Origin of the sequence: Salipiger abyssi, from assembly GCF_017311415.1 — a bacterium.
GTDB lineage: Bacteria > Pseudomonadota > Alphaproteobacteria > Rhodobacterales > Rhodobacteraceae > Salipiger > Salipiger abyssi_A.
Genome location: NZ_JAEKIS010000001.1, coordinates 1 through 110,062 on the forward strand (window position 1 = coordinate 1; position 110,062 = coordinate 110,062).

115 protein-coding genes and 8 pseudogenes (1 of these 123 cut by a window edge) are annotated in these 110,062 nt (G+C 62.8%); 72 read left to right on the top strand and 51 right to left on the bottom strand.

Going from position 1 to position 110,062, the window contains the following annotated elements:
- Positions 1-117: 117 nt before the first annotated feature.
- The 9 genes and pseudogenes from I6N89_RS00005 to I6N89_RS00045 form a co-directional block, all read left to right on the top strand.
- A pseudogene (locus tag I6N89_RS00005) lies at positions 118-348 on the top strand (zincin-like metallopeptidase domain-containing protein); the annotation flags it as partial.
- Positions 345-740, top strand: coding sequence for a DUF2958 domain-containing protein (locus I6N89_RS00010; protein WP_207016240.1), 396 nt, complete (start codon positions 345-347; stop codon positions 738-740). The pseudogene I6N89_RS00005 and the gene I6N89_RS00010, both read left to right, overlap by 4 nt.
- Positions 741-850: 110 nt before the next feature.
- Positions 851-1,339, top strand: coding sequence for a RadC family protein (radC, locus tag I6N89_RS00015; protein WP_076625046.1), 489 nt, complete (start codon positions 851-853; stop codon positions 1,337-1,339).
- Between the two features lie 116 nt (positions 1,340-1,455).
- Positions 1,456-3,582, top strand: a complete 2,127-nt coding sequence (locus I6N89_RS00020) for a ParB/RepB/Spo0J family partition protein (RefSeq protein WP_207016242.1) — start codon at positions 1,456-1,458, stop codon at positions 3,580-3,582.
- Positions 3,583-3,678: 96 nt separating this feature from the next.
- On the top strand, positions 3,679-4,002 hold the full coding sequence (locus tag I6N89_RS00025) for a hypothetical protein (protein WP_207016244.1): 324 nt from the start codon (positions 3,679-3,681) through the stop codon (positions 4,000-4,002).
- Positions 4,003-4,400: 398 nt separating this feature from the next.
- Entirely contained in the window at positions 4,401-4,565 is a 165-nt protein-coding gene (locus tag I6N89_RS00030) for a hypothetical protein (RefSeq protein WP_009573755.1), read from the top strand.
- 197 nt (positions 4,566-4,762) lie between these two features.
- Positions 4,763-5,310, top strand: a pseudogene (locus tag I6N89_RS00035) (hypothetical protein).
- A 65-nt stretch (positions 5,311-5,375) separates the two neighbouring features.
- Positions 5,376-5,793, top strand: a pseudogene (locus tag I6N89_RS00040) (hypothetical protein).
- Positions 5,786-6,430 carry an antitoxin of toxin-antitoxin stability system gene (locus I6N89_RS00045; protein ID WP_207016247.1) on the top strand — a complete coding sequence of 215 codons (645 nt, stop codon included), beginning with the start codon at positions 5,786-5,788 and terminating at the stop codon, positions 6,428-6,430. Before I6N89_RS00040 ends, I6N89_RS00045 begins: the two are co-directional and overlap by 8 nt.
- Positions 6,431-6,441: 11 nt before the next feature.
- On the opposite strand, the gene I6N89_RS00050 is transcribed toward I6N89_RS00045, so the two are convergent.
- Positions 6,442-7,986: a Fic family protein gene (locus I6N89_RS00050; RefSeq protein ID WP_207016249.1), complete on the bottom strand. Its 1,545-nt coding sequence runs from the start codon at positions 7,984-7,986 to the stop codon at positions 6,442-6,444.
- 233 nt (positions 7,987-8,219) lie between these two features.
- Here I6N89_RS00050 and I6N89_RS00055 point away from each other — a divergent pair, with 233 nt between their 5' ends.
- From I6N89_RS00055 to I6N89_RS00065, 3 genes are all read left to right on the top strand, one after another.
- On the top strand, positions 8,220-12,542 hold the full coding sequence (locus I6N89_RS00055) for a strawberry notch-like NTP hydrolase domain-containing protein (RefSeq protein ID WP_207016251.1): 4,323 nt from the start codon (positions 8,220-8,222) through the stop codon (positions 12,540-12,542).
- A complete protein-coding gene (locus I6N89_RS00060) occupies positions 12,542-13,588 on the top strand; it encodes a DUF7146 domain-containing protein (protein ID WP_207016253.1) in 1,047 nt (348 codons plus the stop codon). The genes I6N89_RS00055 and I6N89_RS00060 overlap by 1 nt, the downstream gene beginning before the upstream one ends.
- A 307-nt stretch (positions 13,589-13,895) precedes the next feature.
- Positions 13,896-14,822 carry a DUF2493 domain-containing protein gene (locus tag I6N89_RS00065; RefSeq protein ID WP_093412532.1) on the top strand — a complete coding sequence of 309 codons (927 nt, stop codon included), beginning with the start codon at positions 13,896-13,898 and terminating at the stop codon, positions 14,820-14,822.
- Between the two features lie 134 nt (positions 14,823-14,956).
- Here I6N89_RS00065 and I6N89_RS00070 read toward each other — a convergent pair whose 3' ends face one another.
- Entirely contained in the window at positions 14,957-16,249 is a 1,293-nt protein-coding gene (locus tag I6N89_RS00070) for a reverse transcriptase domain-containing protein (RefSeq protein ID WP_207016255.1), read from the bottom strand.
- 186 nt (positions 16,250-16,435) lie between these two features.
- Here I6N89_RS00070 and I6N89_RS00075 point away from each other — a divergent pair, with 186 nt between their 5' ends.
- The gene (locus I6N89_RS00075; RefSeq protein ID WP_131815023.1) at positions 16,436-16,714 is read left to right on the top strand and encodes a hypothetical protein; all 279 of its coding nucleotides are present in this window, start codon (positions 16,436-16,438) and stop codon (positions 16,712-16,714) included.
- Positions 16,715-16,789: 75 nt separating this feature from the next.
- On the opposite strand, the gene I6N89_RS00080 is transcribed toward I6N89_RS00075, so the two are convergent.
- The 4 genes from I6N89_RS00080 to I6N89_RS00095 form a co-directional block, all read right to left on the bottom strand.
- Complete coding sequence (locus tag I6N89_RS00080) at positions 16,790-17,557, bottom strand: hypothetical protein (RefSeq protein WP_131815022.1); 768 nt, start codon at positions 17,555-17,557, stop codon at positions 16,790-16,792.
- Positions 17,554-18,534 carry a hypothetical protein gene (locus I6N89_RS00085; RefSeq protein ID WP_093412528.1) on the bottom strand — a complete coding sequence of 327 codons (981 nt, stop codon included), beginning with the start codon at positions 18,532-18,534 and terminating at the stop codon, positions 17,554-17,556. The genes I6N89_RS00080 and I6N89_RS00085 overlap by 4 nt, the downstream gene beginning before the upstream one ends.
- A complete protein-coding gene (locus I6N89_RS00090) occupies positions 18,509-18,868 on the bottom strand; it encodes a hypothetical protein (protein WP_131815021.1) in 360 nt (119 codons plus the stop codon). The genes I6N89_RS00085 and I6N89_RS00090 overlap by 26 nt, the downstream gene beginning before the upstream one ends.
- Before the next feature lie 274 nt (positions 18,869-19,142).
- Complete coding sequence (locus tag I6N89_RS00095) at positions 19,143-19,670, bottom strand: 2'-5' RNA ligase family protein (protein WP_093412526.1); 528 nt, start codon at positions 19,668-19,670, stop codon at positions 19,143-19,145.
- A gap of 168 nt (positions 19,671-19,838) precedes the next feature.
- Between I6N89_RS00095 and I6N89_RS00100 the strand changes: the two genes are divergently transcribed.
- The 17 genes and pseudogenes from I6N89_RS00100 to I6N89_RS00175 all read left to right on the top strand — a co-directional run bounded on the left by I6N89_RS00100 (position 19,839) and on the right by I6N89_RS00175 (position 32,970).
- Positions 19,839-20,276, top strand: a complete 438-nt coding sequence (locus I6N89_RS00100) for a hypothetical protein (protein WP_207016780.1) — start codon at positions 19,839-19,841, stop codon at positions 20,274-20,276.
- 556 nt (positions 20,277-20,832) lie between these two features.
- Positions 20,833-21,156 (top strand): DUF736 domain-containing protein, encoded by a 324-nt coding sequence (locus I6N89_RS00105; RefSeq protein ID WP_093412523.1) that lies wholly within the window; start codon positions 20,833-20,835, stop codon positions 21,154-21,156.
- A 195-nt stretch (positions 21,157-21,351) separates the two neighbouring features.
- Positions 21,352-21,600, top strand: coding sequence for a helix-turn-helix domain-containing protein (locus I6N89_RS00110; RefSeq protein WP_021120486.1), 249 nt, complete (start codon positions 21,352-21,354; stop codon positions 21,598-21,600).
- A gap of 99 nt (positions 21,601-21,699) precedes the next feature.
- Positions 21,700-21,969, top strand: coding sequence for a DNA -binding domain-containing protein (locus I6N89_RS00115; protein WP_093412522.1), 270 nt, complete (start codon positions 21,700-21,702; stop codon positions 21,967-21,969).
- A 106-nt stretch (positions 21,970-22,075) separates the two neighbouring features.
- Positions 22,076-22,399, top strand: coding sequence for a transcriptional regulator domain-containing protein (locus tag I6N89_RS25815; RefSeq protein ID WP_419247611.1), 324 nt, complete (start codon positions 22,076-22,078; stop codon positions 22,397-22,399).
- A 112-nt stretch (positions 22,400-22,511) separates the two neighbouring features.
- Positions 22,512-22,850 carry a DUF2285 domain-containing protein gene (locus I6N89_RS00120; RefSeq protein ID WP_242662685.1) on the top strand — a complete coding sequence of 113 codons (339 nt, stop codon included), beginning with the start codon at positions 22,512-22,514 and terminating at the stop codon, positions 22,848-22,850.
- A 137-nt stretch (positions 22,851-22,987) separates the two neighbouring features.
- A complete protein-coding gene (locus tag I6N89_RS00125; RefSeq protein ID WP_009573772.1) occupies positions 22,988-23,269 on the top strand; it encodes a helix-turn-helix transcriptional regulator in 282 nt (93 codons plus the stop codon).
- An 18-nt stretch (positions 23,270-23,287) separates the two neighbouring features.
- Positions 23,288-24,460: a replication initiator protein A gene (locus I6N89_RS00130; RefSeq protein ID WP_207016259.1), complete on the top strand. Its 1,173-nt coding sequence runs from the start codon at positions 23,288-23,290 to the stop codon at positions 24,458-24,460.
- Positions 24,460-24,981 carry a DUF2840 domain-containing protein gene (locus I6N89_RS00135; protein WP_093412517.1) on the top strand — a complete coding sequence of 174 codons (522 nt, stop codon included), beginning with the start codon at positions 24,460-24,462 and terminating at the stop codon, positions 24,979-24,981. The genes I6N89_RS00130 and I6N89_RS00135 overlap by 1 nt, the downstream gene beginning before the upstream one ends.
- Positions 24,978-25,520, top strand: a complete 543-nt coding sequence (locus tag I6N89_RS00140) for a S26 family signal peptidase (protein WP_207016261.1) — start codon at positions 24,978-24,980, stop codon at positions 25,518-25,520. Before I6N89_RS00135 ends, I6N89_RS00140 begins: the two co-directional genes overlap by 4 nt.
- A gap of 66 nt (positions 25,521-25,586) precedes the next feature.
- On the top strand, positions 25,587-25,928 hold the full coding sequence (locus I6N89_RS00145) for a DUF736 domain-containing protein (protein WP_093412514.1): 342 nt from the start codon (positions 25,587-25,589) through the stop codon (positions 25,926-25,928).
- A complete protein-coding gene (locus tag I6N89_RS00150) occupies positions 25,925-26,689 on the top strand; it encodes a lytic transglycosylase domain-containing protein (RefSeq protein ID WP_207016263.1) in 765 nt (254 codons plus the stop codon). The genes I6N89_RS00145 and I6N89_RS00150 overlap by 4 nt, the downstream gene beginning before the upstream one ends.
- Positions 26,690-26,932: 243 nt before the next feature.
- Positions 26,933-28,687 carry a relaxase/mobilization nuclease domain-containing protein gene (locus tag I6N89_RS00155; RefSeq protein ID WP_207016264.1) on the top strand — a complete coding sequence of 585 codons (1,755 nt, stop codon included), beginning with the start codon at positions 26,933-26,935 and terminating at the stop codon, positions 28,685-28,687.
- Between the two features lie 26 nt (positions 28,688-28,713).
- Entirely contained in the window at positions 28,714-30,699 is a 1,986-nt protein-coding gene (locus I6N89_RS00160) for a conjugal transfer protein TraG (RefSeq protein WP_207016266.1), read from the top strand.
- A 2-nt stretch (positions 30,700-30,701) separates the two neighbouring features.
- A complete protein-coding gene (locus I6N89_RS00165; protein WP_076623817.1) occupies positions 30,702-31,130 on the top strand; it encodes a CopG family transcriptional regulator in 429 nt (142 codons plus the stop codon).
- 238 nt (positions 31,131-31,368) lie between these two features.
- Positions 31,369-31,479: pseudogene (locus I6N89_RS00170) on the top strand (IS5/IS1182 family transposase); the annotation flags it as partial.
- Between the two features lie 219 nt (positions 31,480-31,698).
- Complete coding sequence (locus I6N89_RS00175; RefSeq protein WP_076623818.1) at positions 31,699-32,970, top strand: MFS transporter; 1,272 nt, start codon at positions 31,699-31,701, stop codon at positions 32,968-32,970.
- Between the two features lie 158 nt (positions 32,971-33,128).
- On the opposite strand, the pseudogene I6N89_RS00180 reads toward I6N89_RS00175, so the two are convergent.
- Positions 33,129-33,265: pseudogene (locus I6N89_RS00180) on the bottom strand (transposase domain-containing protein); the annotation flags it as partial.
- Positions 33,266-33,540: 275 nt separating this feature from the next.
- Between I6N89_RS00180 and trbB the strand changes: the two are divergent.
- From trbB to I6N89_RS00235, 11 genes are all read left to right on the top strand, one after another.
- Positions 33,541-34,536, top strand: coding sequence for a P-type conjugative transfer ATPase TrbB (gene trbB, locus I6N89_RS00185; protein WP_093412742.1), 996 nt, complete (start codon positions 33,541-33,543; stop codon positions 34,534-34,536).
- Positions 34,533-34,865: a TrbC/VirB2 family protein gene (locus tag I6N89_RS00190; RefSeq protein WP_064790337.1), complete on the top strand. Its 333-nt coding sequence runs from the start codon at positions 34,533-34,535 to the stop codon at positions 34,863-34,865. The genes trbB and I6N89_RS00190 overlap by 4 nt, the downstream gene beginning before the upstream one ends.
- Before the next feature lie 66 nt (positions 34,866-34,931).
- On the top strand, positions 34,932-35,225 hold the full coding sequence (locus I6N89_RS00195; protein WP_093412743.1) for a VirB3 family type IV secretion system protein: 294 nt from the start codon (positions 34,932-34,934) through the stop codon (positions 35,223-35,225).
- A 6-nt stretch (positions 35,226-35,231) separates the two neighbouring features.
- Positions 35,232-37,742, top strand: coding sequence for a conjugal transfer protein TrbE (gene trbE / locus I6N89_RS00200; RefSeq protein WP_207016268.1), 2,511 nt, complete (start codon positions 35,232-35,234; stop codon positions 37,740-37,742).
- Positions 37,739-38,521, top strand: a complete 783-nt coding sequence (gene trbJ / locus I6N89_RS00205; RefSeq protein WP_207016270.1) for a P-type conjugative transfer protein TrbJ — start codon at positions 37,739-37,741, stop codon at positions 38,519-38,521. Before trbE ends, trbJ begins: the two co-directional genes overlap by 4 nt.
- A gap of 17 nt (positions 38,522-38,538) precedes the next feature.
- Positions 38,539-38,826, top strand: coding sequence for a putative entry exclusion protein TrbK-alt (gene trbK-alt / locus I6N89_RS00210; protein ID WP_093412390.1), 288 nt, complete (start codon positions 38,539-38,541; stop codon positions 38,824-38,826).
- A gap of 3 nt (positions 38,827-38,829) precedes the next feature.
- Positions 38,830-40,179 (top strand): P-type conjugative transfer protein TrbL, encoded by a 1,350-nt coding sequence (gene trbL / locus I6N89_RS00215; protein ID WP_207016272.1) that lies wholly within the window; start codon positions 38,830-38,832, stop codon positions 40,177-40,179.
- Positions 40,176-40,865, top strand: coding sequence for a conjugal transfer protein TrbF (gene trbF / locus I6N89_RS00220; RefSeq protein ID WP_093412387.1), 690 nt, complete (start codon positions 40,176-40,178; stop codon positions 40,863-40,865). The genes trbL and trbF overlap by 4 nt, the downstream gene beginning before the upstream one ends.
- Complete coding sequence (trbG, locus tag I6N89_RS00225) at positions 40,862-41,890, top strand: P-type conjugative transfer protein TrbG (protein ID WP_207016274.1); 1,029 nt, start codon at positions 40,862-40,864, stop codon at positions 41,888-41,890. The genes trbF and trbG overlap by 4 nt, the downstream gene beginning before the upstream one ends.
- Positions 41,887-43,008 carry a TrbI/VirB10 family protein gene (locus I6N89_RS00230; RefSeq protein ID WP_207016276.1) on the top strand — a complete coding sequence of 374 codons (1,122 nt, stop codon included), beginning with the start codon at positions 41,887-41,889 and terminating at the stop codon, positions 43,006-43,008. Before trbG ends, I6N89_RS00230 begins: the two co-directional genes overlap by 4 nt.
- Positions 43,009-43,010: 2 nt before the next feature.
- On the top strand, positions 43,011-43,250 hold the full coding sequence (locus I6N89_RS00235) for a DUF2274 domain-containing protein (RefSeq protein WP_093412383.1): 240 nt from the start codon (positions 43,011-43,013) through the stop codon (positions 43,248-43,250).
- On the opposite strand, the gene I6N89_RS00240 is transcribed toward I6N89_RS00235, so the two are convergent.
- The 6 genes and pseudogenes from I6N89_RS00240 to I6N89_RS00260 form a co-directional block, all read right to left on the bottom strand.
- The gene (locus I6N89_RS00240; RefSeq protein WP_236016384.1) at positions 43,183-43,899 is read right to left on the bottom strand and encodes a LysR family substrate-binding domain-containing protein; all 717 of its coding nucleotides are present in this window, start codon (positions 43,897-43,899) and stop codon (positions 43,183-43,185) included. The two genes, I6N89_RS00235 and I6N89_RS00240, sit on opposite strands and share 68 nt — an antisense overlap.
- 117 nt (positions 43,900-44,016) lie before the next feature.
- A pseudogene (locus I6N89_RS25360) lies at positions 44,017-44,163 on the bottom strand (LysR family transcriptional regulator); the annotation flags it as partial.
- 266 nt (positions 44,164-44,429) lie between these two features.
- A complete protein-coding gene (locus tag I6N89_RS00245; protein WP_028092946.1) occupies positions 44,430-44,921 on the bottom strand; it encodes an Hsp20/alpha crystallin family protein in 492 nt (163 codons plus the stop codon).
- A gap of 40 nt (positions 44,922-44,961) precedes the next feature.
- Complete coding sequence (locus I6N89_RS00250; protein WP_076625021.1) at positions 44,962-45,360, bottom strand: Hsp20/alpha crystallin family protein; 399 nt, start codon at positions 45,358-45,360, stop codon at positions 44,962-44,964.
- Positions 45,361-45,375: 15 nt separating this feature from the next.
- Positions 45,376-45,804, bottom strand: coding sequence for an Hsp20/alpha crystallin family protein (locus I6N89_RS00255; RefSeq protein ID WP_073033766.1), 429 nt, complete (start codon positions 45,802-45,804; stop codon positions 45,376-45,378).
- 264 nt (positions 45,805-46,068) lie between these two features.
- Complete coding sequence (locus tag I6N89_RS00260) at positions 46,069-47,004, bottom strand: zinc metalloprotease HtpX (protein WP_076625020.1); 936 nt, start codon at positions 47,002-47,004, stop codon at positions 46,069-46,071.
- Positions 47,005-47,191: 187 nt separating this feature from the next.
- Here I6N89_RS00260 and ftsH point away from each other — a divergent pair, with 187 nt between their 5' ends.
- From ftsH to I6N89_RS00280, 4 genes are all read left to right on the top strand, one after another.
- Positions 47,192-49,024 carry an ATP-dependent zinc metalloprotease FtsH gene (gene ftsH / locus I6N89_RS00265; RefSeq protein WP_076625019.1) on the top strand — a complete coding sequence of 611 codons (1,833 nt, stop codon included), beginning with the start codon at positions 47,192-47,194 and terminating at the stop codon, positions 49,022-49,024.
- A 52-nt stretch (positions 49,025-49,076) separates the two neighbouring features.
- Positions 49,077-51,857, top strand: a complete 2,781-nt coding sequence (locus I6N89_RS00270) for an ATP-dependent Clp protease ATP-binding subunit (RefSeq protein WP_076625018.1) — start codon at positions 49,077-49,079, stop codon at positions 51,855-51,857.
- A gap of 62 nt (positions 51,858-51,919) precedes the next feature.
- Positions 51,920-52,501: an NADH dehydrogenase ubiquinone Fe-S protein 4 gene (locus tag I6N89_RS00275; RefSeq protein WP_179949495.1), complete on the top strand. Its 582-nt coding sequence runs from the start codon at positions 51,920-51,922 to the stop codon at positions 52,499-52,501.
- Positions 52,501-53,646, top strand: a complete 1,146-nt coding sequence (locus I6N89_RS00280) for a cation:proton antiporter (RefSeq protein WP_093412377.1) — start codon at positions 52,501-52,503, stop codon at positions 53,644-53,646. The genes I6N89_RS00275 and I6N89_RS00280 overlap by 1 nt, the downstream gene beginning before the upstream one ends.
- 52 nt (positions 53,647-53,698) lie before the next feature.
- Here the strand turns inward: I6N89_RS00280 and I6N89_RS00285 are convergent, their stop codons facing one another.
- Positions 53,699-54,691, bottom strand: coding sequence for an IS30 family transposase (locus I6N89_RS00285; protein WP_207016278.1), 993 nt, complete (start codon positions 54,689-54,691; stop codon positions 53,699-53,701).
- Positions 54,692-55,059: 368 nt separating this feature from the next.
- On the opposite strand from I6N89_RS00285, the gene I6N89_RS00290 reads away from it, so the two are divergent.
- Together I6N89_RS00290 and I6N89_RS00295 are read left to right on the top strand one after the other, a co-directional pair.
- A complete protein-coding gene (locus I6N89_RS00290; protein ID WP_076625015.1) occupies positions 55,060-56,160 on the top strand; it encodes a glycosyltransferase family 4 protein in 1,101 nt (366 codons plus the stop codon).
- Positions 56,161-56,177: 17 nt separating this feature from the next.
- On the top strand, positions 56,178-58,382 hold the full coding sequence (locus tag I6N89_RS00295) for an amylo-alpha-1,6-glucosidase (RefSeq protein WP_207016279.1): 2,205 nt from the start codon (positions 56,178-56,180) through the stop codon (positions 58,380-58,382).
- A 42-nt stretch (positions 58,383-58,424) separates the two neighbouring features.
- Here I6N89_RS00295 and I6N89_RS00300 read toward each other — a convergent pair whose 3' ends face one another.
- Positions 58,425-58,649 carry a hypothetical protein gene (locus I6N89_RS00300; protein ID WP_073033773.1) on the bottom strand — a complete coding sequence of 75 codons (225 nt, stop codon included), beginning with the start codon at positions 58,647-58,649 and terminating at the stop codon, positions 58,425-58,427.
- Between the two features lie 211 nt (positions 58,650-58,860).
- On the opposite strand from I6N89_RS00300, the gene I6N89_RS00305 reads away from it, so the two are divergent.
- From I6N89_RS00305 to I6N89_RS00325, 5 genes and pseudogenes are all read left to right on the top strand, one after another.
- Entirely contained in the window at positions 58,861-59,358 is a 498-nt protein-coding gene (locus tag I6N89_RS00305) for an Hsp20 family protein (RefSeq protein ID WP_028092955.1), read from the top strand.
- Between the two features lie 80 nt (positions 59,359-59,438).
- Entirely contained in the window at positions 59,439-60,170 is a 732-nt protein-coding gene (locus tag I6N89_RS00310) for an NADH dehydrogenase ubiquinone Fe-S protein 4 (RefSeq protein WP_128549258.1), read from the top strand.
- The gene (gene rpoZ / locus I6N89_RS00315; RefSeq protein WP_076625013.1) at positions 60,167-60,406 is read left to right on the top strand and encodes a DNA-directed RNA polymerase subunit omega; all 240 of its coding nucleotides are present in this window, start codon (positions 60,167-60,169) and stop codon (positions 60,404-60,406) included. The genes I6N89_RS00310 and rpoZ overlap by 4 nt, the downstream gene beginning before the upstream one ends.
- A 30-nt stretch (positions 60,407-60,436) precedes the next feature.
- A complete protein-coding gene (locus I6N89_RS00320; protein ID WP_076625012.1) occupies positions 60,437-60,799 on the top strand; it encodes an SPW repeat domain-containing protein in 363 nt (120 codons plus the stop codon).
- A gap of 556 nt (positions 60,800-61,355) precedes the next feature.
- Positions 61,356-62,287 (top strand): annotated as a pseudogene (locus I6N89_RS00325) (IS1595 family transposase).
- Here I6N89_RS00325 and I6N89_RS00330 read toward each other — a convergent pair.
- Complete coding sequence (locus tag I6N89_RS00330; RefSeq protein ID WP_076625011.1) at positions 62,274-62,630, bottom strand: hypothetical protein; 357 nt, start codon at positions 62,628-62,630, stop codon at positions 62,274-62,276. The pseudogene I6N89_RS00325 and the gene I6N89_RS00330 sit on opposite strands and share 14 nt — an antisense overlap.
- A gap of 180 nt (positions 62,631-62,810) precedes the next feature.
- On the opposite strand from I6N89_RS00330, the pseudogene I6N89_RS00335 reads away from it, so the two are divergent.
- Positions 62,811-62,951: pseudogene (locus I6N89_RS00335) on the top strand (IS3 family transposase); the annotation flags it as partial.
- Between the two features lie 153 nt (positions 62,952-63,104).
- Here I6N89_RS00335 and I6N89_RS00340 read toward each other — a convergent pair.
- The gene (locus tag I6N89_RS00340; RefSeq protein ID WP_128549259.1) at positions 63,105-63,320 is read right to left on the bottom strand and encodes a hypothetical protein; all 216 of its coding nucleotides are present in this window, start codon (positions 63,318-63,320) and stop codon (positions 63,105-63,107) included.
- A 76-nt stretch (positions 63,321-63,396) separates the two neighbouring features.
- Between I6N89_RS00340 and I6N89_RS00345 the strand changes: the two genes are divergently transcribed.
- From I6N89_RS00345 to I6N89_RS00360, 4 genes are all read left to right on the top strand, one after another.
- Entirely contained in the window at positions 63,397-63,738 is a 342-nt protein-coding gene (locus tag I6N89_RS00345) for an Hsp20/alpha crystallin family protein (protein ID WP_076625010.1), read from the top strand.
- Entirely contained in the window at positions 63,732-65,111 is a 1,380-nt protein-coding gene (locus tag I6N89_RS00350; RefSeq protein ID WP_076625009.1) for a Do family serine endopeptidase, read from the top strand. Before I6N89_RS00345 ends, I6N89_RS00350 begins: the two co-directional genes overlap by 7 nt.
- A 130-nt stretch (positions 65,112-65,241) precedes the next feature.
- A complete protein-coding gene (locus I6N89_RS25730; protein ID WP_076625008.1) occupies positions 65,242-65,637 on the top strand; it encodes a J domain-containing protein in 396 nt (131 codons plus the stop codon).
- 143 nt (positions 65,638-65,780) lie between these two features.
- On the top strand, positions 65,781-66,521 hold the full coding sequence (locus I6N89_RS00360) for a Crp/Fnr family transcriptional regulator (protein WP_165616598.1): 741 nt from the start codon (positions 65,781-65,783) through the stop codon (positions 66,519-66,521).
- On the opposite strand, the gene I6N89_RS25820 is transcribed toward I6N89_RS00360, so the two are convergent.
- The 8 genes from I6N89_RS25820 to I6N89_RS00400 form a co-directional block, all read right to left on the bottom strand.
- Complete coding sequence (locus tag I6N89_RS25820; protein WP_076625006.1) at positions 66,485-67,087, bottom strand: class I SAM-dependent DNA methyltransferase; 603 nt, start codon at positions 67,085-67,087, stop codon at positions 66,485-66,487. The genes I6N89_RS00360 and I6N89_RS25820 overlap by 37 nt on opposite strands.
- Positions 67,084-67,809 carry a PIG-L deacetylase family protein gene (locus tag I6N89_RS00370; protein WP_083697906.1) on the bottom strand — a complete coding sequence of 242 codons (726 nt, stop codon included), beginning with the start codon at positions 67,807-67,809 and terminating at the stop codon, positions 67,084-67,086. Before I6N89_RS00370 ends, I6N89_RS25820 begins: the two co-directional genes overlap by 4 nt.
- Positions 67,806-68,894, bottom strand: coding sequence for an acyl-CoA dehydrogenase family protein (locus tag I6N89_RS00375; protein WP_093412368.1), 1,089 nt, complete (start codon positions 68,892-68,894; stop codon positions 67,806-67,808). Before I6N89_RS00375 ends, I6N89_RS00370 begins: the two co-directional genes overlap by 4 nt.
- On the bottom strand, positions 68,891-69,931 hold the full coding sequence (locus tag I6N89_RS00380; RefSeq protein WP_076625004.1) for a glycosyltransferase: 1,041 nt from the start codon (positions 69,929-69,931) through the stop codon (positions 68,891-68,893). The genes I6N89_RS00375 and I6N89_RS00380 overlap by 4 nt, the downstream gene beginning before the upstream one ends.
- Complete coding sequence (locus I6N89_RS00385; protein WP_076625003.1) at positions 69,928-71,988, bottom strand: catalase; 2,061 nt, start codon at positions 71,986-71,988, stop codon at positions 69,928-69,930. The genes I6N89_RS00380 and I6N89_RS00385 overlap by 4 nt, the downstream gene beginning before the upstream one ends.
- Positions 71,985-72,956 (bottom strand): glycosyltransferase, encoded by a 972-nt coding sequence (locus I6N89_RS00390; protein ID WP_076625002.1) that lies wholly within the window; start codon positions 72,954-72,956, stop codon positions 71,985-71,987. Before I6N89_RS00390 ends, I6N89_RS00385 begins: the two co-directional genes overlap by 4 nt.
- An 86-nt stretch (positions 72,957-73,042) precedes the next feature.
- Positions 73,043-73,957: a glycosyltransferase family 2 protein gene (locus I6N89_RS00395; protein WP_076625001.1), complete on the bottom strand. Its 915-nt coding sequence runs from the start codon at positions 73,955-73,957 to the stop codon at positions 73,043-73,045.
- A gap of 9 nt (positions 73,958-73,966) precedes the next feature.
- A complete protein-coding gene (locus I6N89_RS00400; protein ID WP_207016280.1) occupies positions 73,967-75,415 on the bottom strand; it encodes a glycosyltransferase family 2 protein in 1,449 nt (482 codons plus the stop codon).
- Positions 75,416-75,872: 457 nt separating this feature from the next.
- On the opposite strand from I6N89_RS00400, the gene I6N89_RS00405 reads away from it, so the two are divergent.
- Together I6N89_RS00405 and I6N89_RS00410 are read left to right on the top strand one after the other, a co-directional pair.
- On the top strand, positions 75,873-76,877 hold the full coding sequence (locus I6N89_RS00405) for a sensor histidine kinase (RefSeq protein WP_076624999.1): 1,005 nt from the start codon (positions 75,873-75,875) through the stop codon (positions 76,875-76,877).
- A 281-nt stretch (positions 76,878-77,158) separates the two neighbouring features.
- The gene (locus I6N89_RS00410) at positions 77,159-77,464 is read left to right on the top strand and encodes a hypothetical protein (RefSeq protein WP_229743348.1); all 306 of its coding nucleotides are present in this window, start codon (positions 77,159-77,161) and stop codon (positions 77,462-77,464) included.
- 73 nt (positions 77,465-77,537) lie between these two features.
- Here I6N89_RS00410 and I6N89_RS00415 read toward each other — a convergent pair whose 3' ends face one another.
- The 5 genes from I6N89_RS00415 to I6N89_RS00435 form a co-directional block, all read right to left on the bottom strand.
- Positions 77,538-78,593: a site-specific integrase gene (locus I6N89_RS00415; protein ID WP_076624998.1), complete on the bottom strand. Its 1,056-nt coding sequence runs from the start codon at positions 78,591-78,593 to the stop codon at positions 77,538-77,540.
- Positions 78,594-78,988: 395 nt separating this feature from the next.
- A complete protein-coding gene (locus I6N89_RS00420) occupies positions 78,989-80,149 on the bottom strand; it encodes a tetratricopeptide repeat protein (protein ID WP_419247613.1) in 1,161 nt (386 codons plus the stop codon).
- Positions 80,113-80,487: a LysR family transcriptional regulator gene (locus I6N89_RS00425; RefSeq protein WP_207016282.1), complete on the bottom strand. Its 375-nt coding sequence runs from the start codon at positions 80,485-80,487 to the stop codon at positions 80,113-80,115. The genes I6N89_RS00420 and I6N89_RS00425 overlap by 37 nt, the downstream gene beginning before the upstream one ends.
- A gap of 174 nt (positions 80,488-80,661) precedes the next feature.
- Entirely contained in the window at positions 80,662-81,285 is a 624-nt protein-coding gene (locus I6N89_RS00430) for a LysE family translocator (protein WP_076624995.1), read from the bottom strand.
- Positions 81,286-81,314: 29 nt separating this feature from the next.
- Entirely contained in the window at positions 81,315-81,770 is a 456-nt protein-coding gene (locus tag I6N89_RS00435) for an Lrp/AsnC family transcriptional regulator (protein WP_207016283.1), read from the bottom strand.
- 117 nt (positions 81,771-81,887) lie between these two features.
- Between I6N89_RS00435 and I6N89_RS00440 the strand changes: the two genes are divergently transcribed.
- Together I6N89_RS00440 and I6N89_RS00445 are read left to right on the top strand one after the other, a co-directional pair.
- Positions 81,888-82,433: an RBBP9/YdeN family alpha/beta hydrolase gene (locus tag I6N89_RS00440; protein WP_076624993.1), complete on the top strand. Its 546-nt coding sequence runs from the start codon at positions 81,888-81,890 to the stop codon at positions 82,431-82,433.
- Between the two features lie 2 nt (positions 82,434-82,435).
- Positions 82,436-83,068 (top strand): LysE family translocator, encoded by a 633-nt coding sequence (locus tag I6N89_RS00445; RefSeq protein WP_076624992.1) that lies wholly within the window; start codon positions 82,436-82,438, stop codon positions 83,066-83,068.
- Between the two features lie 2 nt (positions 83,069-83,070).
- On the opposite strand, the gene I6N89_RS00450 is transcribed toward I6N89_RS00445, so the two are convergent.
- Entirely contained in the window at positions 83,071-83,835 is a 765-nt protein-coding gene (locus tag I6N89_RS00450) for an AraC family transcriptional regulator (protein ID WP_076624991.1), read from the bottom strand.
- Between the two features lie 91 nt (positions 83,836-83,926).
- Here I6N89_RS00450 and I6N89_RS00455 point away from each other — a divergent pair, with 91 nt between their 5' ends.
- Positions 83,927-84,667 carry a sulfite exporter TauE/SafE family protein gene (locus I6N89_RS00455; protein WP_076624990.1) on the top strand — a complete coding sequence of 247 codons (741 nt, stop codon included), beginning with the start codon at positions 83,927-83,929 and terminating at the stop codon, positions 84,665-84,667.
- Here I6N89_RS00455 and I6N89_RS00460 read toward each other — a convergent pair.
- Positions 84,658-85,560, bottom strand: coding sequence for an aminotransferase class IV (locus I6N89_RS00460; RefSeq protein WP_076624989.1), 903 nt, complete (start codon positions 85,558-85,560; stop codon positions 84,658-84,660). The two genes, I6N89_RS00455 and I6N89_RS00460, sit on opposite strands and share 10 nt — an antisense overlap.
- Before the next feature lie 141 nt (positions 85,561-85,701).
- On the opposite strand from I6N89_RS00460, the gene I6N89_RS00465 reads away from it, so the two are divergent.
- Positions 85,702-86,643: a LysR substrate-binding domain-containing protein gene (locus tag I6N89_RS00465; protein ID WP_076624988.1), complete on the top strand. Its 942-nt coding sequence runs from the start codon at positions 85,702-85,704 to the stop codon at positions 86,641-86,643.
- Positions 86,644-87,111, top strand: coding sequence for a GNAT family N-acetyltransferase (locus tag I6N89_RS00470; protein ID WP_076624987.1), 468 nt, complete (start codon positions 86,644-86,646; stop codon positions 87,109-87,111). It begins immediately after the preceding gene.
- Here I6N89_RS00470 and I6N89_RS00475 read toward each other — a convergent pair.
- The 3 genes from I6N89_RS00475 to I6N89_RS00485 are packed head-to-tail and all read right to left on the bottom strand — an operon-like array spanning position 87,103 to position 88,684.
- The gene (locus I6N89_RS00475) at positions 87,103-87,576 is read right to left on the bottom strand and encodes a GNAT family N-acetyltransferase (RefSeq protein ID WP_207016284.1); all 474 of its coding nucleotides are present in this window, start codon (positions 87,574-87,576) and stop codon (positions 87,103-87,105) included. The two genes, I6N89_RS00470 and I6N89_RS00475, sit on opposite strands and share 9 nt — an antisense overlap.
- Positions 87,570-88,169 (bottom strand): 2-hydroxychromene-2-carboxylate isomerase, encoded by a 600-nt coding sequence (locus I6N89_RS00480; RefSeq protein WP_076624985.1) that lies wholly within the window; start codon positions 88,167-88,169, stop codon positions 87,570-87,572. Before I6N89_RS00480 ends, I6N89_RS00475 begins: the two co-directional genes overlap by 7 nt.
- Positions 88,166-88,684 (bottom strand): cupin domain-containing protein, encoded by a 519-nt coding sequence (locus I6N89_RS00485; protein ID WP_207016285.1) that lies wholly within the window; start codon positions 88,682-88,684, stop codon positions 88,166-88,168. The genes I6N89_RS00480 and I6N89_RS00485 overlap by 4 nt, the downstream gene beginning before the upstream one ends.
- A gap of 141 nt (positions 88,685-88,825) precedes the next feature.
- Between I6N89_RS00485 and I6N89_RS00490 the strand changes: the two genes are divergently transcribed.
- On the top strand, positions 88,826-89,803 hold the full coding sequence (locus I6N89_RS00490) for an alpha/beta fold hydrolase (RefSeq protein WP_076624983.1): 978 nt from the start codon (positions 88,826-88,828) through the stop codon (positions 89,801-89,803).
- A gap of 28 nt (positions 89,804-89,831) precedes the next feature.
- The gene (locus I6N89_RS00495) at positions 89,832-90,377 is read left to right on the top strand and encodes an AAA family ATPase (protein WP_076624982.1); all 546 of its coding nucleotides are present in this window, start codon (positions 89,832-89,834) and stop codon (positions 90,375-90,377) included.
- On the opposite strand, the gene I6N89_RS00500 is transcribed toward I6N89_RS00495, so the two are convergent.
- From I6N89_RS00500 to I6N89_RS00525, 6 genes are all read right to left on the bottom strand, one after another.
- Positions 90,378-91,253 carry a PhzF family phenazine biosynthesis protein gene (locus tag I6N89_RS00500; protein WP_207016286.1) on the bottom strand — a complete coding sequence of 292 codons (876 nt, stop codon included), beginning with the start codon at positions 91,251-91,253 and terminating at the stop codon, positions 90,378-90,380. It lies immediately after the preceding gene.
- Positions 91,254-91,272: 19 nt separating this feature from the next.
- Positions 91,273-91,815 (bottom strand): YbhB/YbcL family Raf kinase inhibitor-like protein, encoded by a 543-nt coding sequence (locus I6N89_RS00505; protein WP_229743350.1) that lies wholly within the window; start codon positions 91,813-91,815, stop codon positions 91,273-91,275.
- Positions 91,816-91,908: 93 nt separating this feature from the next.
- Positions 91,909-93,159: an MFS transporter gene (locus tag I6N89_RS00510; RefSeq protein WP_207016287.1), complete on the bottom strand. Its 1,251-nt coding sequence runs from the start codon at positions 93,157-93,159 to the stop codon at positions 91,909-91,911.
- On the bottom strand, positions 93,152-93,409 hold the full coding sequence (locus I6N89_RS00515) for a hypothetical protein (RefSeq protein ID WP_152988310.1): 258 nt from the start codon (positions 93,407-93,409) through the stop codon (positions 93,152-93,154). Before I6N89_RS00515 ends, I6N89_RS00510 begins: the two co-directional genes overlap by 8 nt.
- Positions 93,410-93,509: 100 nt before the next feature.
- A complete protein-coding gene (locus I6N89_RS00520) occupies positions 93,510-93,908 on the bottom strand; it encodes a cupin domain-containing protein (protein WP_207016288.1) in 399 nt (132 codons plus the stop codon).
- Complete coding sequence (locus tag I6N89_RS00525; RefSeq protein WP_207016289.1) at positions 93,905-94,282, bottom strand: nuclear transport factor 2 family protein; 378 nt, start codon at positions 94,280-94,282, stop codon at positions 93,905-93,907. The genes I6N89_RS00520 and I6N89_RS00525 overlap by 4 nt, the downstream gene beginning before the upstream one ends.
- Positions 94,283-94,484: 202 nt before the next feature.
- Here I6N89_RS00525 and I6N89_RS00530 point away from each other — a divergent pair, with 202 nt between their 5' ends.
- Entirely contained in the window at positions 94,485-94,688 is a 204-nt protein-coding gene (locus I6N89_RS00530; RefSeq protein WP_207016290.1) for a hypothetical protein, read from the top strand.
- Here the strand turns inward: I6N89_RS00530 and I6N89_RS00535 are convergent.
- Positions 94,685-95,146 carry a PaaI family thioesterase gene (locus I6N89_RS00535; protein WP_076624977.1) on the bottom strand — a complete coding sequence of 154 codons (462 nt, stop codon included), beginning with the start codon at positions 95,144-95,146 and terminating at the stop codon, positions 94,685-94,687. The two genes, I6N89_RS00530 and I6N89_RS00535, sit on opposite strands and share 4 nt — an antisense overlap.
- Before the next feature lie 546 nt (positions 95,147-95,692).
- Between I6N89_RS00535 and I6N89_RS00540 the strand changes: the two genes are divergently transcribed.
- Together I6N89_RS00540 and I6N89_RS00545 are read left to right on the top strand one after the other, a co-directional pair.
- Entirely contained in the window at positions 95,693-97,633 is a 1,941-nt protein-coding gene (locus I6N89_RS00540; RefSeq protein WP_076624976.1) for an ATP-dependent nuclease, read from the top strand.
- The gene (locus tag I6N89_RS00545) at positions 97,630-99,291 is read left to right on the top strand and encodes a UvrD-helicase domain-containing protein (protein ID WP_076624975.1); all 1,662 of its coding nucleotides are present in this window, start codon (positions 97,630-97,632) and stop codon (positions 99,289-99,291) included. Before I6N89_RS00540 ends, I6N89_RS00545 begins: the two co-directional genes overlap by 4 nt.
- A gap of 441 nt (positions 99,292-99,732) precedes the next feature.
- Here I6N89_RS00545 and pdxY read toward each other — a convergent pair whose 3' ends face one another.
- Genes pdxY through I6N89_RS00560 form a run of 3 tightly spaced genes read right to left on the bottom strand, consistent with a single transcriptional unit; the run spans position 99,733 to position 101,950 of the window.
- On the bottom strand, positions 99,733-100,581 hold the full coding sequence (gene pdxY, locus I6N89_RS00550; protein WP_207016291.1) for a pyridoxal kinase: 849 nt from the start codon (positions 100,579-100,581) through the stop codon (positions 99,733-99,735).
- A complete protein-coding gene (locus I6N89_RS00555; RefSeq protein ID WP_207016292.1) occupies positions 100,578-101,258 on the bottom strand; it encodes an MOSC domain-containing protein in 681 nt (226 codons plus the stop codon). The genes pdxY and I6N89_RS00555 overlap by 4 nt, the downstream gene beginning before the upstream one ends.
- A complete protein-coding gene (locus I6N89_RS00560) occupies positions 101,255-101,950 on the bottom strand; it encodes a glutamine amidotransferase (protein ID WP_207016293.1) in 696 nt (231 codons plus the stop codon). Before I6N89_RS00560 ends, I6N89_RS00555 begins: the two co-directional genes overlap by 4 nt.
- Positions 101,951-102,043: 93 nt before the next feature.
- Here I6N89_RS00560 and I6N89_RS00565 point away from each other — a divergent pair, with 93 nt between their 5' ends.
- Positions 102,044-103,456, top strand: a complete 1,413-nt coding sequence (locus I6N89_RS00565) for a PLP-dependent aminotransferase family protein (protein ID WP_207016294.1) — start codon at positions 102,044-102,046, stop codon at positions 103,454-103,456.
- 2 nt (positions 103,457-103,458) lie between these two features.
- On the opposite strand, the gene bioB is transcribed toward I6N89_RS00565, so the two are convergent.
- The 5 genes from bioB to I6N89_RS00590 form a co-directional block, all read right to left on the bottom strand.
- Positions 103,459-104,433: a biotin synthase BioB gene (gene bioB, locus I6N89_RS00570; RefSeq protein ID WP_207016295.1), complete on the bottom strand. Its 975-nt coding sequence runs from the start codon at positions 104,431-104,433 to the stop codon at positions 103,459-103,461.
- A complete protein-coding gene (locus tag I6N89_RS00575) occupies positions 104,430-104,987 on the bottom strand; it encodes a biotin transporter BioY (protein ID WP_011747751.1) in 558 nt (185 codons plus the stop codon). The genes bioB and I6N89_RS00575 overlap by 4 nt, the downstream gene beginning before the upstream one ends.
- Positions 104,988-105,071: 84 nt before the next feature.
- A complete protein-coding gene (locus tag I6N89_RS00580; protein WP_076624970.1) occupies positions 105,072-105,740 on the bottom strand; it encodes a GntR family transcriptional regulator in 669 nt (222 codons plus the stop codon).
- Between the two features lie 38 nt (positions 105,741-105,778).
- A complete protein-coding gene (locus tag I6N89_RS00585; protein WP_207016296.1) occupies positions 105,779-106,291 on the bottom strand; it encodes a hypothetical protein in 513 nt (170 codons plus the stop codon).
- A 29-nt stretch (positions 106,292-106,320) separates the two neighbouring features.
- A complete protein-coding gene (locus tag I6N89_RS00590) occupies positions 106,321-106,914 on the bottom strand; it encodes a LysE family translocator (protein WP_076624969.1) in 594 nt (197 codons plus the stop codon).
- A 227-nt stretch (positions 106,915-107,141) separates the two neighbouring features.
- On the opposite strand from I6N89_RS00590, the gene I6N89_RS00595 reads away from it, so the two are divergent.
- Positions 107,142-108,461, top strand: a complete 1,320-nt coding sequence (locus I6N89_RS00595; RefSeq protein ID WP_207016297.1) for a hypothetical protein — start codon at positions 107,142-107,144, stop codon at positions 108,459-108,461.
- 227 nt (positions 108,462-108,688) lie between these two features.
- Complete coding sequence (locus tag I6N89_RS00600) at positions 108,689-109,870, top strand: MFS transporter (protein ID WP_207016298.1); 1,182 nt, start codon at positions 108,689-108,691, stop codon at positions 109,868-109,870.
- A gap of 70 nt (positions 109,871-109,940) precedes the next feature.
- Here the strand turns inward: I6N89_RS00600 and I6N89_RS00605 are convergent, their stop codons facing one another.
- Positions 109,941-110,062: the final stretch of a tyrosine-type recombinase/integrase gene (locus tag I6N89_RS00605; protein ID WP_207016299.1), read on the bottom strand. It continues 1,216 nt past the right edge of the window; only the last 122 of its 1,338 coding nucleotides appear in the window; its start codon lies off the right edge, out of view; the stop codon is at positions 109,941-109,943.

Here is a 110,062-nt window from a genome sequence, read left to right on the forward strand (position 1 = left end):
GCAGCAGGCGGCCGACTGGATGCATGCGCAGCAGCCCCATGCAGAGGAGGTAGCGGCATGACCAAAACCGTTCTCATTGCCGGAAAATTTCAGAATGGGGCTGGACTGTCAGGATATGTTGCCGAGATTTCGAGCGCGTTCTGTTGCGCCTCGCTCGGGATCGTCCCGACGGTGCGCCACGCCGATTACCTGGGCGCGTGGCTGGAGGTGATGCGCGAGGATTCCCGCGCCATCGTCCGCGCCGCCTCGCAGGCCAGCAAGGCGGCCGACTGGCTGCTGGCCCATCTGCCCGACGACAGCACCGATGTTGATCGGCAAACCTCGACGGAAGGGAGGGCCACGGCATGATCCTCCTGACCGATACACAGCGCAATCGGCTGCTGGCGAATGGCCGCGATCGCGATCAGGATCACATTCCGGTCGTGAAATTCGTCAATCCCTTCGGCGCCGGTGTCTGGCTTGCGACCGAGCTCGACGAGGACGGCGACATCATGTTTGGCCTGGCCGACATTGGCTACCCCGAACTTGGCTCATGGAGCCTCAACGAACTGCGCTCCATTCGGCTGCCCTTCGGCATGGGTATCGAGCGGGATCTGCTGTTCACGGGGGATTTCCCGATCTCGGTCTGGGCCGAGGCCGCCCGCGAGGCCAGCAGCATTCGCGATGCTGAGCGGCTGCTTTATCGCTCGGGCCGTCTGCCAGGCGGGACACGTGTCGACACGGAGTCCCCGCGTTCCTGAGGGGTTCTGCAGGTTCCGCGCCGCGCTCTTCGCTGGAAGAGGGCGGCGCTTCTCCTCGTGACGCGGTGAAAGTTCGGCGCCCGGCCGGCTGCCCGTCGGAGAACAGCGCCATGACACGAAACACGAGAACATCCGCCATCGAAGCACAGCCGCTCCGGTTCTCCGCCCAGGAGCAGGCCGTGGTCTACGAGGCCCGGCAGATCCTGCTGCGCCACCTCAACCAGAACCCTGTCCTGTCGTCATGGCAGGCGGTGCTCGACTACTGCGCCCTCACCATCAGGGGCGATGTGGAGCGCTTCCATGTCCTCTATCTCGACCGGAGGAACCGGCTGATCTCAGACGAATGCCTGGCCATCGGCACGGTCGATCATGTCCCGGTCTATCCCCGGGAGGTGCTGCGGCGATGCCTGGCGCTCAATGCCTCGGCGCTGATCATCGTCCATAATCATCCGGCCGGCGATCCCGAGCCCTCGTCCGCCGACCTCGCAATGACAAAAGAAATCCGGAACGCCTGTGCGTCCCTGGGGGTGATACTGCACGACCACATCATCACCGGGGCTGGCCGGGAGACCAGCCTGCGCGCCCGCGGCGAGCTCTGATGGGTCTGCGCGTTCATCTGCGGCTCGGCCATGAGAGGGAAAGGAGGGTGGGGGGTTCGTGACGGGCTGGTTGCCGGAGAGAGAGGCTCCCCGGCGTCCGTCATGGAGACCCTGACATGGCCACTGCCACGCAGAAGATCACCCTGTCGTCCTCGCGCGACATCCCCTTCAACAAGCTGGTGCTCAGCCAGTCCAACGTCCGGCGCGTGAAAGCCGGTATCTCGGTCGAGGAACTGGCCGAGTCCATCGCCCGCCGGGGGTTGATCCAGTCCCTGCATGTCCGGCCCGAGCTCGACGCGGAGGGCAAGGAGACCGGCCTCTTCGAGGTGCCGGCTGGTGGCCGCCGTTACCGGGCGCTGGAGCTGCTGGTGAAGCAGAAGCGCCTTAACAAGACCGCGCCGGTGCCCTGTGTCGTCTCGGACGCCGGAGACGACATCCTGATCGACGAGGTGTCTCTGGCGGAGAACATCGAGCGCGCGCCGCTGCATCCGCTCGACCAGTTCCGCGCCTTCCAGGTCCTTCGCGAGAAGGGAATGAGCGAGGAGGAAATCGCCGCCGCCTTTTTCGTCGACGCCAGGGTGGTGAAGCAACGTCTGCGCCTGGTTTCGGTCTCGCCGGCACTGCTCGAGACCTATGCGGAGGACGGCATGACGCTGGAACAGCTCATGGCCTTCACAATCTCCGACGACCATGCCCGGCAGGAACAGGTCTGGGCGGCGATCAAGGACAGCTGGCAGAAGGAGCCTTACACGATCCGGCGTATGCTGACCGAGACCACGGTGCGGGCCTCCGACAAGCGGGCTATCTTCGTCGGCATTGAGGCCTATGAGGCGGCGGGCGGCTATGTGCTGCGCGATCTCTTCCAGCAGGACGATGGCGGCTGGCTCCAGGACCCGGTGCTGCTCGACCGGCTGGCCGGCGAGAAGCTGAAGGCCGAGGCAGAAACCATCGCCGCCGAGGGCTGGAAGTGGATCGAGGTCGCCGTGGACTTCCCCTATGGCCATACCAGCGGCATGCGCCGTCTGGTCGGCACCACCATCGACCTGACCGACCAGGAGCGTGCCGAGCGCGAAAAGCTCCGCGACGAGTTCGACGCGTTGGAGGCGCAATATGCCGAGGCCGACGAACTGCCCGACGAGGTGGACTCGCGGCTCCGCGAGATCGAAGAGGCGCTGGAGGCCTTCGAGGCCCGGCCGATGCGCTATGACGCCGACCAGATGGCCCGTGCAGGTGTCTTCGTCAGCATCCGCCACGACGGCCAGCTCTCCGTCGAGCGCGGCTATGTCCGTGCCGACGACGAGGCGATGGAAGGTCAGGAAGGGCAGGGTGCTGATGGGTGTTCTCCCGAGGGAGGCGAGTCCGGTGGTGTGCAGCGCGCGGTCATCATGGTGGGTGGCACGGCGACCGAACCCGAGGAGGACGATGAGGTCGAATCGATCCGGCCGCTGCCCGACCGCCTGGTCAGCGAGCTGACCGCGCATCGCACGCTGGCGCTCCGCGATGCCGTGGCGGCGAACCCGCATGTCGCCATGACGGCGCTGCTGCATCGGCTGGTCACCGATTTCTTCCTGCCGCATTCCACCAAGGGGTGTCTGGAGGCCCATGTCCGGGAGGTTCATTTCCCGGCGCAAGCCGACGACATCGGCGAAAGCGTCTCGGCGCGCGCCATCGCCGAGCGGCACGAACACTGGGGCGATCACATCCCTGCCGACGATGCTGCGCTTTGGGACTGGCTCTCCGGTCAGGACGACGACACCCGGATGGAGTTGCTCGCCCATTGCGTCAGTTTCGGCGTCAACGCCTTGCACGAGAAGCCCAACCCCTATGGCGGCATGGGCGTCAGCCAGCACGGGCTCGATGTGCGCCTGTCCCAGGCCGACCGGCTGGCGCGGGCAACGGGCCTCGACATGGTGGCGGTGGGCTGGCGGCCGACCGTCGGCAACTATCTCGGCCGCGTGACCAAGCCGCGGATCATCGAGGCGGTGCGCGAAGGCGCCGGCGAACGGGCGGCGCAGCTCATCGACCATCTGAAGAAGGGCGATATGGCCAAGGAGGCCGAGCGCCTGCTGGCTGAAACCGGCTGGCTTCCGGAGCCGCTGCGCATGGTCGATCGCGATGCCGATATCGCGATGGATGCCGGGGGCGACACGGAGGCGGATGATCTGCCTGAATTCCTTGCCGGCGATGGCGAGGGTGAATGCGCCACGGAGGACGAGGAGCAGTCGATGGTCGCTGCCGAATGATCCTCAGGTGGGGGGGGCGTTGGCTGCCCCGCCTCATCTTCCGTTACCGCAACTCGCCCGGTCCTCGTGACCGGGCTTTTTCTTTGGAGAACCCTGATGCCTGCAACGATCGATATCGACCGAATATTCCATGAAAACCGCGCCAGTCCGCCATCCGAGCGCATGCTGCCCTGGGAGGAAACATGCGACGGCGTCACCGTAGTGGTGGAGCCGAAGCCCCATTGGGCGGACGACATGCGCGCCTTCCGTCTCGAAAGGCGAGAATACTGCCGCTACGCCGATTGGACCGCGAACGGCGGCCTTGCCCGGTTCTACGATCATATCGACACCAGCGGTGACGACGTGATGATGAGAGCGCGCGCCATGATCGCCCGCGAGATCGCCGATGGGCTCTGGGACTTCAGGCCCGTCCACGTCTGAAGATAGCCACCGCGGTCGTCGTGTCGTCGGCCTGTATGGCACCAATTCCAGCTTCACCACGGTGCCGCTCATCATGTTCGGCATCGGTTTCCGCCCCGTCCTCGAACACACTCCTGATGCCAGCGTGGCGGCAAGGGCTGGCAGGGCGAAACATCTGCAGTGGGGGGCTCCGGCACCTGTCGGATGCAAGACACCACCCCCGCTTCCATTCGCTAACCTTGGTCTGATCCGTCTCTTTGACATTCAACCCCGGAGGGGTCGGCTTACGCAGACGTGCCGCCCTCGGGGATTCGGAAAAAGTCCGAACGCCCGAGGGTGAGTGCAGATCCGGTCAGACACGTCGGGCGCCTGTCGCGCGGGGGATGGTCCCCCGCCTCCAGAGACAGGAGCCAATCCCGATGTCCTATGCAGATGCCACCGCTTTCGCCGCCAGCCTCGCCACCACTCTGATGGTCGTGATCGTCGTGTTCCAGGCCGGGGATGGAACCCACGGCGCCATGCCGGCCGACGAATTCGATGGCGATGAGGACATGGTGAAGCTGGAACTGGATCCATGGGAGTAAGGCGCGAAAGCGCCTCATCCCCGACGGCCCGAGCGCGGTAGCCCGCGCTTCGGGCCTTCAGGCTTGCGATGATCCCCATCGTCGGTAGCGGAACCGGGAACAAGCCCGGTCAGAGAGGAAGAGTGCGGGCTTTTCGGCCGTGACGGGTTGAGGGCTGGAGAGGGAGGCTCACCGGCGCCCGTCATGGAGTGATCCCGATGACCTATGCTCGTTCCGAAACCTTCCGCTCCATCGGCCAGATTCTGACGGCTGATGTTCTGCCCGCGCTGTATCGGTCGCAAAAGCTGCCGCTGCGCATCTCTTGCCTCGGCGTCGCCAGCTATGACGCCAGTGACGCGGCGAATAGCTTTGACCGCGTGATCCCGCTTGGGGAATGCCCGTCGCCGGAGGAGGCCATCCAGGCCGCAGCCATGCGCCTGTCGCGCGGTGATAATTGCAGGGGCCGAATAGCTTCCCGTATTTCCAGCCGCGCATCCTGCTCATTCAGGACCGAGATCAGCGCCTGGTCCTCGCCGGCGAAATCCGCGCCGGCATTATCCTCTGGCAGCGGCCGGCCGCATCCGATGCCGAGGCACGCAGTATTGTGACCGAGGCCAGCCGACTGCGCGGTATGGCATTCCTAGCCTCGGAGCCCGGTGATGCGCGACGGCTGCGTTACCGCGCCGCTGCGCTGGAGGCACGGTTGGTTGATCCCTTCTGGCGCGAGACCGCGGCCGATCTGCTCCGCCTGCCACAGGCCGCCTGAGCTTCACCCTTTCCTTCCCATTCGGCCCGGTGTCACGCCGGGCCATGTCATGCCCGGAGACCATCATGGCCGACTATTTCACCCATTTCTCCTGCCTGCTCGATGTGGGCACCCCCGAGCAGGCCGCCCGTGCGCTCGATCTCTACAATGCGCTCTCGGATGAGAATGCCGCTGGGGATCCGCCTTCGGACGGGTTTCTGCTTTCCATTCAACCCGAGCATGGCGGAACCCAGCTCTGGATGCGCGATGATGGCACCGGCGATCCCGAGCATGTCATCCAATTCGTCAAACGCTGCGCGAAGGAGTTCGGGCTGACCGGCCTTTGGGGGAATGCAATACGCCAACACCTGCTCGAAGCCGCGTGTGGACGGGTTCGGCGGTGGAGCGCACGTCCTCGATCTCGCCGCCGGCGAGACGGTGGACTGGATCTACACGGACGGCTGGCTTTCCACCGTGCTGGGTGGAGGCGATCCCTATGAGTGAGGTCATCGAGATCACTGTCTATCGCCTCGACGAGCTTTCCGATGCAGCCAGGGACAAAGCCCGCGTCTGGTATCGTGAGGGTGGCTTCGACGATGACTGGTACGATGCCGTCTATGAGGATTTCCAGCGCGTCGCCGAAATCCTCGGGCTCGACCTGAAGACCCGGCCCGTCCGGTTGATGGGCGGCGGCACACGGCAAGCCCCCTGCATCTGGTTCCGCGGCTTCTGGAGCCAGGGCGATGGCGCCTGCTTCGAAACCTTCTATGCCTACCGCAAGGGCGCGCCGCGCCGGATCAGGGAATACGCGCCGCAGGACTCCGAGCTGCACCGCATCGCCGATGCCCTGCAGGCGGTCCAGCGGCGCAATTTCTACCAGATTCGCGCCGAGGCCACCCATCGCGGCCATTATTACCATGAGTATTGCATGGGGATCTCGGTCGCGCACGACAGCCCGTCGTATCAGGGCATGACCGCCGATGCTGAAGACACCATAATTGAGGCACTGCGCGATCTCGCCCGCTGGCTCTATCGCCAGCTCGAGCGCGAGTTTGACTATCTGTCGTCGGATGACGTTGTCGATGAGGCCATCATCGCCAACGGCTACACGTTCACCGAGGCGGGGCAGCGGTTCGGGTAAGGTGCAACGCCTCAGAACTCGTCCTGCAACTCCGCATAGATGGCTTCGATCCGGTCAGCCTCCTCATCGGTCAGAGCGGCGAACTCTTTCGCTCGGGCTCGTCCGGAGAGTCTGCCACCGTTCTGGTGCAGGAAGCGAAACAGCAGGTCGAGCACGCGGTCCGGCATGTCGATCAGGCCCGAGACGCGGAACTTGAACCCGTCATAGGCACGCAGGAAACGGGTCTCTGCCGGCAGGTCACGGTCGATTGTCTGGGCCACGCAGGCGAAGAGGAATTCGGCATGGGGCGTGGCATCGAAGAAGCGATAGAAATCGCAGGTGTCGTTCAGCACCTCGACGTTTCCGCGATCGGTTGGGCGCCAGCTGACATGGGGCAGCAGCCGACGCGAATAGCTCTCGAGGACCTGCCGATAGGCCTCGATCCGTTCGAGGATCACCGCCGACACCGGGAAGACCAGCCCGGGCGGATTGAAGCCGCGTGCCGCAAGCACGTGGTGGATCAGGTAGCGATGAAGGCGCCCGTTGCCGTCCTCAAACGGGTGGATATAGACGAAGCCAAAGGCGAGGCCGGCAGCCGCCAGAACAGGGTCGAGCCCCGGGGCGATATCGCGGTCGAACGCTTCGAGCCCGGCGATCAGCGCAGGCAGGTCTTCGTGCCGGGCGCTGACGTGATCGGGCAGGGGGGCGCCGGTCGTGCGGTCGTGCTCGCCAATGAAGCCGCCCTCTTGCCGCAGGCCCAGATGGACGAAGCGGGCATCGCCGATGACGATACGTTGCAGGCGTTCCAGCTCTGCCTGGTCGATCGGATGTCGCCCGGCTTCACCGATGATCTGGCCCCAGCGCCGGATGCGATCCTGGGGCGGGTTCTCGCCTTCGATCTGGAAACTCGACCGTGAATCCTTGAGCAGCAGGAAGGCTGCCGTGCGCGCGAGCAGATCGGCGGGCACCTCGGCCAGCACCGCGCGGGCCTCGGCTGCCAGATCGCGGGCGATGAAGGCTTCGATTGCCGCTGTGCGGAAGATCATCGGGCAGAAATCCGGGGTGCCGGGCAGGTTGTTGCGGACCCGGTGGCGCGGCGAGGGGGCGCCCTCTGCGTCCCATTGGAGCTTGGCATCGACCACGGGCGCGTAATTGCCACGCGTGGCGTCGGGCAGATCCAATTCCGCGCCGAGGAGCCATTCATAGAGGAACCAGATCCTGCGCGCGTAGCTGCCCGTCGGGGCAGCCTCGACAATGGCCTGGATCGGCTCTGGGCCGGTTGTCTTGAACAGCCGCTTGAGAACTGCCAGATCCAGCCCCTCGTAACGCAGCGCGAAGGTCAGATGACCGATGAGGCTCGCCTCGGGTTCATGGCGGGGCGTGTAGAGGCGCCAGCCGTCGGCCGCGTAGACCTTGTGACGTGGGCCGATAGCGGAAAGTGTCCGGGGCAGGGGCGTTGCGAGCGCATAGGCATCGATCAGCGCAGCATAGCCCGCAGGTGTTGCCTCCTCGGGGAGCCAGCGCTCGTGAAAAACGGTTACGGTACCTGAAAACGGATTCCTTTGCGCCTGCTTCATGAAATTCAGTTCTTTGTCCCGATGATTGATCTCAAGTCGGTATATCTCATGAATATCGCTTACAATCAATGAGGTCTTGCGAAAGTTGATGGTGGAGCGCTGTCGCCCTCGGGTCTGCGAGGTGATGGGGCATGAGGGGCCGAGTCAGAGAGGGGCCGGGACGGGGTGAGTCCGGGTGGTCGAGAGAGAGCGCCGTCCGGGCTTGTCCCTCCCGCTCTCCGAGGATCCCCGACATGAACATCTCGTCTCCCGTGACCGATCCGGTCACGCCGCTGGCGCCCGCGCCTGCGATCCTGGCTGCCGCCAATCTCATCCTTCCCCATCTCGAACGCGGTCAGCGCGTCGATGCCGCGATCCTGCGCAGTGCGATGGAGATCGCTTTCGGTGCGTCCGACGCCACCGGCGTCTGGGACTGGAAGCTGGCCTACGAGGCCTGCGAAGTCGCCACGGTTCTGTTCCTGCGCAAATACGGAAAGGCGCTTTTCCGCAAAGCCGGTTCTCCGGTTTCCCGGCTCGATCCTCTGGCGAAGATCGCGGGGTTGTTGGCGACGCAGACCCGGCGCTCCGAGGAAAGCCAGAGCTTCCAGCAGTTTTCGACGCCTCTGCCTCTCGGCTTTGCCGCCCTGACCGCGGCCGCGATCACTCCCGATGACGTGGTGCTGGAGCCTTCGGCAGGCACCGGCCTCATGGCGATTCTCGCCCAGACCGTCGGCGGCTCGCTGATCCTCAACGAACTCGCCGACACCCGCGCCGATCTTCTCGCTTCCCTCTTTCCGGCCTGTCCCGTCACCCGGTTCGACGCCGCCCAGATCGACGATCATCTGGCCCAGGACGCCATTCCTTCCGTGGTGCTGATGAACCCGCCATTTTCGGTCATGGCCAATGTCGAGGGACGGATGGCGGATGCTACATATCGTCATGTCGCCTCGGCGCTGGCCCGGCTCACCCCCGGCGGTCGGCTGGTCACGATCACCGGCGCCAACTTCGGACCGGAAGCTCCAGCCTGGCGCGAGGCCTTCATGCGCCTGCAGGAACGCGGCCGCGTGGTCTTCACCGCGGCCATCGATGGCGCAGTCTATGCCAAGCACGGCACCAGCATCGACACGCGGCTGACCGTCATCGACAAGCTGCCAGCGGACGATCCGTCCGTCTTCCCGGCCTCGGCAGGGATCGCGCCTGATATCGCCACGCTGATCGGCTGGATCGAAAGCCAGCTTCCGCCGCGCTTGCCGGCGTCGCTGCCGAAGGTCTCTTCTCCCGCTCCGGCGACTGCCCCGAAGACCGTACGCGGCTATCTCGCTCGCGCCGCAGCGTCCCGACCTGTCGCCGCACCGGCGTCCGATCCCAAGGGCGTGGACCTCGCCTATGAGACCGTGGATTGGACACCGCCCGAGGGCGCGCGGCTGTCCGATGCGATCTATGAGGAATATGCGCTGCAATCGCTGCGCATCCCCGGCGCCGAGCCGCACCCGACCAGGCTGGTGCAATCCGCTGCCATGGCCTCGGTCGCGCCGCCAAAGCCGTCCTACCGGCCCATGCTGCCGTCCGACATCCGTACCCGTCTGTCGGACGCCCAGCTTGAAACGGTGATCTATGCCGGTGAAGCCCATGCCGATCACCTCGCCGGGGCCTGGGCCATGGATGAGCAATTCGACAACGTGCGCGCCGCCGCCGAGGATGCTGCCGGCGCCGTCCGTTTCCGCCGGGGCTTCATGCTCGGTGACGGCACCGGCGCTGGCAAGGGGCGCCAGTCGGCCGGAATCATCCTCGACAACTGGCTGCGCGGTCGCCGCAAGGCGGTCTGGATCAGCAAGTCCGACAAGCTGATCGAGGATGCGCAACGTGACTGGTCGGCGCTCGGCATGGAGCGTCTGCTGGTTACGCCGCTCGCGCGCTTCCCTCAAGGCGCGAAGATCACGCTGACGGAAGGCATCCTGTTTACCACCTATGCCACGCTGCGCTCCGTCGACCGCGGAGAGAAGGTTTCGCGCGTGAAGCAGATCGTCGAATGGTTGGGCAGGGACTTCGATGGGGTCATCATTTTCGACGAAAGCCATGCGATGCAGAATGCCGGTGGCGGCAAGGGAGACCGCGGCGATATCGCCGCTTCGCAGCAGGGACGCGCAGGCCTGCGGCTCCAGCATGCCCTGCCGGATGCCCGCGTGGTCTATGTCTCGGCAACCGGGGCCACGACCGTCCACAACCTCGCCTATGCACAACGGCTCGGTCTCTGGGGTGGCGAGGATTTCCCGTTTCAGACCCGCGCCGAGTTCGTCGAGGCGATCGAGGCCGGCGGCGTGGCGGCCATGGAAGTGCTGGCTCGCGATTTGCGTTCTCTCGGCCTCTATACCGCGCGCTCGCTCTCCTATGACGGCGTGGAATACGAGCTGGTCGAGCACAAGCTCACGGATGAGCAGCGCCGCATCTATGACGCTTACGCTGCGGCGTTCGCCGTGATCCATGGAAACCTGGACGCGGCGATGGAGGCGGCCAACATCACCGGCAGTGAAGGCACGTTGAACCGCCAGGCCAAGTCGGCGGCACGTTCGGCCTTTGAAAGCACCAAGCAGCGCTTCTTCGGCCACCTGCTGACCTCGATGAAAACCCCGACGCTGATCCGTTCGATCGAAGCCGATCTGGAGGCGGGCCATGCCGCCGTCATCCAGATCGTCTCCACCGGCGAGGCACTGATGGAACGGCGGCTGGCGGAAATCCCCACCGAGGAGTGGAACGACATCTCCGTCGATGTCACGCCGAGAGAATATGTCGGCTCGTACTTGCAGCATTCCTTCCCGGTGCAGCTCTACGAACCCTTCACCGACAGCGAAGGCAACCTCTCTTCGCGACCGGTGTTCCGGGACGGTCAGCCGGTCGAGAGCCGCGAGGCCGTGGCCCGGCGCGACGAGATGCTCGAACGGCTCGGCTCGCTGCCGCCGGTTCCGAGCGCGCTCGACCAGATCGTGCAGCGCTTCGGCACGGATGTGGTGGCGGAGGTCACGGGGCGGTCCCGGCGCATCGTGCGCAAGGGCGATGGCGCATCGGCACGCCTGGCCGTCGAGAACCGTGCGCCCTCCGCGAACCTTGCCGAGACCTCGGCCTTCATGGATGATCAGAAGCGCATTCTGGTCTTCTCGGATGCCGGGGGCACCGGGCGCAGCTATCACGCGGACCTTTTGGCGCGGAACCAACGGCTGCGGGTGCATTACCTGCTGGAACCGGGCTGGAAGGCCGATACCGCCATTCAGGGGCTGGGGCGCACCAACCGCACCAATCAGGCGCAGCCACCGCTCTTCCGGCCGATCGCCACGGATGTGAAGGCCGAGAAGCGCTTTCTCAGCACGATCGCCCGCCGTCTCGACACGCTGGGCGCAATCACCCGCGGCCAGCGCCAGACCGGTGGTCAGGGCCTGTTCCGGCCCGAGGACAATCTGGAATCCGCCTATGCCCGCGATGCGCTGCGCCAGCTCTATCTGCTGCTCGTGCGGGGCAAGGTCGAGGGATGCTCACTCGAACGGTTTGAGTCCGCCACCGGCCTGAATCTGATGGGCGCGAACGGCATCAAGGACGACCTGCCGCCGATCACCACCTTCCTGAACCGTCTTCTGGCGCTGACCATCGAGTTGCAGGGCGTCCTGTTCTCGGCCTTCGAGCAGCTTCTGCAGGCCCGGATCAACGGGGCGATTGCATCCGGCACCTATGACATGGGGCTGGAGACGCTGCGTGCCGAAAGCTTCATCGTCACGGACCGGCAGGTGATCCACACCCATCTCAGCACCGGCGCGGAAACCCGGCTCCTGACGCTCACCGAGCGCAAACGCAATCAGCCGGTCACGCTCGATGCAGCCCTCGCGGAACTGAGTGATCCGCGTGCCAAATTGCTCATCAATGAGCGATCCGGTCGTGCCGCCGTGCAGATCCCGACCACCAGCGTCATGCTGGATGATGGTGAGATCGAATGGCGTGTGCGGCTGATCCGGCCGATGGAGGCGATGAACATTCCGGTGCGCGCGATGGGCGAGACCCATTGGCTTGAGGCCGACCGTGCCGCCTTCAGCGCGGCCTGGAAGGCGGAACTGGCCGAGGTGCCGGAGTTCACCGACACCATCCTGCATATGGTGACGGGGCTGCTGCTGCCGATCTGGAAACGCCTGCCGCAGGACTCCTCCCGCGTCTATCGGCTCCAGACCGACGAGGGCGAACGCATCATCGGTCGCCGGGTATCGCCGGCATGGGCTGCCAATGCCTCGACAAGTGGTGTAACCAGCAGCCTGACACCGGATGCCGCCTTTTCCGCGCTGATCGAAGGTCGCACGATTCTTGATCTGGCTGAGGGGCTGCAACTGCGCCGTGTCCGGGTCATGGGCGCCAACCGGATCGAACTGACCGGCTTTACTGACGCGATGCGTGACCGGATGCGGGCCTATGGCCTCTTCAGTGAGATCATCTCCTGGAAGCTGCGCTTCTTCGTGCCGGTGGACGCATCGGGGCCGGCGATCATCGGCAAACTGCTCGACCGTTTCCCGATCGAGCGCATTTCCGAGCGGGGGGCTGCGTGATGGCACGTCTCAACGCTTCCGAGCTGGCGCAGCGTCTCGGCCGACAAGCGGAGGCGGTGTGTCGGCACTACCTGTCGAACGGTCGCAGGCAGGGCAATTACTGGCAGGTTGGAGATGTCCAGAACAGTCCCGGCCGCTCCATGTTCGTCCGTCTGACCGGGCCGGAGTCTGGCAAGGGCGCAGCCGGCAAATGGACCGATGCGCAGAGCGGGGAACATGGCGATCTGCTCGACGTGATCGGCGAAAGCCTCGGCCTCATCGATTTTGCCGACGTTGCCGAGGAAGCCCGCCGCTTCCTCAGCCTGCCGCATCCCGAACCGGAGCCAAAGTCCCGCCGATCGCGAACACCGCCAGCACCATCTGGATCGTCCGAAGCCGCCCGTCGCCTCTGGCGCATGACGCAGCCGCTCACCGGCAGTCTCGCAGAGGCGTACTTACGGCAACGCGGCATTGCGGATTTACGCGAAACCGAAAATCTGCGTTTCCATCCGACCTGCTACTGGCGGCCGGAGGGCGGCGACCCAACCGAAACCTGGCCCGCCATGATTGCCGCCGTCACCGACCCCGATGGCAGGATCACCGGCGCGCATCGCACCTGGCTCCAACGGGACGGCTCTGGGAAAGCGCTGGTCGATCCGCCGAGAAAGGCGATGGGAGAGCTGCACGGAAACGCTGTCCGGTTTGGCGAGGCGCAGGATGTCATGGCGGCAGGCGAGGGGATTGAAACCATCCTCTCGCTGCGGCAGGCATTGCCGTTTCTGCCGATGGCCTCCGCACTTTCAGCCGGGCATCTCTCCGCCATCCAGTTCTCCCCGCATCTGCGCAGGCTCTATATCGTCCGCGACAACGATCCGGCAGGTAACGCCGCGCGGGACAGCCTGGTGGACCGGGCCATTGGGGCCGGGATCGAGGCGATCACGCTTTCGCCCATGCTGGGAGATTTCAACGACGATCTCGTCAGCTTCGGACTGGAGGCGCTTCGGGCGCAGATCCGGGTGCAAATCGCTCCCGAAGACGTCAGCCGCTTCATGGCGCTTGCGTCATAGCCAGAGAGGGCCGTGAGCGGGGATGACTGATCCCGCCATGGGCAAGGGGGTGTTGCACCTCGGCAAGGTGACCGCGCCTTGGCCTTCTTGAGAGGGCGAGCGGCCCACAAACGCTCCGGCCCGGCAATGGCAGCGCCCAACTGATTTCCGTCGGCGGGCAAGCCCGCCTTTACAGCGCGAAGCAAATCAGCCGGGCTTTGCCATCAAGGCCCTCGCAAAGGGCTCGGGCTGCCAGGCCGGAGCGCCCGTGGGCTTGTCGTCGCCATCAAGGCCGCGACGGTCGCGGTCCAGCCGAAGGACACATCCCATGTATGCCCATGACGAATTCGAACCCGATCACAGCACGTCTCCCACCGCCCATGTCATCGACGCGCTCGAACTCTACGGTTACCGTCCTGCCGAGGGCGAGGCCGACCCTCGGATCACGCCCGAGGATACCGCCATCCAGGGCGCGGTTGCCGACATCTTCGATGCCCTGATCTCCACCATGGCCGACACCAGCCTCGATTTCGACCTCGACGAGATCATGTGGTCCACCGTCAATACCTTCCACCGCGCCGTCGAGCGGATCGAACGCAAACTCGACGATAACGAGCAGGCCCAGAAGCGCCTTCAGCGCGAACAGGACGGAAGCGAGGTGAAATCTGTCCAGTTGGAGACCCTGATCGGCATCGGACAAAACCTGATCGAGCGCCGCGACAGCATGGAGACCTTCCGCGACACTGCCGCCGACCTCTTCCTGCGCACCACAGGCACGCCCTGGTCGCCGCGCTCCGGATCACGGGTCAACCATCGCCAGATGACCTCGGCCATGATCGACAGTCGCGACTTCATCGCCGCCAAACGCAAGGCCGACAACGAGCTGATTTTGCCCGCCGGGCCGAAGATTGCCTTCTCGGGCGGAGATACCACCGATCACCGGCTGATCTGGGACAGGCTCGATCAGGTTCATGCCAAGCACCCCGACATGGTGCTCCTGCACGGCGGCAGCCCGAAAGGCGCCGAACGCATCGCCGCGACCTGGGCCCACAATCGCAAGGTGCCGCAGGTCGCCTTCAAGCCCGACTGGGTGAAACACGCCAAGGCTGCGCCGTTCAAGCGCAACGACCGGATGCTCGACACGATGCCGATCGGGGTCATCGTCTTCCCCGGCACGGGTATCCAGGAAAATCTCGCCGACAAGGCTCGCAAGATTGGCGTTCCAGTCTACCGCCTCGCAAAGGGCAGCGCGTGAGCGCTGCACTTCCACGAAATGACCGCGCAGCTTCCTGCTTCCGTTACGGTGGGCGGAGAGCCGATATTCGCTGCAGATCGAATGAACGACTGGAATAGAGGTGAAACGGCGAATAGGTTGGTCTTACCACCTTCTCATAGCTTCTTGAGCATCTCAATTTCGCGAAGTGCTGCCCGTTCAAAGCGTTTAACTTGCTGAGAGATCTTCTCATCGCCCGCGAATGCGGCGGCGCTTCGGCGGCCATAGGAAGAAAAATTTCTGACGATACGAAGCCCCTCTTCATCGCGCACCTTCAGATGGGTGAAGCGGCGATACAGGCGCTTGGTGTGTGCCTTTGTAGACTTTCCAGAAGCGATGTTCCGCTCTGCGATCTTGCGGGTCCGACGCACCGCTCTTCGCATCTTCCGCCACTGGCGAGCGAGTGAGCTTTCTCTGATGGTTGGCCCGGATTCGTGCAGCGCGAAGCCAAGGTATTGAGCTGCTTTCCCTACGACTGCGCCCGTGCCTGTGAATTCGGTCCTTTCGGTTTTATGTGGTGATATCTCGAGCTTCTCTGCCTTGATTAGATCCATGATCTTTGCTTCGGCAGCTTTGGCGTGAGTAGGGTCACAGATTACCAAAATGTCGTCTGAATACCGGCGATAGAGTGCGCCAATGCTGTCGCAGTAGGCGCGTGCCGCCGTGTCGAAATCGATCATGTATAGGTTCGACACGGCTGCACTGATCGGCGTGCCCTGAGGAACACCTCTCCGATAGCCTTTTGCCAGTTCCGGGTTCGGGTGGAACTTGATGCCATTGGCTTTGAGTTCTTCGACACTGGCGATCCTGACCCGGCTGTTTTCCTTGAGCCGAGTGGAGAATGTTGGGTTCGCCTTAAGCTCTTCCATATCGACGTAGTGGAAGGCGGTAATTGATCGAAATACTCGCATCCAGTGTTCGGGGAGCGACGCTACGCCCAGCAAGGCCTTCAGGCGGCGCTTCAGGAGTGCGTGGTCAAGGTTGTCGAAGAAGCTACTGACGTCGAAAGCCAGTATCGTGACAGGGGCATGGGTCTTGGCATACGCAAACACCTCTGCTGAGAAATCGTAGTTTCCGCGTCCGAGGGCACGATAGGCCAGAACGCTGTCGGACAGACCTGCGGCGTCATAATGGGCGTCCAGCAACTTATTCATCTCTCTGGCATAGAAGGAAAGTATGCAGGCGTCCCGATGCGATGCATACTTGATAGGGCGATCTTTCGAGGTGATCGTCCGGGTACCGGTCTTTGGGCACTTCTTGTAGCGTTTTTCTGACTTGGTGTAGTGCAGGAGAGGGAGGAACGAGTGCTTGAGCACGAAGCCGGGGTCCATCACCTTACCGGCGAACTTCTCGCCTACGGGCAGATCGAAATGGCGGTAGCCTCTGGACTTAAACCAATCGAGCGACATTGAACCTCCTTGTCGCAGAGTTCGGAGGACTGGCCCTGACCCTGGGCTCCGGTTTTCAGGCCGGGCGTCCCCCGAACGCACGCCACCTTCTGTCAGCGTATACGTTCAGCGTGTCTTCTCCGAACGCCTCGCAGACACGGGTCTCGAAACGCGAGGTGGTATAATGTAACCGTGGAGGTCCGAGCGATGCTCAGTGTCTCATTCAGTCTGGCTCTGGTCGCGGCGATGCTGTTCGGCATCGTGCTGCCAGGTCACCATAAAGAGGTTGACAAGTTCAACGGCCAAACCCGCAAGCCAATTCCCGCAGGCAAATGCGATGTAGTGAGCGGATTCCCGCCATGCAAGACTGCAAGGAGCATTTTCTGGAAATTTGGACAGCATTCACTCGAAGACGACGTCGTAGGGCTTTCAGTGGGCAAAGTATTAATGACGGCTTTGCGCTGGAAATTGAAACTCGTTCTTTGACTAGGGTGAGGCTCTGGCCTGCGAAAATGTGGCTTCAGCCGGATCGGCCCTAAGCCTTTATAGCGTGGCAATCGATCATTCAGCTAAGCTCGCACCCATCGATAAGGGCAAGCAGGACGGGGCATCGCCAAGTGTTGGAATGCGATAGCTCAGGACACCATCGACAGGTACATGCGGTAGGTCAATCAGGGAGCAAACACCTTCTTCTAGTACTTCGCTCGCTCCCTGCCTTTCCTCGAAGATCACAGTCGCCACACTGGTCCCCCAATCGACGGCAACGATTAGCATGATGGAAAGGAATGCGCGAAAGATATGTGCCTGCGTCAATCGAACATAGGTAATCTTCTTATTGTTTAGTGGGTAGTTCAGCCTTGTAGCATCAATCAACTTAATGGCTGTCGCTGCTCGGGTATCTTTATCACTAAAGACCTCTGATAAATCGGCCTCCCCTATCGAATGAAGCACGCTCGGCATGGTCGCGCGTGCGGCATACCATCCGGCCATCAGAACGTAGATTAGGACCAAGGCGAAGAGCGCTATCTCGATGGCCAGCACAGGGTTGCGGAAGCGGTCAGAAAAGGTTGGACTCAAAGTGCCAATCACGGGAATAACTGCCGCGAGGAAAGCCAGATAGAGCGCGGCCTTTGTATCCGCGCTCTGCCGCCGCCGAACCTCTGCGTCGTGCAGGTTGATTGCCATCTCCATCGCAAACTCGGCATTCGTAGCGAGCAATTCAGTTGTGACGACTCTTTCCGGTGGCTCTGCGACGGCTCCTGACGCATGAGGGAAGATTACGTTGAGGATGGCTCTGGCTGCCCTTCTAACGTTATGAGGTTCGCTCATTTGACTAAAGCGTCCACGAGCGCCGACGCGATCGACACGCCTTCAACTTGCTCCAGCCATGCCCATTGACCGTTCGGGTTGGCCTCAAGAAACCAGAACTTCCCGTTGCAATCTTCGACTAGGTCCACGGCCGCGAAGCGTAAATCGAGCCTCTGAACCACCGCCACACAAGCCTTCGCAACTTCGGTTGGGAGAGTGACGCGTTCGTGGACAAGATCCGTCCGTCCACCGCGCCGCCAATCGACGCGAGTTTCTTCGTGCACTTGAGAATGGATCGCGACTGCAATTGCGACTTGATCCACAATGGTGACGCGGAGATCGCGACGTTTGGGGATCAGCGATTGGACGATTACTGGGACGGCCTCAAATGCCTCACGCTCCCCCTCGCACAGACTAGCCAACTCTGACGTGAAAATAACCTGCCCAGGTCCATTGGGTGCGTCGACCAAAGCGCGCCGCAGTGGCTTGATCACGCATCGGTGCCTTTCCGAAAGGCCGCGTGCGGCGTCGAAGTCGTTTCCGATGACGGTGGGCGGAACTGGCAGGCCGCACGCACGGGCTACGGATAGCTGGCGAGGCTTGTCCTCGGCACGTAGGATAGCGAAGGGCGAGTTTAGCCAGCGTCCCTCCAGTGCGTTCCAAAGGCTGCGTGTCGTGGCGCTCCATTCCTGTACTGCGTAGGTGTAAGCCTCGCCATCTTGGACGTTTTTGGGCTCAGGCGGCTCCGGGCGCCGGTAGTAAGCCGATACGAACCCACCGAGTGGGTGAACGACACCGCGGATCGAGATCGTTCCAGTTAGCGTCGCGTCCTCCGCGAAGGTAACGATCGCTTGAGGCAAGTCCTCAGTGTTTATCCGAACGAATGGCACACCACGATTGCGCATCTCGCGCACAAGAAAGTCGGTCGTAATGTCCTGCTTGTTCGTCGCGAGCAGAACCCCGCCAGAATTCTTAGACAAGCATTTCAGCCGTATCATCGGCTTCCCGTCCCGCATCCGTTTTTGTTTGAAGTGACGCAGCCAAAGCGCCTAAAGCTTGATCTTCCCGCTCCAGATTGGCCTCTGTCTTGGTCTGCAGCATGTTGGTCATTGAGAGCGACTCATCGTCCTGCTCGGTATGCGTTAACGTCTTAGTCACCAATGAAAGCTGAGAATTGTGCATATCTATCGCGTTGCGTTCACCCGCCTGCGTCGGAACCATCCACATTTCACACTCGTCGCAGTAGCGGCCTGGCATGGATGGTTCATTGCGACGCGGGGTGCCGTATCGAAGCAATATCGGCAGGGTCTTCTCGCTGTTACGGTTCTTCATAGAAATCATCTTCACACTCGTCTCGCGATGGAAATCAGACTATCACCCCTGGTGCATGCCAATTGCCCTAGGTAAGTAACTGTCACCATTAATGCCGTGAAAGTCCAATCCTCTCTGCGAACTGCCTTTCTTCCTACCCAAATGCCGCAGCTTTGAGCCGGAACCGTTCATTCCTCTCGCCAGAATCAGGTGTCCCCGATGGGCCGGAGGTGAAAGAGCGCAGCGCGGATCACGCATGACCGCCTGTCGCGCTTCCGCAAGCCGCCTTCGGACCCTAGCCCGACCTTCTGAACGGGATGGTGCGGAGGTGGTGTAGCCCACCGTTTTCAAGCTTAACCACCTCCAGGGCGCGGATGGTTCCCAAGAGCGGGAAGCCTCCAAGGGAAGACGTCCCTAAACGCTCGATATTCGTTCGATCAGGGTTCGTCGCGACCGTCATGTGTGGACGGTAGGGAATATCGTCTTTTCGCTCCGCCCTCTGAGCGCCTTCGTAGAGCTGCTCATGCAGTGCCGCCAACTGGGAACTTCCGGTCGAGCTGACGAGTAGCAGTTTATAGGTCTTTTCAAAGGGATCGTGTGTAATCGCCTCTGAGACGAAAGACACCTCAAACTGCGATGACCTGTTGGCCACCGCCTCGCAGCGTTCCAGGAACTCATGAGGGCGAATGTTCGTCAGCCCGAACACGAGAGTTACATGTGGTGGAACGAGCTCGGCTCTGGCCGGCTCGTTCTCGGTCCGAAACCGACGAATGCGCTCGGCGACACTCGGCTCAAACTGTGGATATGCCAGGACGTAAATCATCACGACACAGTCGGGAAATCTGCAACATGGGTCAACGATCGGCTGGTTCCCTCAGGGGGGCGGGTCACCTTGTGTCTCGCCCAAAGACAAGAATTCTGCTAACTTTCAGGTTGCGCCATGGTGGTGGTGGCAGGCGCGACCGTTCCACGTCAAACGGGAGACACCACCATGTTCGTTCTTGGAATCCTTGCATCTATTGCCGCCATCGCAGCCATGTGCTGGTTGCTGTTCAACCTTGCCGTCTTCGCCCTGCCGCTCTTCGTCGGACTTCACACCGGCATCTGCGCCTATGACACCGGCGCGGGCTGGCCCGGTGCAATCCTCGTCGGCGGCTTCGCCGCCGGCTTGACGCTCGCCATCGGCCAGGCGCTGATCATACTCGTCCGGCCGCTCTGGGCGCGCTTTGCCATCACCCTGATCTTCGTGGTGCCGGCGATGGTTGCCGGTTTTCACGCCACCCTAGGGATCGCCAGGACCATGATGCCCTCGGAGACATGGCAGATGATCTTCGCCGTCATCGGCGCTGGCGCCGTTGGCGTTTCCGCCTTCCTCCGCATTGCCGGCATGGCCGCCGACTCTTCGGACGGATCGGCCGTCGGCGCCTGACACTGCCAACGATCCGATGAGGCGGGACCGGATCAGCGCTGGAATGCCATCCCGATCGTCAGGAGGCCTGTATGGAGCGGTGTGCGGATCGGCATGAGACCCGCGTCGCGGCCCGTGGCCGTGCGGTGGAGGGGGCGGACCGTTCAAGCGGCAGACTGCACCTGCGATCGCGGGCGGCACATCGGGCGGGGCGCTTGGAGAACGACGCGCAATGCCTGTCGCGGGCGAGCCAATCCGCCGGTGAAAGGCCGGTCAGGCTGATGAGCATCCGCGGTTGCCATCGTCTCCGTTCCTTGCCCGTCCCATGTCCGCTCCATACGGCCCTTTCAATGGCCTGATCTGGCCGAAGACCGGCTGTGCCTCGACCGGCTTGGCGCAACAGCGCCGCCATAACTTTCTTCCCCTGGGCTGCGCCCATTCCGCGCGAAACAAGAAAGTTCTGCCTGTGCTGTCCGGCTCCCGGCAGGCCGGGGGTGCGCCGCCGGTCGTCTCCGGCCTGTCGATCGCCATCGGGCCGCAATGGTGCGGACCTGGAAACGGAAAACGGAGACTTAAAATGGCTACCATCGGCACCTTCAAGAAGACCGGCAACGAATTCACCGGCGAAATCGTCACCCTCAGCGTTCAGGCCAAGGGCGTGCGCATCGTCCCCGACACCCGCGCCACCGGCGAGAACGCCCCCAGCCACCGGGTCCTGGTCGGTCGCGCCGAGATCGGCGCCGCCTGGTCCAAGCGCTCGGCCGAGGGCCGCGGCTATCTGGGCCTCAAGCTCGACGATCCAAGCTTCACCGCCCCGATCTACGCCAATCTCTTCGACGACGAAGACGGCGAGAGCTACGCGCTGATCTGGTCCCGCCCCAACGGTCGCCGCAGCGAGTAGCGGCGCCGTGAGGCCCCGGCCGAAAGGCCGGGGCCCGCCCGCCGAACCGGGCAACCGAATCAGTTCCCCGGTTCGGCGGTGCCAAGACGAAAACACGATATAAACGCAGAAGAATCCCGGTAGAGATTCTCCTGAGGGCGACTATAATAGTCGTAGTTCTGGCATGCGCGCCGGGCCGGATGGGAGGTGATCTGCATGATCACCGCCCGACAATCGCGGGCCGCGCGTGCGCTTCTTGGTTGGACACAGGAGCAGCTTGCGGATGAGGCCCGGGTATCTTTGACCGCGCTCAAGCGCCTTGAGTCCGAAAGCGGGCTCGAGGTCTACGAGACCACGCGCGATCAGGTTCGACGGGCTTTTGAAGCGAATGGCATTCTGCTCCTGAACTCCGACCAAGGGATTGGAGTGATGCATGTGCAGGCGAAGGCTGTCGCTAAGAGCTGACTATTCCGGCAGGTTTTGTGGTGAACGGAATTGCGCTATTGCCGTGCTCACGAAAACGTCAACCTTCTGTGCTAGGATTGTACAGAAGCCGCAGTGGGGATGCGCGTGACGATCAGCAGCTTGCAGGATGTGCCGCCGCAGGGGGACGTGGTGACGGAGTATGACCGTCGTCACATGACGCAGTATATGCGTTTGCTCGATGCTGCAGGCGAAGGCGCGAGCTGGCAGGAGGCCGCGCAGATCATCCTGGGGCTCGATACGCAGAAAGAGCCGGAGCGGGCGCGCCTGGTCCACGACGCCCATCTTAGACGCGCGCGCTGGCTGAGTTCGGTGGGGTATCGGCAATTGGCGGCGGGGCAAAACAACTGAGAAGGTGATGCGTCCCGCGCATCACCTGATGCCTTGGGGCGGACTTCCCAAGTGATTGATCTCCCGGAATCCTTTCCTGAGATCAACCCAGGGGAGAGGCGATGCCATGCAACCTGATCGCTCGAATTGGCGTGACCAGGCCGCCTACGACTATCTCAATGATCTGGCCGCGCCGGAACTCGGCTGGGAATGCCTGCGCCGTAATCCTGAGTATCAACATGACTATGCAGAACTTGCAGGGGGACCACCTGAGAGGGCTGACCTGAGGGATCAGGTCGGCCGTCGATGGGGTCTGTGCTTTCCCGATCCGGCCCGGCCTGCCCGCGACTGTCGCAGAGATATTCTGGCGCCCCGAGATCGATACCAGCGCCGTGGTCTTGACGGTCGCCCCCGAGGCACTCGCTGGAGAGACTGGCGCCCCCGGCGTTGAGATAGCTGCCCCGACGGGCAGAGCGTCCCCCATTGGCAAGCACCTGCGCCATAGGCTGCCGGACGGGACATACCTGCATCTCGTCGCTCCCCTGAAAGACCGTGGTCGGCTTGTGGCCACCGTTCCTCTCGGCCTCGAGGGGCTCGACCGCATCGAAGCAATCCAGCGGTTCCTGGCGGACCAGCATCGACGTCGTTCAATCCCCCGCGACACCCGCCTGACCGCGCAGCAGAAAGCGCGCCTGCGGCGTGTCCTCCAGGCCTCCGACGCCGCCTTCGACGGCGCGACCCAGAAGCAGATCGCCGAGGTCTTGTTCCGTACCGGTCACCTGGATCGCGATGAATGGCAGGTCTCCTCGGCCCGCTTTGCCGTCTCCAGCCTCCTTCGCGAGGGGCGTGACCTGATCGCTGGCGGCTATCGCAAGCTCCTTCGTCACCAGCGCCGCCTCTAGGTCGGCGATCCCGCGCCGCGGTGTGCGGATTTACCCCTGCCAACTCCCCACTGCATCTGACCGGACGCGCTTCGCCATCGTGACCGTCATCAGCCGCTGTTTCGCGGCACTGGTCACACACAGCAGGGAGACGCCCGATGTCCGCTATCTCAACCGAACTTCCCCCGCGCTATCTGCGCACCAAGGAAGCCGCCCAGTTCCTGAGCCTGTCGGCTCGGACGCTGGAGAAGCACCGGACCTATGGCACCGGTCCCGCCTACCATAAGCTGGGCGGACGCGTGGTCTATGCGATCGAGGACCTGCAGGCCTGGGTCGGACGCGGCGCTGTCACCTCGACTTCCGACCCGCGCGGGCAGGTGCTGCCAGCGAAGCGCCACACGCTCCCGAACCTCCCGCAGCCCGGCCGCTTCGTGCGCTGACCTGGGGGCGACACCTTCATGACCGATGGACGCAGACCCCGTTCCGAGCGTGGACAGCTCGATCTGTTCCGCGCGCTGCCCGGGGATTTCGCCCCAAGAGATGCGCAAGACCTCATGGCCTATCCCTTTTTCTCCCTCGCCAAGTCGAAGCGCGTTGCGCCGATCGACTTTGCCGCTGGCAGCGTCAGCATACGGGTCGAAGCGGTTCCCGATCACGGTATGGCCACGATCTGGGATGCCGACATCCTGATCTGGGCGGCGAGCCAGATCGTCGAGGCGCGTGACGCGGGGCTGCGCACCTCCCGGCTGATGGGGGCCACCCCATATGAGATCCTCACCTATGTTGGTCGCGGAACCAGTGCGCGGGACTATCAGCGCCTGAAGGCGGCGCTGGATCGTCTGCAGTCGACGACGATCTCCACCTCGATCCGGCAGCCGGCGGAAGGGCATCGCCATCGCTTCTCCTGGATCAACGAATGGCAGGAGCGCAGCGACAGGGAGGGGCGCCCGGACGGCATCGAGCTGATCGTGCCCGACTGGTTCTACCGGGCCGTGCTCGACAATGCACTCGTCCTCACCATTGATCGGGCGTATTTCGACCTGACTGGCGGGCTCGACCGTTGGCTCTATCGCCTGGTGCGCAAGCATGGTGGCAGGCAACGGGACGGTTGGCGTTTCGATTTTCATCATCTTCACCAGAAATCCGGGGCGCTGTCCCCCTTCAAGCGCTTCGCCTTCGAGCTTCGCGACATCATCCGGCGGCAGCCGCTGCCGGGCTACACGCTCTATCTCGAGACTGAAGTTGGTGGCCGCAAGCTGCTGGCCTTCGAGCCCGCGCCGGGTTGTGGAAAACCTGTGAATGCGCTCGTGCTATCGGGAACCCGGACTATCGTGCCATCAGGAACCGGGGTCTCGTGCTATCAGGAACCCAAACAGCGTGTAACGTACGGAAGAAAAAGCGGAAATCGCTCCCTTAACTTAGAATCTAACGAAGACTCTAACTTTGAAGAGCGCGCAGATGATGTGGAGAACATCGTCCGCAGCGCAGCCGGGGGCCTTCGAAAGGCTGAGAAACCGGACGCACCGAGCATGCCTGGCGCTGCCGGATCGCTCCCGGACAGCCCCGCATCCGACTCTGTCAGTCACCCCGTCTTGGCACGCCTTCCACTCGATCCTCCGGGAGGTCGGTGATGAGTGTCATTCTGAGACCCGGCAAATCATCCGCGATTGAGGCTTCGTCGCTCAGCTTCGACGGTATGACCCGCGTCGAATTGATCTGGCTGGAGAAGCAGACCGAGTTCTGGATCCGGTTCGGCAACGGGGCAGGGGAGCAGGTCCTGGACCGCAGCCGACGTGTGGTCTTTTTCATGCCGGGTTCTGTCTTCGCCTTCGTCCGCTGGGCCGCGAATGACTATGGCACCGTTGTCTCGCGCATCGACATTGTTCGCGCGATCGCGCCTGGGAGCGCCTGTCAGACGCTGCCCTTCGTACGCCCCGGTGGCGAGATTTTGTTGAAGATCGAAGGCTGGCCCAAGGTCGAGAAGGTCCTCCGCCATGTCGATGCCATCGAGGGTCTCGGCATCGATCCTGCCGACGTCGATCCCGATCACTGGCGTCATGTCGGGCACTGGATGAAGGCGGGCGAAGCGCCGCGACCCTATACGGCGGAACGCCATGCCGCATGGCTCCGGCGTCGGGAGATCGGAAAATGACCCGTGCCCGCTACATCATGGTGACGGTTTCGGCGCTCGCCGCCGTCATCGCCGGCAGCATTCCGACTGCGCCACGGCTGGTCTGGAACGCCTCGGCCAGCGTGCCGATTGGTCTCTACACCATTGCGCCGGTGGACCGGCTCGCGGTGCCAGATCTGGTCGTGGTCATGCCGCCCGAACCCTTTGCAGGTTTCATGGTCGCGCGCGGCTATGTCGGTCGCGATGTGCCGATCCTGAAGCACGTCATCGGGCTGCCGGGACAACGGGTCTGTCGTGAGGGCGCCGCGATCACCGTCGATGGCAGACACCTGGGGGAGGCGCGAGAGCGCGACAGCCAGGGCCGCGATCTTCCCGTCTGGCAGGGCTGTCGTTCCATCGCGGAGGGCGAGGTCTTTCTGATGAACCCGGCGGTCGCTGACAGCTTCGATGGCCGCTACTTCGGTCCGTTCCCCACCTCGGCAGTGATCGGCCGGGCCAGTCCACTGTTCACCGACGAGGGTGGCGATGGCCGCCTCGTCTGGCACGCGCCGGAGCGGTGACGCGCGTCCATGGCGGGACGTGCGAGCGGCCTGCCTCCCATTTACCGCATGAGGAAGGAGCCTCCAATGCCACAGATCGGCCAATTCACCCGCACCTCGTCTGGCTATGCCGGACAACTGCGTACGCTCTCTCTCGACCTGGAACTGACCTTCGTTCCCACAGACAATGTCGATTCAGAGAAAGCTCCCGCCTATCGCATCCATCTCGGTGACGAGGAGGGCCCGGAGGTTGGCGCGGGCTGGAAACACACTGGCGAAACCGCAGGGGCTTTCGTTTCGGTCCTGCTCGATGATCCGGTTTTCCGGCATCCGATCCGCGCCCGCCTGTTCCAGTCGGATGAGGAGGGCAGGGCGTGGGGCCTGCACTGGACCCGCCCGAAGACGCGCGACGAGCGGGACGGACAATGACAATGTCCTGCACCCGTGCCGCTGTTGGGAGATGCGGCGCCCGCCGCCGCATTCTCCTACTTCTTCTTTCCGGCCTCTTCCTCCCGGTCACCGCCACCCAGCCGCTTCTGGCGCAAACCGATGTCCCCGAACACGCAAGCGCCGCGCATCCCTACGCCGCCCAGGTCACCGAGGCATCGCAGCGCTTCGGCATTCCGACGACATGGATCATGGCCGTGATGCGGGTAGAGAGCGCGGGCGATCTTCGCGCGGTTTCTTCTGCTGGCGCGATGGGGCTGATGCAGGTCATGCCCGACACCTGGGCCGGGCTGCGCATCCGTCATGGTCTTGGCCAAGACCCTTTCGAGCCGCATGACAACATCCTCGCGGGGACGGCCTATCTGCGCGAGATGTGGGATCGCTATGGCGATGTCGCGGCGATGCTGGCGGCCTATAACGCCGGTCCCGCCCGCTACGACGAATACCGACTGGCGGATCGTCCGCTGCCTCCCGAGACACGTGCCTATGTCGCTGCGCTTGCGCCCATTTTGCTTGGCGAGCGGCCGCCGGGCGGCACTGTTGCTGCAGCCCGGCCGCTCGATTGGCGAGAAGCGGCGATCTTCATCAGCCGCGACGACGGCGCGTCTGCGATCGGTTTTGTGTCGCCTCACCGGACGGTCGGCGGCGCTCCTTTACCCGTCCCGGCGGTGCCGCAGGCGGGCATCACCCCGCAGCCTGAGAGCCTCTTTGTCCAGCGGGAGACTGGTGAGGTCCAGCCATGACCCGCGCGACGACACTTCGCATTCTATCGTGCTCTGGCGTGTCTTGGAGGGCGCGAGGGGTGGCGAGAGGCACCACGACCGAAGGATGGCAGGATAAAAGGGCGCACGGTGCGCGGCGGTTGGGCGGTTGTTTTTGTTCTTGTTTTTGCCGCGTTTCGCACCGTGTGATGCGTGTTCGCACCGTGCGCTATCCGCCTAACGCTCTGATATTTATAGATGTTTCGCACTGCGCGGGGATTTCTCATGCCCGATGATCGTGAGTTCCGCATCCGTCCGGGACGTATCCGTTCGACACGGGCGCAGCAGGCCCGTCCCTTTGTCGCACAGGCCCTGGCCGCGGCGAAAAGGGCCGGTGGTGGCGTCTCGCGGGCAGGGCGCGTCACCCCGGGCAATCGGTCCCGCTTCGGGCGCGGTCAGCGTGCCAGCATTCAGGCCAATCGCCTCATCACCGCCCGCACGCGCGGCGCGGTGATTAAGGCGCGTGTGGTGCGGCACAGCGGGACGCACGCGCCTCTCGGAGCCCACCTCGATTACCTGCGCCGGGATGGCGTGACCCGGGACGGGGAGAAGGCCAGGCTCTTCGGGCCGGGAACGGAGGATGGCGATGGCCGGGCCTTTGCCGAACGGTGTCGCGATGACCGTCATCATTTCCGATTCATCGTCTCGCCCGACGACGCGCCGGACATGTCCGACCTGCAATCCTTCACCCGCGATCTCGTCGGACGGATGGAGCAGGATCTCGGCACACCTCTTGACTGGGTCGGCGTCGATCACTGGAACACCGCGCATCCGCACGTTCACCTGATCGTTCGGGGTGTGCGCGACGACGGCCAGGATCTCGTGATCTCGCGGGACTACATCAAGGAGGGGATGCGGGACAGGGCACGGGATCTCGTCACCCAGGAACTGGGCCCGCGCAGTGATCTCGACATCCGCCGGACGCTTGAACGTCAGATCGGGGCCGAGCGCTGGACGCAGCTCGATCGTCAGTTGCTGCGGGATGCGGGGCGTTCGCGCATCCTCGACATGGCGCCGGATGCGGATCGCCAGCCGGACGCGCTTCACACACTGAAGGTCGGGCGTCTGCGCCGGCTGGAAATGCTCGGTGTCGCCGACCAGATCGGACAGTCGCAATGGCACATCAGGGATGATGCAGAGGCAGTCCTGCGGGAGATGGGGGAGCGTGGCGACACAATCAAGCGGATGCATCGCGCTCTGATGGATCGGGGGATCGAGCGCGGGTCCTCGAGTTACGTCCTTGCCGCGGAGAGCCTCGATGTTCCCGTCATCGGTCGTCTGGTCCAGCGCGGTCTGGACGACGAACTGAAGGGGACAGCCTATGCCGTCGTCGATGGCGTCGATGGCCGGAGCCACCACATCCGTCTGCCCCATCTCGACGCCGCCGGCGACAGCGCCGCCGGCTCGATCGTGGAGCTCCGCTCCTACGACGATGCACGCGGCCAGCGACGCGTCGCACTGGCGGTGCGGTCCGACCTGGACCTTGCCGCGCAGGTCTCCGCGTCGGGGGCCACCTGGCTCGACCGGCAGGCCATCGCGCGCGACCCGCTCGCTTTGTCGGACCGGGGCTTCGGTGCCGAGGTCCGGGAGGCCCTGGAAGCCCGGGCCGATCATCTGATCTCGGAGGGGCTCGCCGAGCGGCAGGGCGGCAGGGTGGTCTTGGCCCGGCGCCTGCTCGGAACCTTGCGCGACCGGGAGTTGCGGGCGGTTGGCACGCAGCTCTCGGCGGAAACCGGGTTGCCATTCAACAAGGCGGATCTGGGTGACTACGTCAGCGGCCTCTATCGCCAGCGTCTCGCGCTGGCCTCGGGGCGATTTGCGATGATTGAAGGCTACGGTGCCGACGGCGCTCTCGGCTTCCAACTCGTGCCCTGGTCCCCCTCCCTCGAGAAGCATCTCGGCCGGGATGTCACCGGCGTCGCGCGCGGGGACGGCGGGGTCGATTGGGACTTCGGTCGCAAGCGCGGCCTCGGCCTCTGATCAAACACAGGAAAGGAGCGACAGTCATGTCCGCGACCAAGATTCTTTGGGGGCAGATCTCCATCGTCTTCCTCATCATTCTGGCCACCACCTGGGGAGCGACGCAATACGTGGCTGCAAGCCTTGGCTATCAGGCACAGCTGGGCCCGCCCTGGTTCGTGCTGTTCGGGACGCCCGTCTACTATCCTCCCGCTATCTTCTGGTGGTGGTACTTCTACGAGGCTTACGCGCCGCCGGTCTTCGCAACAGGCGGGATCATCGCTGCCTCTGGGGGCTTCATCGCGATCGGTGTGGCCATCGCCATGTCGGTCTGGCGTGCCCGCGAGGCCCGCAACGTTGCGACCTATGGATCAGCCCGATGGGCTGAGAGGGGCGAGGTGAAGGCGGCCGGTTTGTTTGACCCGGATGGCGTGGTCCTCGGTCGCTATGAGCGGGAATATCTGCGCCACGATGGGCCGGAGCATGTGCTCTGCTTCGCGCCGACGCGATCCGGCAAAGGGGTAGGGCTCGTCGTACCCTCTCTTCTCACCTGGCCCGGCTCGGCCATCGTTCATGACATCAAGGGCGAGAACTGGCAGTTGACCGCCGGGTTCCGCGCCCGGCACGGTCGGGTCTTGCTCTTCGATCCGACCAATCCGAACTCTTCGGCCTACAACCCCCTGCTGGAAGTGCGCCGGGGGGAGTGGGAGGTTCGCGATGTCCAGAACATCGCCGACGTCCTCGTCGACCCCGAGGGGAGCCTGGAGCGGCGGAATCACTGGGAGAAGACCAGCCACAGCCTGCTCGTCGGGGCGATCCTGCACGTCCTCTATGCCGAGAAGGACAAGACGCTGGCCGGTGTCGCTAACTTCCTGTCCGACCCGCGGCGTCCCGTGGAGGCCACACTCCGCGCGATGATGCGGACGTCACATCTGGGCGGGGCGGGGCCGCATCCCGTGGTCGCCAGTGCCGCCCGCGAATTGCTCAACAAATCCGAGAATGAACGCTCGGGTGTGCTGTCGACGGCGATGTCTTTCCTTGGCCTCTATCGCGACCCTGTCGTCGGCCAGGTCACGCGCCGCTGCGACTGGCGGATCGGCGACATTGTCGGGGGAGCGCGACCTGTCACGCTGTATCTCGTGGTGCCGCCATCTGACATCAATCGCACCAAGCCGCTCATCCGCCTGATCCTCAACCAGGTCGGCCGACGCCTGACCGAAGACCTGCAGGGCAAGGATGACCGGCATCGGCTGCTTCTGATGCTCGATGAGTTCCCAGCTCTTGGCCGGCTCGACTTCTTCGAGAGCGCGCTGGCCTTCATGGCGGGCTACGGGCTGAAGAGCTTCCTTATCGCCCAGTCGCTGAACCAGATCGAGAAGGCTTACGGCCCGAATAATTCGATCCTCGACAATTGCCACGTCCGGGTGAGCTTCGCGACCAATGATGAGCGCACGGCCAAGCGGGTGTCCGACGCTCTCGGCACCGCTACCGAGATGAAGGCGATGAAGAACTATGCCGGTCACCGTCTGGCGCCCTGGCTCAGCCATCTCATGGTGTCCCGATCGGAAACTGCGCGGGCCTTGCTCACGCCCGGAGAAATAATGCAGCTTCCGCCATCCGATGAGATCGTGATGGTGGCCGGCACACCGCCGATCCGGGCGACGAAAGCACGGTATTACGAAGATGCGCGGTTCACCGAGCGGGTCTTGCCGCCACCCGACCTGGTGGATGTCGGCGCGTCCGGGAAGGATGACTGGAGCTGTCTGGCAGTCCCAAAGCAGAACGACGAGCTCGAGCCAGTCTCCGAGACGGGACCTGAGAGTGAGGATCCGACAGTGTCGGAGCGCCGTCTTCAGCCGGAGTTGGCGCAGCCTCAGCCGGTCGACAGGCAGACGCCTCTCGAGAACGAGTTTGAATTCGACCCACCCGAGGATGAAGAGGATGGCGCCATTCGCAATCGACGCATCATGCAGCAGATGCGCGGTGTCGCGCGGCAGGTCTCCCTCAATCCCGATGACGGCATGGAGCTTTGATCATGACTACCAGTCGCAAGAAGACGAAGATCTCGGTCTACCTCGATCCCGAGGTCATGCAGATGCTGGCGGAGTTTGCCGCCCGGCGCGACCGATCCCAATCGATGGTGGCCGAGGCCGCGATCGCATCCTTCCTCTCCCCGGATGACGCGGAGCGCCGCGAGGCGGTTCTGGCCAGGCGCCTGGATCAGATCGACAGGCGCATTACCCGGCTGGAACGCGATGTCGGGATCTCCGTCGAAAGCCTGGCGGTGTTCATCCGTTTCTGGCTTGCGACAACACCCGCTCTGCCGGAACCGGCAGCCAAGGCGGCACGGGCAAAAGCAGGGGAGCGATACGAGGCGTTTGTCTCGGCTCTCGGTCGTCGCTTGGCGCAGGGGCCGAAGCTGCGGCAGGAGGTGTCGGAAGATGTGGATGGGGGCAGATCGTGAAAAGGGTGCGATGACGGGGCGTAGAGTGCTGGCGCCGCAATCGGGGGTAGGCGCACTCACTCTCATTGGTTCGAACGGCCCTTTCCTACGTCCGCCCTATCGTAACCCGCCGTGGCGCAGCTTCCCATGACCGGCCAAGGGTCACTGCCTCAGCCACCTCGCTGCTCAGATCGAGCTTGGTGTCGTGAGGGTCAGGCGTTACTTCGGCCAAAAGAGGTGCCAAGGTCGGCAACCCGTCCGCGTTGCAAAACAGGACTTCGACCGAGAGGTCGCAGAAGCTCAGATTCGCATCACGGTTATGAACGGCTACACCGCGCTCGGCATACCCATTACTGAAGCCGTGGGATAAGTCTGTCCGGGGAAAGGGGGGCTCTGACCATCAGCCGATTTGTGCAACAGATTCTTTGTGTAGCCCGCATCGAAGACCTCCTTTCTTCTAGTGAGACGAAGACTCCCTTCCCAAAGAGAATTCGAAAAGCAGTAGAGCGAATTCAAGGGATTGCACGCTGAAAACGGGATGCCATATCAACGCTGAGTTCGAGAACGGCTATAGGGTTTCGGAAGTTTTATGCGCCATCAGCCTACTGCAGCGGCGGGTCCCGTCGCCTTCAGAACGACGATCTATCAGGTTGCGCCACTGCTGGTCGCGGTGACCGTGCTTTTCCTTGGCCACGGGCTGCAGGGTACACTTCTTGGGGTGCGCGGAGGTCTCGAAGGGATGAGCGCGGGCAGCATTGGCCTCGTTATGTCCGCATATTTTCTGGGCTTTATAGTTGGGTCGTTCTGGTCGGTACACTTGATCGAGACCGTTGGTCACATCCGCACCTTCGCGGCGCTTGCCTCTGTGACCTCGGCGGTTGCACTGGCCTATGCGCTCGAAATCAGCGTCATCTGGTGGCTCATTCTACGGATCATCAACGGTTTTTGTTTCGCGGGCATGATCCTCGTTGTCGAAAGCTGGCTGAACGCCGGCACGGAGTCGCGCTGGCGCGGTCGGGTCCTGGCGATCTACGGCACGATCACACTCGCGGCTTGGGCTGCCAGCCAACCGATGCTGTCGCTCGCCGATCCAGGCGGGTTCGTTCTGTTTTGCGTCATTTCCATTCTTGTTTCGCTATCGCTGGTTCCAGTGACTCTATCACGCACCGGCGTGTCCAACGGCATCGGCGCTGACCGATTATCAGCACGCGAATTGTTCGCCATCTCACCCATCGGTCTGATTGGTACATTCCTGATCGGCATTTGGGGCAGCGCCTTCTGGGGCATGGGGCCGACATTCGGACAGATGATCGACATGTCCACTGAGGAAATTGCCGCGTTCATGGCCGCCGTGATGATCGGAGCGGCAATCGGTCAGTGGCCTATCGGTTGGTTATCTGACCTAATGGACAGACGGATCGTCTTGGCAGGTGGAACGTCAGTCGCAGCAACTAGCGCCATCGGAGTTTTCGTGGCCGAGGCGCACAACATCCTTTTTCTTTGTGCGGTGCTCTATGGCGCGACCAGCATTACCATGTACTCGATCTGCATCGCCCATGTGAATGACCGGGTGTCTCAGACGAAACTACTTGCGGCTGCGAGCGGGCTGCTGATCAGCTACGGCGCGGGATCGACTTTCGGTCCTATCCTTGCCGGTAGTTTGATGGATCTCTTCGGTGCCGACGCGTTGTTCATTGGCTCCGCGACGGTGCAAGCGATCTTTGCCATATTCGTCTGTTGGCGCATCCGAGTCGAGGCGGCGGTGCCGAAAGCCGAGAAAGAAGGCTTCGTGGCCATGCCGTCCGCTGCAACCAGTCACGTTGGGGTCGAGTTGAATCGACACACATCTTCGCGAGAGTAGTAACATCTGGTGCAACCGATCGATTTAGCTTGCAGCTGCCCGCAAGTGTCCGGCGGGGACGTTGCGATGCGAGTATCCTCGCCGACCTGCTTGAAGGAGCGCACATCACAAAAACCACGGAAACTTACGGGTAATTGCAAGCCGGCGTGGACTGCGGTTTAGACCGCCCGCCGAAGTTCAGACGCCTTCCAATCCAAGGCAGCAGATCCGGCACCCGAGAAGCTGTCGTGCCTGGCAGCCGGGCAAGGGCATCGCCGAGCCAGGCCTGTGGATCGGCATCGTTCATCTTCGCGGTTGTAGAACGTCATCCATTTCCGGATCCGCCGCATCAGGCTGAGGTGCTGTTCGGTCTCTCCCTTGCCCGCATGCAACTCTCCCGAAACGCCTTGCGTCGTCTCGGCACCTTCCTCCTGGAGTGGATCTGTGGATCAGTCCGCCGTTTTCCTGTCTTTACACGCCACGCTACTTCGCCCCTCAGAAACCTGTTGAGCCATAGGCATCTACGGCTTTCTTAATCGACCCCGATCCAGGGCGGCCTGTTGGAGGCGCCCGTGAGGGAACGGGGCCGGCATGGCGAAGACCGATCAGAGACCAGAAGTGATCCGGAGAGGCGCGCGGATGCTGCGCACCGCGCTCGGGCCGGCGATCGCCGGGTTTCTGGACGATCCCATGACCGTCGAGGTGATGCTCAACCCCGATGGGCGGCTCTGGATCGACCGACTTTCCGAGGGGCTGGCCGACAGCGGCAAGACGCTCAGCGCAGCCGACGGTGAGCGCATCGTACGACTGGTCGCGCACCATGTCGGCGTCGAAGTTCATAACCTGTCCCCTCGCGTTTCCGCAGAACTGCCGGAAACCGGTGAGCGTTTCGAGGGGCTGCTTCCGCCCGTGGTCGCCGCTCCGGCTTTCGCCATCCGCAAGCCTGCTGTCGCCGTGTTCAGCCTCGAGGATTACGTCGCCGCCGGGATCATGACCTTGATGCAGGCCGAGGCGTTGCGGCAAGCGGTCGCGACCCGTGCCAATATCCTGGTGGCGGGGGGTACATCGACAGGCAAGACCACGCTGACCAATGCGCTGCTCGCCGAGGTGGCCAAGACCTCCGATCGGGTCGTGATCATCGAAGACACCCGAGAGCTGCAATGCGCCGCGCCGAACCTCGTGGCGATGCGCACCAAGGACGGAGTGGCAAACCTGTCCGATCTGGTGCGCTCCTCGCTGCGTCTGCGCCCCGATCGTATTCCGATCGGTGAGGTGCGTGGCGCCGAAGCGCTGGACCTGCTCAAAGCCTGGGGCACCGGACATCCGGGTGGGATCGGTACCATCCATGCCGGTTCCGGGATCGGCGCGCTGCGCCGTCTCGAGCAGCTCATCCAGGAAGCTGTCGTTACCGTGCCCCGCGCCATGATCGCGGAGACCATCGATCTCGTAGCCGTCCTGGCCGGCCGGGGTTCCGCACGGCGTCTGGCCGAACTCGCCTGTGTCGAGGGCCTGGGGCCGGACGGCGACTACCGGATTTCACCTGTCATTTCAGAACCCACCACTCACGAACAAGGAGATCCCGAATGATCCGTCACGCCCTGCGCATCCGCCAGCACATCGCCACCGCGGCCACCGCCACCTATGTCAGCCTGTTCATCGCCCCGGTCGCTCATGCCTCCGGGTCCTCCATGCCCTGGGAAGCGCCGCTGCAATCCATCCTCGACTCCGTCGAGGGGCCGGTGGCCAAGATCGTGGCGGTGATCATCATCATCGTCACCGGTCTGACACTGGCCTTCGGCGATACCGGCGGCGGGTTCCGGCGGCTGATCCAGATCGTCTTCGGCATCTCCATCGCCTTCGCGGCCTCATCCTTCTTCCTGTCGTTCTTCAGCTTCGGCGGCGGGGCGCTGATTTGATGGTGACGACCGTTGGCCCGCAGGGACACGAAAGGCTCCGGGGGAGCGTTTCGAGGGAGGAACGCCATGAGCGGTAGCGAATGGCAAAGTTTCGAGGCCCTCGACGCGGTGCCGGGGTTCAGCGTGCCGGTTCACCGCGCGCTGACCGAGCCGATCCTGCTCGGCGGCGCACCACGCTCGGTCGCCATTCTGAATGGCACGCTGGCCGGCGCGGTCGGCCTCGGACTTCAGCTCTGGCTGGTCGGGATCCTGATCTGGGCAGTTGGCCACATCGCCGCCGGCTGGGCGGCCAGGCGCGATCCGTTCTTCGTCGAGGTCGCGCGCCGCCATTTGCGCATCCCGGCATTTCTCTCGGTGTGAACTCCCATGATGAATCTCGCAGAATACTGTCGCATCGCCTCGCGCCTCGCCGACTACCTGCCCTGGGTGGCGCTGGTCGAGGAGGGCGTGGTCCTCAACAAGGACGGCTCGTTCCAGAGAACGGCGAAGTTTCGGGGGCCCGATCTGGACAGCGCCGTCGCGGCCGAACTGGTCGCGGTCGCCGGACGGCTGAACAACGCCTTCCGCCGCCTCGGTTCCGGGTGGGCGATCTTCGTGGAAGCACAGCGCTCTGAGGCCGCGACCTATCCGGTGAGCATCTTTCCGGATGCGGCATCGGCGCTGGTCGATGCCGAGCGCAAGGCCGAATTTGAGGAGGAGGGGAGCCATTTCGTATCCGGCTATTTCCTGACGCTCCTCTGGCTTCCGCCTGCCGAGGACGCGGCGCGTTCGGAGTCCTGGCTCTACGAGGGCCGCGAGACCTCAGGTGTGAACCCCTGGGAACAGGTGCGCGGTTTCATCGACCGCACCGATCGCGTGCTGGCGCTGCTCGACGGCTTCATGCCGGACTGCCACTGGCTCGATGACGCGGCTACGCTGACCTACCTGCATTCGACGATTTCGACCAACCGGCACCGCGTGCGCGTGCCCGAGGTGCCGGTCTATCTCGACGCGCTCTTGCCCGACCAGCCGCTGGCCGGCGGCCTGGAGCCGCGCCTGGGCAATCAGCATCTCCGCGTCCTGACGATCACCGGCTTTCCCGGCGCCACGACCCCGGGCCTGCTCGACGAGCTGAACCGGCTGGCCTTTCCCTATCGCTGGTCGACCCGGGCCATCCTCATGGACAAGCTGGATGCGACAAAGCTGCTGACCCGGATACGCCGTCAGTGGTTTGCCAAACGCAAGAGCATCGCCGCGATCCTCAAGGAGGTGATGACCAACGAGCAATCCGCGCTGGTCGACACCGATGCCGCGAACAAGGCGGTCGATGCGGACATGGCCTTGCAGGAACTGGGTGCGGATGTGGCCGGCATGGCCTATGTCACTGCGACGATCACGGTCTGGGACGAGGACGTTCGCCGCGCCGACGAGAAGCTGCGGCTGGTCGAGAAGATCGTCCAGTCCCGCGATTTCAGCGTCATGGTCGAGACGGTCAACGCCGTCGATGCCTGGCTCGGCAGCTTGCCCGGACACGCCTATGCCAATGTCCGGCAGCCACCGATCAGCACATTGAATCTCGCCCATATGATCCCGCTCTCGGCGGTCTGGGCGGGCGAGGCGCAGGACGAGTATTTCGGCGACGCTCCGTTGCTCTACGCCAGGACCGAAGGCTCCACCCCGTTCCGGTTTTCTCTCCATGTCGGCGATGTCGGACACACGCTCGTTGTCGGTCCGACCGGCGCGGGCAAATCCGTGTTGCTGGCGCTGATGGCGCTTCAGTTCCGGCGGTACTCGCGCAGCCAGGTCTTCGCCTTCGACTTCGGTGGCTCGATCCGTGCCGCCTCGCTCGCCATGGGCGGCGACTGGCATGACCTCGGCGGAGAGCTGACCGAGGCGGACGAGAGCTCCGTCTCGCTGCAACCGCTGGCCCGTATTCACGAGACGTCGGAACGTGCCTGGGCGGCCGACTGGATCGCTGCCATCCTGACGCGCGAGAACATCCAGATCACCCCGGATGTGAAGGAACATATCTGGACGGCACTGACCTCGCTGGCCTCGGCCCCTGTGGGCGAGCGGACCATAACCGGCCTCGCGGTCCTGCTGCAGTCCAACGACCTGAAGCAGGCGCTCCGCGCATACTGCGTGGGTGGACCCTATGGCCGGCTGCTCGATGCCGAGACCGAACAGCTGGGTTCGGCGGATGTGCAGGCCTTCGAGATCGAGGGGCTGGTGGGAACCGGCGCGGCGCCCGCCGTCCTCTCTTACCTGTTCCACCGGATCGGTGACCGGCTCGACGGACGACCCACGCTGCTCATCATCGACGAGGGCTGGCTTGCGCTCGATGACGATGCCTTCGCGGAGCAGCTCCGCGAGTGGCTGAAGACGCTGAGGAAGAAGAACGCCTCGGTGATCTTCGCGACGCAGAGCCTCAGCGACATCGATGGCAGTACCATCGCGCCGTCGATCATCGAAAGCTGCCCGACGCGGCTCCTGCTGCCGAACGAGCGGGCCATCGAGCCTCAAATCACCGCGATCTATCGCCGCTTCGGCCTTAATGACCGGCAGATCGAGATCCTCGCGCGAGCCACGCCCAAGCGCGACTACTACTGTCAGTCGCGGCGCGGCAACCGGCTGTTCGAGCTGGGTCTCAGCGATGTCGGACTGGCCCTTTGCGCGGCGTCGTCCAAATCGGATCAGGCGCTGATTGCCGAAATCTGCGCCGGGCACGGTCAAGACGGCTTCCTCACCGCCTGGCTGAAGGCGCATGGCCTCGATTGGGCCGCCGACTTGATCCCCGAGCTCACCAATATCGCCCTCGACGCGGACGGGGCCTCTCCGGCCAGCATCGCTGTTGAGGACGCCGAACCTGTCCTGAAAGAAGAGGAGATCACATCATGACTCGCAAGATTACGCCCCGGTTCGCCGGCCCGTCGCTGCTCGCCCTCGCGCTCGCCATGCCCATGGCCATGTCGCCCATCGTAGCGCCGCCGGCGCACGCGCTCTTCGGCATCGGCGGCGGTCCGTTCATCGTCTACGACCCGACCAACCACGCGGAAAATCTCCTGACGGCAGCGCGCGCTCTGGAGCAGATCAACAACCAGATCGCACAGCTCCAGAACGAAGCGCAGATGCTGATCAACCAGGCGCGCAATCTCGCCAACCTGCCGTATTCCGCGCTCCAGCAGATCCAGCAGAATGTCCGCCGCACGCAGCAACTCCTGGCCCAGGCGCAGAACATCGCCTTCGACGTGCAGAGCATCGACCAGATGTTCCAGCAGGACTATGGCAACCTTTCCCTGACGGCGACCGACCAGCAGCTGATCGCCGAGGCCCGGTCCCGTTGGGAGAACACCGTCGGTGGCCTGCAGGATGCTATGCGCGTGCAGGCCGGTGTCGTCGGCAATATCGACGCCAACCGCGCCGAGATGTCCGCGCTTGTGGGGCAGAGCCAGAACGCGGTCGGTGCTCTGCAGGCCACACAGGCGGGCAACCAGCTCCTCGCACTGCAATCGCAGCAGCTCTCGGATCTGATCGCAGTGATCTCGGCAAACGGGCGCGCCAACGCGCTGACCGAGGCCGAGCGCGCCACCGCTGCAGAACAGGGCCGCATCCAGCGCGAGCGCTTCTTGACGCCGGGCGCGGGCTACCAGCCCGGCAACGCGCAAATGTTTAACTGAGGCCGGGAGGGGAGACGATGGAGGGGAAGGTGCTGGCCCGGATCGTGGCCATCGTGTTTGTGGCGATCGCTATCACCGCCACAGTGATCGAGGTCACGCGGGAGGAGGGGGCCGCGCCGGCCAGCACCGCGCCCGCGCTCCAGCCGCCAGCCGATCCTCTCCGCGCGACACTACGCAGGTGCCAACAGTTCGGCGAGGCTGCCGCCAGCAATGAGGTTTGCCTCGCCGCATGGGCAGAGAACCGCGACCGGTTCCTCGGTCGGACGCCTGCACCCGAAGCGCCGCAGCGTCCGGGAGATCAGTGAGCCATGGGTGGAACCGGCGTCATCGACAATTTCTTGGGCATCTTCTCCAGCTATATCGACAGCGGGTTTGGGCTGCTCGGGGGTGAGGTGGCCTTCATCGCCACCACGCTGATCGTGATCGACGTGACGCTGGCGGCGCTGTTCTGGGCCTGGGGCGCCGATGACGACATCATCGCCCGGCTGGTGAAGAAGACGCTCTTTGTCGGAGTCTTCGCCTATATCATCTCCAACTGGAACAACCTCGCCCGGATCGTCTTCGAGAGCTTCGCGGGCCTCGGTCTGATGGCCTCGGGCACCGGGTTTTCCGCTGCCGACCTTCTGCGCCCTGGCCGCGTGGCCCAGACCGGGCTAGAGGCCGGACGACCGCTGCTCGAAAGCATCTCCGATCTGATGGGCTGGGTCGCGGTCTTCGAGAACCTCGTCCAGATTCTCTGCCTGTTCTTCGCCTGGGCGCTGGTGATCCTCGCCTTCTTCATCCTCGCGGTTCAGCTCTTCGTCACCCTGATCGAGTTCAAACTCACGACCCTCGCGGGCTTCGTGCTGATCCCCTTCGGCCTCTTCGGCAAGACCGCTTTCATGGCCGAGCGTGTGCTGGGCAACGTCATCTCGTCCGGCATCAAGGTTCTCGTCCTCGCCGTGATCATCGGCATCGGATCGACGCTCTTCGGCCAGTTCACCGCTGGCTTCGGCGGCGTGACCCCGACCATCGATGATGCCATGGCGATTGTTCTGGCTGCCCTGTCTCTGCTGGGCCTCGGAATATTCGGCCCCGGTATCGCCTCGGGTCTGGTGTCCGGCGGGCCGCAACTCAGCGCGGGGGCGGCCATTGGTACCGGCCTTGCCGTTGGTGGCGCGGCGATCGGGGCCGGAGGGGCGACCATGCTGGCGGCACGCGGGGCGGGATCTGCGCTCTCCGGAGGTGCCGCCATCGCACGCGGCGGCGCCACCGCGGCGGGCGCTGCCTCGAGCGCCTACACGCTCGGCTCGATGGGCGGAGGAGGTCTCGCCGGCGGGATGGCTGGTGTAGCGCGCGCCGGGGCCGCTGCCGCGGCATCACCGCTCAAGAAGGCGTCCTCTCGCGCGGCTGGCGGGATCCAGTCCAGCTACGCCGAGGGCGTCAAGGGCGGTGTTGCGGCGACGGGCGGAACCACCTCGATGGGCACGGTCGGCGGAGCGGTGCCCGAGCCTTCTTCCAGCCCGTCCGCCTCCGATGGCCCGCCAGCCTGGGCGAAGCGCATGCGCCATAGCCAGGCCGTGGGCCATGGCGTCCGTGCTGCCGCCCATGCCGTCCGGTCGGGCGACAGCCACGGCTCGGGCTCCTCCGTCAATCTCTCCGAAAGGGATCGCTCATGAACCTCTTCAAGCGTTCCGCCACGCATTATGGCAAGTCACCTCAACCAGAGACGCCCTACCAGAAGGCCGCGCAGGTCTGGGACGAGCGTATCGGCTCCGCCCGCGTCCAGGCCCGCAACTGGCGCTACATGGCCTTCGCCAGCCTGATCCTGACGGCGGGTTTTGCTGGCGCCCTGGTCTGGCAATCTGCGCGTGGTACCGTCGTGCCCTGGGTCGTTCAGGTCGACGCGCTCGGCGAGGCCCAGGCTGTCGCGCCAGCCTCCGCCGACTACGAACCGACCGATCCGCAGATCGCCTTCCATCTCGGCCGTTTCATCGAGCAGGTCCGCTCCATTCCGGCCGATCCGATCATCGTTCGGCAGAACTGGCTGCGCGCCTATGAGTTCACCACGGATCGTGGCGCGGCTGCGCTCAACGACTTCGCCCGCGCCAACGACCCGTTCACCCGCGTCGGTCGCCAACAGATCGCAGTCGAGGTGTCCTCGGTCATCCGGGCCTCGCCGGGATCGTTCCGCGTCGCCTGGACCGAGCGCCACTACGAAAACGGCCAGCTTTCCACGACCGAGCGCTGGACCGCGATCCTGACCGTCGTGATCCAGACCCCGCGCAGCGCCGAGCGCCTGCGCGCCAACCCCCTCGGAATCTATGTCAATGCGATCTCCTGGTCGCGGGAGATGAGCCAATGACTGAAACGCATGTTCGTGCAATCAGGTCTTCGAGCGTCAGGACGCCGACGTTGGTGGCCCTCCTGCTATCCGCATCCGTGCTGGCGGGATGTGCCAGCAACCGGGTGCCGGAATTCAGCTACGACGAGTCCGTGCGGCCGCTACCCACTCCGCCCGCCTCGGCTGCCGAGGAACGTCCTCGACCCCTGCACACGCCGCCGGTCTGGACAGTGGCGCATGGCGGAGCGGTGGCAGGCACACCGACCGGACGTATCGAAAACGCCAATGCTGCCGCCCGGGTCGAGCCGCGCCGCGAGGGCTACTACAATGCCATCCAGATCTATCCCTGGTCGGAAGGCGCGCTCTATCAGGTCTATGCCGCACCGGGTCAGATCACCAACATCGCACTCGAGCCGGGCGAACGTCTGACCGGCGCGGGTCCGATCGCCGCAGGGGATACCACGCGCTGGATCATCGGCGACACAGAGAGCGGGTCCGGATCCACTGCCCGTGTCCACATCCTCGTCAAACCGACGCGGGACGACATCTCGACCAATCTGGTGATCAGCACTGACAGGCGGGTGTACACGATCGAGCTGCGTGCACACGAGGCGCTCTACATGCCCTCGGTCGCCTGGGCTTATCCGGCTGCGCCCCGTGGTGGGCGACAGGCTGTGGCGACCGCGCCGACCATCCCGGCGCCGTCGGCCCGCAATCATCGTTACGGCTTGCAGATCCGGGGTGAGAGTCCGCCCTGGCGCCCGGTTTCCGTCTTCGACGATGGCCGCCGCGTCTATGTCGTTTTCCCGGCTGGCATCGCCCAGGGCGAGATGCCACCGCTCTTCGTGCTCGGCGCCGACGGAGAACCGCAGATCGTGAACAGCCGTATTCACCGGAACGTTCTGATCGTGGATCGCCTCTTCGGTGCCGCCGAGCTCCGGCTGGGAGCAGGAGACCGCCAGCAGGTGGTCCGGATCGTGCGCATGGAGGAACGCGAGGCGGATGCGCGGACGGATGGGGATGCGCGAAGGGGAGGGGCGTCATGAGTGACACCGATCCTGCAGCTCCGATGCGTCTGCGTCCCGATCCGCCCCGCGTGACCAGGCTGTCGCGCAAGGTTCTGGCCGGTGTCGGAGCGGTCGCGCTGTTGGGTATCGGGGGTGCGCTGATCTATGCGCTCCAGACCCGTGAGGTAGGGTCGGGAGGTGGAGAACTCTACTCCATCGACAATCGACCCGCAGCGGACGGCCTGGAAGGGCTGCCGTCCGACTATACCGGACCGGTTCTGGGACCCGCACTGCCAGGTGACCTCGGGCGACCGATCCTCGATGCGCAGGAGCGGGGAGTGCCCGTCAACCCTCCACCGATAGCGGGGCCGACCGTCGATCCGGACGCGGAGCGCCGCAGGGCAGAGGAGGAAACCGCACGTGTGAGCGGTGTCTTCTTCCAGACGGCATCTGGCAGGGCAACGACGACCGGGGCCGGCGTGAACCTTCCGGGCCTGGGTAGCTCCGAGCAACCTGAGGGGAGTCGGCATACGGCTTTCCTCAACAGTCCGGTGGAGCGGCAGACCGTCGCATCCGATCGCATTCAGCCGCCAGCCTCGCCGTACATCCTTCAGGCGGGAGCGGTGATTCCGGCCGCGCTCATCACAGGCATTCGTTCCGATCTCCCGGGGCAGATCACCGCGCAGGTCACCGAGAATGTCTATGACAGTCCCACCGGATCGCTGCTCCTGATCCCGCAGGGAACCCGCATCATCGGCCAATACGATGACGGTGTGACGTTCGGCCAACGCCGCGTGCTGCTGGTCTGGAACCGCCTGATCCTTCCCGGCGGTCAATCCATTGTTCTCGAACGTCTGCCGGGGGCGGATGCGAGCGGCTATGCCGGCCTCGAGGATGGCGTGGACTACCACTGGTGGGATCTCATGCGCGCGGCGGGTCTGTCCACCCTGCTCGCGATCGGCGCGGACCTCGCCTCCAATGACGAAGACCGCCTGGTCCAGGCGATCCGCGATGGCGCTGTGGACACGATCAACCAGGCCGGTCAGCAGATCGTCCAGCGTCAGTTGCAGGTCGCGCCAACGCTGACCATCCGTCCGGGGTTCCCGGTCAGGATCATCGTCACCCGCGATCTGGTATTCGAAACGGCAGGAGGTTGATCATGTCGAAACTTAAGCTTGGGCCGTTGCCCGATGACAAGCCGGTGAAGGTGACAGTGGAATTGCCCGCGTCCGTTCATCGCGATCTTGTCGCCTATGCCGAAATCCTCGCCCGTGATAGCGGCCAGGCCGCCGCCGATCCTGTCCGGCTGATCGTGCCGATGCTGGAGCGATTCATGGCCACGGATCGCGGGTTCGCGAAGGCGAGACGGGCTGCTCAATCCCACAGGGATGCCCATTGATCACCCCGCGATTTTCCAGCTCTGCCTTAGCCCTTGCCATGCTCAGAAGACGCCTGAACGCTGGGTTGTCGTTATTCGGCGACCAGATTGCAGAAAATGGAAGGCGCTCGCCCTTGATCGGTCGAAAGACCACTCCCGGATGGGTCGTCACTGTCATTGCCTCGCTGACCACGGTCAAACCTCGCCCAATGGCAACCAATGACAGCAGGTTATCTCGACTTACGGACTGCACATGTATGTCAGGGTGCCAACTGAGCTCTGCCAGCTTCCTCACCAGATAGTCATAGATCTCTTGGCCCGGCGCTGTTTCGCTGACCATGAAAGCCTCGCCGCTAAGCTCGCGCCAGTCGACTGCTGTCCGGATGGCTAACTCATGGCGTTCAGGCAGGACAACGAAAACACCTTCCGACCACATCAATGCGCTGTCGCAATCTTGCCAGGTTCGGGTTCCGGTTAGGAAAGCGACGTCGAGTTTGAGCCCGCGAATTGCAGCGACGTGTTCTTCCGGGTTTCCATCGATCAATTCGATCTGAACATGGTTGTGCTGCTCCCCGAAGGAGCGCAGCAATTCGGCCAGAAAGCCCGAGGCAATCGATGAATAAATGCCGACTCTTATACGGCCGTTTTCCGATCTGCCAAGTGCCGCCATCGCGTGCAAGCTCTCATCTAGCCCGCGAATTATCTGACGTGCGCGAGGTAGAAATTGTTGCCCGGCGCGGTTTAGGGTCACACCGCTTCGATGACGGTGGAACAAGGATGTCCCGAGGCGATCTTCGAGATCGCAGATGCATCGACTGATTGATGACTGCTGGACACCCATCGTGCTTCCAGCCTTTCGGAAACTGCCATGATCGGCTGCATTAACGAAGCACCGCAGGTGCCGAAACTCAATGTCACGTGCTCTCCTTTTCATCGTGTGTCATCCGCTCGATGCCCCCATAGGTGGGTCTCGCACTCGATCGTGCAGGGTTCTGGTGCCGTGCTTTTTACGAGATCGTTCGTCCATTTTAGCTATGTGAACTGCTAGGAAGTACTTTTGCGGAAGACCAGTCCCGGGCAACTGCCTGAAGTTCCAACCGGACCTGCATCGCTCTCTCCCGATTGGATTTAGCCGTCCAAGACTGGAGAAGTGTAGGTCGTCGTGCCGACAGCACGGTGCCGCCGGCACGCCACTTGGCATCAGGCGTTTTTCACCTCGATGCGCTTGACCTTGGCCTGCGCCTCCGGGGTCTGCGGCAGCTTGATCGTCAGCACGCCGTTCTTGAAGCTGGCATCGGCCTTCTCACCGTCGACTCCCGGCGGTAGCGGGATCGTGCGATAGATCGCGCCATAGCTGCGTTCGGAGAGATAATAGCCCTTCTTCTCCTCCTGCCGCTCGATCTTCTTCTCGCCCTTGATGGTCAGCATGTCGTCGGTCACGGTGACCTCGATGTCCTTCATTTCCATCCCGGGCAGTTCGATCGATACCTCCACGTGATCTTCGGTCTCGACCACGTCGGATTTCGCCTCGCCGCCTCCCCAGGGCCAGTCGAAATCGCCGACGCGGTTCCAGAAGCCTTCAAACACACGGTTCATGTCGCGTTGAAGGGTGGCGATGGGGTTCTGGTCATCACTTTTCGGGTCGGGCGCATGATCCTTCCGCGCCCAAGGGATCAGGTCCTTGATCTGCATGTGAGTTCTCCTTTCTTCTTTTGGGTGCGACATGTCGGGTTTACGAAGCCGTTACCGTGATCTTTTTGGGTTGGGCTTCCGCTGCGCGCGGCAGCGTCAGGGTCAACACACCGTTCGAGACCTGCGCGCCGATCTTGTCGGGGTCGAAGTCGTCGGACATGGTGAAGGCTCGCTCGAAATCGCCCTCGCCGTATTCGGCATAGGCCAATTGCAGCTTCTCGGGCTGCGTGGCATGGACCTTACCTCGGATCGTCAACACGCGCTTTTCGAGCGTGATATCCACGTCTTCGGCGGCGACGCCCGGCATCTCGAGCATCAGCGTCACCCCGTCAGTCGTTTCGACGATGTCGGTCAGCGGCCTGTAGATACGACGGCCGGTGGTGGTTTCCGGTGTCTCGGCCGCGGTCTTGTCGGCAGTATGTGTCACATCGTTGGTCATGGATCGGTCCTCCTCTTACGCAGCCTTGATCTCGATTTTCCGCGGCTTGTCCTCTTCGGGACGGCCGATCACGATGCGCAGCACACCGTTGGTCATCCGCGCCTCGACCTTGTCCTCTGCGGCCACGAACGGCAGCCGAACCGAACGAGCGAACTTGCCAAAGCCGCGTTCGTTGCGGTGCCAGCGGCCGCCTTCCGGAATTTCGGGCGCCTTGCGCTCGCCAGAGAGCGTCAGGACATTTTCCTTCACGGAAATGTCGATGTCGGCCGGGTCAACGCCAGGGAGTTCTGCCGTGATCGCGACTGCCTCGTCGCCCTGCCAGACGTTCACGGCGGGGAAAACGGGCTGGGTCACGCGGCCAGGAGAGGTCCTGTCAAAATCGCGCAGCATCGAGCGCATCAGCGCAAACGGATCGCTGCGACGTGTGTAGGTGGGATAGAGCATGTTTCGCCTCCGTCGTTTCAGTTGACGGCGTGGATTTGTCACCACGCCACTGAACGCCCGCGGAGAATGGACATGCTTCAAGGTTCGCCATTTCGGCGGCGGTCTGGTGCGTTTGCGTCTGCCATGCGTTCCTCTCAGGCGAACGTCAGGCGGTCCGCTGAATCAGCCGAACCTGTCGCGTATCCGTGAAACCCCAACTGGGCGTTCCGCTGCGGATAAAGTGTTGCTTGTTTGCAACTTCAAGGCCTCAGCGCAAAAAAGTACTCATCGATAGACGCCCCAGGGCCCGTAACGCGGCGTGGAGACGCGCACAGCCCGCGGTGCGTTCAGGGGAACGGACGGTGGGACCGGTCGGCGGGGTCCGGAAAGTGCACGCAGTCGCCGGACTCGATCGGCGGTGGGCGGGTGCGTGCGCAGGATCGAGGGTTCGGGGATGCGGCGGCCGGGCAGGAACATCTCTTCCCAGACCCGCCCGATGCGGCGTTCCAGCTTGAGGAGGGCCGAAGCGAGGCCATCGGGATCGCCGGTCAGCTCGGCGCCGCCCCTGTCGGCATCGTATTCCCGGGCCCGCGACAGCGCGAGCTGAAGAAGGGCCATGATCGTGGGTGAAAAGATCAGGACAAGTGGTACCTGCCAGGGCACATAAGCCGCGCCGGCCAGGATTAGCGGCAGGTTCAGCAGCAGGATGAGTTGCCCAACCCAGGACGCGAGCGACACCGCGCGCGACATCGCGTCGGCCAGACCCATGATCCAGAGATCGCGGTTGGCGATGTGAGCGACCTCGTGCGCCAGGACCCCGGCCAGTTCGCGCTGGTTCATCAATCGCAGAAGACCATCGCTGACGCAGACGGCGCTTTCATCCGGAGAGCCCATAGCGAAGGCGTTCGGTATCTGGCTCGGTACATAGTAGAGTTCCGGTACACGCGGCAGCCCGGCGCGGCGTGCGAGTTCGGCCAGTATCGCCATGCCCTCTGGAAATTCCCGCCCGCTGAGCCTGCGTGCGCCGTAGGCGTTCAGCAACAGGCGTTTCGGGATGCCGGGTGACAGCAGCAATCCCAGCAAGGATCCGATGACGATCGGAATCGCCAAGCCCTGTCCCGCAATCGCCGAAACGATGAACCAGGCGATAACCGCCATACCCGCCAAAAGCAGGATGGATTGAAGCAGGTTCAGGAATTGGTGGCGCGGCGTTGCAGTCATGATCGCAATAAACTTCACTTGCAGCTAACGGGAAGTGGCACACCACGGGATGTAAGAATTTTGGGCATCGTTGCCAGCTTCGATCTTCATGTCGGATCCCTCTTGAACTCGGCTCAAGCAATACCAATCTGGCCGGGTGTGATAAACCAGCAACATCTCTACGGGTTGGCGCCGAGGAGATAAGGGGATGGAAAAGAGAACCGAATTTAATATCTGGTACTGGATCGTCGCATTTTTTGCGGTGATCTTTATTCAGGATCTGATCGCCAGCTACCGCAGCACCGCGCCGATCAGCTATAGCCAATTCGAACAGTATCTAGCCGACGGCGACATCGCTTCGGTTGCGGTCGGGTCCGATACGATCACCGGTACTTTCGGAGCTCCCATCGACGGGCGCTCGGGCTTCGTCACCACGATCGTCGATCCCGCCATTCTTGAACGGCTGGACGACGCGGATGTCGAGATCACCGGCATTCCGCAAAACACCTGGATCGGGGCGCTTCTCTCCTGGGTGGTGCCGGCAGTGGTCTTCTTCGGTCTCTGGATGTTCGTCTTTCGCAAGTTCGCCGAGCGTCAGGGTTTTGGCGGCTTCCTGCAGGTCGGCAAGAGCAAGGCCAAGGTCTACATGGAGAAGGAAACCGGCGTCAGTTTTGCCGATGTGGCCGGGGTCGACGAGGCCAAGGCCGAGCTGGAGGAAGTGGTCGATTTCCTGAAGACGCCCGAGGAATACGGCAAGCTCGGCGCGCGGATCCCGAAAGGTATCCTGCTGGTCGGCCCGCCGGGTACCGGCAAGACGCTTCTGGCGCGGGCCGTGGCGGGCGAGGCGGGCGTGACCTTCTTCTCGATCTCCGGCTCTGAATTCGTCGAGATGTTCGTGGGCGTCGGCGCCGCAAGGGTGCGCGATCTGTTCGAGCAGGCCCGCAAGAACGCACCCGCGATCATCTTCATTGACGAGCTCGACGCGCTTGGTCGCGCCCGCGCCTCCGGTCAGATGGCCGGCGGGCATGACGAGCGTGAGCAGACGCTGAACCAGCTTCTCACTGAGCTGGACGGGTTCGACCCGTCGTCGGGGATCGTGCTGCTGGCGGCCACCAACCGGCCGGAAATCCTGGACCCGGCGCTGCTCAGGGCCGGGCGCTTCGACCGGCAGGTGCTGGTGGACAAGCCCGACAAGAAGGGCCGCATCCAGATCCTCGGGGTACACATGAAGAAGGTGACGCTCGCACCGGATGTGGATGCCGAGAAGGTCGCCGCGCTGACCCCGGGCTTTTCCGGAGCGGACCTGGCAAATCTGGTCAATGAGGCGGCGCTATTGGCAACCCGCCGAAAGGCCGATGCGGTGACCATGGAAGACTTCAACAACGCGGTAGAGCGTATCGTCGCCGGGCTGGAAAAGCGCAATCGTGTTCTGAACGCGCGCGAGCGGGAAATCGTGGCGCATCACGAAATGGGGCACGCGCTGGTCGCGATGGCGCTGCCGGCGGTCGATCCGGTGCACAAGGTCTCGATCATCCCGCGCGGGATCGGTGCGCTCGGCTATACGATCCAGCGCCCGACCGAAGACCGCTTCCTGATGACCCGCGAGGAACTGGAGAACAAGATCGCCGTTCTTCTGGGCGGGCGTGCGGCCGAGAAGGTCATATACGATCACCTTTCGACCGGTGCCGCCGACGACCTGGTGAAGGCAACCGACATCGCCAGGGGCATGGTCGCGCGCTACGGCATGGACCCCGATCTGGGCCATGTCAGCTATGACACCGAGCGGCCCGGCTTCCTTGGCACGGGGGATCAATCCGCCTGGCTCAACCGCCGCCACAGCGAGGCAACGGCCGAGCGGATGGATACCGCTGTCAAGGCGATCATCGACGACATCTTCGCACGTACGGTCGCGCTTCTCGACGCGAACCGGGCGCTGCTGGAGGAAACGTCCCGCGATCTGCTCGACCGCGAGACGCTGGACGAGCCCGACCTTCGGGCCATCGCAGAAAAGGTCCGCACTCAGGAGGTCGAGGCGGCCTGAATATAGAGACCCAGTCCGGACGTTCCGGCTGGGAGCATGACGGAGGTGAAAAATGGCAAACGGCATCTGTGATATCTGCAAATCCCGACCTGCCAGCTTTCGTGCGCAGGTCTCTGTCAACGGTGAACGCAAGGTGATGGAGCTTTGCGACGAGGACTACCGCAGGATCGCCCGACGGCAGGGGCGTAGCGCATCGCCACTGGAATCGCTTTTCGGAGGGCGCTCGCTCTTCGATGAATTCTTTGGCGATGCCGGTGGCCTTTTCGATCGGTTTGGCGAAGATCAGGGGCAACCCGTCCCGATCCGACAGGCGGGGCGCACCGCGCGGCGCGGCGGCATCAATATCGCTGACCGCCTGAGCGAACAGGCCAACCGGCTTTTGCAGGAGGCGGGCCAGAAGGCGCATGAATTCGGCCGGACCGAGGTTGATACGGAACACCTTCTGCTGGCGCTGACCGGCTCGGATGTTGTCCGCACGGTGCTGGGGCAGGTCAAGATCGACGCCGACGATCTGCGCCGCCAGATCGAGAGCGAAGCGAAGAAGGGCGACGCAACGGGGGAGGACCGTGAGATCGGCGTCAGCCCGCGGGTGAAGGATGCGCTGAACCGCGCCTTCATCGCCTCGAACGAGCTGGGCCATTCCTATGTCGGCCCCGAACACCTTCTGATCGGTCTCGCCGAAGAGGGGGAGGGCGTGGCGTCGAGCATCTTGAACCGGCTGGGCCTGACGCCGCAGGCGCTACGCCAGCAGGTGACGAAGGTCGTCGGTCAGGGGGCCGAGGAAGGCCGTGTCGAAACCCCGTCGAGCACGCCTGATCTGGATGAATATAGCCGCGATTTGACCAAGCTGGCGCGCGAGGGCAGGCTCGACCCGGTGATCGGCCGGGCGCGTGAAATCGAAACGACGATCGAGGTTCTGGCGCGGCGCAAGAAGAACAACCCGGTGCTGATCGGCGAACCGGGTGTCGGCAAGACCGCGATCATCGAGGGGCTGGCGCAGCGCATCGTCGCGGGCGAGGTGCCCGAGGCGCTGCGCGACAAACGGCTGGTCGAACTCAACATCAACTCGATGGTGGCCGGATCGAAATATCGCGGTGAGTTCGAGGAGCGGGTCCAGAAGATCCTCAAGGAGATCGAGGCCAACAAGGCCGACATGATCCTGTTCATCGACGAGATCCACACCATCGTCGGAGCCGGACAGGGCGGCGGCGAAGGCGGGCTCGACATCGCCAATACGTTCAAGCCGGCGCTGGCCCGCGGCGAGCTGAACCTGATCGGCGCGACCACCCTGAACGAGTACCAGAAATACATCGAGAAGGACGCCGCGCTGGAGCGCCGCTTCCAGCCGGTCTATGTCGATGAGCCGACGGTGGCGCAGACGATCATGATCCTGCGGGGCCTGCGCGACACGCTGGAAAGCCACCACAAGGTGACGATCACCGACGAGGCCATCGTCGCGGCGGCCGAGCTTTCCGACCGCTACGTCACCGGCCGCTTCATGCCCGATAAGGCCATCGACCTGATCGACCAGGCTGCCGCGCGCGTGAAGATCAGCGCTACCGCGCGTCCCGTCGATGTCCAGGAGCTCGAGGCTGAGGTCGCCCAGATCCGGCGCGAGCAGGACTACGCCGCGGGGAGGAAGCAGTTCGACCGTGCTGCTGAACTCAAGAAAGAGCTTGAAACGAAACAGGTCGAGCTTGACGAGTTGATGGAAACCTGGAAGCGCGACCGGGCCTCTGCGACGGCTGAAGTGCGCGCCGATCACGTGGCGCAGATCGTCTCGAAACTGACCGGCGTGCCGGTGAGCGAACTGACGACAGAAGAGCGCGAAAAGCTGCTGAAACTCGAGGACAAGTTGCATGAGCGGGTAATCGGCCAGGAAGAGGCCATCCATGCCGTTGCCGACGCCGTGCGACTGGCGCGCGCCGGGCTGCGCGAGGGCTCCGGCCCGACCGCGACCTTCCTGTTCCTCGGCCCGACCGGCGTTGGCAAGACCGAGCTGGCCAAGACTCTGGCGGAGACGATCTTCGGTGATCAGGATGCGATGATCCGCATCGACATGTCCGAATATGGCGAACGTCACGCGGTCGCGCGGCTGGTTGGCGCCCCGCCGGGCTATGTCGGTTACGACGAGGGCGGCCAGTTGACGGAACGGGTCCGGCGCCGGCCCTATTCTGTCGTGCTGCTCGACGAGATCGAGAAGGCGCATGCGGATGTCTATAACATCCTGCTGCAGGTCTTCGACGATGGCCGCCTGACCGATGGCAAGGGCCGCGTGGTGGATTTCACCAACACTATCATCATCGCCACGTCGAACCTCGGTTCCGACATCATCCAGCGCAACCTTCGCAAGCGCGGAACCAAGGAGTTCGACGAGGCCGGGCAGAAGGCCGAACTGATGGACGTTCTGCGCGTTCATTTCCGGCCCGAGTTCATCAACCGGATCGACGAAATCATCGTCTTCCATTCTCTGAACCAGTCGGAAATCCGGCAGATCGTCGAGCTGCAGCTGGCCCGCGTCGCCCGCACGGCGATGACCCAGGGCGTCGAGCTCGACTATGACGGAAGCGTTGCGGAGCATTTCGGAGCGGTGGGTTTCCGGCCAGAGTTCGGCGCCCGCGAGTTGCGACGGCTAATCCGGTCGGAGCTGGAGACCGAGCTCGCCCGCGAGATGCTTTCGGGCCGGATCGAGGACGGGGACAAGGTGCGCGTCGCCTGGACCGCGGATGATCAGAAGATCACGTTCCAAAAGCTGGAGAGCGCAGGAGAAACCGAGGCCCTCGGCGAGCCGGGCAATAGCGATAGCGAAGAGACCGAGCCTGCCGCCGAATGACGGCCCGTGCACCGGCGACGGTAGCGCCGCCGGTGCCGCAATCCGAAGAGAGGTAAATCATGATGAAAGGACATAACCGCCCCCCATTTCGGCCGAAGATCCCCGGAACTGACCTGACATCTCCAGACGTGCCGACAGCGTTGATCTACAGGCCAGCTCGCTCGTCCCACACCTCCGCTCCAATCAGGCGGCAGCATTGGATACTCGAGTTTGAGCCGGCCCGGGCGCCGGTCATCGAGCCTCTTATGGGCTGGACTGCAACCGAAGATCCCTATCGTCCGATCCGCCTGACATTCCCTGATCTCGACAGCGCCATCGCCTTCGCGGAACGAAACGACTGGCAGTATATCGTGCGCCACGAGCCGGACAAACGTCGATCCGTGCCACCGCGCCGCTTCTGGTGGGAAACCGTGCCAACCAGCAAGGGAGCCGATGCTCCTGGCGCCCATCGCATCGAGACAGGCCACCGACCGAGTTCCGGGCACCGGCTTCACCGAGGCATCGACGCGGCCAGCGTTCGTGATCTCTCAGCGGAACTCGCGACGGCTGCAGACCCGGTCAGTGAAGCGAGTGCTGAGTCCTTCCCCGCGTCCGACCCACCGGCGTGGATCGGGGCGACTGTCTATGGAAGCGGGCGACGTTGATGCACGCCGACCAGGGGCTGTTGGAGGCCGCCGCGTTGCTCGCCATGATGGCTTTTTGCCATGTCGCAATCTGCGCACGGCTTGGCATCCCCGCACTGGTCGGTTTCCTGCTGTCCGGCATTGTGATCGGGCCGTCGGGTCTGGGGCTCATCGCGGAGGGTGCAACACTGACGCTTATCGGTGAGGTCGGGGTGATCCTGCTTCTCTTTGCGCTTGGTCTGGAATTCTCCCTCGACAAGCTCGTGTCGCTCCGGCGACTGATCTTCGGGCTCGGTCTGGCACAGGTGCTCGTAGTCGGAGGGTTAGTCACCGTAGGGCTCCTCGTCTTTACCGAGATCGCGCCGGCGGCGGCGGTTCTGATCGCTGGCGCGGTCGCGATGTCGTCGACCGCGCTTTGCCTCAAGGTCCTGGCGGGCGGCGATGCGCTCGGAACGCCTCAGGGACGGGTCGCGATCGCTGTTCTGCTGTTTCAGGATCTGGCGGCCGTCGGCTTTCTGGCGTTTCACGATGTCATCGCCGCAGCCGGAGCCGTGGGAAGCGCGCACGACGTCCTGAAGATGGTTGGGGGCATGGGCGTGCTCGTCGGGGCGCTCTTCATCGCCCGGTCAATGCTTCAGCGGCTTGCCGGATGGGTCGCAACCCAGGGCGAGGCTGAACTCGCACAGCTTCTAGCCCTGACCGTAGCCTTGCTCGCGGCCATTATTGCGCAGGGTGCGGGTCTTTCGCCGGCGCTCGGTGCATTCACTGCCGGCATGATGATCGCCGAGTGCGACGCTCGCCAATTTGTCGAACGGGAAATCAGGCCGTTCCGGGATTTGTTCGTCGGGGTGTTCTTCATCGGTATCGGAACTCAACTCCATATAGGTGCGGTTTGGTCGACATGGCCAACGGTGTTGGCATGGCTTTTTGTGCTCATGGTGGTGAAACTCGCGCTTGTTGTTGCCCTGACCCGCATGTTCGGAGAACAGCTCGAGACTGCGCTTCGCGCGGGCGCCATCCTGGCCCATGGCGGCGAATTCAGCTTGATGCTCATCTCTGTCACGACTGCCTCCGGCCTGTTGCAAGCCAAGGTCGCCGAGCCTCTGTTCCTCGCGTTGGGGCTGAGTATGCTGATTGGAGCGGTTGTGGTTCGTCGCGCAGCGTAAATGCGACCGACGCACACTCATGGTGACTCAAGGGACGTTGCGACTTTGGCCCCTATCTCAGTTTCATGATCTCGTCCCTGAATGCTTCCTTTGGTGTTCGCCAGCCGAGACATTTTCTTGGTGTGCCGTTCAGGCGGTCGCAAATCGCCTTCATATCGAGATTTGAGAGCGCCGCGAGCTGGGTGTCGCGTGGCAGGTAACGCCTGGCGCGTTTGTTCAGGTTCTCTACTGATCCTTTCTGCCAGGGCGCCTGCGGATCGCAGAACCAACTCTCAGTTCCGATGCCGGATTGCAGTTTCCGCCAGTCCCTGAACTCAAAACCCCGGTCGAATGTGATGGACGTCCTGGCAGGCTGGGGCAGGGGTTCCAGCACGTTCATCAGTGCATCCATGAAGTGGGTGGAGCTGCGATCATTGTTGCGGAATAGAACGGCGAACCGGGTCTTCCGCTCAACGAGCGAGGCGACGTTCATCGTGCCGGTGCTGCGCTCGAAGATCATCAGATCGCCTTCCCAATCCCCGAATGCGTCTCGTGTCTTGACGTGTTCGGGGCGTTGATGGATCGATCGGTCCGGCGGGAAGACCTGTCCTCTTGGGCGCCTTGAGTGACGTGGTCTGCGCTTCTTGCGTCGGCCAGGAAGGTAGCGTGCCAGCCGATCAGACTGGCCTTCCTTGCTGTAGACATAGGCGTAGATCGTCTCGTGACTGACACGTGAGGGCTGGCCGTCATACCCGAGCCGCCCGGCGATTTGTTCCGGCGTCCAGCCGTCCTTCAGCCGTTCGATCACATGCTTGCGCAGTGCATCAAGTCGGATGAGTTTCCGGCGTCGCGCGCGCCGCTGTGTCGCTGTTCTCTGGGCGACCATCCCGTAGTAGCCATTCAGATAACTCAGCTCATCGTCTTTGAAGGCGTTGCGCCTGATCTCGCGGTAGACGGTTGAGCGATGCCTCCCGATCTCAGTCGCGATCTCACTGACCGGCACCTTCGCGTTCAGCATATCCTCGATCGTACGTCTTTCTCGCAGATTCAACTCCATGTGCGCCATGTCCGTTCTCCTCGAATTTCCAAAAGGATAGAGGATTTGTCGCAACCCAGTTTAGAATGTGCCTCAGCAGTTGCCTGCTTCGCATAATATTTTCGGGCATCGTAGGGGTTGAAACTCCAAAGCCGATTTCTAACTGAACTTTTTGCAGGGGTTCCCTGCTATCTGACATCGCTGTTTTGCGCAGGAGGTTTTGCCGGGCAAGGCCATCTCGCGTTCCGGCACGATGGTCCGGCGGATGGCAGTGATCTTGTATCACGACTGTCCGAATTCGAGATGCCACATCCGGCGGTCATGCCCAGGCGGGGTGATCGTAGACGACCTTCTCGCGTCCATTGTTGAGGCTTCGCTCAGAAGAGGAGGTTTTGCCGATGAAGATCGCACAGATCGCACCGCTGGAAGAAAGTTGCCCGCCGCGTCTCTATGGGGGAACAGAAAGGATCGTCTCCTATCTCACCGAGGAACTGGTCAGGCAGGGCCATGAAGTCACGCTGTTCGCCAGCGGCGACAGCCGGACCAAGGCCCACCTGGTCCCGTGCAGCAAGGAAGCGCTCCGGCTCGATCCGAACGTGAAGAACTCGCTGCCGTGGCATGTCGCCATGCTGGAGGAAGTCCGCTTGCGGGCCGATGAATTCGACGTGCTGCATTTTCACATCGACTTCCTGCATTATCCCATGGCGCGCGCATTCGCCGATCGCATGGTGACGACCATGCACGGCCGGCTCGACGGGCCTGATCTTCGTCCCTTCTATGCGACCTTCCCGAACTATCCGCTCGTTTCGATCTCGGACGACCAGCGCCGTCCGCTGCCCTTCGTGAACTGGGCAGGGACCGTCTATCACGGACTTCCCAAGACTCTGCTGCCCTTCACCGAACGCCCGAACGGCGACTATCTTGCTTTTCTCGGACGGATTTCGCCGGAGAAACGGCCGGACCGCGCCATCGAGATAGCGGTGCGAGCGGGGATGCCATTGAAAATTGCTGCTAAGATCGGCGAGGCGGATCGCAAGTATTGGGACGAGATCATAGCACCGATGGTCGATGCCCATGACAATGTCGAGTTCATTGGGGAAATTAACGAAGAACAAAAAGCCGAGTTTCTCGGGAACGCGCGGGCGCTGTTGTTCCCTGTCGACTGGCCTGAACCTTTCGGTCTCGTGATGATCGAAGCTATGGCTTGCGGCACGCCGGTGATCGCATGGGCGAATGGCTCCGTGCCGGAGATCGTAGAGCCTGGGCTGACTGGCTATGTAGTGAGTTCTCTGGAAGATGCCGTCGCAGCTGTGGGGAAACTGAACCGAATCAGCAGACGAATCGTGCGCGAGACGTTCGAAGAACGCTTCACTGCGGACCGCATGGCGCGCGACTATGTCGAAATCTATCGTGGGTTGCCGGGCGTCGACGCTGTTACGATGCCGCTCCCGCATATGCTCGGGGGCCAAGGGGCTCAGGTCCTGCATGCAGCGGAATGAGAGCGAAGGAGAATAAGATGACCGAGGCGCTGCAACAAACGGGCTTACGTGCGTCGCAACTGGTCGCGCCGCCGGCGCAATTCTTCATCCCGGCGGCAGCCTCCTTGCAGGAACGGCGGCCACGAACCCTGAAGCACGGCGATACCTTCGCCGTGTTCGATCACAATGGCGATGTGCTCTCGGGGCCGGGCAGCCCCGAGGGCCTGTTCCATCGCGACACCAGGTATCTCTCGCATTACTATCTGACCATCGGGGGAGAGCGGCCCATGCTGCTCTCGTCCACATTGCGCGACGATAACGCCACGCTGACCTGCGATCTGACGAATCCCGATCTTAATGACGAAACCGGTCGCTGTCTGATTGCGCATGATCGCATCCACATGCGCCGGACGCGGTTTCTCTGGCAAGGCACCTGTTATGAGCGGCTGGCGGTACGCAATTTTGACGAGGTCGCACATGAAGTTACCTTGGAAATCGCCTTTGAGGCCGATTTTGCGGATATTTTTGAGGTCCGTGGCCGGGTACGGGCCCGCCGGGGAACGTCGCTCTTGCCGGAGGTGGATGGCTCGCACGTACTCTTGTCGTACCGGGGGCTCGACCACAATCCACGTAGCACCGCTCTGCGTTTCGATCCTGCGCCTGCGCAGCTTGAGCCGGGGAAAGCCGTCTATCGTCTGAGCCTCGCCCCCGGCGAAACGCGTTCGCTCTTTATCGAGATCGGCTGCGACGCGAATGGGGCCGAGGATCCTCCGTCGCGCCTGTTTTTCCGCTCCTTGCGGGACGCGCGCCGCGCACTCAGACGTTCCTCTTCCCGCGCAGCCACGGTGCAAAGCTCCAACGAGATTTTCAATGAGACCATGCGCCGTTCGGTCTCGGACCTCTACATGCTCATGACCGATACGGAGGAGGGGCCCTATCCCTATGCGGGCGTGCCCTGGTTCAGCACCGTGTTCGGTCGCGATGCTCTGATCACCGCCCGGGAAATGCTCTGGCTCGACCCGGCGGTCGCGCGGGGCGTTTTGCTGCATCTTGCTGCCAACCAGGCGACGGAATTCGATCCGCATACTGATGCCGAGCCAGGCAAGATCCTTCATGAAGTGCGTTATGGCGAAATGGCGGAAACCGGCGAAGTTCCGTTCCGGCGCTATTACGGCAGCGTGGATTCGACACCGCTGTTCGTGATGCTCGCCGGGGCGTATTTCGAGCGCACCGGCAATCGGGAGGTGCTGGAAACACTCTGGCCGCATGTCCGTGCGGCGCTCGATTGGATCGAGACCTATGGCGATCGGGACGGCGACGGTTTCGTGGAATACGGGAGGCGCAGCGACAAGGGGCTCGCCAACCAGGGGTGGAAGGACAGTCATGACGCGGTGTTTCACGCCGATGGGACGCTGGCCAAGGGGCCGATCGCGCTTTGCGAAGTGCAGGGCTACGTCTATGCCGCCCGGCTGGCCGCGGCCGAGATCGCACGGGAACTCGGTCATGACGGGATCGCGCAAGAGCAGGCGCGTAAGGCCTCGGAACTCAAGTCCCGTTTCGACGCGGCGTTCTGGGACGATGAGCTTGGGACCTATGTGCTCGCCCTCGATGGTGACAAACGGCCCTGCCGAGTACGCAGTTCGAACGCGGGCCATCTGCTCTGGACGGGAATCGTCCCGGAAGAGCGCGCCGTAACGGTCATTCATACCCTGATGGGGCCGACGTCTTTCTGCGGATGGGGAGTGCGGACCATTGCCGCGGGTCAGGCACGGTACAATCCGATGAGCTATCACAACGGCTCGGTCTGGCCCCATGACAATGCGCTGATCGGGGCGGGGCTGGCGCGCTACGGGTTCCGTGAACAGGCCGCGCGTATATTCGAGGGCATCTTCTCCGCCGCCACCTATATCGATCTGAGACGGTTGCCGGAGCTGTTCTGCGGTTTTCCGCGCCGCGAGACGCAAGGGCCGACCTTCTACCCGGTGGCCTGTACGCCGCAGGCCTGGGCGGCGGGAGCGCCGTTGTTGCTGCTTCAAGCCTGTCTCGGGCTACGCTTCGATGCTGAGGCGCGTCAGGTGATCTTCGAGCAACCGATCCTTCCGGAGTTTCTGGGAGAGGTCGTCCTGCGCAATCTGCGCCTTGATGGTGGATCCGTCGATGTGGCTCTACGCAGGTCGGGCACCCACGTGGTTGCCGATGTTCTGCGTCGCGACGGACCGGTTCGGGTGATCGTGACCACCTGAAGGGACGGGCTGGCGCCATCTTCTGCGCCAGCCCAATTTCTGTTACAGCAGATCGTCTTCTTCCTGATCGGCTTCGAGCAATTCTACCAACCGGGCGACCCGGCCCGATGGGAAGGGGCTATGGGCATCGACCTGCGCTTCATCCGCCTCGACCCAGGCCTTGGCACGGGCAAGCTCGGAGGCGTCAGCGCCGGTGCGCAGAATATCAGACAGAAGTGTAGGATCCGTGCCGGGACCCAAGATGCTCTTCACGTCGTTCTCGGTCATGATCTCCTCCTTTCGAATGCTACAAGGAAGTGCGTGAAATATAGGATTTCTGTTCGCAGAAAAAAGTTTTGAGCACCCTCTTGAAACCGTAAGGTGCTGTTCCAAATCAATTTATGCTGATCGCCCAGATGGGGATCGGTGACAAGGCGGGACGCCGTTCCTGCGGTGCTTCCGACGTCTGTACCCATGTTGCTCAAAGGAGGATATGGCTATGGCAACGAGACTTGATTTTGCACCTCTGTTCCGTTCGAGTATCGGTTTCGACCGTATGCTCGACGCACTTGAGGCTGCCCGTCGGGTGGAAACGCTCGACAACTGGCCGCCCTACGACATCGTCAAGACCGGCGAGGACGACTATCGCATCGACATGGCGGTGGCGGGCTTTGCCGAAGACGATCTGACCCTGACCCAGGACAAGAACATGCTGATCGTGTCGGGCCACAAGGAGACTCCCGATGGTGACGACGGTGCCAGCTATCTCTATCGCGGCATCGCCGGTCGGTCGTTTGAACGTCGGTTCGAACTGGCTGATCACGTCCGGGTCGAAGAGGCCACCTTGTCGAACGGCCTGCTGACTGTCCAGCTGAAGCGCGAGGTCCCCGAGGAACTCAAGCCGCGTCGGATCGAGATCGCGTCTCCTGAGGCGACCGAAGGTCTCGAGACCAGGCAGCTCGAGACGGCTCGTGAGCCGGAACCTGTCGCGGCCTGAAGCACCTCGGGCCCAGGATGGAATGCTCCGGCCGCTTTCTTGGCGGTCGGACGCCGTTCCCGAAATCTGGAGGGTAAGTAGTGAACTTGATCAGTGGAGATTTCACAGCACAATCACATGCCTCACCCATTCCGAGCCTGGCCGGTTCGCGACCCGACTGGGACTCTTCTCTGCCAGACGATGCGGTCGCCCGGATCTGGAAGCCGTCGAAATCGGCGATGACCTCGGGGCGCGCGGGCACGCAGGGCTGGAAGATGAGCTTTCCGCGCCGGACCGGTCCTTGGCTCGAGCCTTTGATGGGCTGGACGGGTGGGGACGACACGATCCAGCAGATAGACCTGAGCTTTCCGACGCTGGAAGCTGCTATTCGCCATGCAAAGCGTCTGGGGGTGGCTTACGAGGTGCATCTGCCGGCAGGCGAAGCCGCGCGCGGTGCCGCCCGGGCACGGGACAGGCAGTCCGGGCTGTGGTCCGATGCCACGCTTTCTCGGCTCGGCCTGTCGGAGATGCGGCAAACCTATCGCGACGCGATGGCCGGCGCCAAACGGCGGGGCGATCCGAAAGGCGGCGATGATGGGCGTCCTCCCATTGAGGTTGCTTCGGACGCCAGCCTGTCGTTGGAGGCTCGCCGTTCTATCCTGATGAACTGGGCCTACACAGAGTATCTTCAGGATGTCGCCAGCACCGAAGGCATGCCGGAAAACCAACGTGAATCGCAGCTTGCCGAGGTTGAACGAGCGCTGTTGGCGCTTGAAGCGGCGGTGGCCGCCGACGGCATGTATACGTCCGTTGAGAAAGGGAGGGCGGCATGAATCCCTTCGTTGCAATTGATGCCCAGCAGGCGGTGCCCGATCGTTTCGCTCTGGTCCTCGCCGCGAGCGCCCGCAGCCGGGCGCTGAAGGCCGGGGCGGAACCGCGGGTCGAACCTCAACGGCAAGCTACCGAAGAGGTTGCCTTGGAAGAAATCGCGACCGGCGCGATTTCGCAGGAGGAATTACGTCCTTTCTTGCCTGCGCCGGCGTGCAGGCGACTGGCTCGGCCGCATTGAAACCTTGGTTGACAGAAAGGAGGTCACACCATGAACAAGACTTGGACCACGAACTATGACAAGCTTGGCGACGGCATCAGCCTTCTCGCGGGCCTCGCCCTCGCTGGGTTGCCCTTCGTCGTCACGTTGACCGATATTGCCTTCTGGAGCGCCCTACTGACGGGCGGACTGATCGTAGTGCTTTCCGCGATTGCACTTTGGCGACCGCATGAAGGGCTTGACTGGGCGCGAGTGGTAACAGGTATTTGGGCGGCCATTAGTCCATGGGTGCTTATTGACGGTTTCACCTTAGCAGTCTCGCTCGCCCACCTGGCGCTCGGCCTGATCGCACTTGCATTCCCAGCTTGGCGCCGATGGAAGGACGACGGTGGAAGTTCAGCGCTGACCGCCTAGTAAGATTGCCGGCCCCGAGACTGGGCCGGCAATATCTTGAATCTGCCACAGACAAAGTCTCAGGAACTTTCTGAAAAGGTGATGAAATTCGCTGCCATTAGCGTTTATTCAAGTTTCTGATAATCTACAAATAACCCGCGATAGTGTGCAGCGATACCGCTGGTGAAACAGCGCGACATTGCAGGTGGTGATTTTGGGGGAAGCGGAAGCCGGGCGTAGCTCGGGTGTATTTTCCCCCAAAATCTCGCGCGGGTTTACCCCGTGCGGTTGGCGGCGACGGCGGTCAGGGTGGTCCGGTCTTCGACGACCAAGAAGAGGATCGGATGCCCGGCCGTTTCATCACCGACCGACAACGCGAGGAGTATATGACCCTTCGTCAGCATCACACGCAAAAGATTGCGGCTGCCAAAGCCGCAGCAGCACGCCTACATCGAGCGCTACAACCGCACGGTCCGGCATGAATGGCTGCGGTCTTAGGTAGCAGATGCACCAAAACGCTTGCCGCAGTCGGCGCATGAGAACATAATGTGAACAAGCGCTATGTGGCGAGGCGATCATGGCTCAGCATTTCCTGCTCTCGGCGGCTGCACGGACTCTCTCGCTGAAGGCGATCTAATCCGAAGGTGAAGAGGCTGCATATCGACGGTTCTGCCGCCTGCGTTGGCCGGAGACGAAGGGCGCACCCGTGTGCCCGGTCTGCGGATGCCTCGACATCTATGACCTGAAGACCCGCCGACGCTTCAAATGCGCGGCATGCCACCGCCAGTTCAGCGTGACGTCCGGCACCATCTTCGCCTCGCGCAAACTGGCGTTCGTCGACCTGCTCGGCGCGATATGCCTGTTCGTGAACGCCTCGAAGGGCCTGTCAGCGGTGCAGCTCTCGCGGGATCTGGATGTGCAGCACAAGACAGCGTTTGTGCTCATGCACAAGCTTCGCGAGGCCATGACAGCGGAGACGCGGGAGACCTGTCTCGAAGGCGAGGTCGAAGTCGATGGGGCAGTGTTCGGAGGCCACGTCCGACCAGCCAACCTGCGCGAGCAGCGGATCGACCGGCGGCGTCTGGCCAATCGCTGCGGCAAGCGCCGCGTGGTGGTCGTCTTGCGCCAACGCGGCGGCCGGACACTGAGGCGGACCTTCCTTCGGGAGCCCGAGGGCGTGGACTTCGCCCGAGAGAGGATCGCGCCCGGAAGCGTCGTCTCCGCCGACGAGGTTGCCCACTGGGACCTGCTCGATCCCGACTTTGACATGCGCCGGATCAACCATTCCGAGGCCTACAGCCGCGATGGCGCGCACACCAATCTGGCCTAGAGCTTCTTCTCGCGGCTCAGGCGCATGATTGGCGGCCAACATCTCCAGGTCGAGGGACGTTATCTCGATGCCTATGCCGCCCACGCCGCCTGGCTTGAGGACCACCGGTCGAAAGCAACGGAACCCTGGCGGATCGCCTGATCAGAGGAGCACTGGCCGCGCCGGTCAGTCGAGCCTGAAAGGGCTACTGGCAACGACGCGCAGCGTGACAGCGTCGCCAGCTGCCCAGACGCACAAGCCTTGTCGCTTCTCCACCATGCGCACAAGCTTGCGGCGCTTGGCATGGCGCAGCGCCTGGACAACCTTGAACACCACGGAGTTCCGCAGCGCCGTGTCCGTGATCTCGAGATCGCGCTCGATCATCACCCGTTCGGCCAGCTCCCGCGTCGTCATTTCCACGCCATCGCCGAGGTGATGCACGCAGATCTCGGCGATCTCGCCCTTCTTGAAGAACCCGTGGCTCACGATGTAGCGCGCTCGCTGGCGCTCTGGGGCCGCGAACAGCTCAATGGTCGCGTTCACATGGGCGAGGTCGTGCTTGGCATGCGCTATCTGCGCCTCATACGCCTTGATTTGCCCAAGGATCTCCGCGCGCTTCTACTTCAGTGTCTGGACGATCAGGGGGTCACTCATGTCCCCGATTGCACTCTACGCCGCCGTTCCGGTCCATCCGGCAACTTGGTGCATCTGCTACCTAAGACCGAATTGCTGGACCTCCATATCTTCGAAACCATCGACGAGGTGCAGCAGATTGCCACCGAATGGCTCTGGTCCTACAACAATGATCGCCCGAACATTGGCAACGGCGGGATGACACCTGCCCAGAAACTGAGAATGGCCGCGCAAATTCTACGACCCAGCCCCCGTGAAAATGGGGGATTACCCATCGATTTCAGCAGCAGGTCGTTATTCGCCGCGCGCTACGACCGGTGCCCCAAGGTCTTCCTATCGGCCATCGCTCTAGCAGCTACGGTCATCTACTGGCTATGAGTCCTGCTAGATGGGTTTCACGTCGATAAAAAAATGTACAAATGCATTCTTGAAAAACAGGGTTGACCTCTCATCATCAGCAGTGAGACGCCCAGATGGGGTTTCAAGGATACGCATAAAGGTTCGGCTCTGACAGCAGGCCACCGTCCACTCCGCATTTTGGGAGCGGAACGGAAACCCGAATGACATCGAACGCCGCTTGATCGGCGAACCTTTAGACATGTCCGACCTCCTCGGGCGCCTCAAATACATGCTAAGTTTGTCGCACGTTTGAATTGGCGAAATGTGGAGGCGAGAAATGTACTACCCCACCTACACACGTCGCAGCGATCCCTTTGGGATGATGCGTTCTATGCTGCGCGACGTGAACCGGTTTATCCCGACGAACTCTGATCAATCCGTCTTTCCAGGGGTGAATGTCTGTCAAGGCGACGATGCCGTTGCTGTAACGGCGGCACTCCCAGGTATCGACCCGTCCGACATCGATATTTCGGTCAAGGACAACGTTCTAACGATCTCGGGCGAGCGCGAGGGGCCGGAGGTGCCGGACACCGCGCGCTGGCATCGCAATGAACGCCGTTTTGGGAAATTCACCTGCGGGATCCGGCTGCCCTGTTGCAAAGGAGATGAACCATGCTGAGCCGTCTGACTTTTCTTTTCGTCCTTTCGATTTGTGTTGTCGCGCGGCCGGCGGTTGCGCAAATCGCAGCGGTTGAGCCTGATGAACGCGGCATCCCGACCATCGCGCCGCTGATAGACGCCGTGGACGACGCCGTCGTCAACATCGCGGTTGTCTCTGAGCGACCCGCCCAGATGACGCCGCTTTTTCGCGATCCGTACTTCCAGCCCTTCCTGCCGCCGCTCGAGCAACTGCCACCGCAGCGGCAAATGAGCGCCGGCTCCGGCGTGATCGTCGATGCAGGTGAGGGATACATCCTGACGAACAACCACGTCGTCGAAAACGGAGATGAGATCCGCGTCACACTGCGCGATAACCGGACCATCGAAGCCGAGTTGATCGGCCGTGATCCGGCCACAGATATCGCTGTATTAAGGATCGACGCGAATAACTTGACAGAAGTCCCACTCGGCGATTCCGAAACCCTTCTCGTGGGGGATTTCGTTGTGGCGATCGGTAATCCTTTCGGTCTTGGCCAGACCGTGACAAGCGGCATCGTCTCTGCGCTTGGACGGTCGGGGATCAATCCCGAAGGCTATGAAGACTTCATCCAGACCGACGCCTCGATCAACCCGGGAAACTCCGGCGGAGCGCTGATCACCCTCGATGGAAATCTCGTTGGTATCAACACGGCCATTATCGCGCCTAATGGCGGAGGCAATGTCGGGATCGGCTTTGCAGTGCCCATCAATATGGCACTGGCCGTCATGGATCAGCTGGTCGAGTTCGGCGAAGTCCAGCGCGGTCGGCTTGGCGTGATGATCCAAGACCTAACGCCTGATCTGGCTGAAGCGCTTGGTGCCGACGCCGAGGCAGGCGCCATCGTTAGCTCGGTCGAGCCGGGGACACCTGCGGACGACGCAGGTCTTATCCCCGGAGACGTCATTGTCGCGGTTGACGGCGAGGGTGTCGACGGATCCGCTGATTTGCGCCAGAGGATCGGCTTGCACCGACCCGGCGATGAGGTCGAAATCACCTATGTTCGAGATGGCGACCGCCTGGTGACGCAGGTGGCACTCGCAGATGGTGGAGGCCCCCGCTTGGCAGAGCGCGATCGTGGCACGTCTGATGCGTTGGCGGGAGTTCACCTCGCGCCGCTCGATCGTCACCATCCGGCCTGGGGCGACGCAGACGGCGTTGTCGTCTCGGAGATTGCGCCGGGAAGCCGTGCCGCGCAGGCCGGTCTGGAAGCAGGGGACGTCATCACGGCGGTCAATCGTCAAACGGTTGGGTCTATTCGCGACATCGACCGCGTACTCGCGGACGCGCCAAACGCGGTGGCGCTGACCGTCTGGCGTGATGGTCGGACCCTGTTGATTGTGCTCAGATCATGACCCGTCGATCTGGATTTCCTTGGCGCGCCCGGGTCGCTGAACTTGGCTCTCTGGCGATGCCACAGGCCTTTTGGCAATCACCCGCCTAGCTTGTGTTGCGACATGGCCAGGTGATTGAAAGCGAAACAAAATGAGTATCGACCCATACATAGTCCTAGGTGTGCCAAAGAGCGCACCCCAGGCCGAGATCAAGAAGGCTTATCGTAAACTCGCGAAGGAGTTGCATCCCGATGACGCTGTGAAGCAGGAGCGCTTCATGGCCGTCTCGGCGGCTTACGATCTGCTTGGCAATCGCGACAAGCGCCGTCGCTTCGATGTAGGAGAGATTGACGCCAGCGGCCAGGAACGCCCTGCACGTCAGTACTACCATCACTATGCCGGACAGGATGCTGGCCGCCGCTACGACCCCGGCCCCGGCTTCGGCGACCGTACCGGCGGTCCACGCCAGGGTGGGTTCAACCGAGTGGTCCATGCACGCGGTGATGCAACTCGGCAGCGATCGTTCGCGTTGCCTCTCGAAGCTTGAGAAGTAAACTTGTAAACGGGGTTTCCGGTCGATCCGCGAGCGCGCCCAATAATTCTTTAATTGACGGCAGTTGGCCCTCTCGGAGTGACGAGGCTCTCCAAACTATGAAACTTTAGAACAAGATGACTGAAAAACAGGCCAGGATGATCGACGAGACCGCACATACGGGGATGGTCGGGCAGCAGCTGTCGGAGGAACTGTGGTTGAAGCTTGAAGCTGCCTGTAGTGAAATCAAGATTCTCGGGCCTCGCGAAGTTCTTTCAAGAGCAGGTGAGCTCATCACGCACAGCGCTTTGCTTCTCGATGGAATCATGGTGCGCTATATCGCCGGGAACAAGATCGCTACCGACAAAAGGCTCGTGGTTGCTCTCCAGGTGCCAGGCGATTTCGTCGATCTGCACGCATTTCCGCTTCAGCGCCTCGACCACGACGTACGCAGCCTGACAGCGACTCGGCTGGCACTTTTCCCCCATGACGCGCTCAAGGAAATTATCGCAGGGAGTCCCGATCACGCTCGGTCGCTGTGGCGGCTGACGATGGTCGATGCTGCCATTCACAGGCATTGGACCTATCGCACCGGTTTGCTTCGGGCGCTGGCGGCGGTGGCGGATTTTGTCTGTGAGATGGACCTTCGGATGCAGATGTGCGGAAGGGTCGAAGATGGCAGAGTGCCGATCGGTGTGGTTCAGACGGATCTCGCGGAAGTCACTGGTCTGTCCACCATGCATGTCAGCCGTGTCATTAAGGAACTTCGTGATGCCAAACTCTGCACGATCCGTGAAGGCTACGCAGAAATTCACGACAGGGCGGGATTGCGGCGCATCTCCGGCTACCATCGCGGCTATCTTTATATACCCCCCACGACTTCGGACGACTTGCTATGACGCGAGGAGAAGACCGTCGCGACCCATGAGGGCCCAGACGTGCTGAAGATTTCGTGGTGTTCACGGTCACGCTTGACGGTCTCGAGGAGACGGTCGCCGGCTTCCTCCGAGGTCAGTAACGTCTCTGTCGGTCCGGTGTAACTGACAATGAGGCAGTCTCCATCCGGAGCCAATCCTCGACCGACACACTCGATCGTCCGGTTCAGTGCGTCCGGTTCGAGATAGTAGAGGACCTCCGATAGAACGATCAGGTCCCAAGAACCGGGAGGCCAACCTTCCGGCACAGAAGCGACTTCAAACCGCGCGTTCTCAACCTCCCGTGCCTTGGCGCGGTTAATTGCCGTGGGTGCGAAATCAATCCCGAGCAGGCAATCGCACCTCCGTGCGATGCTAGTGCTCATTACGCCGATCGAGCATCCAACCTCCAAGCCGCGGCCATAGCGAGACCGGGGCAGCAATTGGAGAGACCGCTGATATTTGTCGGCCTCGTATGCGCTCGTCTCATAATCCCAGGGATCGACCAGGTCGCGATAGAGTTGCTCGAATGAGGCAGCGTCGCGAGTCATGCCGGGATAAACAGCTCATCGGACGACACGAAATAGGCGGCCAGTTCTGGTGGCATCGTAAATCCCTCGGGGTCATCGCCAATGAGCTTTGTCATCTGCGATTTGTGGGCGGCGACAGCCTGCGATTTCCTCGTGTGGTATCCTTTCACCTGCAAGCGTCGCAGTCCGTCAGAACCAGCATGCGGCACCGGCTCCTGTACGCGACCCCAGAGCGGGCAGCCGAACATGTGCACCCCCTCTTTTCCGGTCGCCAGATATCTTGCCAGGCGCCATACCCGTTGGTGATCCGGGTGCGGGTCGCCATCCCATGTCGTCCAAATCGCCGACACATTTTCCAGTTGCGGTTCTAGGCGTCGAGCAATTTCACAGAATTCGTCTTCGCTTTCCGGCGCCGCCATGTCCGGATAGCCGAGCCAGATCGGTTCCGTTCTTCCGCGCGTAAGGATGGAGACAGCGGCTCTGACCTCGTCGCGCCGTAGCGCGGACAGCACGCGAGATGGATGGCTGATCGAGTTCGGATGCGAGCGTGTCCCGTCAGTAACCACGACGACATGCACGCGCCGGCCTGCATCCGAGGCCTTGCATAACGCAGCGCCCATGGCGAGCGACTCGTCATCCGGATGTGGTGCCAGCACCAGGATTTCGCCGGAGCCCGCAAGTTCGGGCAGTGTTGCCTCAGGAGCCATCTCAGCCTCCTTCGCGATTTTGGTGAGCGTGATCATCGACTATGCCAAATTTCGCCGACGGGCGAGTCCGACTGGCAGAGTGATTGACCGGCCCGCTGCAGCTTGCCGTCGAGGTCCGCCTGGCGAAGGAAAAACGAGAGGTCGCGCCTCACACGCTCCACCGTCTGGCCGGTGGAAAATGAGTGGGTGCCTAGGGCGCGGTCGGTAATGGCAATGCCCGAGAGGCAAGCCCCCTCGACAAATTCGCGTGCAGCCAGGCTGAGCGCCACTTCCAAATCGCGGGCTTCCGGTTTTTCGACCTGGATGGCCGCATCTTCGACGAATAGGCGCGCGCTGTGCGCAAGGCCCGCGATGTGCGCTACGCGGTGCATCTGCGCCTGAGTGGCGCTGTCGCCGAACCCCGCGACCGATTTGCGGACCGCTTCCGCCAATGCCTCCAACCCGCCCACATGCAGCGCCGCGTATCGCCAGACGCCACCCTCGAAATGCGGTTCGCGCTCATAATCTCCCGGTTTGCCGAGAATTTCTGCCTCGACGCCTTCAAAATCGTAGGTGCCGGAGGCCGTTGCGCGCATTCCGGTTACGTTCCAGCCGCTGTTGTCGGCGCGACCGTCGTGGAGCACCCTTGCCACGGTCATCACCGTTCCATCCGGCGTTTCTGCTGTCACGACCGCGTAGCTTACGGTGCCAAGACCTGAGGCGAAGCGTTTTGTCCCCGAGAGCTGACATCTGGCGCCCCTCTCGTCACTCAGGCGCACGGGCGGCGATGCGTTAGCACCCCAAACACCGTAGAACTCGCCGCTATTGGACAATGAGCAATGCCGCTGCTGCTGATCCGTGGTGCCGTAAAGAGAGATCAGACGCAGGGCGTTCATGTGCCCTTCCGCCAACCGGCCCACCGAAAGGCTCGCGCGCCCTATTCGTCGCAGAAGCGTGACGAGATCACGCGGATGCACGTCCGGATCGGACAAGCGTGACAGCAGACCCGACAAAGCGAGCAATTCGATATCGGCGGCGAGTCCGCGAGCGCCTGCATCTGCTTCAGCGCCATGATCGGCGATCCGCGCCAGCGCCTCCGATTCCGCAATCTCTGACGTCGGAGTTGCGGCAACGCCATTCACGCCGATTTCCTTTCGGCCACCGGCTCCAGTTCAGCGAATGCGGCTGCAAGGAGCGGCAATTCCCTATGCAAGTCAGACAGTCGCAGGCGACTGCGCGCCAATTCCGCGGTGCTTTCCTCCATTTGAGCGAGGGCTTCGCCGAACTCCAGACCGTCATTGCACCGCCGACGTATGGAGCCCTGCATCCGTGCCCTGAGGATGGTCTGGACAGCCGGCTCCAGCAGTTCGTCGACGAAGGGGTCGGCCTCGGTGATACGCGCGCGCAAGGCGCCAGCCATACCGCCAGATGTCCGACCGTTGAGCCGGCAGGTCGTAATCACGTGCGCGCGGGCGGAATGTCTGATGCGCCATCCCCGTCTCTCGGCAGCCAAGACAAACGCTCTGTCCTCACCCGTCTCGAAATCCGAAATGCCGCCGATGTCGCGATAGACGTCTGTCGTGAAGGCCAGGCTCGCGCCCGCCGCATTCAAATGGGTCGGCTCTGGGTCGTGGGGCACCGGATCGAGACGCTGCCGAACGGCCAGTGTCAACGCCATATATTCCCCTTCGAGGACTCCGCGTCTCCCGATGGTCGCTGGCAACTTGGCGAATTCTTCCGCGTCCGGCAGAACGGCCCCGCAAACAAGGTCAGCGCGCGTCAACTCGGCGAGGTTGGCATCGACCCAGTCTCCCGCGACCCGGCTGTCCGCGTCAGTGGTCATGATGACGGCGCCCGGCACAAGCCGGTGCGCGCAGGCAGCGACAGCCTGCCGTCTAGCTCTCCCAACGCCTCTGCCTGGCGGTGGAGATTGTTCATTCAATATCATTCCGGTCGCACCGGAGGCTTCGAACCATGCTCGAGCGCGCGCGACCGTCTCGTCTGCCGATTTGTTCACCGCCAGGACGATCCCACCACGTCCCTTGAGGCTTGTGGCCGCGGCCTCGAGGCAAGGCACGATCCGCTTTGCCTCGTTGCGCGCGGGAATGGTTACAGCAACGGCCCACGCCGAAGCAGTCCCAAACTCTTGGCGCGGCAAATCGCTGTTCTGCTGCCTCATGCATCGCGCTCCCAGAACCGCAGCTTGCCGCAGGCCGAAAGAAAACTCCCTGCATCGTCGGCGCCTTCAATCATATGCACACCCTCATCGGGTTCGGCATACACCGCCGCGTTCCAGAATTCTTCCTGCGCCGCGGCCGACAGCGCGATGAATTTCATGTGCGCATGGGCATCCGCAAGGAACGTCTTGGCGACATGCATTCCCGACAGCTTCTCAGCGCCTTCTTTGGAGGCTATGATCGCCACGGCATCGTAGAGTACCGATGGTGCGCCATCGAGTTTCTGGTCCGCCGGGATTTTCCGCCGCCGATTGGATGTAACCCCACCGACTTTTTCGGCGACCACCTCGACGATGGCGCCTGCCGCTTCGGCGGCTTCCTTCAGAGCGTCGAACAGCTTGGCATCGATCCCATCGGTCAATAGCACACCCAGCTTTCGACCCGCAAAGCTCTCAGGCGCGTTGGCGAGAATACTGAGAGCGGGCGACGGATCGGTGTCGATAGGGCTCTTCGCCGGGGTCGCGGGTTCGGGGAGCTTCTCCATCCCAAGATCGTCCGCGACCGCTTCGGCCAAATCCGCGTCGATATTTCGAAGATGCGACACCACCCGCGCCCGAATGGCCTCCGCGTCGACCTTCGACAGCTCGAAGACAAGCGCATCGACGATGTGGCTCTGTTCGATATCGGTCTGGCTCAAATAGAATTGCCGCGCCTGGCTGTAGTGATCGGCGAAACTTTCCGACCGTACACGTTGCTTCGGACCCGCTTCCTCAGTCTCATAGGAACGGAAGCCGCGCTCGGGGTCTTCGCGCGGACCCAAACCATGACTGTTGGGTTCGTAGTTGGCACGTCCGACCGGGTTGTACATCGCCATATGGCCGTCCTGCTGCAGATGCGCGAACGGACATTTTGCTGCATTGATCGGAATGTGGTTGAAGTTCGGACTTCCCAGCCGCTTCAACTGCGTGTCGAGGTAGGAAAAGTTGCGGCCCTGAAGGAGAGGATCGTTCGAATGATCGATGCCGGGCACGATGTTGCCGGTCTGGAACGCGACCTGTTCCGTCTCGGCGAAGAAATTGTCGACCATCCTGTTCAAGGTCATCGTGCCGACAATTCTGACCGGCACGGCTTCTTCAGGAATGAGTTTCGTCGCATCCAAAACATCGAACGGAAAAGCGTCGGCAAAATCCTCGTCGAACACTTGGACGCCCAAATCCCATTGGGGATAGTTGCCCATCTGGATTGCATCCCACAGGTCGCGGCGATGGAAATCGGGATCGGCGCCATTGATCTTGACGGCCTCGTCCCACAGCACCGACTGCATGCCCTGTTTCGGTTTCCAGTGGAACTTTACGAAGCTCGATTTGCCCTTGGCATTGACCAGCCGAAATGTGTGGACCCCGAACCCTTCCATGAAGCGGAATGACCGCGGGATCGTGCGATCCGACATGATCCACATCACCATGTGCATCGCTTCGGGCATTAGCGAGATGAAGTCCCAAAAATTATCGTGGGCGGTTTGTGCCTGCGGGAAGCCGCGATCGGGTTCCTGTTTGGCGGCATGAATCAGGTCGGGAAACTTGATTGCGTCCTGGATGAAGAACACCGGGATGTTGTTGCCGACCAGATCCCAGTTTCCTTCCTTGGTGTAGAACTTGACGGCAAAGCCGCGGACGTCTCGTGCCAGATCCGGCGAACCCTTGTTACCCGCCACGGTCGAAAACCGGACGAAAACGTCTGTCTTCTCGCCGACCCGCTGGAAAATATCCGCGCGGCTGAGGTCGGACAGGGACTCTGTCAGTTCGAAGGTGCCGTGCGCGCCATAGCCCCGGGCATGGACGACGCGCTCGGGAATGCGTTCATGGTCAAAATGAAAAAGCTTTTCGCGAAAGACCTGGTCTTCCAGCAGGTGCGGCCCACGCGTGGCAATCTTCAATGTATTCTGGTCGTCCGAGATCGGCATGCCGACCTGTGTCGTCATGACTTCAAGGTCGTCGCCCGCCGTCTGATGTGTTTCTCCGCCATTGCCGGTCAGGTTCTTGTTCTTGCGCTTTGTCATGAGGCAATCCTTTCAGGGTGTGTCCGCGATGGTTCGGGACGAACTGGTTGAAGGGGTCTGCCTCCGAGCAGCGCCGACCACTGGGCGGTCACCGATGAGAGGCGAAAATCAGGACGCGCCTGGGCGCTGGGAGATGCGGGTTCGGCGGTCCGCCAATTTGCAATGCGTTCTGCGATCATCTCCGGATCACTGGTGTCGATGCACTGGCCTGAATCCGAGGCGACCTCGTCGTTCGCCCCCAAGCCGCGCTGCAGCAGGCCGGGGCAACCGACGGCGTTGGCTTCCGCGATCACAAGTCCGAAGGTTTCGGCAAACTCGTCCTGGGGCGCGAAGAGGCAGAGTGCGCGCCGCATCCAGCGGATGAGATCACTATGCTCGAGCCGTCCCAGAGGCCGGATGCCCGCCGGAACCCGGCCGGTGGGCCAGGCCAGATAGCCTGGATCCGCGACGGCGAGCTTAAGGTGCGGAAATCGCTCTCGAAGCGCCTCGAAGCGTCGGAAAACCTGTCCCAGGCCCTTGTGCGGCGAACTGGCGAAGAGCAGCAGGTCCGGATCGCGAGGGGTGTCGTCAGGCGCCAAATGGTCGGCTATCGGGTTATAGATGAAGCGGATTGATGGCGCTTCGGCGCCAAGGAATTGTCTCAACCAGTCCGCATGGGTCTTGGAAACGCAGACGATCTGAATGTCGGCGGCTTTGAGTTCCGCCGCGAAAGACCGATTGTGGCGGCCCGGAAACACATGCAACCAGCAAAGAACGCGCGCTTCAGGATGCGACCGCGCAAGTTTAAGCGCCACCTTCCAGGAATTGATCACGACGATTGTCGCGGGCTCATTCGCCAAAGGGCGTTTGACGTCGAACCCGGCATAGCGCACGCCAGCTACCACCTCGTCGAGACTTTGGCGGACCCGCTGATGCACGACGATTTGGCGGGTTTGCGCAAGGCGTTCGCAGACCTTCACCAAGGCCATTTCGGTGCCGCCCAGGCCCGTTAGAGCGCCCGGTACGCCGCTATAGGGATGAGGCGCAAGCGGATCTACGAAGGCTACACCACCGCTCACGCAACCTCCTCCACCCGCCGAAGCTGAAGGCGCTCCAACCATTCAGGATTGCAAAGATCGGGGTTGGTGCAAGAGCCTATCTGGACACCCGAGAGGTCGATCGGCACCGGCGCTATCTCGCGTGTAGCAAACCATCGCTCGACTACATCCCACACACGTTTTCTGTCCGCCAGTCGGCGGTGACTGTCATAGTCGGTGGCGCCCTGCTGTGTGAGGCTGTCCGGGGTTTCGATCTTGGTCAGCAGAATTTCCGGGATCACCCAGATGACCTCGCCCGCCATGATGAGCCGGTTGCGGAACTCCCGGTCTTCTTCGATGCAATCGGAAAACCCGCCGAGCTGATCGAACACGGAACGATGGAAGAGCCCCGAATTGACGTGTGTCCAGTCGCCGGGAACGCCGGCAGCCATCTGCAAATTCGGAAAGAAGTCGTCGACAATTGACAAAGTGCGGCGAATTTCGACCCGTTCGCCGTTCGGAAGGATCAGTTCGTGATGGGTGAAGACCGCGCCGACCTGTATCTGTGTTTCCGTCTCGCGCCCGGCCAATCGCCAGTTCAGGCATGGATGGGCCCCGATGCTCTCATTCCCGATGACACGCGCCTGACGCATCACCTTGTCCCTGTGCGGAACGTCATCGGAATCATGGAACGTCACGGCATCGCCTTGCGACAGGACGATAGCGACATTCTTGGCTTGGGCCGTGCCGACGTTGGATGCGAGTCTCACACCCACGAACCGGGGATGGTCCGCGAAGCGTGCGATCACCTCCTCTGTCGCGTCGGTCGAGCCATCATCGACGACCATGACGGTCGTCGCCGGATGTGACTGCCCGAGCCCCGCTTCGATCGCCAAAGACAGATTGTGCGCGCGATTGTAAGTCGGAATGACAATGGTGACGTGGGGAAGCATGACGGTCTCCTAGGATGCTCGAAGCGACGCGCGGTAGGCCGCAAGCCGTGCTTGAGTGCTGAGTGAAAGCGGGTAGGGCAGGGCCAGCAGCGCTCCGCCGACTAATCCCGAAATTGGCAGTCCGGGTACCAACAGCAGCAGGACGCCACCGACGGCCATGGCAGGCAGAACCGCACCCACACCTTTGGAGGCTTCACAGCCGTCTTTCGGTGTGCGGCGGAAGCCACGCTGCAACCCCAGCAGAGCATCGATCGTGCCGAGCGCCGAAGGAGCCAGCAAGGACACTCTTGCCGCCAAAGCGGCAAGAATTGTCGGCCTGTTCGCACCCTCTCGTCGTGCAGTGGAGACGAACAGGGGAAGGGTGGAAGAGAGATAAACAAGCAGGATGCCCACCCCGGAAAAGGAGATCATAGGCCGCACGGAATCGCCCTGAAATCCGAGCGATAGCGCAAGTCCACCACCGATAAGCCCTGCCGACAGGGGCAAACCGAAATTGGCCCAAGCGGTCAGCTGGGAAAGGACGTGGAGCGCGGACCGAAGACTCAAGCCGGAAAAACCTTTCATCGCGGTGCGGACGTTCCCACTCGCCCAGCGATAGCGCTGCGAGGCGAGGCCGCTCATGTCGAGCGGCATGATGCCGCGACCAACGACCCGATCGACAAATCGCCCCCTATAGCCCCGCCGTCTGAGCCTCAGTCCCAGTTCGGCGTCCTCGGTCAGGGTCTTGTCGTTCCAGCCGCCGGCTTCCACGAGAGCGTCCCGCCGGATGACGCTGAGCGTTCCGGTGAGCAGCATGGCGCCGGCGCCGTCGGCCTGGCGGGCATGGCGTAGAAAATAGTCCGCGAGTTCCAGAGAGATCCCCCGTGCCGGCTCGGCCGTGTTCCGATATGCCTGCGGAAATTGGATGAAATCGTCATCGCTTCGCGCGATCTCCTCGGCCGCCAGGGCGAGGAAACCTGGCGAGGCCTCATAATCGGCATCCAGAACCACGACATGCGTCGCCTCTGGATCCGTTCGGGCGAGAGCGATGTTCAGCGCACCCGCTTTCGCACCCGCCACGTTGTCCTCATGGAAGAACCGAAAACGGCGTCCCAGACGCTGGCAGAGTTCCTGTACAGGACGCCATTGCGCCGGGTCCGCCGTATTGTTGTGTAGCACGATGACTTCGAATTCTGGCGCGTCCGTCTGCTCCGACAATGCCAAGAGTGTGCGTGTGACGAGAGGTGCCGGCTCGCAATAGGTCGCAATGTGCACCGAAAAGCGCGCAGGACCTCGAGCATGCGAAGGGCGACCGTCGCTAGGCTGACCTGAGGTCGTAGCGCTTGCCAAAACAGAGAGAAGGACCAAGCCGATCTGGCCACAGAGCGCAAGACCAACAAGTAAAAAAACAACCGCCGGCGAGACTAGGCTCAGCGTCACGATAACAAAAAACAATGCTCGGCTGTCCAGCCTGACCATCCTTAGTGCTCCTGATGGGGACATCTGTGGCAAGAGAAACATAGCTGCTTGCGGCCGCTCGCCTACTGACTGTTTCCCCAACATTTGTTGGGTCGTCGGTGCGGCCTTGCGAGACTCTGCACTATCGGTTTTCAAACGTTGACCCTTCCGAAACGCTAAGCCACTGGCCCAGCGCCTAACCGGCCTTTTCGGCGCAGGATCATTGATGCTCGGTGTCGTCCTATGGTTACTGTGAGGGCAGACGCCTCACCGACTTGCCGTTTGGGTGACGAACCGCTCTACCCCAGCGATTGGTAGAGACCACCCACCAAGCGCTGTGGTGAACAGCTTGGCTCCGTTGGCAGAACTGGAATACTGTCGCGTCACCGCGGGCAAGCAGCGAGTTTTGAGTTAAGAAGTGGGGCCACTTGCGACATCTTATGCAGATTCACATCGCATCATTCGGGAACGAACGGGCGTGAAACGTCTGGCCAAATACGACTTCGTGTCTGAGTTCCAGCCAGGTCCATCAAGGCTGGGCGCACAACTTCTGTTCGGAGCCGCCTTTGCAGTGGGCATGATTGGATTGCGCAGTGCTTTGGACGTGGTTGTTCCGACCGCCGGTCCGTTCGCATTGGTCTATCCGACCGTTCTCCTCGCAACGCTTTACGGCCATTGGCAAGCGGGGATCGCAGCGTTCGGGCTGAGCTTCTTATGGGCGTGGTTCTTCGTATTGCCGACGGCGCATTCGTTCTATTTTGAGGTCTCGACCGATCCGGCACGGGTCGCGATCAACGCGAGCGCGGCGCTCATTGTCCTCGTTTTCGCAGATACATTTCGACGCGCCGTCCAGTCTGCGATCGGTGAACGTGACAAGGAGATCGAGAGGCGAAATGTTCTACTTCAGGAATTAGACCACCGGACGAAAAACAACTTCGCCCTCGCAGTGAGCCTCCTCCAGCAGCAGAAACGAGGGGAGGGACATGAATCTCACCGACAATCCCTCGACCAAGCGATCGGCCGTCTACACTCCTTCGCGCAAGCCTATGCTAATCTCGCGGAAACCCAGGGCGAGGGCGCGGTCGTTGCCATGCAGCCTTACCTCAACGACATCGTGTCGAAGAGCGGACAAGCTCTGTTTGGCGACAATATCAGCGTCGTTGTTGAAACGGAGGAATACGAATTGCCCCGTGAGGTCGCGGTCGCAATCGGGCTCTTTGCGAATGAAGCCCTCACGAATTGCGCGAAATACGCGTTTCCGGAGGGTCGTGCCGGAACGGTTACCGTTCGCTTTGAAGGAAACGGGCATGGCTGGCTTCTGGAGATAGCTGATGACGGGGTAGGTAGCGCTGAAACTATCCCCGTTGCTTCCACCGGGATCGGAACGAAACTCATGAAGGCTTTTGCTGTCCAAGCGTGTGGCAGATATGAACTGGAGGTGACCAACGAGGGACGCTTGGTCAGATTAACGAACCGATCGTGAGTTGACCCCATCGAGTGGTTCCGGGTTAAATGCTAATGCATGGTCGGCCTCCGATCTATGCGGATGAAGGTCTCCGGTGCCGGTGTCCGATATCCAAGAGCGCTATATCCAAAAGCGTTATGCGGTCGAGCGGTGTTGTAGAGTCAGGACTTTGGAAATGGGGGCGTTCCAGTCAAGAGTTTTCGCGCAGGTCGAATGCCCCGCCTAACCGCGGTTTTGTCCTTATAGGCGTTGATCGGTTTCCCTGTTCGGCGGCCTTCTTTTGCGATCGACCCGGGTGCATGCTTCGGTCCGTGGTCGGCGCGGTGGCCGCCAACATGATGCTGGTTCCATGCCTGTTCACAGTCTACGAAGGGGGCGGCCACCCGCCGCTGTTTAACATTGGACCGCAGGCGGATCCGTCGCCCTGTCTGGTCGAGCAGGCGGTCAACGCGCGGCTCGACGCGACGCTGGCGGAGGCCGAGGCACGGCTGCTGGCCCAATTCGCTGCGATCACGGTGGAGGAGGTCGCCCAGGATTTCGAGCGTCGTTTCGAAGAAAGCGGCCATACGGTGCCGTTCCCCTGGCACGGCGCGACGGGGGAATGATCGGTGGGGGCACTATGTATGCCGAGATTGGGGCAATGGGAGCCACCAGAGGTCATTTCCAGATGTGCTAAGGCTAGGCGACCCTACTTGCCGCGAGCGCATGGAGACCCTCCGGGCGGATGTGGGTGTAGCGGCGCAGCATTTTCCAGTCCTTGTGCCCGGTGACAAGGGCAACCTGTTCAATGGTGAAGCCTGCCTCGAACAGTCGACCGGTCGCTTCGTGGCGCAGATCATGAAAATGCAAATCCTCGATGCCCAGGGTGCGGCAGACCCGGCGGAATGCCGTGCCGATTGAGCGTCCGTTGTAAGGGAAGATTCTGCCGCGACTGCCCACCAGTGCACGTTGTTCTTCGATCAACGCACAGGGGTCGTAACCGGAAACCGAAAGCAGAGGGATGCGTTGGTCGTTGCCCGTCTTGCGGCGAGGGTCTTTGCGGTCCCGGATGAGCAGCATTTTGGTTCGAGGGTTGTAGTCTTCCCATCGCGCCCGAGAGATTTCATCTTGTCGCATGGCCGTCGCGATGGCGAAACGAACGACGCGCGCTATGGGGATGAACTGTCGTGGGTTGCTTTCAAGCGCCTTCAGGATCGCGTCGATCTCCTCTTCGCTCGGCCGACGATCCCGTTCGTTGCCTTTGCCCACCAGTCCGAGCCGGGTGAGCGCAATCCGAGCGAGATCGACTCCTTCGGTTGGTGCGATGATGCCGTGAACGGCGGCAGCATGCGAAAGGATCGTCTTGATGTATCCGAGGTCGATGCCAACCGTTACCGGGCCGGCCCCTTCTTTGGCGCGCTGACGACCGAACTCGACGAGCTTTTCCCGGCCGAGCTCGGCGGGTTTCAACGCCCCGAGGCGTAGCGCAAGAAAATCCAGGCTCGCGGCTTTCGACCTACCGAGCGTTCTCCCGACTTCCGCCAGATCCGCTCTGTGAAGATCGATGAGGTCTCCGAATGTCTTGGCCGTGGCAACGCGAGTGTGTATAGGTTCCCCCCGATCGATCTTGCCCTCAATGGTCCGCGCCCAAAGCTCCGCGTCACCGCGGCGCAGGAAGGATTCACTGATGTAGTGCCCTTTGCGTCTGACCTGGACTCGCCAGGAGCCCGAAGGAAGCTTTGATATGGTCGCCATTTCGTGTGCTCTATGTGTGCAGTGCGCGGTCGAAACGTGGCGAAAAGGGGCGTATTGGGTCGTAAATTAGAGTGCACACGCCGCCGCGCAATGAGTTGATACTACTAGAAAAATGACGAAATATCAAGCACATAGACTTACCATTGCGCCTATGATTGGATGGATGAATTTCTATGTGATTGGGGCCCTTGGGTTGATTGTTGCAGTTGTTCTTTCGTTTCAGTCTGGGGGACTTGAGAACGACGGCGGAGCAAGGACGAGGAAATCTGCTCTGAGCCGGTAATCGGCTACTCGCAGCGCGGTGGCAAAATCGGGATGCAGATTGCTTCATCTGATACGATCATTTTTTCGACCGGCATACCGACATCGCGTGGGGCCCCCTGATCGGAAGCGAACTAGAATGACCAGCAAGCCACCCCCGTTGAGCAGACCAGATGGCCGCTTTGAAGTTTCTCGGGAACAGCTCTTCGAAGAGGTTTGGGAAACGCCGATCCTTCATTTGGCTGAGAAGTATGCCGTCTCAGGGTCGTACCTGGCTCGAGTGTGCACGGTGTTGCGGTTCTCTTGCGCAGCACTGCGACGAAACCCGGGATTTTCTGCGTGGAGCTTTGCTCATGGATGATCTCGCTGACTTCGCAGATCTCGAAACCGCAGGTTTTGGATAAGTCGGCCAGGTAGGCGCTGCCATGCGCAAAACATCCCGCCTTTGCGAGTTCCCGATAGCTCGATGCACCAAAGGCTGTTGGGTCGGAACCGTCATATGAATACGTGGTGAAAGCGAATGTTCCTTCCCGCCGAAGGGCCAGCCACACTGCTTCGAGGACGGCGTTCAGGTCTCCGAAATGGATGAGTGCCGCCGTCGAGACGATCAGGTCAAAGCGGTCTGGATGCCGGGTCAGGAAAGAAAGCAGATCATCCTCGTGCAGGACGTCATAGATGCCCTTCGCGCGGGCGCCCTCAAGCATGTCCGGTGAGACGTCGACACCCGCCATGTGCTGGGTCATCGCGCGGACCCCGGCGCCGGAGAGACCTGTGCCACATCCAACATCGAGGGCCGAGAGGAAGGGCGGGGAAGCGTGGCGGAGAACGGCATCCAGGACGTGACGATGCGCGAAATAGCCTGGGACCAGGTCCCAATTCTTCGCCTTTCGTCGGTAGAGGTCGCGCAGAAAGGCGGGGGATGCGCTAGCTGGAACTGCCCCCTTGCCAATGAATGCAAGAAGCAGTTCAGCGCCTTGCTCGTCTCCGGGGGCGAGACGCAGGTAGCGACGCAATGACAGAGCTGCCGCGTCAAGATCGTTCAGGGCGATTAAAGCGTCTGCCAAAGCGAAATGCGCCCGCGCATCTTCAGGACTGGCAGCGGTGACTTCGGCGAGAAGGTCGGCTGCAGTAGCAAAATCGGCCAGATCCATTGAGGTGACAGCCAAATTGTACATCGCTTCCGCATATCCGGACCGTGTTTCGATGGCCTTCCTGAAGGCCGCAATTGCGTCTTCAGGCCGCTGCCCCTTGCGCAGAGCTATGCCGAGATTGTTGTAAGCTTCCGGCGAGGGTATCGCCTGAGTAGTTCCTTGAGGAAGCCGGTGCCCAACGAGGTCTGAATTCCGATCGTCAGACTTCCAGTTTTTCCTCGACCTGCAAGCCTGGCATGTCGCTGCGCACGTTCGAGCAGTTCGATCGCCGATTTGGCTTCGCGAAGGAAAGCCTGGCCGGCCTCAGTGAGCTCGACGCCGCTATGGCGCCTGTCCAGAAGTATCGCGCCGAGCTCATCCTCGATGGCGCGGACGGTGCGGCTTAGCGTCGATTGTTGTACATCCAGAGCTTCGGCGGCGGCGCGCAGGCTCCGAAACTCGGCGATAGCGATCAATTGGTGTAGTTGACGCAGTTCAATCATGAAGCCACCTCCGAACCTGCAGCCGAAACCTGCGTTCGGAAGCGGGGGGCTGGCTGCTTGCTTGCTTCAGCGCCTTCTCATGCAACGCCCGATCATCATGAAAAACCTCTCGTATCATGCGTAGTGAGAATGTCTCACCCGGCGTTGAATTTCCGTCCGAGAGGAGCGGCGACCTTACCGGCTGGCGGCGTTCTTCATCCCCAGGAGAACCGCTGCCAGGATCATGCAGCTGCCTCCGATCCGGTCCAGCCAACGACGGGCCTCACCCTTCAGCCGTTGGGAGAGCCAATGCGCGCCAGCCCCGTATCCGGTCAGGAACGCTCCGTCCATTGCGATGTAGGTGGCCGACAGAACCAGAAACTGCGGCCAGAACGGCAGCGCCGGATCAATGAACTGGGGAAACAGCGCGGCGAAGAAGACTACGGCCTTGGGGTTGGCCGTCGAAGTCACGAAGCCTTGCAGCCAAAGGGTCCGAAGAGAGGCCCGTCGAGAAGCGGAGTGCGATATGGGCTTCATGGATCGCCGAAGCGTACGCAGGCCGATCCACAGGAGATAGAGGGTGCCGGCCCATTTTACGACGGTCAGCGCCTCGGCGGAGGTAGCGATAACGGTCGCCAGCCCCAGGCCGGCGGCAAGCATCTGAAACAGGTTCGCTGTCAAATCTCCTGCAGCGGTGAACCAGGCCCGCGGCAAGCCATTGATGGCGCTGTTTGACAGCATCAGCATCTGGCTGGGGCCAGGCGTACTCATCAGAGCGAGCACGGTTGCGATGTAGATGAGCCAGATATCGATAGGCATGGTTTGCTCCGGTATCGCGCGTGGAATTGTCAGCCGAGTAGCGCCTTTCCAAGTGGTTTTACGGGTTCCGAACGCAGCACCAGAGAGGTCGTGACCGCGCCGAACCGGGCGATGGTGTCGACGATGGTCTCAAGTTGGCCGGGGGTCGGGACGAGGACTTTGAGCAGGAAGCAGTCTTCGCCGGTCAAACGGTGGACCTCGATGACATGCGGCATCTCAGCAAAGGCTTTCAAAGCGGGCTTGATGTGCTCCTGCGTGGTTTTGAGCCGAATGATGGCCATCATCCCGAGACCGAGCGCGGCGGCGTCCAGACGCGCTGTATAGCCGGCGAGTATTCCGCGATCCTCAAGGCGCTTCACTCGCTCCGATGTCGCCGGCTGCGAAAGCCCGACACGTCGGCCGACCTCCGATAGCGGGGTGCAGGCGTTTTCCTGAAGCGCTTCGAGGATTGCGATGTCAAGGCGGTCGAGCTCACTGGTCGGCATGTTTCACCGCAGATTCCGTTAATTCATCGGAAGTTTGTCACATTTTCCGATGAATTGCCATTCCCGTTATGCGTTCGGCAAGGGACATTCCAGAAAGGTAAACATCAGGAGATTAGCATGGGGCGTCGTTTCGTTATGGTGCCGGGCATCGGGGGATCCGGCCCTGAGCATTGGCAGAGCCATTGGGAAACTCTCTATCCGAACACCCTCCGGATAGAGCCAAATTCCTGGGATGAACCCGACCTCGTGGACTGGTTCGCCGCCCTGGACCGGGCGGTCGCCTCGGCACCTTATCCGCCGGTGCTGGTATGCCATTCGCTCGGGTGCCTGCTCTTTGCCCATTGGCGTGCGGCGTCGTCCCGGGCGATCGCCGCGGCATTTCTTGTCGCCGTGCCGGACCCGAGTGGGCCGGCTTTCCCGGCGCAGGCAAAGGCATTCGGAGCGTTACCTGCAACGGGGTTTGGTGAGCGGCCGGTGTTGGCCGTCGCAAGTGAGAACGATCCCTATGATCCGACGGCGAGTGGGATAGCCTGGGCTGCCAGGCAAGGCGCCTGGCCGCGCCGTCTTGGCCCAAGGGGCCATTTGAATGAGGCGTCGAACCTCGGCGCCTGGCCAGAAGGCCAAGAGTTTCTGGCAGATTTCCTGGACGAGATCGGAGAGTAGCCATGGACGTTGCAACTGCATTGCTGAGCTTTTCCATTGCTGCGGCTTTGCTGACGATCACACCGGGGCTCGATACAGCCCTCGTCCTGCGGACGGCGGCGGTCGAGGGGCCGCGCCGGGCGATGCTGGCGGGGGCAGGGGTGGTGACCGGGGTGCTGGCATGGGGATTGATTGCGGCTTTGGGGCTCGGTGCTGTGCTGGCCGTGTCGGAACTGGCTTACCGTTGCCTGCAGTTTGCCGGCGCGGCCTACCTGATCTGGCTGGGTATCGGGATGTTGCGGGGAGCGTTCCGACCGCGAGAGCCGGGGTTGCCGAGGGTCATGGCGCCTTCCGCACCGAATTGGTTCCTGCGCGGGGTGATGACCAACCTTCTTAACCCCAAGGTCGGTGTCTTCTATATCAGCTTCCTGCCTCAGTTTCTGCCCGTGGGCGTTTCGGTAGTGCCGTTCAGCGTCCTGCTCGCGGGGATACATGCGTCGATGGGGCTGATTTTCTTTGCAGCGCTGACTGCCGCGACAGTGCCGTTTCAGAATGCCCTGAACGGCCCCCGGCTGCCTCGCCTCCTCGACGGGGTTACCGGCAGTGTCTTGATCGGGTTCGCCCTGCGACTGCTGACGGATCGGCGCGTGGGATGATCTCAGATCTCCATCCGACGCTGCAACTGACCGGGCGTGATCCCATGGGCGGCATGAAAAGCGGCCACGAAGCCGCTCGCGGTGGCGTAGCCGGCGGTGTGGGCCGCATGCTGCACGCTTTTGCCGGCCATCAAAGGGGCAATGGCGCGTGCCAATCGAAGGTCTCGCATCCAGGTGGCCCAGCTCTGCCCGGTGTCGCGACGGACGAGCCGTTGCAGGCTGCGCCGCGACAGCGCCAGTGCCGCGGCCCAGTGGTCGAGCGAATGGCCGACCCCATCGAGATGTGCCAGCGCGATACGACGCAGGCGCGGGTCGGCAGGCAGGGGCAGTGTGGGTGCAGGGGCGGGGCGCGCAAGCCGGTCCCACAGCACGGCCGTCAGCCGGGCGAAGGCGGGCTCTTGCCGGTCGGCGCGGCTGGATCCTGCCAGGGCGAGGAGAAGTTCGGCTTCCAGCGCCTCGAGAGGGAAAGGCGTGGGGTCCTTGGGCAGCGGTGCCGCGGCGGGCCGGGTATAGAGGTTGACCGATTTCCGCGCGCCCTCGGCCCGGATGCGGTGGCGGTGCGTCGGTGGAAGCCAGATCGCCATGCCGGGAGAGAGAAGATGCAGCCTGCATCCTGTCTCGACCGTCACCGGCCGGTCCGGGCACCAGGCGAGCTGCCCGCGCCAATGCGCATGCGCCTCCGGCATGGAGCCGGGTGTGAAGCTCGTGATCCTGCCGATCACCGGACTTCCATCCTCGGCAAATCCTCCGATCTCATCGCGCTGCATGTTGGCACCTCCGGGGTATCATCTGGCACCGGGGCGACACATTTTTCCAGCCCCTCCTTCAGGATCGCGCGGAGGCGGAGCGGAGGACCGGATGGATATGACGACAATGGCGCTGCCCACGGGCGCGGGGCTGCTCGGCGGGCTGTGCAATGCGATCGCGGGCGGAGGCACGTTTTTTACCTTCCCGGCGCTGCTGGCCGTAGGGCTGCCGCCGGTGACGGCGGGCGCGACCAGTGCAGTGGCGATTTGGCCCGGCCATGCAGCCAGCCTGATTGGCGAAGGCGCAGTGCTGCGGCAGGAACTGATGGCGCGGCCCGGGCGCGTCGCGGTGTTTGCGCTGGCGTCGGCGGCGGGGGCCGGGCTGTTGCTGCTGTCGGGAGATGCGCTGTTCCGACAGTTGGTCCCCTGGCTGCTGCTCTTCGCTACGCTGCTGTTTGCGGCAGGGCCCATCCTCAACCGCTGGCTTGCCCGCCGCGGGCTGTCCATCGGGCCAGCCAGCGCCGCGTGCGCCGAGGGGGTGGTGGCCCTCTATGGCGGCTACTTTGGGGCGGCGCTGGGGGTGCTGCTGCTGGCGCTGCTGACCGTGACGGGGGACGACGATCTGAAGCGGCTGAACGTGGTCAAGAATGCTCTGGCAACGCTCGCGACCAGTATCGCCGTCCTGATCTTCGCCTTTGGCGGCGCGGTCGCCTGGGGTCAGGCTGCCCTGGTCTTCCTGGGGGCGACGGCAGGTGGTGTCATCGGTGGCCGGCTGGCGCGCCGGGTGAAGCCGCAACTCCTGCGCGTCGCGATCGTCTGCCTCGGCCTGTTGCTGGTCTGGCACTACGCGTGAGCCCGGGTCGAGGCGCGGAACGCCTCGCGCAGGGCCTTGGTAATCCGCCCCACGGGCCATGTGCTGTGCTTGCCGGGGCGGTCGAGCGAGACCACGGGACGAAGCTCGACCGACGTGCCCGTGACGAAGACCTCGTCCGCTGCATCCAGATCGTCGAGGCTGACGGTTCCTTCATGAACCGACAGGCCGAGGCCACGCGCAAGGTCGAAGACATGGCGCTTGGTCAGGCTGTCGAGAAAGCATGTGGGAAGGGGAGACAGAAGCCTGCCATTCCGGACGAGGACGATGTTCGTCACCGTGGTTTCGGCGACATGGCCTGCCATATCCAGCATGAGGGCATCGTCATGTCCGCTACGGGCGGCTGCGGCCCGAGACAAAGTTCCAGTCATGTAGAGCCCCGAGCATTTCGACGCCGTCGGCGCCGTATCGGGCGCGGGGCGCCGCCAATCCGACAAAACCAGGCGCAATCCGCCGGTCCCGTCCCCAAGGGCGGTTTCCACCGGCCAGTCCCAGGCCGCGATGGCAGTATGGATCCGGCAGCCCTGCGCGGAAACGGTGACGCTTTCGCTGCCGCGCCAGGCGATCGGCCGAACATAGGCGTCCTTCAGTCCGCCAGCCCAAAGCACGGCCTCGGCGGCAGCCTGAAGATCATCGACCAGCCATGGCAGCGTGTAGCCGAGAAGTTCGGCCGAGCGCTGCAGGCGCCGGAAATGCTCCTTGCCCAGAAACAGGCGACCGTCATAGGCGCGGATGCCTTCGAAGACCGCGCCGCCGTTGTGCAGAGAATGCGTCAGAACATGCAGCGTCGCCTCACTGGACGGCAGAAGCGTCCCGTCGAACCAGACGGGGCTCGTCGTATCGACGAGCGGGACCTTCACGGCTTCGGTCAGCATTCGGGATCTCCCAGTTCGCGGATGGTGGGACAATCTTCAGGCTCAGGAGCCGCGCAGGCGAGTGAGCAGTTTTCAGGCGCTGATGAGAAAGCGTCGTTCGCGTGGTACCGGTTATCGGCGATAGTCGGTTTGTGAGGATCTATGGATAAACAAGTACCCTTTCGGCTGAATGTGCCCCTGAACGCCCTGCGAGCCTTCGAGGCCGCGGCGCGCCATCTCTCAATCAAGGAGGCGGCGCTGGAACTTGGCGTCACGCCATCGGCCGTCAGCCACCAGTTGCGCGGGCTTGAAGATGCGCTCGGCCTGACATTGATGCGGCGGGTCGGTCCGGCGCTCGAATTGACCGAAGCCGGAGCAAGACTCGCGCCCGATCTGAGCGAGGGGTTTTCCCGGATCATCGAAGCGGTCGGCGGCCTCAGACAGGAACGCAACGCGGGCCCCTTACGGCTGTCGATGCTGCCGACGTTCGCGGCCTATTGGTTCTCGCCCCGGCTCACGCGCTACCCGTTCGAGCGCAACGGCTTCGATCTGCTGATATCTACGACACAGGAGGCTGTGGATCTGTCTGCCGGAGTGGCCGATGCGGCGGTGCGGCACGGGCAGGGCCAATGGGATGGGTTGCAGGCGGACCTGCTGTTCGAAGAAACCGTGAGCCTGTTCGGTGCGCCGCCCATGGGCAAGGATGACCCCGATGAAATGCGGGCGCAGATATCGGGCATGACACTGTTTCTCTCGCAGTATCGGAAAGAGAACTACGCGCGATGGAACGCGACGTTGCCGGGCGGGCCGATCCGGCCTGCTGCGGTGATGATGGTCGATTCCGCCGGACTGGCACTGCGCGCGGCCATGGACGGGGCAGGGGTGGCGCTGGCAGGCGTGGAGATCGCTGCCTTCGACGTCGGAGCCGGGCGGTTGACGCAGCTCTTTCCACATTGGGCTCATACGGGCGGAGGCTACTTCCTCGTCTATCCCGAGGCGCTGGCCAGGGACCGTCGAGTGCGCAACCTGAGCCGCTGGATGGTCGAGGCCTCGGCCGGGGAAAGGACCCTCGCGCAAAGGCAACCGGAGCCGGGAGCGGATTGAATGAATCGTATTGAAGCGGCGGTGGTCGAAATCCGGCGACTTGAGGAAAACGACCGCGTGGCATGGGAAGACCTCTGGCAAGAGAACCTGGACCATTTCGCGGCACCTGATCGAGCCCGCGCGGACATGCCCGTCATCTGGCAGCGCCTCATGGATCAAGCTGCGCCGCTTCTCGGCTGGCTGGTTCTCGTTCAGGGGCAGGCCGCCGGGCTGGCGCATGTGATCCTTCGCCAGCACAGCTTTAGCACGGCCAAGATCGCGATCCTGGAAGATCTCTGGATCGCACCTTTCGCGCGGCGTCACGGGCTGGCGGAACGGCTTGTCGAGCGACTGGTTCGAGAGGGGCGCGCGCAGGGCTGGCGCCGCATCGAATGGGAAACCGGCGATGAGAACCTCATTGCGCAGCGGCTCTATGACCGGATTGCCACGCTCGATCCGGTCAAGCGCTACCGGGTCGACCTAGATTGAGCGGCGTTGGCTCAGCTCGATCCGGAAGCTGTCCCAGGGCGCGGGGTCGGCGATCGACTGATACAACCGTTGCGCCGTCAGATTGTCCTGCGGCACCAGCCAGCGCAGATGGGTCCAGCCGCGCGCGGTACCGATCTCGGTCAACTGGCCAATCAGGGCGCGGGCAAGGCCGCTTCCCCGGGCCTCTGGCATGACAAAGAGGTCGTCGAGCTGACCGGCACGGCTTCCTGAGATGATCTCGGGCAAGTCGAAGGCCAGCGCAAAGCCGGCAAGCGCGCCGCCATGATCCGCCCCGAGAAGCAGCAGATCCGGCTCGGCGACGGAGCGCTCGATCAGAGGTGTGGCCTGTTCCGGCGTCATTGCCTTGGCCGGTCCGCCCATGGCTCTCCGATAGGCCGTCATCAGATCGGCAAGGCGCGGAGCGTCCGCGGCTGACAGTCGGCGGATCGTCGGTACGATCACCATCCGCCGGTCCTGACCCACTCTGTCATCATCTCCATTCGGTCCCAGCCCCAGAAAGGCTCTTCATCGACGATGAAGAAGGGAGATCCGAAGACACCCCGTGCCACCGCATCTTCGCCGATCCTCCGGACCTTTTCTTTCAGGGCAGGGTCGGCGATGCCGGCCAGAAGGGCTCCGGGCTTGAGACCGAACTCTGGGGCGAGCCGCGAGACAGCTTCGGGTGAGGCGGTGTCGAGACTGTCGTTGAAATACAAGGTGAAGACCCTCTTCGCGAAGGCAGCAGCAAGTTCAGGGTGCTGTGTTTCAACCCAGTAGAAGGCGCGCGTCGCCGCCAGGGCGACATGGGGATGGTTGGCGGGCAGCTGGAAGGTCAGGCCCTGGTGCCGTGCGATCCGCGCCCAGTCGCGCCGCGCATAGTCGCGTTTCAGCGGCGTCGACGACAGTCCGCGTGCCCCCGTCACCTTGTAAGCAGTGCCCAGCATGTAGGGTCGCCAGAGCACGGTTCGACCCAGGCCTACCGCGATGGCGTCAATTCGCTGCGCCGCGAAGAAGGCGTAACCGGACGAGAAGTCGAACCAGAACTCGAGGGACCTCATGGCTCTTCGCCGTCCCAGTAATCGACCGCATCCGCGGTCCGGAAGGAACTGGCAACCCGGCGCTTTGCCTTGTCACCTCCGGGCGCAGCGCCCGCGAAGACTGTCAGCTTGCCGCTGTCGGGATAGGCCATCACATCAGGCTCGCGCATGGTGCTGACCGCGACATATCGCAGAGGTTCAGTGCCGGTTGCGATCAGCTGATGGGCCGTTTCGGCGCCGCCCGCAGGGCAGACCGCCACCATGCCGGCTGCGACCGGGTACCGGTCGGGGCCGAACCGCAGCTCGCCGGTGCCCGAGAGAATGACAAAGATCTCGTCATTGGCGTGATGGGCATGGAACGGCCAGGCCGCCTTGCCGGGCGGAACCTCCACCAGCCGTGCCCCCAGATGCGTCGCTCCGAGCGGGGCGGCGATGGCCGCCATGGCGGCATGAAAGCGGGTGCCATAGCTCTGTGGCGACAGGTCCAGATCGTCGAGTGTGACGACGGGGCTGCGTGGCGTGTGATCCTGGGTCATTTCGGTGCCCTCCTGCGAGAAGAGAGCGCCAATCCGACCGGTTCCGCAACTGAATTGGCTTCAGGTGAGCCGTAGCAAAGCTCATTTGGCGTGATTTCCGTTTCAAAGGAAGCTGGTTCCGTATTGTCGGACCTGAGACGAATGTGGACACCAATGCTCTACCGCTGGAGACCTGACGCTCCGCCATCGCGGCCGAACCCTGAAAGGCCCGCCTCGGCGATGCCCGCCGAACGCTTCGAGGTGGCGGCCGAAGACGGCTATCCGATCAAGGGCGGGATCTGGCACGCAGACACCGGTCCTGTCGTCGTGCTTCATGCCGCGACGGCGGTGCAGGCGCGCTATTACGCACGGTTCGCATCCTGGTTGTCCGGGCAGGGGGCGACGGTTCTGACCTTCGACTATCGCGGGATTGGTGAGTCCCGCTCCACGCCGGTGAAGGATGTGCAGGCGGGATGGGTCGATTGGGGCGTCCTCGATGCCGAGGCGGTGCTTGCCTATGCTGGCAGGCGCTGGCCGGATCGTGCGCTCTGCGCCGTGGGCCATTCAATCGGCGGCTTCGCTTTGGGGTTGGCGCGCAGCTCGGATCGCCTGGACCGGATCGTGACGGTTGGCGCGCAATTCGCCTACTGGCGCGATTACGATCGCCGTCAGCGGCGCGCGATGTATCTGAAATGGCATCTCTTCATGCCAGCCGTGACGCGGCTCTTCGGCTATTTTCCCGGGGCACGGCTTGGATGGCTCGAGGATGTGCCGCGCGGCGTGGTGCGCGACTGGAGCCGGATGGGGCCGCGGTTCGAGTCGAGTGTCTGCTCCGCTTTGGACCCAGCAGACCTTGCAGCGCGCCATGGCGCCACCCGGGCGCGGCTCCTGGCCATCGGGTTGACAGATGACCCGTTCTGCACCGAAGCTGCGGGGCAGCGATTGCTCGACTACTATTCCGGGGCGGATCGAACCCATCTGCGGATCTCGCCCTCGGATATCGCGGTGCCCGAGATCGGGCATTTCGCATTCTTCCACGCCCGTTTCGAACAGACGCTCTGGCCGCTTGCCGCCGCATGGTTGCTTTTCGGTCGACTGCCCAAGGATGTTCCGGGGCGGATCGTCTTTCCGACAGGCTGAATGCAGGTTTCTTTCCACTAGGATCAACATGAACGACCGACTTTTCGTCATTACCGGCGGCCCGGGATCGGGCAAGACGACGCTTCTGTCCGCACTGGCGCGGCATGGTCTCACAACAATGCCCGAAGCCGGTCGCGCGATCATTCAGGATCAGACCCGGATCGGCGGGACAGGGTGGCACGGTCAGGACCGGCAGCTTTTTGCAGAGCTCATGCTCGGCTGGGAGATGCGCTCGTGGCACGAGGCGCAGGGGACCGACGTTCCGGTGGTCTTCGATCGCGGCATTCCCGATGTGATCGGTTATCTTCAGCTCTATGTGGGAGAGGCGCCCGCACATGTTCACGCGGCGGCCGAGCTCTACCGGTATCGCCCGACGGTCTTTCTTGCGCCGCCCTGGCCCGAGATCTTCGGTCAGGATGCGCAGCGCGGGCAGGATTTCGACGAGGCGGTTGCGACGGCAGAGGCAATGGAGCAGGCCTATGCCATGGCGGGATATGACCTGCTGCCGCTGCCTTTGGCCACGGTTGAGGCGCGGGTCGATTTTGTTTTGGAGGTTTTGGAGCAGTCCATCTGATCAGGACGCGTCACCCAGATCCAGTTCGCCCCGCAGGACGATACAGGCGGCCCCGCCGATGGTGATCCGCAGCCCTTCGACTGTCGCTTCCCAGCCCGCGTGAACCAGTCCACGCCGACCCTTCTCGACCCCTTGCTCCGACAGGTAACCAGCCCGAGGCACCGCGTCGCGATGCGTGGCGATCCACGCAGCGATGGCACCATTGCCAGACCCACAAACAGGATCCTCGGCCACGCCCTCACCCGGAGCGAAGGTGCGTACACGCAGGCGCGGCGCGGCCTCGGACCCGCTGTCCGCAAAGACCGTGAGCCCTGCCGCGCCGAGCCCATGGCAGATCCGCTCGATCCGGCCGAGGTCGGGTCGCAGGCCAGCCAGTGCCTGGAGGTCGTGCAGCTCAAGCAGCAGCCATGGAACCCCCGTTGAGACGATCTGATGCGGGCTGTCCGCGAGCATGTCGAGCGGAAGGCAGATCGCCTCGGCAAGTTCAGCTTTGGTGACCGGCACATCGCGGAATTGGGGCGTCGCCTGCGTCATCGTGTAAAGGTCGTCTTCGACGCGGATTGGAACCAGTCCGATGCCGCATTCCTGCGTCAGGCTTTGGGGCATCCTGCTTTGCTCGCCGCAAAACGCATGGGCGGCGGCGATGGTCGGATGACCGGCGAAGGGCAGTTCGCGCACCGGGGTAAAAATGCGGGCGCGATAGTCCGCATCACCGGTCGGGCGAAGCAGGAATACGGTCTCGGAGAGGTTCATCTCGCGCGCGATGCGTTGCATGATCTCGGTGGACAAGTCGTCGGCGTCGAAGACCACTGCCGCCGGATTGCCCAGCAAGGGGCGGTCCGAAAAGGCATCGATCTGAAGCATGCGTTTCTTCATGGTCGCTAAGTCCTTGCTTTCAGCGCCCGTAGCGCGCCGTCAGTGTCACACTGCCGAGGCTGTGCGCGTGGATCATGTAGCCGGCGAGGGCGGGCATGGCGCTGGCGTCTAACCCCAGGCTCGGCACGTCGATGGCATAGACGGTGAACTCGTAGCGATGAGCGACTGCGCCCTCAGGCGGGCAGGGGCCGCCGTAGCCGGGTTGCCCGAAATCCGTCAGGGACTCGACCAGAGGGGCGGGCAGGTAGCCGGAGGCGCCCGCGAGCATCGCCCGTGTGTGCGCCGGAATATCCAGAACGATCCAGTGCCACCAACCGCTGCCGGTCGGGGCGTCCGGGTCGAAGACCGTAATCGCGAAGCTCTGCGTTCCCGCAGGCGGGTCATTCCAGACCAGGTGAGGGGATTGGTTGAGCCCCTCGCACCCCATGGTCGAATTCACCAATTCCATGCGGATCGTTTCACCCTCCCGCAGGTCGCGGCTGTCCAGATCGAACGCGTGAGCGACAACGGGAGCGGCGGCGAGCGCCATTGAGAACAGGGCAGTACGGCTTAGGTTCATCATCACGAATGTCTCTCCTCGACTTCCATGATTTGACGGTATTCCAATGTGTTAGATGCGGCGATTGAGAAGCTTTCAGGGGCTTGGTAGAAATGATCACCGAACCTTGTCCAGACCCAGGGCGCGACCTTGATGCAGAGCCATCCACGCCAGAGCGATGGCTTGCAGACCGGCGATCAGCACGATGAACGCCACATGGGCGGACGCAATGCTCCACCCAAGCCGAACCAAAGCCTCGATGCCTGCGCCGATGCCGCCCTGCATCAAGAAACCGGTGAGGACAGCGCCGAGATTGAGCATGGCGATAGCGCGGCCCGACACTGCGTCGGGTAGCAGCCGGACCAGAAGCGCGTAGGCAAGGATGGGACCCGCGGTGAACAGCCCGTAGCCAGCCCAGAGGATGGTCTGCAGGGACGCGCCCGCACCGGCAACCGCAAACTGGCACAGCACAAAGCCAAGCGTCAGGGCGAACGTCAGGCGGAACAGGTGCCGGTCGGTGCGGGCGATCCGATCGGCAAGCAGACCGAAGCCGAATTGCCCCACGATGACGGCAAGGGAGAGTGCCATCAGAATGCCCGCTGCCGCAGTCGACGGGAGGGCAATCGCGTCGCGCAGCCAGATCCCGGCCCAGAGCCCCTGATAGGCGACCCAGGCTCCCTGACAGAGGGCCGAAGCCGGTGCGATGGCGAGAAAGGCGGGGTGCGTGAGGACACCACGCAGTCCCTCCACAGCCGGTTCCGCGATCGCGGGTGCGGCCCGTTCCCTCGTCTGGGGCGGAACCACCGTGGCGATGATCAATGCAATGGTGGCAGTGACGCCGGCGAGACCCAGAAAAATTTCGCGCCAGCCGATTTGGCGTAGCAGCCATTCGGTCGGGCTGGTGGCCGCCAGGGAGCCAAGGCCGGCCGCTGCAATCGTGATGGCGTTTACCAGGGGCAGGCGCTCCCTCGGCCACCACAGGGTGTTCGCCTTGTAGGCGCCGGTCCAGCAAGCGGAAAGTCCGAGGCCGATCATGAAACGCGTCAGGACGAGCACGTGGGCTGTTTGTGCCCCGGCGAAGAGCGCGGATGCGACGACAGCCAGGAGGAGCGTAACCACCAGCACGCGTTTCGGCCCGAACTTGTCCAGGGCCTGGCCGACGAACAGCTGCGAGCCGGCCAGTGCGCCAAGGAAGGCGGAGGTCATCATGCCCATGGTCGCAGGCTCAAGCTGAAACTCGGCCGTGAGACGGGGCTCCAGAACAGCGTTCACATTTCGAAAGAGTTCGGAGAGCAGGTAGGCGAAGGTGAATGGCAGAGAGACGAAGACAATGCGGCGCAACGGGGACAATTGGGCTGAGTCAGTCATGCGCGTGGCCGGACCAGATGCAGCAGTCGTCCCTCAGGGAGTACACCCGCCCAAGGTCGTTGGTTTGCTCGGCACGATCCTGAATGGAGCCCGTTTCGCCAGATCGGTGAGGATAAGAGACGAAGCACAGAAATGTCAGCAGGATGGCCGTGACCCAAAGAAGTGCAAGTCGTTGAAGACCCGACAGGCCGGGAGTCGGTGTCTCGCCAGAGGCGGCGCTCAAGGATTTTCTGAGATCATTGATGTTCATGGCTTCTGGCATCCGCTCTTTGTCTCAAGTGCTAGCCGGGAGCCGCCTCCACGCCGATTGAGAAGGTCTCAACCGAGCGGGAGATTTTGTCCGGGGCGGGCTAGAGCCAATACATCGGATGGTGTGCTACATCCGCCGGGATGGCCGCATGGTCTTCGACCGGATACCGGTCGACGGCCGTATCAGGGGCGGACACGAGCAGGATGCGCAGATCTTCGGGCCCGTTGTTCTGCACTAAATGTCCCAGGCCCGGGGAGATTTCCAGGGCCTCTCCCGCCTTGGCCAAGAGGATACGGCCCGGAACCCTGATCGTCAGTTCCCCGGCAAGGACATAGAAGATCTGGCGGGAGACCCGATGATAATGTGGTGCTTCGGCACCGCCGGGCGGCAGGCGCTCTTCGCGCAGCGAAAGTTCGGGGCGATCGACCAGTCTCCAGCCGTCGCAGCCGTTACCCCAGGGGTAATGGTTTGCGTCGGTCGCGCGCAGGGGGCCCGTCATTCCTCGGACCCGTAATAGGCTTCGCCCAGAAACTGGACGCCCTCGCGAAACCGCATGTGTTCGCAGGCATGCCTGACCCGACCACCGGCTCGCGACACATAGAAAACCGTCACGGATTGCGCCTCTGCGTCTACGGCGGTTCCGCTCAGTTCGAAGTGAAGATCGGGCACGCGTGCCAGGGCGTCGGTCCAGTACTGCCGCAGGGCGTCCTTCCCAATGATCTGGGCGTCACCCGTCACCTGCTTGGCGAGAGGGCTGATGAAGACGGATTCTTCGGCGAACGGCGCGAGAACCGTCTCCACGTCATGTGCGTTCCAGGCAGCGATCCAATGCCTGGCATGGGTTTCAAGGTCAGTGCGGGAAAGTCTTGTCATTCTTCCGGTATCCTTCTCCGTCCGCTTTGGCGGTCGGGACTGACTGTCACGCGGCAGCATGGCGGCTCGCAATTGAGGAATTTTCCGGAGGTCCTGAGGATTTCGCGGCGACAATCCCGGAGAGGAATTCTCAATATCCGCTGAAGGATCCGAAATTCATGGCTTTGGGCACGGGGTGCATTCTCTGGGGAAGACACCGGAGGTGACCATGAACCCGCGATGCACGGCAAATCCAACGCGAGAGCGCGACAAAGATGGTCTCGCATCACGCGCGGCTCGGCTGCCGCGCCGTTTTCGGGCCTTTTACCGCTTGAGCGACGCGGAATTTATGTATCTGGGATTGGACCGCCAAAATCTGCCGATCTTCAATCCTGTTCAGGCCATTCGCCGAGAAGACCTGTTCTAGCGCGAAGTGGGCAGGTCTGGCGTGTCATGCAAGCAGATCAAGGTTTGCATCCCCGCCGCGACATGTTTGCGGCGATCTCCATCAACGCCCCATACATCGAGCTGACAGATGGTCAGTGTGCGACCATTCTTGATCACGCGGCCGACAGCCTCGAGATAATCTCCTTGCGCCGGGCTGATCAGGTTCAGTTTGAACTCGACCGTCAGGACTGAACTGCCTTCGGGGAAGAGGGTGAACCCAGCGTAACCGCCTGCGCTGTCGGCGATGGCCGATGTCCCGCCGGCATGGAAGTAGCTATGCTGTTGCGTGAGTTCTGGACGGAACGGTAGTCGCAGCGTGACAAGCCCCGCGCGCACATCCGCCATTTCGGCCCCGAGATGCGCCATAAGCCCCTGTCTTGCAAAGCTTTCGCGCGCTCTAATGATGACTTCCTCAGAAATTGGATCGCCGACCTGCATAGCTATTCCCCCACATCTTGGCCGGGGAAGTATGCATAAGGCATAGGTCTCGGCGCGTGAGGAATTCTCAGTCTCAACTGAATGTTAGGCGCCGGAGCAGAGCTTTGTGCTGCCCTGGGCTGCCTACGATTGGCGATTCAGGGCCGCCAAGAGTTCCATTGCCGTCACCGCTAGAGGCTCTGGCACGAAGGGCGGAGAGCGGTCGTTCGCGGTCCCTGGCGCGAACGGCTGGAATGGCCGCGTTCGGACGGTCCGGTGGTAAGCTGCCAATCAGCCTCTGGGCCACAATGCGATCTTTTCAGGTTCACCGACGGCTTCCCGAACACCGACATTGCGGGCATGCCCACTACGGCGGGATTGGGGCCTTCAGCTAGAGCCCGGTTTCGGGAGCGAGCTTGGGACGGCAGACACGCGTTTGCTTTCAAGATAGAGTTTAAGAAACTTGCCCAGAGCGCTAATTCCGGTCCGGCCGCTTGTTGGCGTGTTTGCTTGCCAAAGGATAGGTGCCGAAGTAGCAAAGCGGCGGGTGCTCACGGGAGGGGGAACATGAAACTTGTCCGCTTGCGGCTCAGCAACTTCAGATCGTTCTGTAAGGATTTCGAAGAACTGGATTTGGACGATCTGACATTTCTGCTCGGCCCGAACGGCGCCGGCAAGACGGCGGTGCTGCAAGCTCTGGCAAGACTGTTCAGTCTCGATCCTGCCCAGCGCAAGATCAGAAAGTCCGACTTTCACATCCCGCATGATGAGAAGCCTGACGAAGCGCCGGCGGAGCGCAAGCTCTGGATTGAGGCAGACTTCGAGTTTCCCGAGCTGGTAGGCAAGGGCAAAAAAAAGGCACCTGCGGTTCCCGGAAACTTCGCGCATATGCAACTGATGGGGGCCGATGGGCCAGCGCAGGTCCGGTTCCGGCTCGATGCTACGCTCGACCAGGATGAGGATATCGAAGAGAACCTCACCTATGTCATGAAGGTCGATGCTGAAGGGAACCCGCTGGAGCAAGGCCGGGTTGCAAAGCACGATCGAAATGCCATTCAGGTGCATTACTTGCCAGCTCGGCGCGATCCTGCGGACCATATCTCTTACTCGGCAAATGCGTTGCTGGGCCGCGCACTGCGTTCGGCGGACTGGGCGGGCGAACGCGACAAGATCTCCAATTTGACCGAGGAGATCAGTGCGACCCTTGCCAGCAATGCGGCCATTGAGGGCATGACGGACGCATTGTCGGATCAGTGGGGAAATCTGCATAAAGGCAGTTATTTCGCCGACCCATCGATTTCATTCGGTCGGAGCGAACTGGAAAACCTTCTGCGGCACCTGAGCGTCGGCTTCACCCCAGGCCACGGCGAGCAACTGGTCGATTTCACTCGCCTGAGCGACGGGCAGCAGTCGATTCTCTATCTCTCGATCGTGCTGGGTATGCACCAGATCGGCAGTGATGTGCTGAGTGGCAAGCTGCCGGATGCCTTTGATATCGACAAGCTGCGGCCGGCCGTCTTCACCCTGATCGCCTTGGAAGAGCCCGAGAACAGTCTATCGCCGCATTACCTGGGACGAGTCGTCCGAGCCCTCGAAGAATTCGCCGGGGGACAGGATGCGCAGGCGGTGCTCGCTACGCACTCCCCGTCGCTGATGCGCCGCGTTCCTCCGGAAGCCGTCAGATACATGCGGCTCGATGAAAAGCGCACTACCGTCGTGAGGCACATCGAGCTTCCCGAGGAGGCGGAGGCGCACAAGTTCGTTCGCGAGGCGGTCCAAGCCTTTCCCGAACTCTATTTTTCGCGCTTCGTCGTTCTCGGCGAGGGTGACAGTGAGGAAGTCGTGCTGCCGAGGCTTCTGGCGGCCGAGGGGATACTCGCTGACGACGCATCAATTTCGGTGGTGCCGCTCGGCGGCCGCCACGTCAATCACTTTTGGCGCCTCCTGCACGGCCTCGGCATCCCTCATGTCACGCTGCTCGATCTGGACCTCGCACGGCACCAGGGTGGGTGGGGGCGGGTAAAGTACGCAGCCAAGCAACTGCTGGCATATGGCGACGTCGCCAACACGGGATTCACGGTGGCCGATACGAATGCCATTCCTGCATGGGATAGCGACGACGGCCTGATGGTAGATGATCTTGGATGGATCGACCGTCTGGAGGAGCATCGTGTGTTCTACTCGTCGCCCCTCGATCTGGATTTCCTCATGCTCACCGCTTACCCGGACGCATATGACCTCGACGCGGACGAGCTTGAGACGCCTGATGAGGATGGCCTCAAGGCAGTGCTGGGCAAGAAACACGACGTTGTCGGCAATCAATATGAGGATGACGAACTCGAACACTTCGACGCTTATCACAGGCGGTTCAAGCTGGGCAGCAAGCCCGTGTGGCACATCCAGGCGATGGCCAGCCTGACGGACAAAGAACTGAAGGACGAGATGCCCGAAGTCCTCGAGCGGTTGCTCACGCGTGTCCGCGACGACCTAAAGGCGTTGCCGGAATGATGCGCGTTGATCGCTGGGTTCCGTCGGACAACCTCAAGCTCGAGCCGAATGCCCTCCTGGCGGCAACAGAGACCGAGAGAAACCTGACGCTGACCGCAGGGCCAGGAGCGGGCAAGACCGAAATGCTGGCGCAGCGGGCGGACTTTCTTCTCCGCACCGGCACGTGCCGCTACCCCAAGCGCATCCTCGCCATTTCGTTCAAGGTCGATGCGAGCCAGAATCTGAAGGCACGCGTCCGCAAGCGCTGCGGCCCCGAGCTGGCCGCGCGGCTCGACAGCCACACTTTTCACGCGTTCGGCAAGCGCATCATTGACCGCTTTCGGCTGGCGCTCACCGGGCGCGATGCCCTTGATGCGGACTACAGTGTAGGGCCGGCACGGGTCCAGGGACAGTCCATCACCTTTCAGGACATGGTGCCATTGGCAGTTACCATCCTCGAGACCAGCGCCATCGCCAGGAACGCCATAAGACAGACCTATAGTCACGTATTTCTGGACGAGTTCCAGGACTGCACGAAGGAGCAGTACGCGCTGATCAAAGCCTGCTTCCTCGACACAGGCGCGCAGCTCGTTGCCGTCGGCGACACCAAGCAGCGGATCATGGGCTGGGCGGGGGCGCTCGAAGGAATCTTCAAGACCTATGCCGCGGATTTCAACGCGGAAGCGCTGAACCTCTATCAGAACTTCCGCTCTGCGCCGCGACTTCGCCGAATGCAGAACGCGATGGTGCGGGTCATGGACGCGCCTGCTGCGCTTGATGACGATGAACTGCAGGGTGACGATGGTGAGATCGAGATCCATCACTTCAAGAACGCCAGTGAGGAGGCCTCACATCTAGCCAACACGATCAAGGGATGGATCGAGAATGACGGCCTGGACCCTTCCGACATCGCGGTGCTGGTGAGCAAGCAGCAGAACTTCTATTGTCAGGAGTTGCGAGCCGCGTTGCGGGACCGGAAGGTTCCGTTTCGCGACGAAGACCAGACGCAGGACTTCGCCTCCGAACCGGTTGTTCGTCTGCTCACCGATTTTCTTCTCGTGGTCTGGGGAGGCGCGCAACCGGAAGCTTTTCGCCGGCTGCTTGAAGCCATCGTCTACAATGAAGGTCTCGATGAAGAACAGGAATATCGAGCCCGCTCTCGATGGGACCGGTTCGTCGCGGACGTACGGGCAAGAGCGGCGGCGAGAAAGATCGAATATGCTGATCGCGATGCGCTCGCAGCGCTGGTGGCGGCGCTGATCGAACTGGTTGGCAGGGACGCTGTGGTCGCCCTCTCCGCAGACTATGCTCAGGGCAACAGGCTTGATGATTTGATCGAGGATACGGTGACCCGCATATCTCAGTTGACGCAGGATGGAACGGACGTCGGCTCGGCGCTGACGGCATTCTCGGCCGATCGCTCCGTCAGGATCATGTCGATTCACAAGAGCAAGGGGCTGGAGTTTCACACCGTCATCATGATGGGCGTCGAGGAAGAGACGTTCTGGGGGAAGATCTCCGAGGAACGACCGGCCTTCTTTGTCGGCATCTCCCGCGCCAAGCAGCGGCTGGCACTTACGATCTGCGAGCACCGGGATCGACCGGACGGGGCCAGGCGCTGGAGCACGGAGCGTTCGCCTCAACAGGAGTTTGTCGGTTATGCGGAGGTGTACGCCTAACCCATTCGATGAGCCTTGAGTCCGTCTTCGTGATCAGGCCGCCAAACGACAACAAGATCTTCAGCTCCCGAGGAGCGGCGGTGCACCCAGTGGAACTCGTCTGAGGTCATGTAGACAATCGCGCCCTTTCCGCTGAGATCAGCTCGAGATAGTCGAGAAATTGCCTCGTATAGCCAGCGTCAATGCTTGGCGTGGGCGAGAAATCGCTTTGCCACGCGAACGGCGGCAATGTGGGCTGTGACCACAGAATTTAAAGCCGTTCTCAAGGTCGGCTATGGGCCGGAGGCGTAGATATTCAAGCGTGCAGAATCCTCCTTGCCCTGAATAAGTTCCCACCGGGTTTCATACGGATTTTGGCAGACCGTTCCCACCCTGAACGGGGCAGGTCAGGTCACTCTATGTGCAGGCCTGATCAGGCGATGATGTCCGCGTCACCCGGCCTCAGCCGGACCCAAGCGAAAGCAGCGCGCGACGAAATTCCGGCTCGCTTAGCACCACCTCGCCCGCACCAAGCGCCTCGGCGTGGCTGAGGGCGCGGGCGGTTAGGGTCTGGGCGGTCTCGATGGCGCGGGGCAGGGCAAGGCCCCGCCCGATGCCCGCGACCACAAGCCCGGCGAAGAGATCGCCGGTGCCGGGCAGGGCGATCGGCAGGCGCTTGGTCGGGTGGCGGCTGAGACCTTCGGGGCCCAGGAGCACCGTCTCGAGTCGCCCGGGGCCGGTGTCGTCGAGTATGCAGCCGGTGGCGATCAGATGCGCTTCTGGCGCGATGTGCAGCGCCTCGCGCGCCGCCTGAAGATCGGCCAACGTGTGGATCTGCTGCCCGGTGAGCCAGGCGAGTTCTAATGGGTTCGGCGTGGCGATGTCGGCCATCGGCAGCAGCCGGTCGCGCATTACGCCGGCGATGGCTTCGGGTACATAGAGTCCGGGACCGGTGTCGCCCATCACCGGGTCGCAGATGTAGCGCAGGCGCGGGTTCGCGGCCTTCGCCTCGGCCACGAAATCCGCCACCATCTCGGCCACGTCGAGCGAGCCGATATAACCGGTAAGGATATAATCCGCCCGCTCGGGCAGGCCGCGTTCGCGCGCGCCTTGCAGCAGGTCGGAAAAGAACTCGGGCGGCAGGGTGCGGCCGCGCAGGGTCGGGTAGTCGGGTGTGTTCGAGAAGACCACCGTGGGGATCGCCGCCACCTCGAGGCCTGCCGCCTGCATCGGGAAGAGCGCCGCGGAATTGCCGACATGGCCTAAGACTACCTGGCTTTGGATCGAAATGAGGAAAGGGGGGCGTTTCATGCGGTGCCGTCCAGTCTTGCGCTCCAGTCCTCGACCCGGTGGCTTTCCAACCGCCGGACCGCATATTTGCGCCAGCCCTCAGCCAGGACATCGAGCGCGGCGATGCCTTCAAGTTCAACCAGGTTCATCCGGTCCACATAGAGAGCGTGCCAGAGCCGTCGCAAAGTCCAGTCCGGGGCCAGACGGCCGATCAGCTCCAGCCGGTCGCCGGGCGCGACTGTGCCGGTCTGGAGCACCCGATAATACCATCCAGTGCGTCCCGTCTGCTGCACGCGTCGCGCCATGTCGGCCACGCCGAAGCGGTGGTTGAGCTTCCAGCAGGGCTGGCGCCCCTGCGAGACCTGGATCAGCGCGCCGCCCAGCCGAAATGTATCGCCGACGGCGACCTCCTCTTCGGTGAGCCCGGCGGTCGAGATATTCTCGCCGAACCCGCCGGGAGCGGTCAGCGCCTGAAGGTCACCGAGTTCCGCGCGCCAGTCGCTGTAATGATCGAGCGGATAATGATGTACGGCCTTCTCGATGCCGCCATGCACCCGCCGGTCCGCCTGTTCGTCGCCTGCGAACCCCTCGGGGCCGAGCGTCAGCGGGCGGCTGACCGGCGTCTTGTCGATGCCGCTCAGCGTGTCGCTTCCGGGCAGGGGGGCGGCGCGGCCGGTCAGAAGGGTGACGGTACTCATGGCTCCAGCTCCCGCAGCCAGTGTCTGAACATGGCCTGACCGGCGGCGCGCAGCGCGGGGCCATGTACCTTGGCATCTTGCCGGAGGGCCTCGGGGGCAATCCCCGCCTGCGCCAGCTCTGCGCTATGGCCGATTAGCCAGCGTTCGAAATCCGGCAGCATCCCGGCCTCGGGGTGGAATTGCAGGCCGAGAATGTTGCGGCCCCGGGCGAATCCCTGTGTTTCGCAGGCGGGGGTCCCGGCTAGGCGCTCGGTTCCGGCGGGCAGCGCGAAGCCCTCGCCATGCCAGTGCAGCACCGGAATGTCCGCGAGGTGGACAAGCGGGCCGACCCGACCGGGCGCGGTCAGGGTCAGGGGCGCGAAGCCGATCTCCTTTTGGGCGAGCAGCGCGACACGGGCTCCGAGGGCCGCGGCCATGAGCTGTGCGCCGAGGCAAATGCCGAGGGTCGGGCGATCCGCCGCCAGCCTCATGGTTAGCCAGTCCCGCTCCTCTGTCATACAGGGAAAGGCGGCGCCGTCGTTCACGCCAATCGGCCCACCCAGCACCACGACCAGGTCCGGTTCCAGCGGATCGGGCAGTGGGTCCACAGCCGCCTCAATGTCTTGGAGCTGATAGCCGGCGTCTCTCAGAACCGGGGCAAAGGTCCCGAGATCTTCAAAGGCCAGGTGGCGCAGGATCAGGGCGGATTTCATCGTGGAAGCCTCTTGCGTTTTTCGCCTCTGTGGCAAAACGCTGGCCTATGCAAAAGTGCCAGTATTAATGATTGAGATAGGCCGGTTTTCGACATGCGCGAGCCTCTTTCCCTCGAGATGGAGCCGGGCCATGGCGGCCCGCTGTTCCTCGCCATTGCCGAGGCCATCACCCGTGACATCACCCGCGGGCGGCTGAAGCCCGGAGCGAGGCTGCCCGGCACGCGGGCACTGGCGCGCGAACTGGGGGTCCATCGCAACACGGTGGATGCGGCCTACCAGGAGCTGCTGACCCAGGGTTGGCTACAGGCAGAGCCCGCGCGGGGCACATACGTCGCGCAGGATCTGCCACAGGGGATGCTGGCCCGCAGGTCAGCGCCCGCGCCGATGGACCCGGTGGCGCCACGCGCGGGGCTCGCGTTTACCGACGGCGCGCCGGACCCCAAGCTGGTGCCCGACAAGGCGCTGGCCCGGGCCTTTCGCCGGGCGCTGCTGTCGCCGGCCTTCCGCGCCGGGGCCGATTACGGCGATGCGCGCGGAACGTCCTCACTGCGCGAGGCACTGGCGGCGTATCTCGCCACGGACCGGGGCGTGGTGGCGGACCCGTCGCGGCTGCTGATCGCGCGCGGCAGCCAGATGGCGCTATTCCTGGCCGTGCGGGCGGCGCTGTCTCCGGGCGAGGTCATCGCGGTGGAGGAGCCGGGCTATCCGCTCGCCTGGGAGGCGTTCCGCGCGGCGGGGGCAGAGGTGCGGGGCGTGCCGGTGGATGGCGGGGGCCTCAGGATCGACGCGCTGGAGCAGGCGCTGGCCGGCGACCCGCGCATCCGGGCGGTCTATGTCACGCCACATCACCAGTATCCGACCACGGTGACCATGGGCGCGGCGCGGCGGTTGAAACTGCTGGAGCTGGCGCAGCGCCATGGGGTCACGCTGATCGAGGACGATTACGACCACGAGTACCGCTTCGAGGGCCGCCCGGTGCTGCCGCTCGCCGCCCGCGCGCCCGAAGCCCTGCCGCTGATCTACGTGGGCTCGCTGTCGAAACTGCTCTCGCCGGGTATCCGGTTGGGCTATGCGCTGGCGCCCGAGCCGTTGTTGACCCGCATGGCCGAGGCGCGCGCCGCCATCGACCGGCAGGGCGACGCGCCGCTGGAGGCGGCGCTGGCGGAACTGGTCCGCGACGGCGATCTCGGCCGTCACGCCCGCAAGGCGCGGCGGGTCTACCGGGCGCGGCGGGATCTGCTGGCGGCGCTGCTGGGCGAACACCTCGCCGGGCGGGCGACATTCGATCTGCCCGCCGGAGGGTTGGCGCTGTGGCTGCACTGCGAGGGGAGGTCCGCCGAGGCCTGGGCCAAAGCCGCGGGGCAGGCGGGTCTGGCGCTGCTGCCGGGTACGCGCTTTGCGTTGGAGGGTCCGGCGCCGCAAGCCTTCCGGCTGGGCTATGCGGCGCTGGACGAAGGGCAGATCGCCCGGGCGGTTGAGATCCTCGCCCGGAGCGTTCCGGGCTGAGCCTATTCCGCCGCGACCCGGGGCCGGGCCTGCGCGGGGGCGATGTGTATGCCAAGCCGGGTCAGCAGATCCTGATCCTTCCACGCCGCCGGGTTGCCGGTGGTCAGCAACTGGTCGCCCACGAAGATCGAGTTCGCCCCGGCAAGAAAGCACAGCGCCTGCAGCTCGTCGCTCATCCCCGTGCGCCCTGCCGACAGGCGCACGACCGAGGCTGGCATCAGGATGCGGGCCAGCGCCACGATGCGCACCAGCGCGAAGGGATCGACGGCCTGGGCGCGCGCCTGCACCGGCACGCCCTCGATCTCGTTCCACAGGTTCACCGGCACGCTGTCGGGATGCGCGGGCAGCGTCGCCAGCGTCACCAGCATGGCGATGCGGTCCTCTTCGGCCTCGCCCATGCCCAAGATGCCGCCGCAGCAGACCCTGATGCCGCCCTTGCGGACCTGCTCGACCGTGTCGAGGCGGTCCTCCATCGTCCGGGTGGTGGCAATCTGGGCGTAGTATTCGGGCGAGGTGTCGATGTTGTGGTTGTAGAAATCCAGGCCCGCCGCCTTCAGCCGCGCGACCTGTTCGGGCGACAGCATCCCCAGCGTCATGCAGGTCTCGAGCTCCAGCTCGGCCACCCCCCGCACCATGTCGCAGAGCTTGTCCATGTCGCGGTCCTTGGGGCTGCGCCAGGCGGCTCCCATGCAGAACCTCTGAGCGCCGGAGGCCTTGGCGCGCTTGGCGGCGGCCAGAACCTCCTCGGTTCCCATCAGCTTGGTGGCCTTCACTCCGGTGTCGTGATGGGCGGATTGCGAGCAATAGCCGCAATCCTCAGGGCAGCCGCCGGTCTTGATGCTGAGCAGGCTCGCGGTTTCGATCGCGTTGGGGTCGAAATGCGCGCGGTGCAGGGTCTGGGCGCGGTGCATGAGATCGGCGAAGGGCAGGGCGTGGATCGCCCAGGCCTCCGCCATGGTCCAGTCGGTGCGGATCATGACGCGCGGGTCCGGAGGCGGGCGATGGCCGCGATGAGGCCCGAGGCCAAAGCCAGCTTGACCAGATCGCCGAGCAGGAAGGGCGTGAGACCCGCGGCCAGCAGACCCTGCGCCGGGACATAGTGCGCCAGCCAGGCGAGGCCGAGGGCATAGACCACGGCCAGGCCCGCCAGCATCGCCAGGAAGCGCCCGATCAACCCGCGCCGCTGCGCCAGCCAGCCGGTCAGGCCCGCGCCCAGCAGATAGCCCGCCAGATAGCCGCCGGTCGGCCCGACCATATAGGCCAGCCCGATGCCGCGTTCCGGGGTGCCGGAGAAGACCGGCAACCCCAGGGCGCCCGCCGCAAGATAGGCCGCCATTGCCGCAAAGCCGAGCCTCGGCCCGAGCGTGGCGGCGAGGAAGAACACCGCCAGGGTGTGCAGCGTCATCGGCACTGGCCAGAACGGGATCTGGATCTTGGCGCCCAGCGTGATCAGCGCCGCGCCGCCGAGCGCCAGCGCGAGCCTGCGTCCGAGCGCGGCGGGACGGGTCAGAGAGGGGGTGAGAAATGCCATGGGTCTGTCCTCCGAAGATAGGTATCGAGTCTATCTATAATTACGAAGGCTTTGCGTGGTGCTGGCAATTAGGTTTATAGATAATTATCCGGGAATCTCGTAAGTCTCTCGCAAATCGGCATTTTTCACGGCAGTCTTGCGCTTGCCGATCCAGCCGACATGGCGCGCGAGCGTGGCGCAGGCGAGGTCGGTCTGCCCCTTGCGCAGAGCGTCGAGAATGGCGCGGTGGTCGTGATCTGTGCGCGCCTCCCAGTCGCGCCGCCATGCGGCAAAGAGGAACCGGGCGCTGGCGGCCTGCAGGTCGTCGATCGTCCGCAGCAGACGCGGCATCCGGCAGGGGGACAGGATGAGCCGGTGAAAATGGCGGTTTGCTGCCTCCCAGTCACGGACGGTACTGGCACTGTCGCCGTGGCGCGTAACCTCTTCTGCTTCCTGTAGAATAGCGCGTGTCATATTGGGCGAGGCGTGGCGCAGGGCGAGGCTTTCGAGGCTGGAGCGCATCTCGGCCACCTCGCGCAGTTCGGCCACGTCGAATTCGGTGACGCGAAAGCCGCGCCTCGGTTCGCTCTCTGCCAGTCCCTGTGTCTGCAACTCGCGGAAGGCCTCGCGCACTGGGACATGGCTCGCGCCGAACTCGGCAGCGACATGGTCCTGCCGGAGGCGCGCGCCGGGCGGAATCTCGCCCGAGATGATACGGTCAGCAAGGACGCGGGCGATGCGGGCGGACTGGGTCTCTTCAGGGGCGTGTTTCATGAATTATAGATAATTCATACTGCACCGCCCGTCGACAGTTAAGGTGGGCTTTGCGGTTCATCTGTCATCGTCGCCTTCTTGTAGGACCTGGAAAGCCTCTGCAGGCTCAGGCAGCCTTTGGTTGCGATGTTGGGAAGTCGCAATTCGTAAAGATCAGCGGATCCGACACGTCTTCCTTCTTTCGGAGGTCGGCCGACACATCGGAAGGTCAGGATCGTCCGCCAGCCCCCGAGAACGTGCCAACTTGCTCTGACGTCGATATCTCTCCATGGGATGATCGCCTCGGGATCAATGGCGTTCATGAGGATGCCCTGCGCCGTGAATGTCAGTATCGGGCCTTTCCGTCGTCCGTACTTCCAATGCAAGAGGACCGGCGCAAACCCAAGTGGCGCGGCCAATGCCAGAAATGCCACCTGAGATGCCCTGCCATCGACGCCGGGCTCCTGACTGAGAGACATCGCCACCGCGAGAGCTGGAACGAGGAGGAGCCCGGCCATGAGCCAGAACCCGGCAAGCCGAAAATATGACAGCCAGATCACCAGATCAGGCATCGAATGCGCTTGGCGTGCCTTGTCCACATTCAAAGCCAGAACATGAGGCACGTTGCCGATGCGAGCGCCGCGAGGGTTCGATTTGCGCGCCTGAGGCTGGTCGGGCTCGACAGGTGGCGCCGCAGGGCGGATCCCATGGCAGACCAAACGGCCATGCATGGGGTGCCGATCAATGCGAAGGCGAAGCAAATAATTAGCAATTGGGGAAGAACCGCCTTTTCGGGCTGCAGAAATGCCGACACGGCGGTGAGCGCGATCAGCCAAGATTTCGGATTGATGAACTGGAACAGCATCGCCTGAGAAAACGAGATCGGGGTGGCATTAGGTGATTGCGCCAGCGCATCGGCTTTCCACAGCTTCAGGGCGAGCCAGAGCAGATAGAACGTCCCAGCCACCTTGAGTGCCAATTGGATACTGGGAAACTGTGCGAAAAGGCTGCTGAGACCGGCGGCCACGAGCAGGATCTGGGAGATCACACCGGTCGGAATGCCAACGATCTGCGGTATGGTGCTCCGAAAGCCAAACACCAGCCCCGCGTTGGCGAGAAGCATGTTGTTTGGCCCCGGGGTGATCGACATGACAAAGGCGTAGAGCGCCAGGGCTCCTATAGTGGTAAACTCCATTTGCGACCTTCCCAGTTCACACGAATACATGCTCCGCGTTCTGGACGGGCAGGGCGATTGAGAGCTTCTCAACTCGGCATGAGCAGAATCCACGCTTGTCACGTGCCGGAACGCGAGGGACGCGGTCTCATTGGGTGGCGCTACCGCGGTTCATTCGCTTAGAAGGAGCCGAAAGGTCCGAATTCGAGGTGCGGGCTGAGCTCGCGCCCGCCCGGAAGCGAACTAGAATGACCAGCAAGCCACCCCCGTTGAGCAGAGTAGAAGACCGATTTGAGGTTTCTCGGGAACAGCTCTTCGAAGAGGTTTGGGAAACGCCGATCCTTCATTTGGCCGAGAAGTATGCCGTCTCAGGGTCGTACCTGGCTCGAGTGTGCACGGTGCTGCGCGTTCCCAGGCCCCCGGTTGGATACTGGCAAAAGAAGGCTGTTGGCAGGGCTCCCCGCCGACCGGAACTACCCGAGGCCCAGCCCGGAGATCAACAGGTCTGGAGCAAGGACAGGCCTCTCGCACGTCCCGCGAGAGAAGAGCGCGGTGAAGAGCGGCAGAAAGCTGGCCGGGGTGCGGCAAGGCCCGCAGTGAATGCCCTGCTGCGTGGGACGAAGAGCCAGTTTCTCAAGACCCGCAAGATTGATGCCAACGAATTCTTGCGCCCGTACAAACAACTCCTTCCTGACATCGTTACATCCGCCGCGTCTCTGGAACGAGCGCTCGACCTCGCCAATGGTCTCTATCTGGCGTTTGGAAAGAAGGGGTATCCCGTGCGGTTCGCCCCTCCGGATCAGAAGTTGCAGCGCGCAAAGATCGAAGAGCGGGAGACCGTCCGCCATGACCGGAAGTATGGTCAGTATGGGCATGGTACCATCTGGTCGCCGCTCCGACCCACAATTGCGTACCTGGGCGCCATCCCGATCGGGCTGGTTCTGACGGAGATGACCGAGCGAGCGACTATGCGTTACCAAAATGGGAAGTACGTTCGTGAAAGCACTCTCGATCGACGACAGGGGCGGTCGATTTTGCCATCACACAGTTGGACGACAGAACAGGACCTGCCGTGCGGACGCTTTCGCTTGGTCGCCTATTCTCCGCACCCCGGAGTAGAGTGGCAGCTTTCATGGCAGGAGACCAGTAAGCGCTCCCTTGATAGGGCGTTCGGCGAAGTGATCCGCAAGCTTGAAGGCTCGGTCGAAGAATTGAAGGCTCTCATGGACGCGGCCGATGACGAGGCTGCCCGGAAGAAAAGGGAACAGGAGCTTCAATGGGAGCGCTGGCGGAGGGAAGAGGATAAGCGCAGTGAGGCGAAGGCCCGCACCGAGAGCCTTCAACAGCTTTCGGATATCATGGCGGATTGGACCAAGGCGCTCTCCGTCGAGATGTTTTTCGTCGAGGCCGAAAAGCGTATGCAGATGGTGGACGGAGAGCGGCGCGTGCATCTGGAGTCCCGGCTGCGTTTGGCGCGTTCGATGCTGGGCGATCTCGATCCGCTATCATTCATCGAGCAGTGGGTTTCGCCAGAGGAGCGCTACCAGCGAAAGTTCATGGATGAATAGGGCATCAATCGTGGGGGGGCATACCGACGATTTGCATCCATCGCGCGGCTCTTCGAAATGGAAGCGCACCGCGCCTGGCGCCAAGCTCAGTCCTCTGCAGAAAGCTTGATGTTTCCGTCCCGACCGACCTCAGCAAAGGTGCGTTGCGTCCCGCAGGAAGCGGGCAAGATTAGAAAATCTCATTCTCTCGGCAAGAGACGTCAGTTGTGCGAACAAGGCCGTAGTGCATGTCTGATGCTATGCAAACAGGCCGTGTCCGTTCCGAACATCTATCCGCCGCTCTGATCCGCCTTCTGGCAGTTGGTGCCGGCGCGGCCGTCGCCAACAGCTATTATAATCAGGCTTTCCTCGGCCATCTGACAGCCGATTTCGGGCTGACGGCTGGCACCGCCGCCATCGTGCCCGTGCTGACGCAGGCGGGCAACGCGCTTGGGGTGCTCTTCCTCGCACCACTCGGGGACCGCCTCGAGCGTAAGTCGCTTATCCTCGTGACCATCGCCGCCCTCGTGGCGGCGCTGATCGGTGCGGCTGTCTCGCCCGGCTTCGTGTGGCTCGCTGTTGCTAGTTTCGCGGTCGGCCTGTTCGCCACGGTCGCCCAGCAGATCGTGCCGCTCGCCGTGCATCTGGCTCCGCCCGACAAGCAAGGTCGTGTACTCGGCACGGTAACAGGTGGCATCCTGATCGGTATTCTGCTTGCCCGCACGGTCAGCGGCATAGTCTCGGACCTTTGGGGATGGCCTTACGTGTTCTGGCTGGCCGCGGTCGTGATGAGCATTGTTGGCGCGGCGCTGGCGCGTTGGCTTCCGCGTGCGATGCCGACGACCGAATTGAGCTATCTGCATCTGCTTGGCTCTCTTTGGACGTTGGTACGCAAGTATAGCGTTCTCCGGCCCGTGGTCGCGGCGCAATTCCTGATCTTTGCGGCCTTCATCGGTTTTTGGTCGAACCTCGCGCTTCTGATGGCTGAGCCGCAGTATGAACTCGGAGGAACGGCTGTGGGTCTTCTGGCGCTAGTTGGTGTCGTCGGCGCGCTTGCCGCGCCTATCGCAGGCGGTTTCTCAGACAGGCGTGGGCCCGCCATGGTTGCGTCGATGGGCGCAGGGCTCGTGATACTGGCCTTCCTCATTTTCGGGCTCTGGCAAGGTTCCATTATTGGGTTGGTCGCCGGCATCGTGATCATGGATCTCGCTGTGCAATCCTCCCAGGTTGCCAACCAGTCGCGCGTCTATGCACTTGATCCGAACGCGCGCAGCCGGCTTAACACCATATTCATGGCAACCATGCTCGCTGGTGGCGCGGTCGGGGCCGGCATTGGTGGCGCTGCATACGCCGAGTGGGGCTGGAGCGGCACATGCGCCTTCGGCACGATCTCGGCCACCTTGGCGCTGCTGTTGTTGCGGAAGTCCTAACTCGAGGCGATGCATAAATGATCGCCTCGACCAACGCGGCAGCCGGGCGTATGCCCAGAGGGCCCATGGGTCATGTACCCAACTCGTCGCGCGCTGTTGCCACCCCGTCGAGGAATTGGTCGAGAGAGCGTTTTCTGGCAGACCGATCAAATGCGTAGGCCGGTTGTTTGAATTGGTTGCCAGTCAGAAGCC

Bases quoted from the DNA above. Each gene is read 5' to 3' on its own strand.
- I6N89_RS00010 (WP_207016240.1), top strand. From the start codon at position 345: ATGATCCTCCTGACCGATACACAGCGCAATCGGCTGCTGGCGAATGGC.
- radC (WP_076625046.1), top strand. From the start codon at position 851: ATGACACGAAACACGAGAACATCCGCCATCGAAGCACAGCCGCTCCGG.
- I6N89_RS00020 (WP_207016242.1), top strand. From the start codon at position 1,456: ATGGCCACTGCCACGCAGAAGATCACCCTGTCGTCCTCGCGCGACATC.
- I6N89_RS00025 (WP_207016244.1), top strand. From the start codon at position 3,679: ATGCCTGCAACGATCGATATCGACCGAATATTCCATGAAAACCGCGCC.
- I6N89_RS00030 (WP_009573755.1), top strand. From the start codon at position 4,401: ATGTCCTATGCAGATGCCACCGCTTTCGCCGCCAGCCTCGCCACCACT.
- I6N89_RS00045 (WP_207016247.1), top strand. From the start codon at position 5,786: ATGAGTGAGGTCATCGAGATCACTGTCTATCGCCTCGACGAGCTTTCC.
- I6N89_RS00050 (WP_207016249.1), bottom strand. From the start codon at position 7,986: ATGAAGCAGGCGCAAAGGAATCCGTTTTCAGGTACCGTAACCGTTTTT.
- I6N89_RS00055 (WP_207016251.1), top strand. From the start codon at position 8,220: ATGAACATCTCGTCTCCCGTGACCGATCCGGTCACGCCGCTGGCGCCC.
- I6N89_RS00060 (WP_207016253.1), top strand. From the start codon at position 12,542: ATGGCACGTCTCAACGCTTCCGAGCTGGCGCAGCGTCTCGGCCGACAA.
- I6N89_RS00065 (WP_093412532.1), top strand. From the start codon at position 13,896: ATGTATGCCCATGACGAATTCGAACCCGATCACAGCACGTCTCCCACC.
- I6N89_RS00070 (WP_207016255.1), bottom strand. From the start codon at position 16,249: ATGTCGCTCGATTGGTTTAAGTCCAGAGGCTACCGCCATTTCGATCTG.
- I6N89_RS00075 (WP_131815023.1), top strand. From the start codon at position 16,436: ATGCTCAGTGTCTCATTCAGTCTGGCTCTGGTCGCGGCGATGCTGTTC.
- I6N89_RS00080 (WP_131815022.1), bottom strand. From the start codon at position 17,557: ATGAGCGAACCTCATAACGTTAGAAGGGCAGCCAGAGCCATCCTCAAC.
- I6N89_RS00085 (WP_093412528.1), bottom strand. From the start codon at position 18,534: ATGATACGGCTGAAATGCTTGTCTAAGAATTCTGGCGGGGTTCTGCTC.
- I6N89_RS00090 (WP_131815021.1), bottom strand. From the start codon at position 18,868: ATGAAGAACCGTAACAGCGAGAAGACCCTGCCGATATTGCTTCGATAC.
- I6N89_RS00095 (WP_093412526.1), bottom strand. From the start codon at position 19,670: ATGATTTACGTCCTGGCATATCCACAGTTTGAGCCGAGTGTCGCCGAG.
- I6N89_RS00100 (WP_207016780.1), top strand. From the start codon at position 19,839: ATGTTCGTTCTTGGAATCCTTGCATCTATTGCCGCCATCGCAGCCATG.
- I6N89_RS00105 (WP_093412523.1), top strand. From the start codon at position 20,833: ATGGCTACCATCGGCACCTTCAAGAAGACCGGCAACGAATTCACCGGC.
- I6N89_RS00110 (WP_021120486.1), top strand. From the start codon at position 21,352: ATGATCACCGCCCGACAATCGCGGGCCGCGCGTGCGCTTCTTGGTTGG.
- I6N89_RS00115 (WP_093412522.1), top strand. From the start codon at position 21,700: ATGCGCGTGACGATCAGCAGCTTGCAGGATGTGCCGCCGCAGGGGGAC.
- I6N89_RS25815 (WP_419247611.1), top strand. From the start codon at position 22,076: ATGCAACCTGATCGCTCGAATTGGCGTGACCAGGCCGCCTACGACTAT.
- I6N89_RS00125 (WP_009573772.1), top strand. From the start codon at position 22,988: ATGTCCGCTATCTCAACCGAACTTCCCCCGCGCTATCTGCGCACCAAG.
- I6N89_RS00130 (WP_207016259.1), top strand. From the start codon at position 23,288: ATGACCGATGGACGCAGACCCCGTTCCGAGCGTGGACAGCTCGATCTG.
- I6N89_RS00135 (WP_093412517.1), top strand. From the start codon at position 24,460: ATGAGTGTCATTCTGAGACCCGGCAAATCATCCGCGATTGAGGCTTCG.
- I6N89_RS00140 (WP_207016261.1), top strand. From the start codon at position 24,978: ATGACCCGTGCCCGCTACATCATGGTGACGGTTTCGGCGCTCGCCGCC.
- I6N89_RS00145 (WP_093412514.1), top strand. From the start codon at position 25,587: ATGCCACAGATCGGCCAATTCACCCGCACCTCGTCTGGCTATGCCGGA.
- I6N89_RS00150 (WP_207016263.1), top strand. From the start codon at position 25,925: ATGACAATGTCCTGCACCCGTGCCGCTGTTGGGAGATGCGGCGCCCGC.
- I6N89_RS00155 (WP_207016264.1), top strand. From the start codon at position 26,933: ATGCCCGATGATCGTGAGTTCCGCATCCGTCCGGGACGTATCCGTTCG.
- I6N89_RS00160 (WP_207016266.1), top strand. From the start codon at position 28,714: ATGTCCGCGACCAAGATTCTTTGGGGGCAGATCTCCATCGTCTTCCTC.
- I6N89_RS00165 (WP_076623817.1), top strand. From the start codon at position 30,702: ATGACTACCAGTCGCAAGAAGACGAAGATCTCGGTCTACCTCGATCCC.
- I6N89_RS00175 (WP_076623818.1), top strand. From the start codon at position 31,699: ATGCGCCATCAGCCTACTGCAGCGGCGGGTCCCGTCGCCTTCAGAACG.
- trbB (WP_093412742.1), top strand. From the start codon at position 33,541: ATGGCGAAGACCGATCAGAGACCAGAAGTGATCCGGAGAGGCGCGCGG.
- I6N89_RS00190 (WP_064790337.1), top strand. From the start codon at position 34,533: ATGATCCGTCACGCCCTGCGCATCCGCCAGCACATCGCCACCGCGGCC.
- I6N89_RS00195 (WP_093412743.1), top strand. From the start codon at position 34,932: ATGAGCGGTAGCGAATGGCAAAGTTTCGAGGCCCTCGACGCGGTGCCG.
- trbE (WP_207016268.1), top strand. From the start codon at position 35,232: ATGATGAATCTCGCAGAATACTGTCGCATCGCCTCGCGCCTCGCCGAC.
- trbJ (WP_207016270.1), top strand. From the start codon at position 37,739: ATGACTCGCAAGATTACGCCCCGGTTCGCCGGCCCGTCGCTGCTCGCC.
- trbK-alt (WP_093412390.1), top strand. From the start codon at position 38,539: ATGGAGGGGAAGGTGCTGGCCCGGATCGTGGCCATCGTGTTTGTGGCG.
- trbL (WP_207016272.1), top strand. From the start codon at position 38,830: ATGGGTGGAACCGGCGTCATCGACAATTTCTTGGGCATCTTCTCCAGC.
- trbF (WP_093412387.1), top strand. From the start codon at position 40,176: ATGAACCTCTTCAAGCGTTCCGCCACGCATTATGGCAAGTCACCTCAA.
- trbG (WP_207016274.1), top strand. From the start codon at position 40,862: ATGACTGAAACGCATGTTCGTGCAATCAGGTCTTCGAGCGTCAGGACG.
- I6N89_RS00230 (WP_207016276.1), top strand. From the start codon at position 41,887: ATGAGTGACACCGATCCTGCAGCTCCGATGCGTCTGCGTCCCGATCCG.
- I6N89_RS00235 (WP_093412383.1), top strand. From the start codon at position 43,011: ATGTCGAAACTTAAGCTTGGGCCGTTGCCCGATGACAAGCCGGTGAAG.
- I6N89_RS00240 (WP_236016384.1), bottom strand. From the start codon at position 43,899: ATGGCGGCACTTGGCAGATCGGAAAACGGCCGTATAAGAGTCGGCATT.
- I6N89_RS00245 (WP_028092946.1), bottom strand. From the start codon at position 44,921: ATGCAGATCAAGGACCTGATCCCTTGGGCGCGGAAGGATCATGCGCCC.
- I6N89_RS00250 (WP_076625021.1), bottom strand. From the start codon at position 45,360: ATGACCAACGATGTGACACATACTGCCGACAAGACCGCGGCCGAGACA.
- I6N89_RS00255 (WP_073033766.1), bottom strand. From the start codon at position 45,804: ATGCTCTATCCCACCTACACACGTCGCAGCGATCCGTTTGCGCTGATG.
- I6N89_RS00260 (WP_076625020.1), bottom strand. From the start codon at position 47,004: ATGACTGCAACGCCGCGCCACCAATTCCTGAACCTGCTTCAATCCATC.
- ftsH (WP_076625019.1), top strand. From the start codon at position 47,192: ATGGAAAAGAGAACCGAATTTAATATCTGGTACTGGATCGTCGCATTT.
- I6N89_RS00270 (WP_076625018.1), top strand. From the start codon at position 49,077: ATGGCAAACGGCATCTGTGATATCTGCAAATCCCGACCTGCCAGCTTT.
- I6N89_RS00275 (WP_179949495.1), top strand. From the start codon at position 51,920: ATGAAAGGACATAACCGCCCCCCATTTCGGCCGAAGATCCCCGGAACT.
- I6N89_RS00280 (WP_093412377.1), top strand. From the start codon at position 52,501: ATGCACGCCGACCAGGGGCTGTTGGAGGCCGCCGCGTTGCTCGCCATG.
- I6N89_RS00285 (WP_207016278.1), bottom strand. From the start codon at position 54,691: ATGGCGCACATGGAGTTGAATCTGCGAGAAAGACGTACGATCGAGGAT.
- I6N89_RS00290 (WP_076625015.1), top strand. From the start codon at position 55,060: ATGAAGATCGCACAGATCGCACCGCTGGAAGAAAGTTGCCCGCCGCGT.
- I6N89_RS00295 (WP_207016279.1), top strand. From the start codon at position 56,178: ATGACCGAGGCGCTGCAACAAACGGGCTTACGTGCGTCGCAACTGGTC.
- I6N89_RS00300 (WP_073033773.1), bottom strand. From the start codon at position 58,649: ATGACCGAGAACGACGTGAAGAGCATCTTGGGTCCCGGCACGGATCCT.
- I6N89_RS00305 (WP_028092955.1), top strand. From the start codon at position 58,861: ATGGCAACGAGACTTGATTTTGCACCTCTGTTCCGTTCGAGTATCGGT.
- rpoZ (WP_076625013.1), top strand. From the start codon at position 60,167: ATGAATCCCTTCGTTGCAATTGATGCCCAGCAGGCGGTGCCCGATCGT.
- I6N89_RS00320 (WP_076625012.1), top strand. From the start codon at position 60,437: ATGAACAAGACTTGGACCACGAACTATGACAAGCTTGGCGACGGCATC.
- I6N89_RS00340 (WP_128549259.1), bottom strand. From the start codon at position 63,320: ATGTCTAAAGGTTCGCCGATCAAGCGGCGTTCGATGTCATTCGGGTTT.
- I6N89_RS00345 (WP_076625010.1), top strand. From the start codon at position 63,397: ATGTACTACCCCACCTACACACGTCGCAGCGATCCCTTTGGGATGATG.
- I6N89_RS00350 (WP_076625009.1), top strand. From the start codon at position 63,732: ATGCTGAGCCGTCTGACTTTTCTTTTCGTCCTTTCGATTTGTGTTGTC.
- I6N89_RS25730 (WP_076625008.1), top strand. From the start codon at position 65,242: ATGAGTATCGACCCATACATAGTCCTAGGTGTGCCAAAGAGCGCACCC.
- I6N89_RS00360 (WP_165616598.1), top strand. From the start codon at position 65,781: ATGATCGACGAGACCGCACATACGGGGATGGTCGGGCAGCAGCTGTCG.
- I6N89_RS25820 (WP_076625006.1), bottom strand. From the start codon at position 67,087: ATGACTCGCGACGCTGCCTCATTCGAGCAACTCTATCGCGACCTGGTC.
- I6N89_RS00370 (WP_083697906.1), bottom strand. From the start codon at position 67,809: ATGATCACGCTCACCAAAATCGCGAAGGAGGCTGAGATGGCTCCTGAG.
- I6N89_RS00380 (WP_076625004.1), bottom strand. From the start codon at position 69,931: ATGAGGCAGCAGAACAGCGATTTGCCGCGCCAAGAGTTTGGGACTGCT.
- I6N89_RS00385 (WP_076625003.1), bottom strand. From the start codon at position 71,988: ATGACAAAGCGCAAGAACAAGAACCTGACCGGCAATGGCGGAGAAACA.
- I6N89_RS00390 (WP_076625002.1), bottom strand. From the start codon at position 72,956: ATGGCCTTGGTGAAGGTCTGCGAACGCCTTGCGCAAACCCGCCAAATC.
- I6N89_RS00395 (WP_076625001.1), bottom strand. From the start codon at position 73,957: ATGCTTCCCCACGTCACCATTGTCATTCCGACTTACAATCGCGCGCAC.
- I6N89_RS00400 (WP_207016280.1), bottom strand. From the start codon at position 75,415: ATGGTCAGGCTGGACAGCCGAGCATTGTTTTTTGTTATCGTGACGCTG.
- I6N89_RS00410 (WP_229743348.1), top strand. From the start codon at position 77,159: ATGCTTCGGTCCGTGGTCGGCGCGGTGGCCGCCAACATGATGCTGGTT.
- I6N89_RS00415 (WP_076624998.1), bottom strand. From the start codon at position 78,593: ATGGCGACCATATCAAAGCTTCCTTCGGGCTCCTGGCGAGTCCAGGTC.
- I6N89_RS00425 (WP_207016282.1), bottom strand. From the start codon at position 80,487: ATGATTGAACTGCGTCAACTACACCAATTGATCGCTATCGCCGAGTTT.
- I6N89_RS00430 (WP_076624995.1), bottom strand. From the start codon at position 81,285: ATGCCTATCGATATCTGGCTCATCTACATCGCAACCGTGCTCGCTCTG.
- I6N89_RS00435 (WP_207016283.1), bottom strand. From the start codon at position 81,770: ATGCCGACCAGTGAGCTCGACCGCCTTGACATCGCAATCCTCGAAGCG.
- I6N89_RS00440 (WP_076624993.1), top strand. From the start codon at position 81,888: ATGGGGCGTCGTTTCGTTATGGTGCCGGGCATCGGGGGATCCGGCCCT.
- I6N89_RS00445 (WP_076624992.1), top strand. From the start codon at position 82,436: ATGGACGTTGCAACTGCATTGCTGAGCTTTTCCATTGCTGCGGCTTTG.
- I6N89_RS00450 (WP_076624991.1), bottom strand. From the start codon at position 83,835: ATGCAGCGCGATGAGATCGGAGGATTTGCCGAGGATGGAAGTCCGGTG.
- I6N89_RS00455 (WP_076624990.1), top strand. From the start codon at position 83,927: ATGGATATGACGACAATGGCGCTGCCCACGGGCGCGGGGCTGCTCGGC.
- I6N89_RS00460 (WP_076624989.1), bottom strand. From the start codon at position 85,560: ATGCTGACCGAAGCCGTGAAGGTCCCGCTCGTCGATACGACGAGCCCC.
- I6N89_RS00465 (WP_076624988.1), top strand. From the start codon at position 85,702: ATGGATAAACAAGTACCCTTTCGGCTGAATGTGCCCCTGAACGCCCTG.
- I6N89_RS00470 (WP_076624987.1), top strand. From the start codon at position 86,644: ATGAATCGTATTGAAGCGGCGGTGGTCGAAATCCGGCGACTTGAGGAA.
- I6N89_RS00475 (WP_207016284.1), bottom strand. From the start codon at position 87,576: ATGGTGATCGTACCGACGATCCGCCGACTGTCAGCCGCGGACGCTCCG.
- I6N89_RS00480 (WP_076624985.1), bottom strand. From the start codon at position 88,169: ATGAGGTCCCTCGAGTTCTGGTTCGACTTCTCGTCCGGTTACGCCTTC.
- I6N89_RS00485 (WP_207016285.1), bottom strand. From the start codon at position 88,684: ATGACCCAGGATCACACGCCACGCAGCCCCGTCGTCACACTCGACGAT.
- I6N89_RS00490 (WP_076624983.1), top strand. From the start codon at position 88,826: ATGTGGACACCAATGCTCTACCGCTGGAGACCTGACGCTCCGCCATCG.
- I6N89_RS00495 (WP_076624982.1), top strand. From the start codon at position 89,832: ATGAACGACCGACTTTTCGTCATTACCGGCGGCCCGGGATCGGGCAAG.
- I6N89_RS00500 (WP_207016286.1), bottom strand. From the start codon at position 91,253: ATGAAGAAACGCATGCTTCAGATCGATGCCTTTTCGGACCGCCCCTTG.
- I6N89_RS00505 (WP_229743350.1), bottom strand. From the start codon at position 91,815: ATGATGAACCTAAGCCGTACTGCCCTGTTCTCAATGGCGCTCGCCGCC.
- I6N89_RS00510 (WP_207016287.1), bottom strand. From the start codon at position 93,159: ATGACTGACTCAGCCCAATTGTCCCCGTTGCGCCGCATTGTCTTCGTC.
- I6N89_RS00515 (WP_152988310.1), bottom strand. From the start codon at position 93,409: ATGAACATCAATGATCTCAGAAAATCCTTGAGCGCCGCCTCTGGCGAG.
- I6N89_RS00520 (WP_207016288.1), bottom strand. From the start codon at position 93,908: ATGACGGGCCCCCTGCGCGCGACCGACGCAAACCATTACCCCTGGGGT.
- I6N89_RS00525 (WP_207016289.1), bottom strand. From the start codon at position 94,282: ATGACAAGACTTTCCCGCACTGACCTTGAAACCCATGCCAGGCATTGG.
- I6N89_RS00535 (WP_076624977.1), bottom strand. From the start codon at position 95,146: ATGCAGGTCGGCGATCCAATTTCTGAGGAAGTCATCATTAGAGCGCGC.
- I6N89_RS00540 (WP_076624976.1), top strand. From the start codon at position 95,693: ATGAAACTTGTCCGCTTGCGGCTCAGCAACTTCAGATCGTTCTGTAAG.
- I6N89_RS00545 (WP_076624975.1), top strand. From the start codon at position 97,630: ATGATGCGCGTTGATCGCTGGGTTCCGTCGGACAACCTCAAGCTCGAG.
- pdxY (WP_207016291.1), bottom strand. From the start codon at position 100,581: ATGAAACGCCCCCCTTTCCTCATTTCGATCCAAAGCCAGGTAGTCTTA.
- I6N89_RS00555 (WP_207016292.1), bottom strand. From the start codon at position 101,258: ATGAGTACCGTCACCCTTCTGACCGGCCGCGCCGCCCCCCTGCCCGGA.
- I6N89_RS00560 (WP_207016293.1), bottom strand. From the start codon at position 101,950: ATGAAATCCGCCCTGATCCTGCGCCACCTGGCCTTTGAAGATCTCGGG.
- I6N89_RS00565 (WP_207016294.1), top strand. From the start codon at position 102,044: ATGCGCGAGCCTCTTTCCCTCGAGATGGAGCCGGGCCATGGCGGCCCG.
- bioB (WP_207016295.1), bottom strand. From the start codon at position 104,433: ATGATCCGCACCGACTGGACCATGGCGGAGGCCTGGGCGATCCACGCC.
- I6N89_RS00575 (WP_011747751.1), bottom strand. From the start codon at position 104,987: ATGGCATTTCTCACCCCCTCTCTGACCCGTCCCGCCGCGCTCGGACGC.
- I6N89_RS00580 (WP_076624970.1), bottom strand. From the start codon at position 105,740: ATGAAACACGCCCCTGAAGAGACCCAGTCCGCCCGCATCGCCCGCGTC.
- I6N89_RS00585 (WP_207016296.1), bottom strand. From the start codon at position 106,291: ATGCCTGATCTGGTGATCTGGCTGTCATATTTTCGGCTTGCCGGGTTC.
- I6N89_RS00590 (WP_076624969.1), bottom strand. From the start codon at position 106,914: ATGGAGTTTACCACTATAGGAGCCCTGGCGCTCTACGCCTTTGTCATG.
- I6N89_RS00595 (WP_207016297.1), top strand. From the start codon at position 107,142: ATGACCAGCAAGCCACCCCCGTTGAGCAGAGTAGAAGACCGATTTGAG.
- I6N89_RS00600 (WP_207016298.1), top strand. From the start codon at position 108,689: ATGTCTGATGCTATGCAAACAGGCCGTGTCCGTTCCGAACATCTATCC.